This is a genomic window from Microbacterium sp. SORGH_AS_0862, assembly GCF_030818795.1.
In the GTDB taxonomy this organism is placed as follows: Bacteria; Actinomycetota; Actinomycetes; order Actinomycetales; family Microbacteriaceae; genus Microbacterium.
Genome location: NZ_JAUTAY010000001.1, coordinates 1263992 through 1377102, shown reverse-complemented (window position 1 = coordinate 1377102; position 113111 = coordinate 1263992). Strand labels below are relative to the sequence as shown.

The following is a 113111-nucleotide window of genomic DNA, read 5'->3' as shown; positions in this document are numbered from 1 at the left end:
CGTCATGCCGCCCGCACCCGCCTGCGTTGGCTGGGGTATGCGCCCCTGTACGACGGTGTGTGGATCTCGCCGTTCGATTCGGTCGAGGCTGCCGTGGAGGCCCTCGGGTCCCTCGGGGTGGGGCAGGTCTCCACCTTCCGGGGCGTGTTGGCCACGGCGCCCGGTGACAGTCCGACGCGCGCGTGGGACCTCTCGGAGGTGGAGGCGGAGTATGCCGAGTTCCTCGCGCGCGTCGCCGCCGGCGATGCTGAGGAGGAGCTCGCGCCCGCAGAGGCGATCGAGCGCCGCACCTCCCTCATGCTGGCGTGGCAGACGTTCCGTCACGCGGAGCCCGGCCACCCGATGCGTCTCATGCCCGCGGGCTGGCCGCGCGAGCACGCGCGGGCTGCGTTCGTCGCCGTGTACGACGCGCTCGGACCCGCAGCAGAGGAACGGATGCGGGAGCACGTCGCGGCCATCGAGCCCGCTCTTGCGCGTCTGGTCCGGCCGCAGCGGCTTTCCTGAGTGGATCTTATGTAAAGATTCATTGACGCTCGTAACAATTACTTCTACTCTCATCCCCGAGGGGACGCAACGAGGCATCCCCATGACGATGACGTCACATCGGAGGATCTTGCATGCTCAGACATCGACGACCTCGCGCGAGGATGCTCGCGTCCGCCGCTGCCGCGATCGGGGTGGTGGCAGCGCTCGCCGTTCCCCTCGGGTCGGCCGCCGCCGCGGACGACCTCTCGCTGACCGTGCTCTCCGGTCGCGCGGACACCGTGACGGGAGGTGACGCGCTGATCGCGGTCGACGGTGCGGACGGGGCCACGGTCGTGACCGCGGACGGGCGTGACATCACCGCCTCCTTCACCGCCGTGAACGGGCGCCTCATCGGACTCGTCGAGGGTCTGCCTCTCGGGACGAGCGAGGTGACGGCGCGATCGGCCTCGGGCTCGGAGACTCTCGAGATCCGGAACCACCCCGCTTCCGGTCCCGTCTTCTCCGGCCCCCAGCATCCGATGTACTGCACGGCATCCGGGGCGCCGTGGAACCTCGGGCCCACCGATGAGGACTGCCACGTCGCCGAGGCCCGCGTGAGCTTCCGCTACCGCACGACGGGCGGCGCCTGGGCCGACTATCCCGCCGATGGCTCCACCCCCGGCGACGTCGCCACCGCGACCGTGGAGGGTCGCACGGTGCCCTATGTCGTCCGGGTCGAACGCGGCACCATCAACCGCGCGGTCTACGAGACGGCGATGCTCGCCGGGCCCGACGACCCCGCGCCCACGTACGCCGCGCGTGCGGCGGGCTGGAACGGGAAGCTCGCCTACACCTTCGGCGGTGCCTGCGGCGTGGGCTACTGGCAGGGCTCGAGCACGGGCGGCGTCGAGAACGACATGCTGCTCTCGCGCGGCTACATCGTCGCCTCGGCGACCTTCAACGTCTTCGCGCAGAACTGCAACGACGTCACGAGCGCGGAGACCGCGATGATGGTCAAGGAGCACGTGATCGAGCAGGTCGGCCCCGTCACCTACACGATCGGTTCGGGTGGGTCGGCCGGCACCATGCAGCAACTCCTGCTGGCCAACAACTACCCCGGCATCATCGACGGCGTCATGGGCGACATCGGCTACCCGGACGAGCGCACGACGACCGTCGCCGGACACGACTGCACCAACCTGCTCGGATTCTGGGCATCGCCCGCAGGTTCCGGATGGACGGATGCGCAGAAGCTCGCCGTCACAGGTCACGCGCAGCTGTTCACCTGCACCGGCTTCACCTGGTTCACGGGTGTCGACAATCCGCGCGCCGGCTGCAACGCCGCCGTTCCGGTCGGCGACCGCTGGTCGGAGGCGAACCCCGACGGACTGCGGTGCACGATCGCCGACATGGTGCAGAACGTCTACGGCGTCGATGACCAGGGTCGCGGGCTGCGCGTCCTCCCGGACAACGTGGGGGTCCAGTACGGGCTTGCCGCTCTCCAGTCGGGCGCGATCTCGCCCGAGCAGTTCGTCACCCTCAACGAGAACGCCGGCGGGATGGATGTGGACGGCACGCGCACCTCGGCGCGGTCCGAGGCGAGCATCGAGGCCATCGAGCAGGCGTACCGCACGGGCCGTATCAACCTCATGACCGGTGGACTCGCCTACACGCCGGTGATCGAGATGCGTCGCTACACCGACCCGACGGGCGACTTCCACGAGCGGTACCGCTCCGCGATCATCCGTGAGCGCATGCTCGACGCCTACGGCAACGCGGACACCCACGTCAGCTGGACGAGCAAGGACGCGGGGTACGCGAGCGCGATGTACACCGCGGGTCTGGACAAGCTGGAGGAGTGGCTGGACAACATCGTCGCGATGGGCGGATTCGGCGATCGGGCGCGGACGGTCGCCGCGCGCCCCGCGGGTCTCGGTGACGGCTGCTACACGGACGACGGATTCGTCTCGGAGCAGCTCGATTACGAGAACACGCAGAGCACCTGCAACCAGTTGTTCCCGTACCACTCCGAGCCCCGCTACGTCGCCGGAGAGTCCCTCTCTCGCGACGTCCTGAAGTGCCAGCTGACGGCACCGGCGCGGGCGGATTACCCCGTGATGACCGACGGGCAGTGGGAGCGGCTGACCGCCGCCTTCCCCACGGGTGTCTGCGACTGGGCGAAGCCCAGCCAGGGCCGGGTCGACTACGCCGGCGTCTGGCAGAGTTTCGAGACGCAGCCGGATGCGGTGCTCGAGGCGCCCGTGATCACGGGAGAGGCGCGCGTGGGCACCGAGCTCTCGGTGTCGGCGGCGAGCGCGACGCCGGGCGCAACGCTCGGCTACCAGTGGTTCGCCGACGGTGTCGCGATCGAGGGCGCCGTGTCCGGTTCGTTCACGCCCGGGGAGGCGCACGAGGGCGCGGCCCTCACGGCGCGTGTGTCGGTGGTCGCCGAGGGCTATCAGCCGGTATCCCGTGTCTCCGCCGCGACCGCGCCGGTGGCGCCGGTGTCGTCGCCCTCGAACCCGCCGTCGCCGTCGCCGTCAAACCCACCGTCGCCGTCGCCGTCGCCGAGCGTGTCGGCGTGGGCGACGGTCGACGTCGGCGATGGTCGATTCGAACAGGGCGGCACCCTCGTCGCGCGGGTCGCGGGGCTCATCCCGGGTCAGCGCATCGCGGCCGAGATCCGCAGCGATCCGTATGTGCTGGCCGGGATTCCCGCTGCGGATGCGGAGGGGCGGATCACGATCCGTTCGACGATCCCGGCGAGCATCTCCGCGGGTGCGCACACGCTCGTGATCGCCTCCGGCGATCTCGAACCGCTGCGCGTGCCGATCACGATCGTTCCCGCGGGCACCTTGGCCTCGACCGGCGGAACGGTTCCGTGGGAGCTCCTCGCTGTCGGGGCGGGTGTCCTCGTGCTGGGGGCAGGAGCCCTCGTGTTCGCACGACGTCGCGGCCAGGCACGCTCCTGATCGGATGCGGGGAGGTGTGCGACGCCTCCCCGCATCCGCCGCACCGAGATGGACGTCACGGGGGTTAACTCACACCCGGCGGTTCGCCCGCAGACATGGCCGGGTCGGTAGCATCGCGACGTGAGCACTTCAGCGCCGTTCCGAGCCGACATCGTCGGAAGCTTCCTCCGCCCGCCGGGCCTCGCCGCCGCCCGTCGACGTCACGCGTCGGGGGAGCTCACGGATGCCGAGCTGGGTGCCGTCGAGGACGCGGAGATCACCGACCTCGTCGCCCGCCAGCGCGCCGCGGGGCTCGAGGTGGCGAGCGACGGCGAGTTCCGTCGCTCCTGGTGGCACTTCGACTTCTTCGGGATGCTGGGCGGCGTCGACATCGTGGAACTCGACCACGGCATCCAGTTCCAGGGCGTGCAGACCAAGCCGCGCGGCATCGAGATCACGGGGCCGATCCGGTTCGACGAGTCGCACCCGTTCCTCGCGCACTACCGCTCGCTCGCCGCGATCGCCGAGGGCACCGGGTTGCTGCCGAAGTTCACGATCCCCGCGCCGACGGTACTCGACTTCCGGGTGGAGCCCGGCCACATCGACGGTGCCGTCTACGACGGCCGCGAGGCGATCGTCGACGACCTGATCGCCGCCTATCGCGACGCGCTGGACGCGTTCTACGCGGCGGGCGCGAGATACCTGCAGTTCGACGACACCGCGTGGGCGTATCTGTGCTCGGAGGCCGAGCTCGAAAAGGCGCGCGCCCGCGGGATCGACACCGACGGCATCGCCGAGCGCTACGCCGATCTGCTCAACCGCATCCTGGACGGCAAGCCCGCCGACCTCACCGTGACCACGCATGTCTGTCGCGGCAACTTCCGCTCCACCTGGATCTCGTCCGGCGGATACGAGCCTGTTGCCGAGCAGCTGCTCGGCAACACGGCGTACGACGGGTACTTCCTCGAGTACGACTCCGAGCGTGCCGGCGGGTTCGAGCCGCTGCGGTTCCTGCCCGAGGGCGACAAGCGCGTCGTGCTGGGACTGGTGACCACCAAGACCGGGGACCTCGAGAGCGCGGACGACATCCGTCACCGCATCGACGAGGCCGCTGCCTTCGCCCCGCTCGATCAGCTCGCTCTGAGCCCGCAGTGCGGGTTCGCCTCCACCGAGGAGGGCAACGAGCTCACCGAGGATCAGCAGTGGGCGAAGGTGCGTGCCGTCGCGGACATCGCCGCATCCGTCTGGGGCTGAGCCCGCTCAGCGCTTCTGCGGCGCGGGGATCGGTTCGCCCTTCATCGCCGCCTCGTCGATCTCGGCCTGGTTCGCCAGGAACGGCGTGCCGTGCGTGTGGAAGGTCGGCACGGTCTTCGCGCCCCACGCCTGGCCCTTGGCGCGCTCGGCCTGCGACCACTCCACGACCGGCCAATCCGGGTCGAGGATGAGGCGCGCGCCGGCGTTGGCGAGCTCGATGCGGTTGCCGCCCGGCTCCCAGACGTAGATGAAGAACGTCTGGTTGATGGCGTGCTTGTACGGGCCGAACTCGATGTGCACGCCGTTCTCGAGGAAGATGTCGGCGGCCTTCAGGATGTCCTCGCGGGTGTCGGGGGCGAGTGCGAAGTGATGGAACCGGCCGCGCTCGCCGGTCCAGTCCTCGCTGTAGACCACGTCGTACGACTTCTGCTGGAACCGGAACCACCAGGCCGCGTACCCGCCGCCGTCCAGACGCACCCGCTCGGACTCGCGTGCGCCCATGACGTCGCGCCAGAACTCGCCGGCCTTCGTCACGTCGCTGGCCAGGTAGTTGATGTGGTCCATGCGGCGGGCGTTCACACCGCGTCCGGGGAACGCGGACGCCTGGTTCTTCAGCGCCGGGCGGTCCTCGTCGTCGGGCACGTAGTGCTCGGTCTCGTAGTAGATGCCCATGAGGTGGCCGTCCGGATCCTCGAACTCGTAGGAGCGGCCGACGCCCACCTCCGGCTCGCGCCAGCCGTGGCCGAGCCCCGCCGCTTCGATGGCCGCGACGCGACGCTCCAGGGCCTCGGGGCTCGTGACGCGGAAGAGGGTTCGGCCCACTCCGTTGGTGTCGGATGCGGTGAGCTTGAGCGTGTAGAGCTGGTACTCGTCCCAGCAGCGGAGGTAGGCGGAGTCGCCGATGCGAGCCACCTCCCGCATCGCGAGCAGGTCGCGGAAGAAGTGCAGGCTCTCCTCGAAGACCGGGGTGAACAGCTCGACGCCGCCCAGGTGTGCGAGGTCGAAATTGTCGCGCGTTGCCATGGTGTGTCCTCTCTGACGGTCAGCGGCGGGGTCTCGGAAAGACGAGCCCGTCGAAGATCTTTCGTGCGGTGCGGACCGACGACGAACTCGCGCGCCAGCCCGAAGCGGCGTCGCCGGTGACGGCGACGGTGGCGGCGAAGGTGCCGCCGGGGTGTTCGAGCAGTGTCTGCTCCCCGTCGCCGAGCACGGCGAAGTCGGAGCCGACGGCGCCGGGGATGCGGATGCCGGCGGCGACGGATGCGGCCATCAGCACCCCGATCGTGGGATGCACCCGCGCGGGGATGAACGCCCGGGTGCCGACCGCTCCGCCGTGGCGCGGGGGCGACAGCAGGAACATCTTGGGAACGGTCTGTGCCGACACGTCGCCCAGTCCGAAGTGCGGGCCCGCGGCCCGGCGGATCGCCTCGATCCGCTCGCGGAGCTCGGCGCGGGACTCCAGTTCTTCCGGGCTCTCGTCTCCGGCGACATCGAACTCGGCGGCATCCATCAGCACGACCGGCATCCCGTTGTCGACGAGGGTGACGCGGTGGCCGGCGATCTCGTTGGTCGGTGATCCGGTGGGAAGCAGCGGCTTCTGCCCGCGGCTGGTCAGCGCGATTCGGCCTGCGGTACCGGGCACCCCCGCGATCGCCTCGTCGCCGTCGTACTCGACCCGCCCATCCGGAGTTGCGAATCGTGCCTCGGCGATGTCGCCCGTATTGAGCAGGCGGACGCGGACGACGCTGTCAGCCGCATCCGCCGCGATGAGTCCGCGCTCGATCGCGAACGGGCCCACCGCGGCCAGCAGGTTGCCGCACGTCTGCGCATCGGCGACGACGGGCTCGTCCACGCTCACCTGGAGGAAGAGGTAGTCGATGTCACATCCGGGATCGCTCGAGCGCTCGACGACGGCGACCTTCGACGTCAGCGGATGCGCGCCGCCCAGTCCGTCGATCTGTGCCGGATCGGGGCTGCCCATGATCCGCAGCAGCAGGTCGTCGCGCTCGGCCGGGTCGGCGGGCAGGTCGGACGCGAGGAAGAAGGCGCCCTTGGAAGTGCCGCCGCGCATGAGCAGGCAGCGGATGCCGTCGCGTACCGGATCAGGAGTCGGCATCGCGCCGCTCCGCCTGAGACACGTAAGCGATGCCGAGCTCGGCGATGACCGGTCGCAGGCCGTTGATGTCCATGGAGCTGGCTCCGGCCTCGTACTTCGCGCGGTTGGCCGCCTCGCGTGCCGCACGGGAGCGAGCTGCATCGAGAACGGCCGCCGCCCGCATCCGCGGGACGACCGTCACGCCGTCGTCGTCGGCGACCACGATGTCCCCGGGCTCGACGATGACGCCGTCCAGGACGACCGGGACGTTCACCGAGCCTGGGCTGTCGCGCAGGCACCCCTGCGCCGAGACGTAACGGCTCCACGCGGGGAAGCCCATCGCGCGCAGTTCGGCCGTGTCGCGCACCCCGGCGGAGGTGACGTAGCCGCGTACGCCCTTGACCTGCATCTGCGTGGCCATGAGCTCGCCGATGTGTCCGAAGGGGGAGGGGCCGGTGGCGACCACGACGATCACGTCACCGGCGCGGGCCTGCTCGATCGCGACATGCACCATCAGGTTGTCGCCCGGTGCGGTGAGCACGGTGACGGCACTGCCGGCGATCGCCGACCCCTGCTGGATGGGGCGGATCGCGCTCCCGGCGTACCCGGTGCGGCCGAGCGCTTCGTGCACGGTCGCCGAGCCCAGCGCGGCGAAGGCATCGACGAGGTCGGCCTCTTCACGTGCGATGTCGGTGACGACGAGGTGCGGGCTCACTCGAGCACTCCCGTGACCTGCGGGAAGTAGCGCATGTACGCCTCGCCCATGGTGTCGTGGGCGAGGCCGAGATTCGGCCCCGCGTTGCGCTTGACCTGCACGCCGCGGCGCACCGCCAGGTCGCTGTAGTACGACCACATGTGCTTCTGCGCGGGCAGGCACTCCATCGCCTGGCGCTTCTGAGGGAAGGCAGCGGTGATGTCCAGCAGCACGTCGGGCACGAAGCCGCACTGCTCGGGCTGATGCGGCTCGAAGAAGAACACCGGTGGCGCGCCGATGATCGTCTCCTTCGTGGGGAACGAGCCGTCCGAGTTCGCGACACCGATCGCCTGGGCCAGCACCCGCGCCTCCAGCGCCATGCGCGCGGCGGCGGGGTGGTCGCCGTTGTACGGGTCGTGCAGCGGATGCGTCAGCACGACGGTCGGCTGCACGCGGCGGTAGACATCGACCAGCCGCGCGACGGCCTCGGGGGATTCGCGCAGCGGGTAGTCGCCCAGATCGAGGAACTCGATGTCGGCGCCGAGCGCGGATGCGGCCGCCTCCGCCTCTGCCCGACGGATCTCCTTGATTTCCTCCAGCGACTTCCCCGCCAGCCACTGACTCGCGGACTCGCCGCGCTCGCCGTAGCTCAGGCAGACCACCGTGGCGCGTTCGCCGCGCATGGTGGCGGCGGCGATCGCGCCGCCGGCCCGCCAGACGAAGTCGCCCGCGTGGGCGCTGACCACGAGTAGCGCCGGGGTGACTGCAGGCATATCCGCTCCTTGGTTCGGACGCGTCGAGCCGACGCGTGGCGGCAGGCGTCCGGAGTCGACGCCGGTGCCGATTCGTGGGCTCAGCGAATCACACGGCCTGCGAAATGGTCAAGATTTTGTTGACAATCTGGGATGGCGAAACCACTATGGGCAGAGGTAAAAGCCGCCTATCATCGCGGCAGGCCCACAGACGAGGAAGTCGAGGCAATCATGGCGCGGACGCTGCAGGAGCTGCTGGACGAGCGAGGGAACACCGTCGAGATGCTGCGCGATTCGCAGCTCGGCACCTACATCTATCCGGTCGTACCGGCCGAGTTCTCCAACTGGCGCCGGGAGCAGAAGGCGTGGCGCGAGACGGCTGTGCTGTACGACCAGACGCACCACATGGTCAACTTCTTCGTCTCGGGACCGGATGCGCTCAAGCTGCTGAGCGACACGGGTATCAACTCGTTCGCGAACTTCCCGCTGAACACCGCGAAGCAGTTCGTGCCGACCGCATCCAACGGCGGGGTCATCGGCGACGGCATCCTCTTCCACGAGGCCGAGAACGAGTACGTCTACGTCGGCCGCGCGCCGGGCGCCAACTGGCTGCAGTTCCACGCAGAGACCGGCGGATACGACGTCGAGTTCCGCTACGACGACCGCTCGCCCTCGCGCCCCTACGGCGCCGCGGTCCACCGTGACTACTACCGCTTCCAGATCCAGGGCCCGAACGCCTGGGACATCATCGAGAAGCTCAACGGCGGACCGCTCGAGAAGGTGCGCTTCTTCCACATGGGCGAGATGACGATCGCCGGCGAGAAAGTGCGGACCCTCCGTCACGGGATGGCGGGCGCTCCCGGCCTCGAGATCTGGGGCCCGTACGCGCAGCACCAGAAGATCCGCGACGCGGTGCTCGAGGCGGGCCGCGAGTTCGGCATCGAGCCCTGCGGCTCTCGCGCCTACTCCTCGAACACGCTCGAGTCCGGATGGATTCCGTCGCCGCTGCCGGCGATCTACACGGGTGAGGCCGAGCGCGCATACCGCGAGTGGCTCCCCGCCAACAGCTACGAGGCGATCAATGCGCTCGCGGGGTCGTTCGTGTCCGAGAACATCGAGGACTACTACCTGAACCCGTGGGAGCTGGGCTACGGCTCGTTCGTGAAGTTCGACCACGACTTCATCGGTCGCGATGCGCTCGAGAAGATCGACCCGGAGACCCAGCGCAAGAAGGTCACGCTCGCCTGGAACGACGAGGACCTGGCCAAGATCCTCACGAGCGTCATCGATCGCGAGGGCGTCGGGTACCAGTTCTTCGACCTCCCGAACGCCAACTACGGCTCGTCGAACTACGACGCGGTCATCGACGCCGACGGCAACAACGTCGGGCTCTCGCTGTTCACCGGCGTCACGGCGAACGAGAAGCGCGGACTCTCGCTGGCGACCGTCGATCGCGACGTGCCGGTCGGTGCCGAGGTGCGCGTCGTCTGGGGCGAGCCCGACGGCGGCTCGAAGAAGACCACGGTCGAGCCGCACGACCAGATCGCGGTGCGCGCCGTCGTCAGCCCCGTGCCGTACGCGGTCACCGCCCGCGCCGAGTACCAGGGCGGGTGGCGCACCACCGGAAGCCTCTGAGCGAGCGACCCGCGCGACGAAGGGGTCGCGCGGGTCGCTCCGGAAACCCAGGCACCTCGGCGCCGGCGTGACGCCCCCGCATCGCTCGAGACATGGGGGCGTCACGCATGTCAGGCCGTCCGCTCGCCGTGGATGGCCTCGAACCGGCCGGAGGAGCCGCGGATCGCGTGGGCGACGGTCTTGAAGAGCCAGTCCAGCGCAGCGGGATGCTGAGAGCTCGACCGTCGATAGAGCGCGATCTCCACGGGTGGCATCTCGAACGGCAAGGGGCGCACCACGAGCGGCCAGGTCTGTGTCCATCCGAGCGCGATCGTGTCCGGCAGCGTCGCGATGAGATCTCTACTGCGCGCGAGAAGCGGCGGAAGCGACGCGAGATGGTTCACGGCGATGCGGGCATCGATCTCGATCCCGTGCGCGCGTCGCGCCTGGGCGAGGGCGGGTGCGCCGGAGTCGCTGGCGACGGCGACGTGGGAGGCGGCGGCGTAGGCGTCGAGCGTGAGCGGCTGGTCGGCCAGTGGATGCGCGGCCGACATCGCGACGCCGTAGCCCTGTGACTTCAGAACAGTGCGCCCGAAGGGGCCCGGCACGTGCGAGGGTGTCACCGCGAGATCGACGACGCCGCGGCCCAGCCAGTCGGGAAGGGCCGCCACATCCATCGGCACGACGTCGATCCGCATCCGGGGGGCCTCAGCACGCACAGCCCGGACGATGGCGGGGAGCCACCCGATCTCGCCGAGCTCGGACAGCGCGATGCGGAAGGTGCGGTCGGAGTCGGCGGGAGCGAACCGGTGCACGCCGTCGAGAGTGCGGTCGACGGCGGCGAGGGCATCGCGGAACCCCGGGTAGACGCTGTCCGCCAAGGGGGTGGGCTCCATCACGCGGCCGACGCGTCGGAACAGCGGGTCATCCAGCTCGCGCCGCAGGCGTCCGAGCGCCTGGCTCACCGCCGGTTGGGTGACGTAGAGGCGACGCGCGGCGCTCGTGAGACTCCGCGTCTCGGCGATCGCCACGAACACGCGGATGAGGTTGAGATCCACCGACTGCTCCCGACTGAGGCATCGTTGCCTCCGCATAAGTATCGGTAATCGAAATACGCCCTGTCGATGCCTTCGGGTTTCTTAACCTGTGGAGGCGGGCACGGCCGCCCGTCCGAACGAGGGAGTTCACATGTCCGCATCCGCTTTCGACGCCATCGCCCGGGTGGGAAACCCGGTCGACCTGCTGCGCAACGCACAGAGCAAGCCGACGATCTTCCCGGTGACCCCGGAGTTCAGCAACTGGCGCAGCGAGCAGCGTTCGTGGCGGGAGAGCGTGGCGCTGCTGGATCAGTCGCACCACATGACCGACCTGTTCATCTCGGGTCCCGATGCGCTGCGGCTGCTGAGCGACACCGGCGTGAACTCGTTCGCCCGGTTCCCGGTGGATGCGGCGAAGCAGTTCATCGCGGTCAACCACGAGGGCTACCTCATCGGCGACGCCATCCTGTTCCACCTCGAGGAGCAGGTGTTCGATCTCGTCGGCTGGTACATGGTGCTGGACTGGGTGCAGTTCATCGGCGAGACCGGCGACTACGACGTCACCTTCGAGCGTGACGCGAACACGCTGATGCGGGAGCCCGGTGTGAACCCCGTGTTCTACCGCTATGAGCTGCAGGGCCCGCACGCTCTGGCTCTCATGGAGAAGCTGACCGGCGCGCCCGTGCCGCCCACGAAGTTCTTCGGCATGGCCACGTTCGAGATCGCCGGCGTCACGGTGCGCTCGCTGCGGCACGGCATGGCCGGTCAGCCCGGCTTCGAGCTGTTCGGGCCGTGGGCGGACGGCGCCCGCATCCGCGAGGCGATCATCGCTGCGGGGGAGGAGTTCGGCCTCGTGCTCGTGGGGGCGAAGGCGTACTCGTCCGCGAACCTCGAGTCGGCGTGGGTCCCCTCGCCGCTGCCCGCCATCTTCTCGGGCGAGCAGATGGACGACTACCTCGCGTGGCTGCCCGCCGCCCGCCTCGGCTCTCTCGCCGGCAGCTTCGTGTCGGGCCGCATCGAGGACTACTACCTGACCCCGTACGACCTCGGCTACGGCCGCAGCGTCGCGTTCGATCACGACTTCATCGGCCGTGCCGCCCTCGAGGCGCACGCCGCCGCCGAGCAGCGGGTGAAGGTGACGCTGGTCTGGAACGCCGACGACCTCGCCGCCGCGCAGCGCTCCCTCGTCGAAGATGGGCTGCCGGCCAAGTACATCGACTTCCCGAAGGCGCGGTACGGCCTGTATCAGGTCGATCGCGTGCGTGCCGACGGCGTGGATGTGGGCATCTCCCACGACTGCGGCTACATCACGAACGAGCAGGCCTTCGTGTCGCTCGCGAGCATCGCCGCCTCGCACGCGGAGCCCGGGACCGAGGTGGTGTTGACGTGGGGTGAGGAGCCCAACTCCGCCAAGCCCGCCGTCGAGCGCCACCGGCAGGTCGAGATCCGCGCAACCGTCGCCCCCGCGCCCTACTCCCGCTTCGCCCGGGAGAACTACCGCGCGGGGTGAGGGGAGGGGGCGGGTCACACCCTCGCCCGGCTCGTCCCGCATCCGTGTCTCAGTTATGCGCGTGACGCGCTCTATCGGCGTGAACGAGTGAGACACGCAGGACCCGGCACCCCATCCTTGTCTCAGTTATGCACGCAATTCGCCCGGCAAAGGTGAACAGTTGAGACACGCAGCGCAGCGCGCGGGAGCGGTCGCGGTGCGCCTGCTGCAGCGGCAGCTGGTGCGCTCGCCAAGCGGCAGCCCGTGCGGCCGCTCGGGCGCGCGGAGTCACGCGGGGCGGTGGCCCTGCTCGTCGAGTGATCGGCGGGCTCGCCGCAGGAGCTCGGCCAGCGTCTCGCGCTCGGCGTCGTCGAAGTCGGCGAGCATGAGGTCCTCGACCACAGCGATCTGCGGATCGAGGGAGGCGAGGGCAGCGGCGCCCGCATCCGTCAGATGCAACAGGATGCGCCTACCGTGCGCCGGGTCGCTCTCTCGGCGAACGAAGCCTTCGGACACGAGCGGGTCGATGATCCCGGCCATCGTCTGCGCGCGCACGAAGGAGCGACGGGCGAGCTCGGAACTGCTGATGCCGGGGCGTCGATGGAGCACGGTGAGTGCCGTGTACTGAGCCCCCGTCATGCCCGCCGCCGCGCACGCGGCGAGGAACCGCGGACGCAGGGCGAGCTCGAGCTGCTTGACCATGTAGACGAGACTGCCTCGCTGTGCCGACATCCGGGCCTCCTCCGCGGCGATCACGCTAGCGCACCCGCGACGGGAATCTCGCAGCGCGCGTCCCGCTCACTCGCCGGACGCGACGACCCGAGCGCCGCGGACGTCGACGAGAAGTGCTTGGCGTCGCGGAGCGGTTGCAGGCGGTGGTCGCCGCCATAGGTGTGGAGGATGCGGTCGATCAGTTCCGGCGGGTACGGCGGGAGCAGCCCGTCGGCGTGGGGAACGATGGTCGTGTCGATGAGCGCGAGACCACGCGTGTCGCGCAGCAGCGGGCCGTCGGCGGGATCGTCCATGAGTGACGCGGGAGCGATGTCCGGGCCCGCGATGATCGATCCGGCACTCGTCCCGATGTACGGGAGACCGGCACGCACGTGGTCGACGATCACGGCGTCGTTGCCCGTCGTCTTGAGTGCCTCGAGCAGAGCGAAAGTGCTCCCGCCGGCGACGTACAGCGCATCGAGAGCGCCGAGGGCCGCATCCAGCTGATGCGGCTCCGCATCGCGCGCGATGATCTCCCGCACCTCATGGCCCAGAGCCGAGACTCGCGCGCGCTCCGCCGCCACGAACGGGGCACCGGCCATTCCGGCCTGCGCATCCGTCACGTAGCCGATCGTGAGTCGGCGATCCGGGCCTCCGCTCGCGTCGGCCAGGAAGGGAGCGAGTGCCCCGGATTGCCAGGACAGCAGCAGAAGCCTCATGCTTCGACGCTACGCGGAGCCCCCGACGCCACGGTGCGCGGGTGTTGACGGATATCCGCGTACGCTCTACTGTTTCAGGCATCCTGAAATAAGCGCGACGATGCGCAAGGAGGACACCGTGGCCGAATCCACCCGACTCTCGCTCACCATGGCCGATCTCGCCGGTTCCGCCGGCCGGACGTTCGGACCGTCGTCGTGGCGGCGGATCACGCAGGACGAGGTCGACCTCTTCGCGCGCGTGACCGGCGACGACAACCCCATCCACCTCGACGCCGAGGTCGCCGCGGCGACACCGTTCGGCACGCGCATCGCCCACGGTTTGCTCACGCTGAGCCTGGTCGTACCGCTCATGGCAGAGGTCTTCGAGGTCGAGGACGCCGGCATGGGCATCAACTACGGCCTCAACCGCGTGCGCTTCCCCGCCCCGGTCCCCGTCGGCAGCCGCATCCGGGTGTCAGGAGAGGTGCGGACCGCGAGCGAGGTCGCCGGCGGGGTGCAGATCGAGGTGCCGGTGACCTTCGAGGTCGAGGATGCGGCGAAGCCCGCGTGTGTGGCGGAGCTGGTGCTGCGCTACTACCACTGACGCGCCGCGCGGACGCCGTCGTCCGCGCTCGGCTACCCGCCGCCGCGGGCGGCATCGGACGAAGGAGTTCGGATGAGAGGCCACTACAGCGACGTGTGGCAGGAGGTCGCGCGTGCATTCGGTGACCGACCCGCGATCGTCACGCCCAACGGGACCATGACCTACGGCCGCTTCGCGCGCGACGCCGGCGCGCTGTCGGGACACCTCGCGCAGGCCGGGCTCCGTCCGGGGGACTCGGTCGCGATCCTGCTCTACAACCGGCCCGAGTACCTCGTGACGCTCTTCGCCTGCTTCGCCAGCGCGATCGCGCCCGTCCCGCTGAACTATCGGTATCGCGCGGTCGAGGTGCGCGCGCTGCTCGAGGACTCCGGCGCGAAAGTGCTCGTCTACCCCACGTCGCTCGCGGATGTCGTGCACGATGCCCTCGAAGGTTGGGCGCACGCCCCGGAACTCATCGTCATCGACGACGGACCGAGTCCCGTGCCCGCGGCCGGGACGACGTGGGCGGATGCGGTCGCCGCACCGCACGAGCTTCTCCCGACACCGCCGGAGGGGGCGGAGCTGCGCCTGTACACCGGCGGCACGACGGGCAAGCCCAAGGCGGTGGTCTGGGCAGCCGAAGACATCCTCTCGGTGCAGCTCTACTCCATCTACGGCACGGCGGGGCTCGAGGTGCCGACTTCCATGGCCGAGGTCGTCGCCGCCGCCGCCGACCCACCGGTCACCCGCACGCTTCCGCTCGCGCCTTTCCTGCACGGCACGGCTCTGTTCACCTCGATGAACACCCTCGTGCTCGGCGGCACGGTGCTCATCCTGCCGTCCGCGCGGTTCGACGCCGACGCCGCGGTGGGCTTCGCCCTCGACGAGCGGGCCACACGTCTCATCATCGCCGGAGACGCCATCGGGCTGCCGCTCGTCGACGCGCTCGAACGCGCGGGGGCCCCGGGCTTCGGCGACGTCCATTCGATCATCAGCTCGGGTATGCGGCTCAGCGCCCAGGTGAAGCGCCGGTTCCACGAGCGAGACGACATCGTCATCACCGACCTGCTCGCCTCGACGGAGGGCGGTCCCTACGCCGTCAACGTCACCGCATCCGCCGACGATCTCCCGGGCGAGTTGCGCCTGCTGCCGGGCGCGGTCGTGCTCGACGAGGACCTCCAGCAGGTGCAGCACCTCGACGGCGGACGCGGCATCCTGGCGTTCCGCGGCACGCTGCCGAAGGGATACTTCCGCGACGAGGAGAAGACCCGAGCGACCTTCCCGGTCATCGACGGTGTGCGCCACGTCATGCCCGGCGACTGGGCTCTCTCGCACGGTGACGGAACGCTCGAGCTGCTCGGCCGAGGAAGCTCCGTCGTGAACACGGGCGGTGAGAAGGTCTATCCCGTGGAGGTGGAGGAGGCCCTGCTCGCCTTCCCCGCCATCGGCGACGCCGTCGTGTTCGGGATGCCCGACCAGCGCTACGGCGAGGTGGTGACCGCCGTCGTCGTTCCCGCCGACGGGGCGGTGATCGACGCCGAGGCTCTGCGCACGCATCTGGACGCCCGCCTCGCCGGGTACAAGAAGCCGCGGCACCTCGTGATCCGCGACACCCTCGCGCGCAGCCCCCACGGCAAGGTCGACCTGCCGCGGCTCAAGGCCGGGCTGCAGGCGCTGGTCGGCGGCGTCGATGCTCCGACCGGCACCATGCGCATCGTGCACTGACGTCCCTATCCATCCACGACGGTCAAGGAGGACCGCTCATGACACAGAACGACTCGGCCGCGCCGGCCGCCGTCGACCCGGGAATGGCCCGTGAGTCGCGGCGGGTGATCGGCGCGACCTTCCTCGGCACCACCATCGAGTGGTACGACTTCTTCCTCTACGCCGCCTGCGCCGCGCTGGTGTTCGGTCCGCAGTTCTTCCCGTCGGACGATCCTGCCGCAAGCCAGCTCGGCGCCTTCGTGACCTTCGCCTTCGGATTCGTCGCGCGCCCCTTGGGCGGGATCCTCGCGGGACACTTCGGGGACCGCATCGGACGCAAGCGGATGCTGGTTCTCTCCCTCTTCGTGATGGGCGGGGCCACGGTCCTGATCGGCCTCGTGCCCAACTTCGAGGCCATCGGCATCGCCGCCCCCATCCTCCTCGTCCTGCTGCGTCTGGCGCAGGGACTCGGCGTCGGCGCCGAATGGGGAGGGGCCGTGACGATGGCCATCGAGCACGCGCCGCCGCAGCGCCGGGCGCTCTACGGAGCGGCGCCGATGATCGGCCTGCCCGCCGGGCTCATGCTCGCGAACCTCATGCTGATCGTGCTGCTCGCTGTCACGGGGCCGGCTTTCCAGGCGTGGGGGTGGCGGATCGGCTTCGTCATCAGCGTCGTGCTCGTCGTCGTCGGTCTGTGGACCAGACGCCGGCTCGGCGAGAGCCCCCTCTTCGAGTCGGCCGTGAAGAACGCGCCCGCCCGCGTGCCCTTCATGGAGGTCTTCGCCCGGTTCACCCCGCAGCTGATCGTGACGATCGTGATCGCGGGCGTCCCGTCGATCCTCTCCTACCTCGTGCTCACGTGGGCGCTGAGCTACGGCACCGCCCAGTTGGGCTATGGCCAGAGCGCCCTGCTGTGGATCGGGATCGCGTGCTGCGTGCTGCAGATCGTCATGATCCCGCTGCTCGCACGGATCGCCGATCGTCGGGGCCTCGTGCCGATGGGAGTGCTGGGCGGCATCCTCATGGCCGCGACGGCGATCGTCTTCTTCCTCCTGTTCAACACCGGAGAGATCTGGCTCGCCGCAGTGGGCACGATCCTCGCGCACGCGTCGACGTCGTTCGCCTGGGCGGTGGTGCCGCCGATCCTCACGCGCACCTTCCCGAGCCGACTCCGTTACTCGGGCGTGAGCATGGCGTATCAGTTCGGAGCGATCGTCGGCGGCGGCATCGCGCCGCTCATCGCGACCTCGCTTCTGGCGGCGACGGGCTCGACCACACCCGTCGCCCTGTACGTCGTGGGCGCCTCCCTGCTGATGGCCGTCTGTACGATCGCGTGGGGGAGGTTCCGCCCGCCCGTGGAGGACCCTGCTTGACCCTCACGCGGCGTGAGGGCGCACGGTGGTCCCATGAGCGACTTCTACAACGCCTTCGACATCAGCCCCGTCCCTGCTCCAGGGCCCGATGCCGTCGCCCCCGAGCTGTACCGCGGGATCTACGGCATGCCCATGTTCGTCACGATCCCGACCACCGATATCCCCGCATCCGTCGACTTCTGGACCCGCGGACTGGGCTTCTTCGAGCTTTTCGCGATCCCGGGGCAGCTCGTGCACCTGCGCCGGTGGGCTTTCCAGGACGTGCTGCTGGTCCCGGCCGGATCCGCGGAGCAGGCGCTGCCGGCCATGACCGTCAGCTTCGCCTGTGTGCTGGCGCAGATCGAGAACATCGCGGATGCGGTGCGCGCGCTGGATGCGGCTGCGACGAAGGCCCCGCGCGACACCGCATGGAACACCCGTGACATCGAGGTGCTGACGCCCGAGAACGTCCGCGTCGTGTTCACCGCGGCCAAGCCGTTCGATCCGACCAGCGAGGGGACGGTCGCGCTGCGCGCCGTCGGCATCGGCGTCGAGGGAGGTGACAATGGTGAGCATGTCTGACGGGAGCGACCTGAGCGTCGGACAGGCGGCCCATCGGCTCGGTGTCACGGTGCGCACTCTGCACCACTGGGACGAGATCGGGCTCGCCAGGCCCTCGGTACGAGAGGCCAGTGGGTACCGCCGGTACGCCGGCGTCGACCTGGAGCGGCTGCAGCGAATCGTCCTCTACCGCGAGCTCGGGATCGGGCTCGACGATGTCCGCATCATCCTCGACGGCTCGGCGCTCGAGGCCGCCGACGTGCTCCGCATGCAACGAGCACGGCTGGGGGAGCGCATCGAGGAGCTGCGGCGCCGCGGCGACGATGTCGAGCGGATGATCGACTCGTACGAGAACGGCCTCACGCTCACGGTGCGCGAGCAGGTGGAGACGTTCGGTCCCGAGTGGGATCCGCGGTGGCCGCTGCAGGCGCGCGAGCGATACGGCGACACCGCTCAGTGGCAGCAGTACGCGGAACGCACGGCCAAGCGGGAAGCGGCGGACTGGACGCGCATCGCGCAGACCGTCAGCGCGCTGCACGCGCAGCTGGCGGCTGCGGTCGACGCCGGAGTCGAGCCGGGCAGCGAGGGTGCGAACGCGCTCGTCGATCGGCACCGCGAGGTGTTCTCGCAGTACTTCTCCCTCACGCGCAGCATGCAGGTCTGCCTCGGCCGCATGTACGAAGCGGATCCCGCCTTCACCGCGCACTACGACGCTGTGCGACCGGGGCTCGCCATGTGGCTGCGCCGTGCGATCGATGCCCGTGCCCGCAGCGAGGGTCTCGATCCCGACACCGCCACCTGGGAATGACCCGCGCTCTCCCCTCCCCTTCCCGCGAGACAGCATCTCTGCGACGAGATCACTGTGTTTACCCGTGATCTCGTGCGGGAGATGGGCCCACGCGCCTGGAGGCTCCGCGTCCGGGCACCGGGCGTGGAGAGGGCGTGGGGACAGTCTCGCGGCTGGAAGGAAGGAAGGAGGCTCAGTCGAGCAAGCGGAGGCGGCGGAGCTTCTTGTGGCCGAGAACGGCGGCGACCGGCTTCACGAAGACGATCTCGCCGAAGCGGTAGTCCGCCCCTCGGGCGAGTCGTGCGGCGAGGTCGGGTCGCAGCATCCAGAGATATCCGCGGGCCAGCTCCGCGTGGATCGAGTTCGACACGATCTTGATCACGTCGGCGGACTCGATCAACGGGATCGCGTTCTCGATGTTCTGCCATGTGGACCGGCTCTCTGACTCCAGCACGCAGGGGCCGCGGTAGCCGAGCTCGTCGCGGGCATACGCCTCCATGATCTCCGCCTCGGGGACGGGGCCCTCCACCGTCCCGCCGCAGAACACCAGGACGGCGCGGGTCGCCGCAGGGTTGATCGAGCGGATCCCCGCCCGCACGCGATAGCGGTTCTCGCGGTTGGCTCTTGGACCGCGGTTGCCGTAGCCGAGAACGATGATGGCCTCCGTCCCCCGCGCGAATGGTGAGCCGAGGCGTCGCCTGCTCGCGCGCCAATGCGTGGCCTCGCCGAAGGCGAGCACCGTGAGCACCGCGACCGTCGCGGCGGCCAGGGCGGAACGGAGCGGACGCACGTGTTCAGGATAGGAGCCGCGTCACCGCCGCGAGACTGCACTTCTGCGACGAGATCACGGGTGAACACCGTGATCTCGTGCAGGATATGCAGTCTCGCGCGGAAAGGTTTGGGGGTCGTTGCTCAGGCGGACTCGCGCCCGAGTCGCTCGAACCATGCCAGCGTGCCGCGGGTCATGTCGTCGGGGGTACCCAGCTCGTCCAGCAGGCCCAGCGCATCGCGCACCTCCTGCTCGCGGCGCGTTCGATGTGTGTGGGTGCCCGTGATCAGACGCTCGACGAGAGCCGGCGCGTCCGGGCCCAACTCCGCGGTGAGCTGCCCACGCATCCAGTCCGCCGCATCCGCTGCCTCCGCGGCAGTGAGCGTTTCGATGAGGAGGGTCGCGAGGCCCTTCATGAAGACGCTCCGCACCATCTTCAGCCGCGCGGCAGCTCCCACGGGCGCATCGATCGTGTCGATCGGAACGCCGAGCGGTCGCAGCAGTCCTGCGAGGCGGACGGCGCCCGCACCGCTCGCGAGCAGCGGTGTGCGGGCGCCGGCGCGCGTGACAGGGGCGAGCACGGCCACATCCGCCATGCGCACGCCGACGCGTGCGGCGACCTCTGCGACCTGGGACTTCACCTCCGGAGCCGCCGTGTTGAAGTCGGCGTACAGCGCGCCCGCGTCCAGCAGCGGCACGACCTGCTCGGCCACGGACACGGCGGCGTGCGCGCCCACGAGACTGATGGTCACCTCGGCGGCGGCCACCGCCTCCACAACGGAGCCCACGCGGGGAACGGCGGGATCGTCTGCGCGCGGGTCCGGATCGTAGCCGCGGACCGCCGCGCCCGCCCGGGAGAGGTCCACGGCATAGCGGCGCCCCGCCTCGCCGAGCCCGATGACGGCGACGCGTGTCACGTGCGGACCTTCGGTGCCGCATCCGCACGCTCGGCGAGATCGGCGATGTACGCCCACGACCTCGCCGAGACGCCCGCATCCGGGCGCGGACCGTGTACGACGGCGGCATCGTCGAGGCCGGAGCCGTACAGGGCGCGCAGCGCACGGGTGATCCCGGCCGAAGCCACGCGCAGGGTCTCGAGAACGGCCGCGGCCGGCGAGCCGTCATTGGGCACGACGGCGCCGAGGGCGGCGTACACCTCGCCTTCGGGGCCCCGCACCGGGACGGCCATGCCCCGCGACTCGAGGTGGATGTGGCCGGATGCCACGGCGAAGCCCTCGGAGCGGATGCGGGCGAGTTCGGCGCGGAGAGCCCGCGGATCCGTGATCGTGAACGGCGTGTACGCGCGCATCGGACTGCGCAGCACCTCGTCCACGACGCCCGCGGGTGCATGCGCGAGCAGCACGAGGCCGTTCGAGGACGCGTGGAGCGGGATGCGGCCGCCGATGAGCGTCGCGTTGACGACCGCATCCGGCGCCGACATCCGCTCGATGAACAGCACGTCGAGCTCGGCGCGGACCCCGAGCTGCACGTGCTGGCGGATACGGGCGTGGGCCGCGGCGAGCCACGGACGTGCGACCTCGCGCAGTCCGAGCGCGCCGGGCGTGCGTGAGGCGTACTCCCACAGCCGCACGCCGAGCCGGTAGGTGCGATCCGGCAGCCGCTCGAGCAGTCCCTCCTGCGTCAGCTCCGCAACCAGCCGGTGCGCCGTGGACACGGGGATGCGGGCGGTGCCGGCGATCTCGCCCAGCGTGAGGAACGGGTGCAGGGCGTCGAAGGCGTCGAGCACCCGGAGGTGCCGGTGCAATGCCGACTCGCCTGCCGATCCGCGCGCCATCGCGACTCCTCCCGCTACCGGGACCCTACCCCGCGCCGGGCGCCTCGGCGCGGGGTAGGCCGCGCTCAGGCGCGATAGACCGTGCGCGCCCACTCGTGGTAGGGAGCGGGAGCGACCGTCGCCCGCACGGTCACCTGGCGGTGGTTCTGATCGACCGAATCCTTGGCGGAGATCGGGTCCTCGCCCCACACGATCTCGACCTCGTCGCCGTCGGGGATGTCGGCGTCGAGGGTGGCGAGCGACATGTACAGCTGGTCATAGGCGATGTAGCCCGCATCCGTCGAGATGCCGACGCGCTCGCCACCGCGGCGCACCTCGTCCATCTGGTACAGCCCGTAGCGCGCCTTGGGGAAGTCGAGGAACTTCGCGGGGGTGCCGGGCTCGAGCTGCGAGCGCACCACGGCTGCGACGTCGTCCGCGTTCCAGAGCAGAGTGACCTTGCGTCGGCGGGGGTTCTCCGCGTGCCGCTCCAGCGCCTCGCGGCCGTGGAAGTCGTGGTCGAAGCGCACCGAGCGGCCGAGTCCGATGTCGTACGGCGTGAGGTAGAAGTCGCGCACGTCGTCGGAGGTGAGCGAGCCCGCGACCGAACCGATCCGCTCGGCCGGCAGCCACGACCGGTACTCGGCCATGTCGTCGTCGAAGACGGCGGGGAAGGGCGTGGGCACCCAGCCAGACTCGAGCGGTGTGGCCGAGTAGGCCTTCGCACCGACGCGACGGATGCCGAACTCCTCGCCCGCATCCAGAATCGTCTGCAGCACGTGCTCGTTGTCCGCCCAGGGGCCGAAGAACTCGAAGCCCGGCTGTCCGGCCATGCCGTGTCGCAGGGCCTTCACGGCGCGGCCGCCGATGGTGACGTCACCGATGTGGAAGAACTTGATGTCGGGCGCCGGGCCGCCGAACAGCTTCTCCATGACGCGGTCCGCCTCCGGGCCCTGCAGCTCGTAGCGGTAGAAGGTGGGCGGTCCCTGCCGCATGTGCGAGTTCGGCTCCAGGCGCTGGTGCACGTCCTTGCCCTGCGCCGCGGCCTTCTCGAGGGTGAACCGCACCCAGTCGATGAGGATGTGATGGCCGATGAGCACGAGCCCCTCGGGTGCGTCCTCGTTGTAGAACAGGATGCCGTCGCCCACGAGGTAGCCGGATTCGTTGACGCTGATGAGCTGCTTGGCCACGCCCGGGCGGAACGTGGCGAAGGTGTTGGGCGAGATCGAGGAGAGCACCTCGATGAGATCGCTGCCGCCCAGGAAAAGCTGCGTCATGTGATGGGACTGGTCCATCAACGCGACCGTTGTGTTCCACGCGCGCTGTTCATCGCGCCAGTTCGTGAACTCGGGGGCGACCGGGAACGTGAACGCCGGCCAGTTCTGGTTGCGCAGCAGTTCGAGCGGGTTTCCGGTGCGTTCGATCGCCGCGGCGAGGGATTCGGATGTCATCGTCGACCTTCCTTTCGTCGAGCCGAGCATGCGCCGCTCGCGACCGGTGATGGGGTCGATTTCCGTTCATGCGAAATTTCGGAGGCGTCGAGCGTCGCCCGCGAGAAAGTGTGATCAGAACGTGCCCCGGAATGCACGCCAAAATCGTTGACAATATTGGGACGACTCCGTACCGTCCCAGGAACGGGGCGAAACCCCGGTCTCGCAATGACGCGACGACACGGAAAGGCGGCCATGGCGGCTCGACTCACCCTCAAGGATGTGAACCTGCGGTTCGGCGGGATCACCGTGCTGCACGATGTCGGCTTCGACGTGGAGCCCGGGCAGATCTTCGGACTCGTCGGGCCCAACGGCGCCGGGAAGACCTCGCTGTTCAACTGCATCAGCGGGCACTACCGGCCCAGCTCGGGCTCCATCACTATCGACGGCGACGAGGCATCCGGACAGACCCCCGCGCGCCTCGCGCGACGCGGGCTCGCCCGCACCTTCCAGCATCCTGCGCTGCAGCTGCACGCATCCGTGCTCGAGAACGTGATGCTGGGCGCGCACACGCGCCTTCCGGGAGGCCCCGGAGAGTGGGCGATCCGCACGCCGCGCACGTGGCGCTCGGAGCGGGAGATGCGCACCGAGGCGCTGCGGCTGCTGGAGCGTTCCGGCCTCGGCTGGGCGGCGAACCGCCACGCCGACGAGCTCTCGCACGGACTCCACAAGGCGATCGAGCTGTGCCGGGCTCTTATGTCGCACCCGAAGCTGCTCCTGCTGGATGAGCCGGCGGCGGGCCTGCCGCACTCCGAGGTCGAGCAGCTCATCGCGACCGTCCGCGCCATCCGCGACGAGGATGACATCACCGTCGTCATCGTCGAGCACCACATGGGGCTCATCGCGGCACTGACCGACCGTGTGGTCGTGCTCGATCACGGTCGCAAACTCATGGAGGGCTCTGCCGCCGAGGCGCAGAGCGATCCCCGGGTCATCGAGGCATATATCGGCAAGGAGGCCGCCGATGACGCTGCTTGAACTCATCGACGTGACCGCCTCGTACGGTCCCGTCCAGGTGCTCGACGGAGTGTCGCTGAGCGTGCCCGAGAAGGGGGCCGTCGGCATCCTCGGGGCGAACGGCGCGGGCAAGACGACCACGCTCCGCGCGATCAGCGGGATGGTTCGCACGACCGGCACCATCCGCTTCGACGGGCGCGACATCCGCGGGATGCGCCCCGAGAAGGTCGCCTCGATCGGCATCGCCCACGTGCCTGAGGGGCGCGGCACTCTCGGGGCCCTGACGGTGCGCGAGAATCTGCGGGTCGGCGCGTACCAGCGGCGCGACCACAAGGCGATCCAGGGCGACATCGACTACTGCCTCGACCTGTTCCCGAATCTCAAGGAGCGCTACCGCTCGCACGCCTCCGCGCTCTCCGGAGGAGAGCAGCAGATGCTCGCCGTCGCCCGCGCGTTCATGGCGCGTCCGCGCCTGCTCCTGCTCGACGAGGCGTCGCTGGGTCTCGCCCCGAGCACCGCGCGCACCGTCTACGACGCCATCGCGAGGCTCCGCCGGGAGTCGGGCATCGCGATGCTCGTGGTCGAGCAGAACGCGACGCTCGCCTTCCGTCTGGTCGACACCGCGACCGTGCTCGAGACCGGTCGCAACGTCCTCACCGGCACGTCGGCCGAGCTCAAGGGCATGGACGAGATCCGCCGCGCTTACCTGGGAGGCTGAGAGTGGGAACCTTCATCCAACTCGTCATCGACGGGCTGTCCATCGGCTCGGTCTACGCCGCGCTCGCTCTGGCGATCGTGCTCGTCAACCAGGCGACCGGCCTGATCAACTTCGCCCAGGGCGGGATGGCGGTGCTCTCCGCCTACCTCGCCTGGTGGTTCACGGGGATGGGGGTCCCGCTGATCCTCGCGATCCTGCTCTCCGTGGGCGTCTCGTTCCTGTTCGGCGCCGTCGTCGAGCGGTACCTGATGCGTCGCTTCGAGGGCGGCGACCCCGACACCGCCGTCGTGGTGACGATCGGTCTGCTGACGCTCATCACCGGCATCTGCGGCTGGCTCTTCACCTACAACAACCAGCAGTTCCCCTCGCTCTTCCCCCTCGACACGATCTCCGTGCTGGGAGCGTCGGTGAGTGTGCGCTCGATCGGGACGACCGTGGTCATCCTCGCCATCATGATCCTGCTGCAGGCGCTGTTCGCCGGCACGAAGCTGGGCCTGGCGCTGCGGGCGGTCGCGGTGAACCCGCAGTCCGCGGCCTTCTCCGGTCTGCCGGTGAGCCGCCTGCTGATGGTCGGCTGGGGGCTCGCGGCGGGTCTCGGCGCGGTGGCCGGCGCGCTGGTCGCCCCGCAGCTCACGCTCACTCCCGGGATGATGGACAACGCCCTCGTCTACGCGCTGGCCGCCGTCATCCTCGGCGGACTCTCCAGCCCCGTCGGCGTGGTCGCGGCGGCATGGATCATCGGCGTCCTGGAGAACCTCGCCGCGGTCTACGTGCCCTTCATCGGCTACGACCTCAAGGTCGCGGTGCCCTTCGCGCTCATCTTCGTCGTGCTGCTCGTACGACCACAGGGCTTGTTCGGTCGCAGAACGGTGGTGCGTGTCTGATGGCTTCTCCCGCATCCGTTCTCTCGCGTCGGTGGGTACGCGTCGTCGTCGTCCTCGCGGTGATCGCGCTGCTCCTGCTCCTTCCACTCATGCTGCCCGAGTTCGCCAACCAGACGATCGCACGCATCGGCGTCTTCGCCGTCGCGGTGCTGGGTCTCAACGTGGTCATGGGCTACACCGGGCAGGTCTCGCTCGGGCAGATCTTCTTCGTCGGGCTCGGTGCCTACGTCACCGCGTACGGCGTGCAGAACGACTGGAACATCGCCCTCGTCTTCGTGCTCAGCATCCTCATCCCCGGCGTCGTCGGGCTGGTCATCGCGCTCGCCGCCGCACGGCTGGGCGGGCTCGCCATCGCGATGGTGACGATCGCGCTGCCGATCGTCGGCGTCCCGCTGGCCAAGCGGCTGTCGGATCTGACCGGCGGGTCGCAGGGCGTGTCCGCGCGATTCACGGACGCGCCGGAGTGGACCGGGCTGTACGACGATCAGTGGCAGCTGTATCTCGTGATCATCATCGGCGGCATCGCCTTCCTGCTCACCCGCAATCTGGTGCGGGGCAAGTACGGCCGCGCCTTCGCGATCGTGAAGGACAACGAGGCGGTCGCCGCGGCGATGGGCGTCTCGCCCTATCGGTACAAGGTGCTCGCGTTCACCGTCGCCTCCCTCATCGGCGGCGTGAGCGGCTTCCTCTACATGGTCGTCGTGCAGTACACCTCGCCCGAGACGATGAGCTTCGGGCACTCCATCCAGCTGCTCGCGGCGATGGTGATCGGCGGCGCCGGGAGCATCATCGGGTCCGTGTTGGGTGGCGCGTACTACGTGCTCGCGCCGCAGCTGACGAACCTCGTCGACCCCAACCTGACGGCCGTGCTCCAGGGCGCGCTGCTGCTGCTCGTGCTCTTCGTCCTGCCGGGAGGACTCGCATCCCTCCCTGCCCGACTGAGACGGATGCGGCGTCGCCCCGATCGAGGACCGAGCCACCCATCGTCCGGCGACCTTCCCGCGTCGCCCGGCACCGAGGGAACCACCACAGAGAGGCAGAATCACCCATGAATCTGAGGAAGAGGAGCGTGCTGGGCATCGTCGCCCTGACGTCCGCTCTCGCACTGACCGTCGTCGGATGTTCGCGCGGCGGGGGAGGCTCGGATGCCACCGGCGGCGCCGCGGCGGCGAGCCCCGGCATCACCGACACATCCATCAGCCTGGGCATCACCACCCCGCTCAGCGGCGGGACCGCGGGTCCCGGCACCTGCACGGTCGCCGGTATCACTGCGTACTTCGGCGCGAAGAACGCCGAGGGCGGCGTGACGTTCGGCGACGGCAAGACGCGCACGGTCGACATCAAGGCGCTCGACGACGCCTACGACCCGCAGAAGGCCAAGGCCAACTACGACCAGCTGAAGGACAGCGTCTTCGCGATGACGGCGGGCCTCGGCACGCCGACCAACCGCGCCTACCGCGAGGCGGCCATCGCCGACGAGGTGCCCCAGGTACTCGTCATGACCGGCGACCCGATCTTCAGCGAGACGAACGACAGCCCCTGGCAGCTCGGCTTCGTGCCGATCTACCAGAACGAGGGCGAGGCCTTCGGGAAGCTCTTGGCCGCATCCGGTGAGAACCACAAGGTCGCCGTGCTCTACCAGAACGACGACTACGGCGAGGGCTACCTCGAGGGCTTCAAGAGCGCGGTCGAAGGTGCGAGCAACATCGAGATCGTCAAGGAGCTCACCTACGAGGCGACCGACACGGCCGTCGACGCGCAGCTGACGGAGCTGGCGAGCTCGGGCGCGGATGTGTTCTTCAACGCGATGTCGATCACCCCGCTCGTGATCTCGTCGCTGCAGAAGGCGCAGCAGCTCGGATGGAGCCCGAGCTGGTTCCTGCCGTCGAACACGTCGAGCCCGACCGCCATCCTGCAGCCCGGTGGCGCTGACGCGTTCCCCGGCGTGTACTCGGTGTCGTTCTCGAAGGCGCCCGCGAGCCCCGCATTCGCCGACGACGAGGATGTGCAGACCTTCCTCACCGACCTGAAGCAGTACGCCGACTACCAGGACATGCCCGCCTTCCCGCATTGCATGTGGAGCTTCATGGTCGGGGCGACCCTGGAGCAGGCCTTCGAGAAGATGACCGAGCCGACGCGCGAGAACTTCATGGAGGCCCTGCGCTCGATCAGCGACTTCCAAGCGCCGCTCATGCTCGACGGCACCGCCGTCGACACCACCGTGGACGGTCAGCCGGCCGTGTCGTCGGTGGTGGTGCAGAAGTACAACGGACAGGGCTACACCACGGTCGAGTCCTTCGGCTGACCCGCATCCGCTGCTAGATCCCGCGAGACTGCACTTTCGTCACGAGATCACGGGTAAATCCCGTGATCTCGTGCGAAAGATGGAGTCTCGCGGGCGTTGTGGCGAGGACGGCGACGGATGTGGTCAGGCGACCGATGCGGTCAGGCGACGGATGCGGTCAGTCGAGCGAGCGGAGGATGTCCACGATGCCGGCGAGATGCCGGCGGGTGGCGGACTCCGCCGCATCCGGATCGCGGGCGACGATGGCGTCGATGATCGCGATGTGCTCGGGTGCGGACTGCGCGGCGCGTCCGGGGTGGAAGGCGAGACGGAACTGGTGCCGCGCGGACTGCGCACGCAGGCGCTCCAGGAGCTGGGAGGCGGTGGCGTGCCCGCTGAGCTCGCGCAGGCGCCGATCGAGTTCCTGGTTCAGTCGCGAGTAACCCACCAGGTCGCCCAGGGCGATCGCCTGCTCGATGTCGGATCGGAGCACGCGGAGGCCTTCGATGTCGTCGTCGTCGACCCTCTCGGCCGCCTTGCGGGCGCAGAGCGACTCGAGTCCCATGCGGACCTCGACGATCTCGACCGCCTCGTCGACCGTGATGGCCCGCACCCGCGCTCCGCGGTTGGGCAGGCGCTCGACCAGGCCCTCTCCCGCGAGGGTGAGCAGCGCGGTGCGCACGGCTGCCCGCGGCGACGCGAAGCGTTCGCTGAGGTCGGCCTCGATGAGCCGCTGGTGCGGGGCGAACTCGCCGCCCAGGATCGCGTCGCGGATCTGAGCGGCCAGCTCAGGACGCGCCGACGGATCGACCTCGTCCGTCACGGAGGGAAACGTCATCGTCATCCCCTTCTCGGGCGGAAACGCCGCACCGGATCGTCAACACTATTGTGTCCGATCCGTGCCCGTCACGGGGTGGAGGGTGCGGCGAGGCGCCAGGTCGCGTCGGGGATGTCGCCGAGGGTAGCGACGGTGACCACGCGAGCGGATGCGGCGCTCGGCTCCAGATGAGCCACGCAGCCGTGCCGGGCCTCCACCCTCACGGCCACCCCGTGCGGGCGAAGCACCGTCATGAGTGCATCGGCGATCTGGTGTCCGAGGCGCTCCTGCAGCTGGGGCCGCCGGGAGGCGAGCTCGACGAGCGTCGCGATGCGGCTGAGGCCCGCGATGTGACGCACCGGCGCGTAGAAGACGTCGACCGTCCCCTCGAAGGGGAGCAGGTGATGCTCGCACACCGAGCGGAACGGGATCGCCGTCATCCCGACCAGCTCACCGGGGTGCTCGTTGTCGGTGAGGGCGACGGGTGCACCGAGCGCGGACGCCGGGTCAATACCAAGTCCGGAGAACAGATCGAGGAAGAGATCCGCCACCCGCTCGGGGGTGCGGGTGAGCCCGAGACGGTCGGCATCCTCGCCGACGGCCTCGAGGAGCTCGCGAACGGCCGCGACCGCCCGGGCGCGGTCGGTGCGCGCTGCCGTGTCGATGGTCATGATGCTCCTTCTGCGCCTTCGAGGCGCTCGACGAGGGCGAGGCCGCGCTGCGCCCACGAGATCTCGCCCCGCGCCCGCTCGACGAGGCCCTCGTAGGCGAAGCGCTTGTAGGCGATCGTGCGTTCCCTGTCCTCCTCGGCGGTGACCGCGAGCCGGCGCAGCAGCATGGGGTTGTCGACGGCGTCGATGCGCGCCAGTTCGCCCTCCCACTGCTCGAGCTCGCTCTCCCACTGGGCGATGTGCGCCCGCAGGAACGCGCGGGAGTCGGCGGGCGTCCCCGCTTCGAGGTAGGCAGCGCGCAGATGGGCGGGGTCGCGCACGCGCTGGTAGTCCAGGGGTGCTGACATCCACGCGAGGAAGGCCGTATCCCCCTCGGGGGTGATGTGGTACATCCGGCGGGTGCCGCGCTCGCCGCGAGCCTGTTCCTCACCGCGCACCAGGCCCTCGGCCTCCATCTTGCGAAGCTCGGGATAGATCTGGGAGTCCGGGGCGTGCCAGACGTGCCCGACCGATACGGCGAACTGCTTCTGCAGGTCGTAGCCGGACTGGGGTCCCACCCGCACGAGGGCGAGGAGCGCGTAGCGCAGGCTCATCCGCCGATCTCCTTCCGAGGTGTGGCTCTGAGGCTATCCATAAACGCCGACGCGGGGCCCGGCAGGACCGGGCCCCGCGTCGGCGTCGACGTCAGCCCTTGTAGCCGGTGCGCCAGCCGCCCTGGTAGGTCTGGCGGGCGACGGTGGAGTAGGGCACGGGACTGACGACCACGCGCACCTCGGTCTGCTCGTGCGGCTCGACGGAGGCCTTGGAGGTGCCGCCGTTCGGCTCGCCCCAGACGACCTTCAGCTCGGTGCCCTCGGGCACGTCGGGGTCGACCGTGCCGAGCGAGAGCCCGCGACGCTCGTTCGCGCTGTAGCCGGTGAACATCGAGAAGCCGACGACCGTGCCGTCCGCATCCACGACCGAGTCGTAGTTCGCAGAGCCGTAGTTGGCCAGCGGCAGGTCGAAGAACTTGTAGTTGGGTCCGTCGACGTTCAGCAGCGAGCCCCAGACCTTGGCGAGGTCCTCGGCGTTCCAGGCCAGCGTGACCTTCTTGCGCTGGGTCGAGGGGTCGATCTTCTCGAGCGCGTCGCGACCGATGAAGTCGTGGTCGAACTTCACGAACGAGCCGTATCCGAGCTCCCACGGGGTGAGGTAGTAGTCCTCGATGTTGTCGGAGACGAAGGAGCCCGCGAGGGTTCCGGTGGCCTCGTAGCTGTCGACGCCGAGCCACTCGCGGTAGCCGCGCTCCGCCTCGCCCGAGTAGATCGCGGGAAGCGGCGAGGGGATCCAGCCGGACTCGAGCGTGTTCGACGGGTAGGCACGCGACCCGACCGGCACGAGACCGAACTCGGCGCCGGCCTCGACGATCGCGTCGCGGATGGCGTCGTGGTCCTCGTAGGGACCCCAGATCTCCAGGCCCGGAGCGCCGGCCATGCCGTGACGGAGGGTGCGCACGGTCTTGCCGGCGATCGTCATGGTCGACATGTTGAAGAAGCCGAGCTTCTCCAGCGGGCCGCCGTTGAGCTTCTCGATGACGTCCCATGCCTTCGGGCCCTGGATCTGGAACCGGTAGTAGCGGCGCGTGACGGCGTGGCCGTACGGGCGTGAGGGCGAACGGCGGTCGACCTGCACGTCGAGGTTCTGGTAGCCGCCGGTCTCGCCGTGGTACATCAGCCAGTTGGATGCGGGCGCGCGTCCGACGTAGACGTACTCGTCCTCGGCCTCGCGGAAGAGGATGCCGTCGCCGATCACGTGGCCGCTCGCGGTGGTGGGCACGTACTGCTTGGCCTTGTTGACCGCGAAGTTCGCGACCGAGTTGATCGCGGTGTCGCTGATGAGCTTGATCGCGTCGGAGCCCTTCAGGAACACGTTGTCCATGTGGTGGGACTGGTCGTAGAGCACGGCGGTGTTGCGCCAGGCCTGCTGCTCCTTGATCCAGTTCTGGAAGTCGGCGGGGACGACCGGGTAGATGTAGGAGCCGATCTGCGAGTTGCGCAGCATCTCGACCGGGTTGTTCTGGTCGATGAGTTCCTGCAGGTTGCTGGCCACGATGAACCTCTCTGTTCGGGGGCCGGCGCCTCGGGTGAGGCGTCGGAGTCAGGTGAAGACGATGGTGTGGTTGCCGTGCCGGATGACACGGTCTTCGGCGTGCCACTGCACGGCGCGCGAGAGTACGGCCCGCTCGACGTACGCACCGCGGGCCTGAAGGTCGGCGGCGGTCATCGAGTGGTCGACGCGGGCGACGTCCTGCTCGATGATCGGGCCCTCATCGAGGTCCTTGGTGACGTAGTGGCTGGTGGCGCCGATGAGTTTGACGCCGCGTTCCTTGGCCTTCTTGTAGGGGCCGGCGCCGATGAAGGCGGGAAGGAAGGAGTGGTGGATGTTGATGACCGGCACGCCGACGCCCTCGAGGAAGTCGTCGGTGAGGATCTGCATGTAGCGCGCCAGCACGACGAAGTCGACGTTGCCGGCGAGGAGCTTGACGATCTCGCGCTCGGCCTCCGACTTGTCCGGCCCCTGCGAGGGCACGTGGAAGAAGGGGATGCCGAACGAGCGCACGTCCTCAGCGGTGTTCGTGTGGTTGGAGATCACCATCGGGATCGTGACATTGAGCTCGCCCCGGCGGTGGCGCCACAGCAGCTCGAGCAGGCAGTGATCGCTCGTGGAGGCGAGGATCGCCATCCGCTTCGGCACCGACTGGTCGGTCAGGCGCCACTGCATCCCGTAGGGCTCCAGCGTCTGAGCGAGGTCGGCTTCGATGTCGCCGATCGCCGCTGCCAGGTCGGGCCGGTGGAAGACGACGCGCTGGAAGAACGCGCCGCCCTCGGGGTTGTCCGAGTACTGGTCGAGCGTGACGATGTTCGCCTTGTTGCGCGTGATGAGTGCGGTGACGGCGGCGACGAGCCCGGGCTGGTCGGGGCCGTGCACGATCAGGCAGGCGTGGTCACGCAGGGCGTCTTTGTGCAGGGACATGCGGGGATCTCCTCAGGACTGCGCGGCGATGTAGTCGCGGGCCCAGTCGGATGTCGCCCGCAGACCGCCGAACGTGTAGAAGTGAATTTTGACAGGTCCGCGCGAGTCCTTCTGCGCGACGAGCGCTCCGAGGTCGCCGATGAACCGGTCGGGGCCCGCCGTTCCCATCAGATTGGTGAGCGAGAACCCATACTTCTTCACGATCATCGCGTTCGCGCCGACGCCGAAGCGGCGGGCGAAGGTGATCAGGCGCTTGATGCCCGCGGGGCCCGGCGTGCCGATGCGGATCTCCGCGGTGACACCGCGCTCGCGCACCCCGTCGATCCAGTCGATGACCGGGTCGGTGTCGAAGGCGAACTGCGTCAGGATGACCTGGCCGAGGCCCGCATCCGCGAGGGCCGCCGACTTGTCCTCGAGGTGGCGCCACAGCACATCCGTGGGGATGTCGGGGTGTCCCTCGGGGTAGCCGGCGATCGAGACCTCGCGCACGCCGTACTTCTGCAGGATGCCGGAGCGGATGACGCTCAGCGAGTCGGGGTAGGGCCCCTCGGGCTCGGCCGGGTCGCCACCGACGGCGAAGACGTGCTCGGTGGCACCCACCTGCTGCAGGCGATCGAGGAACTCCTCCAGCTGGGCCGCCGAGGCGAGTCGGCGGGCCGACACGTGCGGGACGGGGACGAACCCGGCGTCCTTCACGGCCTTGGCCGCCGCGACGCGCATATCGAGATCCTCGTTGCCGAGGAAGGTGACGTTGATCTTGGTCCCGGCGGGGATGACGTCGCGGGCCTCTTCGAGCCCGGGGATGTCCTTGCCGGTCATCTCGAGCGAGAAGCCGTCGAGGAGTGCGAGGGATGCGGCCGGGTCGGGTGCGGGGGTGTTACGTGCCACGAGTCGTGGTCCTTCCGCTGTCGGGAGGGCTTCGTTGCGCCTCGTCAGCGAGAGTACCTATGTCGATAGGTAATGACAAGAGGTATTTCACGGCCCGTCGTCCACCTTCGGGATGACATCCGCGCCAAGAGTTACATCGCCCCGGCGATGTGCCCGCGATTCCGCGGGAGAACCATGGGGATGTGTCATCTTCACGCGTGCCCGCGACCACCCCTGCCGCTCGCCCGAAGCGCCGCCGTCGGCGCATGGTGGTCACGACGATCACCCTCGGCGCGCTCGCCGGAGCCGTCGTCGCCGTCGTCGTCGCCGCCGACGTCTACGGTCCGCGGTTCGGTTTCTATCTCGTGCCTCCATCCGTCGAGAAGTACGCGGAGATCGCCGTCGAACGGCTCGACGGCGGCTACCACGCGGACGACCCGGAGTGGCCGGCGGCGCGGGCCGCCATCCTGGACGCGGCGAGCTCGGCCGCCGACTACGCCGAGCTGTATCCGCTCCTGGAGCAGGGGACGCAGATCGTCGGGGGGCGGCACTCGCGCTTCCTGCCGGCGGGCGGGGATCCCTCCGCCGACCCCGCCGAGACCTCCCCGCAGCCGACGGTCGGCTCGGTGTCGGGCATCACGACCATCGTGCTGCCCGAGATGGTCTCTCCGCGCGCGGAGGACCTTCAGGCCTACGCGACGACCGTCGCGGACGGCATCGACGAATCGGCTGCAGGCACCTGCGGGTGGGTCGATCTGCGTGGCAACCGCGGGGGCAACATGAACCCGATGCTCTCGGGGCTCGCCGCGCTGCTTCCCGACGGCGCGGCGCTGTCGTTCGTCGACCGCAGCGGCGCCGCCACGCCCGTCACCATCGAGCCCCGGGGAGTCGCGGTCGCCGGCAACGTCGCCGTCGACGTCGGGGCTCGGAAGAAGGTCACCGGCGCGCCGATCGCAGTCCTGCAAGACGAGTGGACCGCATCCAGCGGAGAGGCCGTGCTCGCATCCTTCCGCGGCGTGGCCGGCGTCCGCACGTTCGGGACGGACAGTGCCGGCTACACGTCCGCGAACGTGAGTCACACGTTGTTCGACGGCGCGACGATCGTGCTCACCGAGAGCCTCTACGTCGATCGGACAGGCCGCAACTATGAGGAGGGTGTCATCGTGCCGGACGAGCGCTCGACGGACGCCGAGGCGGATGCGCGCGCCTGGCTGGGGGAGCAGGGCTGCACGGGCTGATCGCGCGGGTGGGGGTCAGCCCTTGCGGGAGGCGCCCGCATCCGCGAGCCAGGACTCGTTGTCGATGCTCTGGAGCACCCGCATCTCGTCGAGCATCTTGCGCAGCAGCGCATTCAGCCGGGTGACCTCGGCCGGCGTCATGTGGGCCAGGATGATCTCCTGTCCGCGAAGCGAGATCGGCAGCATGTCGTCGTGCATGGCGGCGCCCGCTGCGGTCAGATACATGGGCCGCGATCCGCGTGCGCCCTCGGCGAGCACCACGAGACCCCGCTGTACAAGGGTCGTCACGCTCTTGGAGACGATCGCCTTGTTGACGACCAGGAACTCCGAGACCTCCGATGCGGAGAAGCCGGGGTTCATCGCGAGTGCGGAGATGACGCGCCACTCGTTGGTGCCCAGATCGAACTGACGCCGGAGCTCGTGCGACTCGCGCCACACCAGTGCATTGGAGAGCAGCGCGAGCAGGCGCGGGGTGAACGCGTCCGGATCGATCACATCGGCCAAGGGCTCGACGACCGCGCTCTCGGGCGGCTCGACGCCGTGGGCATGACGGTTGCGATCAGTTGCCATCGGGTTCCTCTCCGTGGTCGGGATGCGGCGGGGGCCGCGGGGAAGGGGGAGATCGAGACCGGTTGCGATCCCGATCTCCCCGTTCGTCAGTGCGCCATCGCCGCCAGGGCCTCGGGGTCGATCGTGGCGATCGACCGGGTGTCCTGGAAGGCGCGTACCCCCTCGATGCCCTGCTCGCGTCCGAAGCCGGACTGCTTCATGCCGCCGAAAGGCGCGCGTAGGTCGAGGCGGGTGGCGCCGTGGTCGTTCACCCACACGTAGCCGCAGACCAGCTGCGATCCCACGCGCTGCGCCGACTCGGGCGATGCGGTCCAGACCGAACCGCACAGGCCGCCCCAGGTGTCGTTCGCGAGGGCGACCGCCTCCTCCTCGGAGTCGAACGGGATGATCGGGATGACCGGGCCGAACTGTTCCTGGGTCACCACGCGCAGCGACGGGTCGGGGTCGACGACGATCGCCGGACGCAGGAAGTTGCCGCCAGCGAGCTCGCCCCCGGGAAGGGTGCCGTACTCGCGCACGTCGGCGCCGGCATCCTTCGCCTCCTGGATGATCTCCTCGACGAAGGCCTTCTGCGCCGGCTGATGGAGCGGGCCCATGGTCGTGCCCTCGTCGAGTCCGTAGCCGATCACGACCTTCTCGAGGCGTGCTTCGAGCCCCGCGACCAGCTCGTCGAGACGCGAGCGGTGCACGAACACGCGCTTGGCGTTCATGCAGATCTGACCCGTGGTGTCGTAGATCGCGGCGTAGAGGCGGTCGAGGTGCGCGTCGTCGAGGATGGCGTCCTCGAGGAACACCGCCGCGTCGTTGCCGCCGAGCTCGAGCGTCACCCGCGTGAGGGTCTGCGCGGCCATCTGCATGATGCGCTTTCCGCCGTTCACGCTGCCGGTGAAACAGACCTTCGCGACGTCGGGGCTCTGGATGAGCTCCGACATGTTCTCGTCGCGGCCCGTGACCACGTTGAGGACCCCGGGCGGCAGCTTCTCGGCGATGCGCTGCACCACGCGGGTCGTCGCCATCGGCGCGGAGGGCGGCGGCTTCACGATCGCGGTGTTGCCCGCGAGCAGTGCATGGGGCAGCGCCGCGCCGAGGATGGCGATCGGCCAGTTGAAGGGCACGATGATCGTGACGACGCCCAGCGGCTGGTAGGCCACCTCCGTCGTCACGGGGATCGCGCCGGGGACCACGGGGAGCGTGTGCCCCTTCTCGACCTCGTCCTTCAGCATGAGGGCGAGGTTCCACCGGATCTCGAAGACGAGGGCATCCACCCACCCCTCGAAGCGGATCTTGCCGTTCTCCTGCGACAGGACGGCGGCGTCCGTGTCGCGCTCGTCGGCGACGCCGGCGATGGCTGCGGCCATCGCGTCCGCGCGCTCCGCCGCCGACAGTGCGCTCCACGACCCGAAGGCGGCGGATGCGGCGGCGACCGCGTCGGCGACATCCGCCGGCGAGGCCGCAGCAGCCTCGCCGACGACGACTCCGGGCTTGCCCGGGTCGGCGATCTGTAGAACGTCATCGGTGAAGCGCTCCGCGCCTCCGATGTAGAGCCCTGTCCGCACTCCGGCGGACGTCTGGGCGATCGAACTCGACATCCCTGCACCTCTCTGTGTCTCGGATATGTGCGGGATCGCGACCGTCGCCACCCCCGCGGCACGAGTTTACGTCCATTCCTGTTTACATGTAAATGAGATCGTGCTACGTTCACCGGGTCGCCCTCCAGAGCCGGACGGCGGCACCCGAAACGACGTCGATGAAGACGCGATTCTGCGCACATTCGGCGTCTCCCCTGCCATCGACGAGGAGGCATGATGAGCAGTTCCCCCCTGCAGACGGACCAGCGTCCGAACGTGGCCGAACTGGAGGATCTGGCGTTCGAGCTGCGGCGCAAGCTCCTGCAGCTGTGCGGCACCTACGAGGGCGCCGTCCACATCGGAGGAGACCTGTCCTCGGCGGACGTCTTCACCGCTCTCTTCCACTACGGCCTGAACGTCGACCCGACCGACATCGCCAACCCCGAGCGCGACCGCTTCGTGCTCAGCAAGGGCCACGCCGCCGTCTGCATGTACATCGCGATGGCGATGCGCGGCTTCTTCTCCTACGAAGGCATCGTCGACACCTACGGCCAGCTCGACAGCGCGTACGGCATGCACCCGTGCAAGGTGCAGCTGCCGGGTGTGGAGGCGTCGACGGGCTCGCTCGGCCATGGTCTTCCCCTCGCCGTGGGCATGGCGCTCAGCGCCCGCCACCGCGGCGACGCCCACCGCGTGTTCACCCTCCTCGGTGACGGGGAGACCGGCGAAGGGTCGGTCTGGGAGGCGGTCATGGCCGGTCGCAGCAACCACCTCGGCAACCTCGTCGCCTTCGTCGACCGCAACCGCCAGCTGATGACGAGCTTCGCGGAGGAGCGTGTCGCGTTCGAGCCCTACCCGGACAAGTGGCGCGCCTTCGGGTGGAACGTCGTGCACGTCGACGGCCACGACATGGCACAGCTGGTCGAGGCGCTCGACGCCCTGCCGGAGCCCGACAGCGAGACGCCCACCGTCATCATCGCCGAGACGATCAAGGGCAAGGGCGTCGACTTCATGGAGCGCAACCTCGCCTGGCACGCCGGATCGCTCGGCGCCGCCGACCTCGAACGCGCCCTCGCGGCGCTCACCGCCTCGCGTGAGAAGGAGTCCGTCTGATGCCTGTGACCTTCACTTTCGGAGAGTTCCTCGGAGCAAGGTCGGTGATCGGCTCGACGCTCGCGGAGCTCGGTGCCGAGTACGAGAACCTGTGGGTGCTCACCCCCGACATCGGTGCGACCCTCGTGGAGTTCCGCGACACCTTCCCCGACCGGTTCATCGATGTCGGACTCGCCGAGCAGGCGTGCGTCGGGATCGCAGCCGGCCTCGCCTACGACGGCAACATCCCCGTGGTCTCCGGCATGCTCCCCTTCCTCAGCATGCGCGCCCTCGAGCAGGTGCGCACCGACGTCTGCTACCCGAACCTGCCGGTGAAGATCATCGGCACGCACGGCGGACTCGTCGGCAACGGCGGATCGACGCACTACGCGGTCGAGGACCTCGCGCTCATGTGCGCCCTGACGAACATGACCGTCACCTCGATCGGCGACCCGCTCATGGTCGGGGAGATCATCCGGCAGTCGATGACGATGCAGGGGCCCATCTACATCCGCCTCGCCGTCGGCAAGAAGGACAAGGTGCTCTACGAGCCGGGTCAGCACGAGGTGCGCATCGGCAAGGGCATCGTCGCGCGCGAGGGCACCGACGCGACGATCTTCACGCACGGCACGACCGTCGCGCAGGCGCTGGACGCCGCGGACGAGCTGGCTGCGGACGGCCGCTCGGTGCGCGTGGTCGACATGTTCACGCTGAAGCCGATCGACGAGGAGCTCATCGTGCGATCCGCCGCAGAGACGGGCGGGCGCTTCGTCGTGCTCGAGGATCACCTCGCCTACGGCGGCCTCGCCACCCGCGTCGCCGACGTGGTGGCCGACCGGGGCATCCGTCTGACGGCGTTCGAGCGACTCGGCATCCCGCAGGTCTACGCGGGCTTCGGCGAGGACGAGCAGCTGCGCGACAAGTACGGTTACGGGCTGTCGGCGACGACCGCGGCGCTGCGTCGCGTGATCGCGGCCGAGGGGTGAGCCGCACCATGCGTACCGTCGCCGTCACGCGCATCGGCAACCTGCGCGATCCCGATGAGGCCGCCCGCGGCCGCATCGGCGTCGTCGACATGCCGCAGCCCGAGCTGGGCCCGGAGGACGTCCGCATCCGCGTCGCCTACGCCGCCATCTGCGGGTCCGACCCTCACCTGGCCGAGGGCTTCTTCGGCACCGAGGTCCCGATCGGACTCGGGCACGAGGTCTCCGGCGTCATCGAGGCGCTGGGGGAGCGCGCCGGGCGAGGTGGTCTCCGCGTCGGCGACCGGGTCGCCGGCAACTTCCTCCGCTTCTGCGGCTCGTGCCGACCGTGTCAGGACGGACGTCAGCAGTTCTGCGAGCACATCCAGGACTACAACCGTCCGGGTATGGCCGAGACGGTCACCTGGCACGAGTCGCAGGTCTACCGCCTGCCCGACAGCGTCAGCCTGCTCGAAGGATGCCTGCTGGAGCCCACCTCCGTCGCCGTGCGCATCGCCGACAAGACCCGCATCCGTGTCGGCGACCGTGTCGTCGTCTGCGGCGGCGGGCCGATCGGGCAGCTCACGGTACAGGTCATGGCCCGCTACGGCGCGACCGCCCTCACGATGATCGAGCCGATCGCGGACCGGCGGGGGATGGCGAGGCGTCACGGCGCGCAGTACACGATCGACCCCACGAGCGAGAACCAGGCCGCGGTCGCCGACGAGCTCACCGAGGGTCGCGGCTACGACGTCGTGATCGACGCGTCGGGATCGACCCGCGCCACCCGCGGACTGCTCGACCTGGCAGCCAAGGGCGGCACGGTCGTCTACGGGGCGATGTACCCGAGCGACTACGAGCTGCCGCTGAACATATCGGACTACCTCTACCTGAAGGAGCTGACGCTCACGGGCGTCTTCGTCTCGCCGTACGCGTTCCCGCGTGCGTTGAACCTGCTTCCGCACCTCGACCTGGCTGAGTTCACACAGGCCGTCTTCCCGCTCGAGCAGGCCGCGGAGGCGTTCGAGGCGCACCTCACCGGTCGCCACCCGAAGGTCATCATCGCCTGCAACGACGAGGCCCGGCTCGGAGGTCTGTCATGACCACCGCACTGGAACGGGAAGCGGCGCCGGTGGAGACCGCCCCTGCGCTCGAAGCCCGTGACATCGTCAAGCGCTTCGACGGTGTCCACGCCCTGAAGGGCGCCCGGCTGTCCGTGCTCCCCGGCGAGATCCACGCCCTGCTCGGCGAGAACGGCGCGGGCAAATCCACGCTGATCAAGGTCGTGACGGGGCTGTACGCCCCCGACGGCGGCACCATCCTGCGCTCAGGCCAGGAGGTCGAGTTCCAGAGCGTGCGCACCGCCCGCGGCGAGGGGATCGTCGCGCTCTACCAGGAGCTGTCCATCATCCCGTCGCTGACCGTGGCCGAGAACATCCTGCTGGGTGAGCAGACGCCGCGCCGCGGGGGCGTCGTCAACTGGCGGGAGCTCCGCCGGCGGGCGAAAGCGCAGCTGGACAGCATCAACCAGCGCATCCCGCTGGGCAAGCTCGCCGGTGACCTGTCGCCCGTGCAGCAGACGATGGTCGCCTTCGCCCGCGCCCTCGCCACCGACGCGCGGGTGCTCATCCTGGACGAGCCGACCGCATCGCTCACGGACACCGAGATCACCGACCTGTTCGCGGTGCTGCGATCCCTGCGCGAGCGGGGCGTCGCCATCGTCTACGTCTCGCACCGCCTCGAGGAGGTCTTCGAGCTGTGCGACCGGCTGACCATCATGCGCAACGGCGAGACCATCATCACGAAGGATGTGGCCGACTCGCACATCGACGAGGTCATCTCGCTCATGGTCGGTCGCGAGGCGGGTCAGCTCTATCCCGAGCGCGGCTCGGGCGGCGGAGACGTCGTCCTGCGCGTCGAGGGCCTGACCGGCCGTCGCGTGCAGGATGTGTCGTTCGAGGTGCGTGCCGGCGAGGTCCTCGGCATCGGCGGACTGGCCGGCGCGGGACGCAGCGAACTGCTGCGCATCCTCGCCGGAGCGCAGAAGCACCAGAACGGCACGATCACGGTGGGGGAGAAGACCCTGCCGCGCTCGCCCGGGGTGGGTCGTGCGCTCGCCGCGGGCATCGCCCTCGTTCCGGAGGAACGTCGCAGCCAGGGCGTGATCCTGGGCGCGTCGATCCAGGACAACATCACGATCGCGAACCTCTCCTCGGTGAGCTCGGTCGGCGTCGTCTCCCAGGCGCGCATCGCCGACATCGCCCGCCGCGGGATGTCGGATCTGCAGATCAAGGCGCGCAGCCCCCGCCAGAGCGTGGGCGAGCTGTCGGGCGGCAACCAGCAGAAGGTCGTGCTCGCCAAGATGCTCGAGCGTCAGCCCGCCGTCCTGCTCATGGACGAGCCCACGCGCGGGATCGATGTCGGCACCAAGGCCGAGATCTACCGTCTCATCCGCCGGCTGGCGGCGACCGGCACCGCCGTGATCGCCGTCAGCTCCGAACTCCCCGAGCTCATCGGCATGAGCGACCGCGTCGTCATCATGCACGAGGGCCGTATCTCCGGACAGGTCGACGCGGCGGAGGCCGACGACGAGCTGCTCCTCTCCTACTGCTACGGAAAGTCAGAGTGACATGGCCACCACCACGGACCCCACGCTCACCACGCGCAGCATCGTGACCGCGCGCGCCGAGTCGTTCGGGCGCATCTTCCTGCACGGCGGCACGGTCGTCGCCCTCATCGTGCTCGTCGTCTTCTTCTTCGCGATGCGCCCCGATGTGTTCCTGACCTTCACGAACGTGAAGAACATCCTGTACCAGGTGTCGATCCTCGCGATCATCGCCGGGGCGCAGACCATCGTCATGGTCGTCGGCGACTTCGACCTGTCGGTGGGCGCCACATCCGCGCTCGCCGGCGCGGTCGCCGCATCCATGATGATCAACGGCGTCCCGGTGACGGCCGCGGTGGCCGTCGCGATCCTCGTGGGTCTGCTCGTCGGGCTCGTGAACGGCGTGCTCATCGCGTACGTCAACCTCTCGGCCTTCGTCGCGACGCTCGCCACGATGACCTCCGTGGTCGGTCTCGCGTACCTCGTGACCGCGGGGACGACGCTGTTCAACCTGCCGCCGGAGTTCAACTCCATGGGGCAGGGGAAGCTGTTCGAGATCCCGATCCCCGTCTACATCGCGATCGTCATCTCGCTGCTGCTGTGGTTCGTCCTGCGCTTCACGACGATGGGGCGGCGCTGGTACGCGACCGGCGGCAACGTCGAGGTCTCGCGCCTGTCCGGCATCAACGTGCGCCGGGCCCGGCTCATCGCGTTCACGGCGGCCGGGGCGATCTCGGCTCTCGGTGGCGTGCTGCTGGCGGCGCGCCTCGGGAGCGCGAGCGCCGTGCAGGGCAGCGACAACATGATGTTCTCCGTCGCCGCCGTCTTCCTCGGCATGACGGTCGTCCGCTCGGGAGCCGCGAACCTCGGCGGCACCATGGTCGGCGTCGCGATCATCGGCGTCATGAGCAACGGCCTGAACATCCTCGGCGTCAACGCCTACGTGCAGCAGGTCGTCACGGGCCTCATCATCATCGCCGCGGTGACGCTGTCGTCGCTGCGGCACCGCGAGCGCTGACGCTCCGCATCCACTTTCCCGAAGCGGTCGCCCCACGACCGTGCACCATCACAACGCCACGAACACAAAGGAGTAACACGTGCGCACATCATTCAAGGCCCTCGCGGCCGTGGCCGCCGCAGCGGCCCTCGTCCTGACCGGATGTTCCTCGGGCGGCTCGGGGGGCGGCGGCGACGACACCTTCAAGGTGATCGCCTTCACGTCCGGCAACCAGACGCCGGTGGGTGCCTGGTGGGTCAAGGCCGTGCAGGACAAGGCCGACGAACTCGGCTGGGACCTCACGGTCATCCAGGGCGACTTCGACTTCCAGAAGATGAACCCCGCGGTCGAGAGCGCCATCGGCCAGGGTGCGGACGCGATCTTCGACGGCTACACCGACGTCGCCTCGATCGGCTCGATCGTGACCGCCGCCAAGGACGCGAACATCCCGATCTTCGCGATCGACTCCGCGACCGAGGAGAACGATGCGTTCGCGATCAACGTCACCGCAGATCAGCAGGGCATCGTCGATCAGACCGTCGGAGCGCTGGATGAGGCGCTCGGAGGCCTGAAGGGCAAGAACATCATGGTGATCGGGCACGACCCGCACCCCGGCATTCGGCTGCGGGCCAGCCTCGCCGAGAAGGCGCTGACCGCGGCGGGCGCGAACATCGCCGGCGGCGACATCCAGAAGGTCGCCTCCCCTGCGACGGGACGCACCGAGGCGCTGTCGCTCGTCGCGGACTACCTGTCGGCGAACCCGGGCGGCCTCGACGGCGTCTGGGTCGGGTGGGATGACGCGGCGCTCGGCGCCGCCCAGGCCGTCAGCGAGGCCGGCTCGAAGGCCAAGGTCACCGGCGTCGACGCGACGAGCGAGGCGATCGCCGCGATCAAGGCCGGTGGGCCCTTCCTCGCGACCATCGAGCAGCCCTGGCCCAGCATCCTCGACACGGTCGTGGGTGACATCGAGGCCTACCGCAAGGACGGCACGCTGCCCTCCTCCCGCTTCGATGCGGTCGCCACGACCCTCGTGACCGTCGACAACGCGGACAGCATCACCCCCTCCGACAAGCTCGGTTGACCCCTCGGGGCGGGGTGCCGAGAGCACCCCGCCCCACCCCAGACATGGATGGAGGTCGCACATGCGACTGGAATCGAAGACCGCCCTCATCACGGGCGGCAGCAGCGGCATCGGTCGTGCGACCGTCGAGAAGTTCCTCCGCGAGGGCGCGAAGGTCATGATCGCCGACGTGGACCTGGCGCGCTCCGACCAGGTCGTGACGGAGCTCGAGGGCCTCGGATTCACGGGCTCGGTCGCGGCCGTGCGCACCGATGTGTCCCGTTACGAGGATGTGGAGGCCGCCGTCGCCCGCACCGTCGAGGTGTTCGGCTCGCTCGACGTGATCTTCAACAACGCGGGGATCGCGGGCGGCAAGCCGCTGCTCGAGCACGACCCCGAGGTCGACTATGCGCCGATGATCCGCATCGATCAGGACGGCGTCTATTACGGCATCCTCGCCGCCGGCCGGCAGTTCCGGAAGCAGGGGACGGGCGGCGTCATCATCAGCACGTCGTCCATCTACGGCCAGCAGGCGGCGGAGCTCTCGTTCTCGTACAGCGCCGCCAAGGCCGCGGTCATCTCGTTCACCCGCTCCGCGGCCTACGAACTGGCGCAGTACGGCGTCCGTGCCGTCGCGATCACTCCGGGGCGCGTCGGGACGCCGATCATCAACCAGTTCAGCGAGGAGCTGCGGGCGACGTTCGCCGCCGAACAGATGCGCAACACGCTGACCGCCCCCGAGGAGATCGCCGATGTCGTGGCGTTCCTGGCCTCCGACGAGGCGAACGCCATCAACGGCACCGTCGTGAGCGTCGACGACGGCTACTCGGTGTTCAAGCAGCGGCTCGATCTGCCGGTGTTCTGAGGCACGCAATGGACCTCGATCTCGCGTGCCACCTCTCGGCGATCACGCCCGAGCTGGCCCCGGCGCAGCTCGTGCCCATCCTGCACGACCTGCGGGAGATGGGTTACCGACGCGCCCGTCCTCCCGCCGCTGGATGCCGCCGCGACCGACGTCGACGCCCTCGCCGACGCGTTCGTGCGGACCGGGATACTGCCGATCGCCATGTGCGGCCAGGCCCCGGACGCGGACGTCTCCTCGCCCGACGCCGACGTGCGTCGGGCGGGGGTCGAGCTGCTGCGCGCGGGCGTACGGTTCGCCGAGCGGCTCGGGGCCGACCAGCTGAACGGGGTGCCCTACGGGCTCTTCGGTCGCCCGTCGGAGCCGGTCGCCCCCGCCCTTCTCGCCGAGAGCGCGCGGGCGGTGGGGGCGGTGGCCGACGAGGCGGCGGAACGCGGTGTCCAGATGACCTTCGAGGTGCTGAACCGCTACGAGGAGGCGGCGATCAACACGGCCGCGCAGGCCATGGACTACGTCGCCGCGAGCGGCTCGGCCCACCTCGGCGTGCACCTGGACAGCTTCCACATGGCGATCGAGGAGGCGGATTCCGTGAAGGCGGTCCGCACCGCGATGCCGCGGCTGCGCTACCTGGAACTCGGCCAGTCGGGCCGCGGGCCGCTGGAGCACGGCGCGGTGGATGTGCCCGCCCTCGTGCGGGAGGCATTGGATGCGGGCTACCGCGGCCGATGGGGCGTGGAGGCGTTCTCGCGGCCGCTGGCCGGGGGCGCCGCCGACGTGCTCTCGATCTGGCGTGCGCCCTACGCGGACGGTCTCGCCCTCGCGCGGGACGCGGTCGGCGTCATCCGGCGCGGATGGGCGGAGAGCATCCCGGGCCGCAGATCCCACCGCCTGGCCCGCGCGACGGGCTGAACCGGGAGCACCCCTCCCATTGCGCGCGGACCCCGCGTCGCTCAGGATGTATTCACACGTATAGGGCAGGGAAGCCCGGAAAGGTGACACCGATGTCGACTGCAACGCAGGACACCGCCACCCTGATCGATCCCGACGTCTTCGCCGGGCGCATCTACATCGACGGTGAGTGGGTCGAAGGCGGGGGAGGCGCCATCGCCTCCATCGAGCCCGCCACCGGTGAGACGCTCGTGCAGGTTGGGATGGCGGATGCGGCGGATGTCGCGCGCGCCGCCGCATCCGCCGCACGTGCGCAACAGGAGTGGGCGGCCACGCCGCATCCGGCCCGCGCGGCCGTGCTGCGCAAGGCCGCGCAGCTGTGGGAGCAGCACGCGGAAGAGATCATGGGGTGGAACATCCGCGAGGTCGGCGCCATCCCGCCGCTCGCAGGTTTCGCCCTGCACGTGACCGCGGCCGAGTGCTACGAGGCGTCGTCCCTGCCCTCGGCACCGCTGGGCACCATCCTCTCCAGCGAGGAGCCCCGCCTCTCGCTCGCGCAGCAGATTCCCGTGGGTGTCGTGGGCGTCATCTCGCCCTTCAACGTCCCGCTCATCCTCGGCATCCGTGCGGTCGCGCCGGCTCTCGCGCTCGGCAACGCCGTGCTGCTCAAGCCCGACCCCCGCACGGTCGTGACCGGCGGTGTCTCGATGGTGCGCATCTTCGAGGAGGCCGGTCTGCCGAAGGGCGTCCTGCAGCTCGTCCCCGGCGGTGCCGAGGTCGGTGAGGCGATGGTGGCAGACCCGCACGTGCGCGTGGTCGCCTTCACCGGGTCGACGCGTGCCGGTCGTGCCGTCGGTGAGCTCGCCGGACGCCACCTCACGCGCGCGCACCTCGAGCTCGGCGGCAACTCCGCCTTCCTCGTGCGCGAGGACGCCGACGTCGACCAGGCGGTCAACCTGGCCACGTGGGGTGCGTTCCTGCACCAGGGGCAGATCTGCATGACGGTCGGCCGTCACATCGTCCACGAGTCGCTGTTCGACGAGTACGTCGCGAAGCTCGCGGCGAAAGCCGACTCGATGGTCGTCGGCGATCCGGCCGCAGGGCAGGTTCACCTCGGGCCCCTCATCGACGAGACGCAGCGCGACCGCGTGCACACACTCGTGCAGGACGCCGTCGCCCAAGGCGCCCGCCTCGCGGCCGGTGGCACGTACGAGCAGCTGTTCTACCGCCCGACGGTGCTGGCGAACCCCCCGAAGGATGCGGCCGCATACTGCGACGAGGTCTTCGGCCCCGTCGCCTCGGTGGTCTCCTTCGCGACCGACGACGAGGCCGTCGAGCTCGCCGCCGCGACCGACTACGGGCTGTCGCTGGGGATCGTGAGCCGCGACGCCATGAAGGCGTACGACCTCGCCAAGCGGATCCCGACCGGCATCGTGCACATCAACGACCAGACGGTCAACGACGAGGCGAACTCCCCCTTCGGCGGCGTCGGCGCCTCCGGCACCGGCTCCCGCCACGGCGGCGCGCAGGCGAACATCGATGCGTTCACCGAGACCCGCTGGATCACGATGCGCCGCGAACCGGGGCAGTACCCGCTCTGACGCGCACGGATGCGGGCGGTCCCTTCGCCGGGGCCGCCCGCATCCGGTCGTCGAGAGGGATTACGGCCGGGCGAGATCCGGGCGAGCGGTGTAGTCGGTGAAGCCGATCCGGTTGCCCCACGGATCGACGACCTCGGCCGTCAGCCCGGTCGGGATCGGGAACGTCGGCACGCCGAGCTCCGAGGCCGCGTCCTTTGCGTCTGCCACCTCGATCCAGACCTTCGTCGGCGAGACCGGGTCGGCACTGCGGAGGACGATCCCTGCCACGTCTCCGCCGACGTCGAGTACCGCCATGCCCTGGGCGCGTACTTTGAGTGTCAGCCCGACGATCCGCTCGTACCAGGCCACCGCTTCATCGAGGTCGCCGACCTCGATGAAGACGTTGTCGATCCCGCGGACCTCAGGCATGCTGCTCCATCCTCTGCTTCAGTCGACGCAGATCATCGCGAAGCCCGTTACGGAACTGCAGCCACAGGAGGGGCTCCGCGGCGCGCGTGATCCCGTGCAGTCGCACCGCGAGCTCTGCCGTGACCGTGGTGCCGCCTCCCGCCGGCGCGACGGAGTAGCTCCCGCCTCCGTGCCAAGGATCGCCATCGAGCTCCCAGGCCACCCGCCGGCCAGGCACCAGCTCGACGACCGTCCACGCCATCCGGACGGTGCGCTGTCCCATCGAGACGACGGTCTCGCCGGCGGTCCCGACGGCCGGCCGCGCCGCGTCGACGTATCGCGAGCCGGTCACCGACTGTCGCCAGGACGTCTCGTGCTCCACGAGCTCGAGGAAGTCGAAGACCTCCTCGGAGTCACGTTCGACCCGGATCCTCCCGACGGCACGCATACCGCCACCGTAGAAGGAGCTCTGGCCGGGGTGACGGGCGCCGACCGTGACAAGTCCGCGCGTCCCGCATCCGTTCGTCGACGCGTCAGTAGACGATGACCGGCTTGACCGTCACGCCGTGGTGCATGTCGGCGACCGCCTGCTCGATCTCGTCGAGCGTGTACGTCTTCTCCAACAGCTCCAGCGGCAACCGGCCCTCGGCGTGCAGCCGGGCGAGCTCCGGGATGAGCTGCTGCGGCAGCGTGTCCCCCATCGTCACGCCGCGCAGCACCTTTCCGGTCAGGATGCCCTGGATGTCCACCGGGATCTCCGTGCCGGGAGGGGGTGCTCCGCACACGAGGACCGTGCCGCGGACGGCCGCGGCATCGAGTGCGCCGCGCGCGACCCGCGGGCTCGCCGTCGTGTCGAAGCTCAGGTCGACGCCGTGCCCTCCGGTGATATCGGCCAGGCGGGCGGCGACATCCTCCGTGCCGGCGTTGATCGTGTGCGTCGCGCCGAGCCGTCGCGCGAGCGCGAGTCGTTCCTCGACGAGATCGATCGCGACGAGCGCGGCGGGTTCGCGGTGCGCCGCCGCCATGATCGCCGACAGCCCGACCGCGCCGGAGCCGTAGACGGCGACCCTGTCGGTGGGCCCCGGATCCAGCACGTTCCACATCGAGCCGAACCCCGTCAGGATGCCGCATCCGAGCGGAGCGAGCACCGTGAGATCGGCATCCGCATCCACCGCGACGAGGGAGCGCTCGTCGGCGATCGCGTAGGTGCCGAACGAGGACTGCCCGAAGAAGTGGCCGGCCACGGGGACGCCTTCGTGCGTGATGGTGCCCGAATCGTCGGAGCGCATCATGCCGAAGAGGTTGCGCACCTGCCAGGTCTCGCAGTAGGCGGGATGCCCGCCCGCGCATCCGCCGCACGCGCCGCACGAGGTGAAGCTGAGCAGCACCTTGTCGCCGGGCGCCACGGAGCTCACACCCGCTCCCACCTGTTCGACGATTCCCGCGCCCTCGTGGCCGATGATGCCGGGGGTCGGGAACGGGATGCCGCCGGCTATCACGCCGAGGTCCGTATGACACAGCCCGGTCGCCACGAGCCGCACGAGCACCTCGCCATGACCCGGCGCCCCGTACTCCACATCCTCGACCCGCAGAGCGCCGTCCTGCAGGAGCGCCGCGCGGCCGGCGGTCACGCCGATGCTCCCGTCTCGAGGTTGAAGACGATCGAATGGGTGCGCTGGTAGGAGGCCATCGCCTCGGGTCCGTTCTCGCGCCCCCAACCGGAGGCCTTGACGCCGCCGAACGGAACGGAGGGATCGAGCAGCGCCCAGCCGTTCACCCAGGTGATGCCCGCATCCAGGCGCGCGGCCACGCGGTGCGCCTTGGCGAGATCGGTGGTCTGGATGCCGGAGGCCAGGCCGTACGGCGTCGAGTTGGCGAGGGCGATCGCCTCCTCCTCGGTGTCGAAGTGCTGCGCGGTGAGGACGGGGCCGAAGACCTCCTCGGCTACGACCTCGGCGTCGTTCGGCACGTCGGCGATCACCGTCGGGCGGTAGAAGAAGCCGCCGCCGAGATCGGCGCGCTCGCCACCGGTGACGATGCGTGCTCCCGCCGCGCGGGCGCGGTCCACCATCGCCGCCACCTTCTCGAGCTGGTTCGCGCTGGCGAGCGGGCCGATGACGGTCCCCTCATCCGTCGGGTCACCGAAGGGCACGTGGGGGAGAGCATCGGCGAGGATGCCCAGCACCGTCTCGTAGAGCGGGCGCTCCACCAGAAGCCTCGGGCCCGCCATGCAGAACTGGCCGGAGTTGAACACGAACGCGGAGATCACCGTGTTGATCGCCGCGTTCAGATCTGCATCGGCGAACAGGATGTTGGCCGCGTTGCCGCCGAGCTCGGCCGTGAACGGCTTCAGCGTGCGTCCGGCGATCGCCGCCGCGTGGGCACCGATCTCTGTCGAGCCGGTGAAGGCGACCTTGTCGACGTCCGGGTGGCCGACGAGGTGGTCGCCGAGAGCGGCGCCCGGGCCCGTCACGACGTTGAAGACCCCATCGGGCACACCCGCCTCCTGCAGGATGTCGGCGATGATGAGGGCCGAGAGGGGGGTGTCGCTCGCGGGCTTGTGGACGATCGTGTTCCCGGCGATGAGCGCGGGCGCGATCTTGGAGCTCGAGAGGATGAGGGGGAAGTTGAACGGCGTGATGGCCGCGACGACCCCGATCGGCTCGCGCTTCACATAGGCGTGGGTGTTGCCGGTCGTCTCGCGTACGTCGCCGTCGAGGTGGTGGCCGAGGCTCGCGTAGAACTCGTAGAGCTCCGCGGCGTTGTTCACGTCGATGATCCGCGCGAACGTGATGGGCTTTCCGACGTCGAGACTCTCCGCCTGCGCGAGCTCCTCCGTGCGCTCGCGCATGAGCGTGTACGCGCGCTGCAGGATGCGGGCGCGTTCCCGGCTCGACAGGCGGGACCAGGCGCCGGAGTCGAAGGCGGCTCGGGCGGCGGCGACCGCGTCGTCGACGTCGGACGTCGTCGCCCGAGCGACCTCGCCCACCTTCCGGCCTGTGGCGGGGGAGACGACGTCCATGACGGCGCCGTCGGAGGCGTCGCGCCAGACGCCGCCGATGAACAGCCGGCCGCGTGCGCGCTCGCCCGTGCCGGCGACGGTGGATGTGGGATCGGTGAGGGTCATGAGGTGCTCCTTCGGTGGGTGGGGGTCAGACCAGTGCGCTCGCGGCGACGCGCGCCAACGCGTCGACGAAGCCCCGCGGGTCTTCCTGGAACGGTGCGTGCCCGGTGGCGAGGCGCACGATCTCGGACCCGGCGCGCTCGGCGAGCGCCTGCTGGAACGCCGGCGGCACGAGGACGTCCTTCTCCGTGAGCAGGTACCAGCTCGGCGTGGCGCGCCAGGCGACCGCGGTGACGGTGTCGGTCAGCGAGGCGAGCGACTGCGGACGGAACATGTCGGCGAGATGCTCGCCCGCCTCCGCAGGCGTGCCCGGCGGGAAGTCGGCGGAGACCATCGCGATGCGCTCCTCGCGGGTGGCGCCGAGGGTCACCTGGTCGCCCGCGACGTGCCAACCGGGCGGGAACTCGCCGCCGACGGATCCCCGGACGCTCTCTCCCGCATCCAGCGCGAACGCGGCGATGTAAACGAGCCCCGCGACGTGCGGATGGTCGCCGGCCTCGGTCACCGGCACGCCGCCGTACGAGTGGCCGACCAGCAGGACGGGCGCGTCGGCGCGATCGAGGAGGTCACGCAACGCCGCGGCGTCGGCGGCGAGGGAACCGATCGACCCTGTGGAGGGCAGCTCGAGCGTCTCGACCGTCCAGCCGAGCGATTGCAGCAGGGGGATGACGGGGGCGAACTCCCAGCCCCCGACCCATGCGCCGTGGACGAGGAGCACATGCGGGTTCTGGCTCATGTTCCGGTCTTCCTTGATCCGGGGAGCCGGCGCGCGGCGGCGGCTCCGTGACGACGATGACTGACGCTCAGTGTCGATCGGAGCCCGGAGCCGCGGTATCCGTAGGACTACGTAACCTCGCTCGGCACCGCAGCGCGTGTGGACTCGAACCACGCCGCGATCTGGGCGCGTGAGCCGAAGCCGAGCTTGCCGAGGATGCGCTGCACGTGGGTGTCGACGGTGCGCACCGACAGCACGAGCCGCTCGGCGATCTCACGATTGCTGAGCCCCTCGTGGATGCCGGCCGCCACCTCCCGCTCGCGCTCGCTGAGCCCGCCCGCAGAGCCCCGGGCGGACGCGGCGAACGACACCGCCTCGACGGGGGTCAGGCGCTCGCCGACCGCCGCGGCGCGCTCGAACGCCCGGTCGCCGAGGCGGGCGCGCACCCGGGCCACGCATCGCTCGTGGTGGGCCGCCATCTGCGGTCCGTGCACCGCGATGTCGGAGCCGACGCGGCGCCAGCGGCTGCGGGCCGCCCCGAGGAGCACGGCCGAGCGCTCGGTGGGTGAGCGCGCCGCGTCGATCCAGCTCAGCAGCTCGAGCACGAGACAGTCCCCGACCGGGTCATCGATGCCGTCCTCGGCCCGCAACGACTGACGCGCCTGCATCTCCGCGAGATCGAGCTCACCGTCGCAGAACGCCGCCAGCGCGAGCGACCACAGCGCGAGCGAGCGCATCCACATCTCGCCGATCGCTTCGCTGTGCCGAGCGGCCGCTTCGGCCGAGGTCCCCGCCCCGCGCTCGCCGAGGTGGCTTCGTGCCGTCGTGAGCTGGAACTGCGCGAGCAGCGCCTCGTTCGGGAGGCCTGCGCCCAGGGCGCCGCCGATGGAGCGTTCGAAGCCGACCACGGCCGCCGCCGGATCGCCCGAGAACAGCGCGTGCGTTCCACGCCACCGCTGGAGCTCCACCGTGAAAACGACGCCCTCCGGTTCGGGAACGGATGCGAGCAGCGCCTCGGCGTCGCGGAGGTGCACGTCCGCCTCGTCCAGATCGCCCTGCAGCAGACACAGCCAGGCCGCCGTGATCGAACCCCGCATCCGCGGCGCCGCGCCGGCACCGGGCAGCGCCAGCACACGCGTCGCCCACGCGCGCCCCTCGGGCAGGAACCCACCGACGCCCCAGTGGTACCGGAGCGCGGCGAACAGCGCGAGCGCCGTGTCCGCATCGACGGTCGTCGCGGTGGTCAGTGCGGCGTGCAGCTCGGCTCGATCCGCGCGCTGGGTCGAGATGATGCGCGATTGATCGGGTCCGTACCATCGTGCGTCGGCGGCCTCGGCGAGGCGGCGGTAGTGCGCGAGGTGGCGACGCAGCAGCAGCGGCCACGTGCCGTTCTCCTCCGCGCGCTGGCGTCCGTAGGCGCGGATGGTCTCGAGCATGCGGAGGCGCCCGCTCTCGCGGTCGGCTTCGATGACCGACTGCGTGACCAGATCGTCGACCACGTCGACGATCTGCGTCTCGGTGAGCTCGGCCACCGATGCGGCGGCCGCGAGGTCGAAGGGGCCGCGGAAGACGCTCATCGCCTCCCACCCCCTGCGCTGCTCGGGGGTGCACAGTTCGTAGCTCCAGTCGACGACCGCGCCGAGGGTGCGCTGGCGGGCGACGGCGGACCGGGAGGCCGCCCGTAACAGCGTGAAGCGCGACGACAAGCGCCCGTTGAGCTCGGAGAGCGGCAGCGAGCGCAACCGGGTCGCCGCCAGCTCGATGGCGAGCGGCAGCCCGTCCAGCGAGCGGCAGAGTTCTTCCGCCACCGACTCCTCCTGCTCGGACAGGGCGAAGGACGCGTCGGCCGCTCGGGCGCGCGCGAGCAGCAGCGCGAGGGCGTCGGACGGGTGAGAGGCGTCGTCGGCGAGCGACAGCGGCGGTACGGCGAAGACCTGCTCACCGTCGACGTCGAGCCGGCGTCGGCTCGTCGCGAGGATCGTCAGCTGCGGCACCGCATCCAGGAGCTCGTCGGCGAAGGCCGCCACCGCATCGATGAGGTGCTCGCAGTTGTCGAGGACGACCAGAGAAGGCGTGTCGGAGAGGACGTCGGCGAGGAAGTCGAGCGGGTCGCGGGCGGAGTGCTCGCCGAGGGGCAGAGCCCGCGCAACGGCCAGGGGTACGCGCCGCGCATCCTGGAGAGTGTCGAGTCCGACGAACCAGGCGGTCACCCCCGCAGCGGCGGCGAACTCGTTGGCTGCCCGCGCAGCCAGCCGCGTCTTCCCGACGCCGCCCACGCCGGTGAGCGTCACCAGGCGGCCGGTGCGCAGCAGTGTGCCGATCGTGTCGAGCTCGGCTCTGCGGCCCACGAACTCGCTGCGCGGTTCGGCGATCATCCAGACCCCTTCGTCTGCACCGATTATGCATCCCGCTGAATGGAGCGGGATCGGCGGGCTCACAGACCGATGACCACGATGCCCGCCAGGACGACCACCGCGCCGATGACGCGGCGGCCCAGGCCGTGTTCGTCGAACAGGCGCCAGGCGATGAGGGATCCGATGACGATGGACGACTCCCGGAGCGGCGCGACGAGGGCGACGGGCGACTCCTGCATCGCCGTGAGCACGAGGATGTAGGCGAGCGGAGAGAGCACGGCCACGAGGACGATGGGCCGCCAGTCCGCGCGCAGTGTCGTGCGCAATCCCGCGCGACGCCGCAGGATGCCGGGGGTGAGCAGGGCGCATTGGAAGAGGAGGGTCCTCGCGTAGTAGCTCACCGGTGCGAGGCCGAGTCGGCCGACCGCATGGGCGTCCCAGAGTGTGTAGGCCGCGATCGCGGCCCCCGTCATCACGCCCCACAGCACACCGCGTCGTACATCGCCCCCGCGCATCTTCCGAGGGTCACCGGCGACGACGAGGATCCCGCCGACCACGAGCAGCCCGCCGACGGCGGACGTCCACCCGATCCGCTCGCCCAGCAACGCCACCGCGACCCCATGGAGAGCAGGGGCCCGCTGCCCCGGGCGACGGGGTAGACCACACCGAAGGCGGCGCGATCGTAGCCCGCCTGCAGGGCGAGGGAGTAGCCCGCATGCAGCGCGGCCGAGACGGCGCTCGCCCCGATCAAGGCCGGTGTGATCGATTGGATGCCGGCTGCAGCGAACCACAGGGCCAGCGGTGCGCACAGGATCGCCGAACCGAAGGTGTACGCGCCGACGAAGAGGATGGTGTCCCCGCGCTTGAACTTCGACGCGAGGTTCCAGCCGGCGTGCGCGAACGCTGCGAGCAGAACGATCGCGAACGTTCCGATGGGCATCAGGCCATGTCGGGGAGGTCCATGCCGGCGCGCTCCGCCCGTCGGACTCGTTCCGGATCGCTGAGCGCGAGCGTCGCAACGAGCACATCGACGACCGTCAGCTGTCCGAGACGGCTCGCCGCTGCCGCCAGCTGCGTCGAGAGGGGAGCTGCTCCCGTGAGGAGCGTGATGTGGGCGAGCTCCGTCAGAGGGGTGGCGCGGCGGTCGGTGATCGCGATGACGGTGGCGCCGGACGATGCCGCGGCGTCGGCGACGGCCAGCGTCGTCTGCGTGCGGCCCGTCGAACTGACGATGACCGAAACGTCGCCCGGGCTCATGAGGCGGGCAGCGATCATCGCCGACTCGTGGTCGACGACGCCCGCCGTGCGCACCCCCAGTGCGCGCATCCGGAAGACGGCATCGGCGGCGACCGTGGCCGAGGGCCCCGCGCCGTAGGACAGCAGCTGACCGCAACCGCGGATCGCCTCGACCGCCGCGCGCACGTCGTCAGCGATCAGGGCGCCTCTCAATGCGGACAGCGCGTCGACTCCGGATCGGACGGCGTTCTCCATGACGCTCGCGGCATCGCTGTCGGCATGAAGAGAAGGCGGTGGGGCGAAGAAATCCGCGCTGCCGCGCGCCCGAGCGATCTCCAGCTTTAGATCCGCGAAGCCCTCGAACCCGATGGCACGTGCCGCGCGCACCACGCTCGGAGCTGAGACGCCGGCTCTGGCCGCGACCTGCGCAGTGGTGCTCGTCCCCACGAAGAGCGGGTCGGCGATCAGCAGCGCGATCACCTTCGCCTCGCTGGTCGCGAGGTCACCGCTGCGAGCGCGGACTGCCCCGAGCCACTGTTGCAACGGCTCGGCAAGTTCAGTAATAGGGTTACCTTCGTGCGACACCATGTGTAACAGCGTAACGTGCAGTCCATGTCATCTCGCGAAGATTCGAATCCGCAGACCGTCGCCGTCGTCGGACCGGGAGCCATTGGCACGACCGTCGCCGCCGCTCTGCACGAGGCTGGCCGGACGCCCCGGCTTTACGGTCGCACCTATCGCGCGCGCCTCGAGCTCCGAGCGGCTGACGCTCGCATCCAGGTGCCGGGCCCGGTCCACACCGATCCCGGAGCGTCTGCAGCGGTCGCCGACATCGTGTTCCTGGCGGTCAAGGCGACGCAGCTCCAGGCCGCAGCGCCTTGGCTTCGCGTCCTCTGCGGGCGGGGAAGCGTGGTCTGCGTGCTGCAGAACGGCATCGAGCAGGTCGAGCTCGTCGCCCCACTGGTCCCGAGCGGTACCGAGATCGCGCCGGCGGTCGTGTGGTCTCCTGCGCAGAGACAGTCTGACGGCGCGGTTCTGCTCCGCGGCGACGCGCGCATCAGTCTGCCCCGCATCCCCGCGGCCCTTCGCGTCGCGTCGACGCTCCGCGGCACGCGCTGCGCCGTGGAACTCGAGGACGACTACGTCACGACCGCCTGGCGCAAGCTCCTGCAGAACGCGACGGCGGGCCTGATGGCGCTCGCCGGGCGCCGGTCGGGGATGTTCGCGCGGCCGGATGTCGCGCGGCTTGCCCTGGCGTATCTGCGTGAATGCGCCCGCGTCGCGCGCGCCGAGGGAGCGCTCGTCGAGGACCGCATCCTGCAGGACATCCTGGCCGGGTTCCGGTCCGCTCCGGCCGATATGGGCACGTCGATCCTGGTCGATCGCGAGGCCGGCCGTCCGCTGGAGTGGGAGGTCCGCAATGAGGTCATCTCGCGTCTCGCGCGTCGCCACGGGCTGTCGACTCCGATCAGCGATGTCGTGGTGCCGCTGCTGGCGGCGGCGAGCGACGGTCCGGGGTGAGGCGAGGAAACATGACCTGACGCCCGACACTGATTCAACGAAAAGCAAACGGGCGTCACGAATCTCTTGACTTTCACCGGCTGAACCCCGCACCATGAGGGGGTCAGCACGCTGCGGTGCCGACGCGTCGGGGGCTCGAGGTGGTGACTCCGCGTGACGGATGCTTCGCGTTGGCGTCCTGCTTACCCGTCACTGAGAGGCACTTCGATGAAGAAGACCCTTGCCGCCATCGCTCTTGCAGCCGTGGCCGCTCTGACCCTGTCCGGTTGCACCGATTCCGCCGCGCCCGCCACGTCCCCCTCGGGTGACTCCACCGCGGGAGGCGGCGAGGTGCGCCAGGTGCGCGTCGCCGCTCTCCCCATCGCCGAGACGGGTGCCCTGTGGGCGGCCATCGACGCGGGCATCTTCGAGGACCACGGCCTCGACGTCGAGGTCGTTCCCGCCCAGGGCGGCGCACAGGCCATCCCTGCGCTGCTCAGCGGCGACATCGACTTCGCGATCGGTCAGCCCATGGGCCCGATCCGCGCTGCCCTGCAGGATCTCGGCGTCGTGATCTTCAGCAACTACGCCTCGAGCCCCGCCGACGGCGAGGACGTCAACTCCGTCGTCGCCCTCGGGGACTCGGGCATCACGAGCCCCGCAGACCTCGCAGGCAAGCGCGTCTCGGTGAACAGCATCGGCGCCGCCGGTGACCTCACCATCCGCAAGGCCGTCGACGACGCGGGCGGCGACTCGTCCACCATCCAGTTCGTCGAGGTCGCCTTCCCCGATGTGCAGGCGCAGCTCGAAGCGGGCAACATCGACGCAGGCTGGGTGCCCGACCCGTTCCGCGGGCTCATCGTCTCCGGCGGTGGCGTCGACGTCGTCTCGCCCTACCAGGCCACCATCCCCGGCCTGACGGTGCTCACCAACTTCACCACGCAGGAGAAGATCGACGCCGACCCGCAGCTCGTCGCCGACTACGCGGCGGCGATGGCCGAGGCCCAGCAGTACGCGACCGACAACGAGGACGCCGTGCGCGCCGCGATCGTCAAGAACCTCGAGATCCCCGAGGCCGCGGCGGCCAGCATCACGCTGCCGAACTTCACCTCCGACCTCGACGACGCCGGCATCGAGAAGCTCGCAGCCCTCGCCGTGCAGTACAAGTACATCGACGCAGAGCCCGACTTCACGAAGCTGATCCAGCCGCAGTGATCCCGAGCGGGGGATGCGGCACGCGCCGTATCCCCCGCATCCCCTCCGGAAGGCCCCCCATGACCCTCGCTCCGCCTGCGCCGGTGCACACGTCGACGGTCGTCGTGCCGCGTCGTCGACGCCGACGCTCGTTCCGAGCTCCGCTGCTCGGACTGCTCGGTGTCGTCGTGTTCCTCGGCGTCTGGCAGCTCATTTCCGCTGCCGGACTCATCAACCCCTCGCAGCTGCCCTCGGCGGTCGACACGTTCACACGTCTCGGCACGATGGCGGCCGACCTCGAGTTCTGGCGCAACGTCGGGCGCACCCTGACCGCATGGGCGATCGGTCTCGCGATCGCCTCGGTGCTCGGCATCCTGCTCGGCGGGCTCATCGGCCTCGTCCCGGTGCTGCGGCGGGGAACCAACACCATGGTGGAGTTCCTGCGCCCCATCCCCTCGGTCGCCCTCATCCCGCTGGCGATCCTGACGTACGGCATCCAGATCCCCGCTGCGCTCGTGATCATCGTGTACGCCTGCTTCTGGCAGGTGTTCGTGCAGGTGCTGTACGGCGTCGCCGACATCGACACTGTCGCCCGCGACACCGCACGCAGCTACGGCCTCACGCGCGCCGCGCAGCTGCGCTCGCTCGTGCTCCCGACGGCGCTCCCCTACATCTTCACCGGGCTGCGTCTCGCCGCATCCGTCGCCCTCATCCTGGCCATCACCGCGGAGATGACGATCGGCAACCCCGGTCTCGGCAAGGTCATCATCCTCGCGGCCAGCAACGGCAACATCGCCACGGTCTACGCCGTCGTGATCGTGACAGGTCTGCTGGGCCTCATCATCAACCTCGTCTTCCGTGTGCTCGAGCGCCGCGCGCTCGCCTGGCACCAGTCCGTGCGAGGGGAGGAAGTGCTGTGACCCTGTACACGAGCACCGTCCGCACGCCGCCGCGCGCGCCGCGGGTCTGGGCGCGCCTGGCCACGAGCACCGCCTACGCGCTCGCCCTGCCGATCGTGCTGCTGATCATCTGGGGCGTGTGGGGGACGGTGGCGCCGGGCAAGTTCTTCCCCGCGCCGGGGCGGATCGCCGAGGCCTTCGTCAACACCTGGGTCGGTCCGGCGTTCCTCACCGACGTCGTGCCGAGCCTGACGCGTCTGGCCTTGGCGATCGTGCTGGCGATCGTGATCGGCGTCGCCCTCGGAACCCTCATCGGCCTCACGCGGTGGCTGCGCGAGCTGGCCGAACCGCTGCTGGAGTTCTTCCGCGCGATCCCGCCGCCCGTGCTGATCCCCGTGTTCGTGGCCCTGCTGGGCGTGACCGACAACATGAAGATCGTCGTGATCGTCTTCGGATCGTTGTGGCCCGTCCTGCTGAACACCGTCGACGGTGTGCGCGGCACCGACTCGGTCATGACGGAGACGGCCAAGTCGTTCTCGCTGACTCCCGCGCAGCGTCTGTTCTCTCTCGTGCTGCCGGCGGCGAGCCCGCGCATCATGGCGGGGGTGCGTCAGACGCTGTCGGTCGCGCTGATCATGATGGTGATCTCCGAGATGTTCTTCTCCTCATCGGGCCTCGGGTTCCAGATCGCCTACTTCCAGCGCAACTACCTCATCGCGGAAATGTGGAGCGGCATCGTGCTGCTCGGCTTGGTCGGCATCGTCCTGTCGGTCATCTTCACCATCGTCGAGCGCAGGGTCCTGCGCTGGTACCACGGAATCAAGGAGGTCGAGCGTGCCTGAGACGCTCCTGCAGGTCGAACACCTGAAGAAGGTCTACGAGTCCTCGACGGGCGTCGTGGAAGCGATCGGCGACATCGACTTCTCGATGCGCCGCGGCGAGCTGGTGTGCATCGTCGGTCCGTCCGGATGCGGCAAGACCACGCTGCTCAAGTGCATCTCGGGCCTGCTGCGCCCCACCGCGGGAAGCGTTGTGCTCGACGGCAAGCAGGTCACCGCGCCGCCGCCGAACATGGCGCTCGTGTTCCAGGAGTACGGGCGCAGCCTCTATCCGTGGCTGACGGTGCGCGGAAACGTCGAGCTCCCGCTGAAGCACAAGAAGCTGTCGAAGAGCGAGCGCAACTCGCTCATCGACGATGCGCTGCTCGCGGTCGGTCTCGACCACGCCGCCGACAGCTATCCGTGGCAGCTGTCCGGCGGTATGCAGCAGCGTGTCGCGATCGCGCGCGCCGTCGCCTACCAGCCCGAGGTGCTGATCATGGACGAGCCGTTCGCCGCCGTCGACGCGCAGACGCGTGCCGACCTGGAGGACCTCGTGCGGCGCCTGCACCTGGAGCGCGGGATGTCGATCCTGTTCGTGACGCACGACATCGACGAGTCGGTCTACCTCGGCGAGCGCGTCGTCGTCCTCTCCAAGTCGCCGACATGGGTGCAGGAGGATCTCGTGATCGATCTCGCGCCCGAGCGCGACCAGATCACGACGCGCGCGTTGCCCCGTTTCACCGAGCTGCGCACGCACGTGTACGAGCAGATCCAGCGCGCCAAGCGCGGCGAGGCCGTCCGTCCGGCCGCATGATATGTCGGTGACATCGGTGCAATCCCTCTCGCGGGAGGTCGAAGCGACCCAGCGCGCGCCGCAGCGCCTGCTGCTCGCCCTGCTGGGCGAGCTCCTCGAACGGGGGATCTCCCGTCCTGTCCGCGCCAGCTTCTATCTCGACGTGCTCGAGAGTGCGGGAGTCGCCGCTCCGACCACGCGTGCGGCACTGGACCGGATGGCCGTCACCGGGCTGCTCTCTCGCGCGCGGGTCGGTCGGGGCGTCGAGTTCGCTCTCACGGACCAGGGGCGCGCGGTGCTGGAAGAGGCGTCCGAGCGCGTGCACTCGCCGCATCCGTTCGATCCCGTCGGCAGCGGGTGGACGCTCGTGACCTTCACGGTGCCCGAGGACCAGCGCACGCTCCGCCACCGCCTGCGCGCGGCGCTCGCGTGGGAGGGGTTCGCCGCGGTGCGCGACGGGCTGTGGATCGCGCCGGGAGAGGTCGACCTGGTCGCAGCCCTCGGCGGCCTCAAGGAGGAGCTGCCGGCCGGCGCGGTGATCGCGTTCCGCGCTCGGGACCTCGCCGCGTTCCCGGTGGCGGACGCGGCACGTACCGCATGGGATCTCGCCCGCATCCGCGCCGCGCATGAGCGCTTCGCCATGGAGTGGAACACCGCCGAGACGATCGAGGCCCCGCCGCTGGCGGCGCTGACGATGCTCGTCGCCGACTGGCTGGAGCTGCTGCGCAGCGACCCGCGCCTGCCGTTCGACTACCTCGGCGAGGACTGGCCCGCCCAGCGCACGACGGAGATCTATCGCGCCCGCCGTGCTGCATGGTCGGCGGCCGCCGCGGAGGCGCTCACCGCCGCCATCCCCGGCGACTGATCCCCAGCACCGGCCCCGCCGGGTCTGTGGCACAGCTCATCCGAGCCGGCCGGGTCGGGGCGGGGTGCTGTCGGTGGGGCCTGCCGGCCTGCGTCGTGCCCGAACTCCTGCAAAACCCCGGCGTCTTGGGTGTTACGGGGTGCCGATGCTCGGTTTTGCAGGAGTTGGGACGGGTGTGCGGTGGGCACAACGGATCTGTGGCACAGCTCAGCCGGGGCGGTGCGGGGCGGTGCGGGGTGCTGTCGGAGGTGTCGGTTCCGGCCTGCGTCGTGCCCGAACTCCTGCAGAACGCGCCCTCTGGGGTGCCCCGGGGTGCCGGTGGTCGCTTTTGCAGGAGTTCAGGCACGGATGCGGGGTGGGCACAGCGGGGTCGGCACGTCTCAGCCGGCACCGGCCGGGTCGGTGCGGGGTGCTGTCGGCGGGGCCGGTTCGGGCTGCGTCGTGCCCGAACTCCTGCAGAACGCGCCCGCTCGGGTGCCCCGGGGTGCCGGTGGTCGCTTTTGCAGGAGTTCAGGCACGGATGCGGGGTGGGCGCAACGGGGTCGGCACGTCTCAGCCGGCACCGGCCGGGTTGGTGCGGGGTGCTGTCGGCGGGGCCGGTTCGGGCTGCGTCGTGCCCGAACTCCTGCAGAACGCGCCCGCTCGGGTGCCCCGGGGTGCCGGTGGTCGCTTTTGCAGGAGTTCAGGCACGGATGCGGGGTGGGCACAGCGGGGTCGGCACGTCTCAGCCGGCACCGGCCGGGTCGGTGCGGGGTGCTGTCGGAGGCGTCGGTTCCGGCTGTGTTGTGCCCGAACTCCTGCAGAACGCGCCCTCTGGTGGGTCGCCCGGGCATCGGCCGCCCGTTTTGCAGGAGTTCGGGCACGGGGAGTTCGGGCGCCGAGAGGTCGGTGGCGTCCGGATGCGGCTGAGCCGCGCCCGACGGACAGTAGCCTGGCCATGCCGGGAGGAGGAGTGATGAGCGAGTCCGAGATCTCGGTGACGCCGCTGAACGCTCAGGTCGTGCTGTTCGCCTCGGAGGGCGCGGAGTTTCCGGAGTGGGTGACCGGCGATGAGCCGGCCGTCGCGACGGACTCCGCGATCGTGGTGGCGACCAGAGAGGACCTCGCCGGCGACGTCATCGTCCGCGTGCTGATCGACGGGGTCGTCGCACAGGGCGAGAAGGTGTTCGAGCACAGTCCTTGACGACCCCGCGGCACCCGCCGTCGTGCACGTGATTCTTCACCGCAGCGAGGGGTGAACAGAGGGCCCTGGCGACGCCGGAGACATCGCGTTATCGTGAAACATGGCTCTGTATCGCTGGCGACGGGCGCTCATCGTCGCGATCGTCCTCGGCGGCTTCGGCCTGTACTGGGCATCCATCGCCTTCGCGTGGCGGATCCCCCTCTGGGCGGTGATCGTCGGCGCGGTCCTTGCTCTGGGCGCCGTGTCGCTCCTCTCGGTCCGCCCCCGCCGCAGCAAGCGAAGCGCGAGCGAGGCGCTCTACGCATCCGACCCGTACAGCGATGCGTACCTCGGTCGTAGCGCACCGACACCCCCGCACCGCGACGCGACGCCCACGTCGCAGATCGGGCCCGCGTTGCCCGACGACCCGATCGCGGACGCCATCCGCCAGCAGCGCACGCCCGAGCAGCGCTGAGTCCGAGCGGTCAGGGCGTGGCGCCGGGTGCCTGCCACGCGGTGACGGCGACAGCTGTGCCCGCGACCACGTCGAGTTCGACCGGCCAGGAGCCGCGCGTCTCGCCCTCGACGACCGCCGCCCACAGCGTGCGCGCGACGAGGGTGCCGTGGGTGGACTGGGCATCCCAACCGAGGTAGGCGACCGCGGAAGCACCCGCTGGAACGACGACGGATGAGGGTCCCGGATCGGCCGCCATGAACGAACCGCCGTGCTCGATCGGGGTGTCCAGCAGATGACCGTTCTGGTCGCCGAACGCGATGTCGGGATACCCCTCGATCGTGCAGGGAGCATCGGAGAAGTTCAGGAGCTCGAGGCGGAGCCCCCGGTGCCCGGTCGCCGCGTCGGGCTCTCCCTTCAGGATCATGGCGCGATCCGGAGTGCAGCCGTCTGCGCTCGTCACGCCGGCGCCGGCGGTGCGATCCGGAACCGGGTCACCCTCCGCCTGTGGGTCGGGCGGAAGAGAACCGTCCGCCGGAGCCGGCTCCGCGGCGGCCTGGTCGGCCCGCACCTGAGCCTGCGACGCCTCGTCGCCCAGCGTCTGCGTCGCGACGAGCAGGATGAGTGCCGCGATCGCAGCTCCCACGGCCAGAGCGCTGCGGAGCCGCATCGCGCCGTCGGGTGCGTCGCCGGCCGCCTCGCGTCGCGACAGGCGCGAGGCGAGCAGCGCCGGCAGCCAGCCGTAGAGCAGCCCCCAGTACGCACCGATCGCGGCGCGGCTGCCGAGATCCACAGCCCACAGCGCCCAGCCGTGCGTGAGGAGCGTGCCGAAGACGAGCTGCACATCGATCGTCATCCCGGTGATCGCACCGGCCGCGACGACCGCGAGCCAGGTCGCGGCGAACGATCCGCGTCGGCGTACGACGTGCAGGACGGCCGCGACACAGGCCGCGACGGCGAGGGCCGCGACGAGAGGGGAGAGCAGGGACCACGGGGCGGGCCAGGACCAGACATAGGGGCTCGGCGTCGGCAGCGTCGCCTGCTGCACGCGTTGCAACGGCGTGAGCGACACCGCGGCGGCAAGCCCGACGATGAGCAGCCACAACGCTCCCGCCCCGCCGCCGACGAGCCAGATCCTGCGCGATGACCGCATCCGTGCCCCCTGTCGGTCGCGGCGCGACCCCCTCACGGAGCCTAGCCCGAGCATCTCTCCGCCCTCGCAGCTCCTCGCGCAGGTCCCGATGGCGCCAGCGCGCCCCACGCGGCAGGCGAGTGCTCAGCCCTGCGCGGCGCGGATGTGCTCGGCGATGCGCAGGTAGTTCTCCCGTGCGAGCGCGTCGTCTCCGCCGTCGTAGCCGTGGTCGGCGCCCTCGACCTGCCAGAACTCCGCCAGGGCGCCCACGCGCTCGAGCCGCCGGGCGTAGCGCTCGTCCTCGTCGCGCAGGATGTCGTCGGATGCGGCGATGACGACGGCCGGGGCGATGCCCGTGAGATCGGCGGTGTCGGACGCGCCCGCAGGCGAGACGAGCGGATCTGCACGCGTTCGAGGATCCGGCACATAGGAGCTGTCGAAGACCTCGGACATCCAGGGTCGCAGCAGGGGTTTCGCGAGCGGCGAGTGCTTCTCGGCTGCGGGAACCGTGAGATCGAGCGGCGGGTAGTGCAGCACCTGCAGGCGGATGCGGGGGCCGCCCGCATCCAGCGCCTGCCGTGCCACCGCGGCGGCGATTGCCCCGCCCGCGCTCTGTCCGCCGACCGTGAGTCTCGTGGCGTCCCACCCCTGCGCGTCGGCATCGTCGATCGCCCACTGCACGACCCGCATCGCCTGGTGCACCGCGGTCGGGAACGGATGCTGGGGTGCGACCGCGTAGTCGACGTCGACCACCACGACCCCCGCCCGGCTCGCGATCGCCCGGCAGAGCGCGTCGTCGCCGTGGAGCTGGCCCAGGATGTAGCCGCCGCCGTGGAAGTTCAGGTGCACGCCGGGGGTGGCCGTCGCATCCGGCGCGCGGTAGATCACGGCGGGTGCGGGCGGGTCGGCCGGGATGACGAGCTCGCGCCGCTCGGCGGCGAACTCCGGCAGGCGTTCGCGCGGGTCGAGTCCGCCCGCCTGCGCCGCCATCATGCGTGGCATCGCCTTCTGTAACCGCCGCGCGACGAATCGTGCGACGGCGGGGCGCGACAGCAGCGACATGATCAGTGCTTCCGTCCGAACAGCTCACGCAGCGCGGCCTTGCGAACCTTGCCGGACGCGGTGCGCGGCAGGTCCTCGACCACGACGACGTTCTTGGGGAGCTTGTACCGGGCGAGCACGCCGTCGAGCTCGGTGCGCACGGATTCGGTCGTGACCTCGGCGCCCTCCTTGACGGTCACCACGGCCCACGGGACTTCACCCCACCGCTCGTCGGGAACCCCGATCACGGCGACCCCGGAGATCCCGCGGATGTCGTTGATGAGGTTCTCGACCTCGGCGGGATAGATGTTCTCTCCGCCGGAGATGATCATGTCCTTCAGCCGGTCGGAGATGAAGAGGTAGCCGTCCTCATCCAGATACCCGAGGTCGCCGGAGCGGAACCAGCCATCCGCGCGGAACGACGCCGCGGTCTCGTCCGGGAGTCCGTGGTACCCGGGGAACACATTGGGCCCCGCGATCTCGATCTCTCCCACGATGCCGGGCGGCACGACGGCGCCCGTGTCGTCGGTCACGCGCACCTCGGTGAAGAAGTGCGGCAGGCCCACACTGCCCTGCTTCGCGCGGGTCATCGCCGGTGCCAGCGACGTGGCGCCGGGCGAGGTCTCGGTCATGCCGTACCCCTGCGAGAACGACAGCCCCCGCGCCTCGAAGGCGTTGAGGATGCGGGTGGGCACCGCAGAGCCGCCGCAGGTCAGCCTCTGCAGGCTCGACAGGTCGGTCGTGGGCCAGTCGGGGTGATCGGCCATGAGCTGGTAGGTCGTGGGCACGCCGCTGAGCATCGTGATGCGGTGGCGTTCGATCAGCATCAGGGCGCGCCCCGCGTCGAATCCCTTCTCCAGCACGAGGGTCGCGCCTTTGAGGATCACCGGCAGCGCACCCATGCCGAGCGAGGCCACGTGGAACAGCGGCGAGATCATCAGCGCGATGTCGGTCGAGACCACGTCGTAGTCGATGATGCAGTTCAGCGCCACCCAGGTGAGGTTGCCGTGGGTGAGCACGGCGCCCTTCGACCGGCCGGTCGTGCCGGACGTGTAGACGATCGCGGCCGGATCCTCGAGCGTCACAGCCGTCGTCCCGACGGAGGCGCCGTCGGCATCGCGCACCAGCGCGGCGAGGCCCGGATGGTGCGAGATCCCCTCACCGGTCAGGATGACCTCGCCGATGGATGCGGCCTCGATCCCCGGGATGATGCGCTCGGCGAACTCCGGGTCGTGGATGAGCACCCGGGCGCCCGAGTCGGTCAGCACATGCTGGATCTCGGGTGCCGCCAGGCGCGTGTTGACCGGCACGAACACCGCCCCGAGCCGGGCGCAGGCGAAGAGCACCTGAAGGAACGCCGGGCTGTTCTCGCCGAGGTAGGCGACCGCATCCGCTTTGCCGACGCCGCGCTCGCGCAGCACGGCCGCCGTGCGATCGACGGCGTCGGCGAACTCGCCGTACGACAGCGTCTCGCCGCCGTCGACGATGATCGCCGGCTTGCCGGGGTTCTTCAGTCGTCTCTTGGTGATCCAGGATCCCAGTCCGTGATCATGCATCGTTGCATCCTCGTGATGGTGGGTTCGGGGCGCAGCCCGATGGGGAGTGGTCAGGCGTAGAAGCGGTACAGCCCACGAGCGACGACGGCGGGCTTGGTGGCGCCCTCGATCTCGATCGTCTGGTCGACGGCGAACTGGTATCCGCCGGGCACCTCGGTGACCTCGGCGATGACGGCACCCCCGCGGATGCGGGCGCCGACGGCGACGGGCGAGACGAAGCGCACCTTGTCGAGGCCGTAGTTCACCTTGGTGCTGACACCCTCGAGATCGAACAGCTCGGACCAGAACTTCACGGTCAGCGACAGCGACAGGAAGCCGTGCGCGATCGGACCGCCGAAGGGGCCCTGTGCGGCGCGCTCGGGGTCGACGTGGATCCACTGGTGGTCGTCGGTCGCGTCCGCGAAGAGGTTTACCCGCTCCTGGGTCACCTCGAGCCAGTCGGTGAAGCCGAGGTCGGTGCCCGCGAGGGATTCGGCGTCGGCGTAGGCGGCGGTCGTGGTCATGGTGGGTTCCTTTCGGTGGATGTTCAGACGAAGGCGGACGAGCCGGTGAGCCCGCGCCCGACGATCAGGGCGGTCATCTCGTGCGTGCCCTCGTAGGAGTAGACGGCCTCCGCGTCGGCGAAGAACCGCGCGGCGCCGTGCTCGAGGAGGATGCCGTTGCCGCCCTGCACTTCGCGGGCGAGCGCGACGCTCTCGCGTGCGAGGCGGGCGGTCTGCATCTTGGCCAGTGCCGAGTCCTCGTCGCGCAGCACGCCCGCATCCTGTCGGGCGGACAGGCGCGCGACGATGCCGAGGGATGCGGTGAGGTTGCCGAGGATGCGGGCGAGCTTCTCCTGCACGAGCTGGAAGCCGCCCAGCGGCGAGCCGAACTGCTCGCGTTCGCGCACGTACGCGACCGCCGCATCCAGGGCGCCGGCCTGAAGGCCGGTCGCGATCCATGCCACGTCCGAACGCAGCGACCTGAGGATCTCGGCCACGTCCCGCCAGCTGTCCACCCGCTGGAGCCGCGCGTTCTCCTCGACGCGCACGCCGTCGAGGCGGATGTCGAAGTTCTGCATGGGCCGCAGCGACACCTTGCCCTCGATGCGGGTCAGCGTGACGCCGGGCGCATCCCGGGGCACGAGGAACGCCTTGACCTCGCCGTCGTCGGCGGCGCGCGCGAACACGACGAGCACGTCGGCGGTGTCGGCGCCGCCGATCCATCGCTTCGCGCCGTCGATGATCCAGCCGTCGCCCTCTCGGGTCGCGGTCGTGGCGAGCCCGCCGGCGATGTCGGAGCCGTGGTCGGGTTCGGTCAGGGCGAAGACGCCCCGCACGGCGAAGCTGCGGATGGCGTCGTCGAGCGCGGCGACCTGTTCGGGCGAGCCCCCGCGGCGCACCGCGGTGCGGAAGAGCCCTGACTGTGCGTTGTACGCCGTCGCGACCGACACGTCGGTGCGCGCGAGGACGAACGCGCGATAGCCCGAGAAGACGGAGGATGCGGCCTCCACCGGTTCCACTCCGATCGGCTGCATGAGATCGAGAGGTGCGAGGGCGTCGATGACGGCGGCCGGCAGCGTCGCGCTCTCCCAGGCGGCGGGCAGCAGCGGCGCGATCCGGGTGCGCAACGTGTCGTCGAGGCGGGCGAGGGCGGCGCGGGCACCGTCGCTGAGCATCGCCTCGGCGTACCCGAGCGGATCGTGGCCGAAAGGCGCCTCGCTGCGCAGTCTCGGTTCCATGGGCTATCCGAGTCCGAGCAGACGAGCGGCGTTGTCTTTGAGGATGCCGGGCATGACCGAGGGCTTCATGTCGATCTGCTCGACGTCGCGCAGCCACCGATCAGGGGTGAGCAGCGGAAAGTCCGAGCCGAACAGGATGCGGCTCTTCAGGAACGAGTTCGCCGCGCGCACCAGCTGCGGCGGGAAGTACTTCGGGCTCCAGCCCGACAGGTCGATCCAGGTGTTGTGCTTGTGGGTCGCGACCGAGATCGCCTCGTCCTGCCACGGCACGGAGGGGTGGGCCATGATGATCTGCAGGTCGGGGAACTCGGCTGCGACCGTGTCGAGCAGCATCGGATTCGACAGCGCGAGACGGAAGCCGCGACCGCCCCGCATCCCCGCGCCGATCCCCGTCTGCCCCGTGTGGAAGAGCGTCACCACGCCGGCCGCCTGCAGCGTCTCGTACAGCGGGAAGTACTGGTCGTCGCTCGGATCGAAGCCCTGCACCGTGGGGTGGAACTTGAAGCCGCGTACGCCGTAGTCCTCGATCAGGTGTCGCGCGCGATCGATCGCGGCCCGGCCCTGACGCGGGTCGACGGAGCCGAACGGGATGAGCACGTCGTTGTTGCGCGCCGCGCCCTCCGCGATCTCCTCGCTCGACAGCGCGGCATGCTTCAGCTCCGTCTGCGCATCCACGGTGAACACCACGGCGGCCATGGAGCGCTCGCGGTAGTACGCGGCGACCGCATCCAGATCGGGCCGCCCCACGTCCGCGCTGAAGTACGCGGATGCGGCCTCGGCCAGATCGTCGGGAAGCGAGGAGTGGCCGTGCGCGTCGACCTCGATGTGCACATGCACGTCGATCGCCGTGATGGCGGAAAGGTCGATCGCGGGTTCGTAGCGCGTGGTCATCGGCGTTCCTCGTCGTCGGGGATGCGTGGTGCGAGGGGCCCGGTTACACCGGACCCCTCGAGTCTCAGGGGCGGGGGCGCTGCAGCTCTTCCGGCAGGGCGGGGAAGCGTTCGCCGACCGACTGCAGGTTGTCGCCGACCAGGTGGGCGAACTCTGACTCGAGCGCCGCCGCGCTCCAGCCGCCCTCGCGGTACGCGGTGACCACGGGCTCCGGGTGCGACCAGAGCTGGATGCGGTCGCCGCCGACGCCGATCGCCTGGCCGGAGACGTTCGCCGCCGCATCCGAGGCGAGGAAGGCGATGAGGCCGGCCACGTCGTCGGAGGTTCCGAAGCCGAGGTCGTGACGGTAGAACGCGGGCATCGGGTCGCCCGCCTCCTCCGCCTCGACCGCCGCGGCGAAGTACGGCAAGGTCGCCGTCATGGCGGTGGCGGCCACCGGGATCACGGCGTTGGCGGTGATGCCGGCCTTCTTGAGCTCGAGCGCCCAGGTGCGCACCATGCCGACGATGCCGGCCTTGGCGGCGGCGTAGTTGGTCTGGCCGAAGTTGCCGCGCTGGCCGGTCGGCGAGCCGATGCAGATGATGCGGCCGGCGATCTCGTTCTCGCGCATGTAGGTGGCGGCCTCGCGGACGCAGGTGAACGTGCCGCGCAGGTGCACGTCGATGACGGTGTCGAAGGCCTCGTCGCTCATCTTCCAGAGCACCGTGTCGCGAAGGACGCCGGCGTTGGTGACGAGGATGTCGAGGCGGCCGTAGGTGTCGACGGCCGTGCGGACGAGCTCCTTCGCCGTCTCCGACGAGCCCACGGGGGCGACCACCGCGACAGCCTGGCCCCCCTCGCGCTCGATCGAGGACACCGCCTCGGCGGCGGTGGCCGCATCCACGTCGTTGACGACGACGCGCGCACCCTGGCGGGCGAGCTCCTGGGCGTAGGCGAGGCCGAGGCCGCGGCCGGATCCGGTGACGATGGCGACTTTGCCGTCGAGGGACATGGGGGACTCCTTCGTTCGTGCTCTCATTGAAACGGGACTAGTTGAAATTGTCAATTATTGTTTGCCGCACCTTTTGTTAGGATCTGTCCATGGCGAAGAGCGACGCAGCTGCAGCGCAGCCGGATGCGCGCGCCCGGCTCACCGACGACGTCAGCTTCCTGCTCGCCCGCGCCAACGCCCTGTCGCTCGCCGCGGGGAACGCGGCGCTGGCGGCTCTGGGCCTGAAGGTTCGCTCGTACTCGGTGCTGGCCCTCGCCTGCGACACGGCGGCCGGTCCCTCGCAGCGGGAGCTCGCCGAGTTCCTGCGCCTCGACCCCAGCCAGGTCGTCGCCCTGGTCGATGACCTGCAGCGCCGTGGTCTCATCGAACGACGGCCCGACCCCGCCGACCGTCGGGCCAACGTCGTGGTCGCGACCGCCGACGGTCTGGCCCTCCACGAGCGCGCACTGGCCGCCGCCGAGGCCGCCGAACGCGACCTGCACGCAAACCTGTCGGCCGCCGAGCGCGTGCAGCTCGCCGATCTCCTGCGCCGCATCGCCTTCCCCTGAGCGCGGTGCGTGCTGCGTAACGCAGCCGGCCGCATCTGTTCGGCAGGAGATCTCCGCCCGACAGGACGTCTCGCCGCGGATCATCCTGCGGAAGGGATATCTCCTGAGTTGCGGATGCGGTCAGTCCCGTGCGAGCACGCGATTCGGCACCCATCCTTCGCGGCCCGCGGCGTCCGGGCACCACGACCAGCCGCTCTCTACGTCGTCGGTCACGAGCTCCACGACGTCACCCGCGCGTGCGGCGAGCTCGGTGGTGTCGTTGCCGGTGCGCACGATGCCCGCGGCGCCGTCGATGTCGACGTGCCGTGCCGGCACCCACCCGCATCCGTTCACGGCGGTGACGAACACGAACGCGGGCCACTCGGTGTCGCGGTCGCCCACGGTCACCGGGTCGCCGGGCCGCACTGTCAGCGGTGCGCGGTCGGGGACCTCGTGGTCGGCAGTCAGCTGTGCACGCATGTCCTCAGCGTCGCAGGCGCTGCCGACATCCGCTCAGCGGCCGTCGAGCACGTACCGGTCGCGTCCGACCGAGACGCCGACCACGCACTGTCCGATGAGCACGGCGATGTAGAGCAGCAGCGGCGCGGTCCAGCCGCCGTCGAGCGCGTGGAGGGCGCCGAAGGAGATGGGGCCGGCGGCGGCGAGCAGGTACCCCACCGACTGCGACATGCCGGAGAGCGCGGAGGATGCGGCGGCGTCCCTCGCGCGCTGCGCCATCAGGGTCAGCGACATGCTCAGGGATGCCCCGGCCGACAGACCCGAGATGAGGGCCCACGCGGTCAGCAGTTGCGGCGCGAGGATCATGCCGATCGCGGCGGCGATCGCGAGCAGGGGGAGTGCGGCCGGGACGGCTCGGCGCAGGCGCCCCTGCAGGGCGAAGGCGACGGCGAACGATCCGACGACGCCGAGGATCTGGTACAGCGCGACGTCGACGCCGGCGGCGACGGGAGATTTGCCGGTCGACGCGGCGAGCGGGGCCATCCACGTCACGAGCATGTAGAACGACGCGGACTGCGCGCCCATGTAGGCCGCGATCTGCCACGCTAGGCGGTCGCGCCAGATCCCCGTGCTCCGCGAGGCGCTCGGTGAGGACGGCGCCGACGCGGTCCGCGGCGCGCGGCCGTGCTGCGCCCAGGCCCACAGGGCGATCGTGAGAGGGAGGAGTGCGGCGGTCGCGGCCAGCGCCACGCGCCACCCCGCATCCGGATTGTCCACGGCGTGGGAGATGGGCACCACGACGGCCGAGGCGATGGCCCCCACACCGCCGAGCAGCGCCGTGTACATGCCCATCATGACCGGCACGCGCCCCGGGAAGTCGCGCTTGATCACGGCGGGCATGATCACGTTGGCGACGGCGAGGGATGCGCCGATCAGTCCGGTTCCGAGCCACAGGTTCACCTCCGTGCCCGGAAGCGAGCGCCAGGCCGTGCCCGCCCCGAGCGCGATCAGGGCGCACAGCAGCACGCGCGACATCCCGAAACGGCGTGACACGCCGTGGGTCAACGGCGAGACGATCGCCCAGGCGATGAGGGGGACCGCGGCGAGCGAGCCGAGGGCTGCCGTCGTCGTGCCGAGATCGTCCGCGATCTCCTCCAGCAGCGGTCCGACACCCGTGATCGTCGCGCGCATGTTGGCGGCCACCAGTGCCACGGCGATGAGCAGCAGCAACGCCCGTCCGCGTCGGCTTCGGCGCTCGCCGGGGGGCTGGTTGCTCACGAGCACCGGACTCTACCCTGCCCGCCGCCCCTGTCCGCTGCCCGTTTCGCGCGGCGGATGTGCGCGCCGTGGTGCGACGTCTGCACGATGCGTGGTGCGGGTGGTGCCCGGTGGGGCCTGTGGGGTGGCGCGGCGACGGGCGGTCGTGCAGATGTCGCGGTGCCCGCTGGGGCCCCCGCGCGGGTCAGCCGAGGCCGGTGGCTGCGTGCGGCGGATGTGCGCGCCGTGGTGCGACGTCTGCACGATGCGTGGTGCGGGTGGTGCCCGGTGGGGCCCGTGAGGTGGCGCAACGCGGGTTGGTCGTGCAGATGTCGCGGTGCCTGCGCGCGGCAGCGGGCACCTGTCGCCCGCGGAGCCGCCCCGGGTGCCGCCCCCGCGGGCGTGCGTCCCCGCGCGGGTCAGCCGAGGCCGGTCTCGAAGGGCCAGCCGGTATACGCCTCGGCGAGATAGGTGCGGCCCGCATCCGAGTCGATGATCGACCGGAGCTCCCCGAGCTGCCGCCGCCGGTCGAAGTCGGATGCGTCGGGGGGTGCTGTGGAGCATGCTGGTCATCCACCACGAGAAGTGCTGGGCCTTCCAGATCCGCCGCGACGCCGTCTCGGCGAAGGCGTCGATCGGTCGTTCGTCACCGGAGAGCAGGAGCGCGCGCAGCGCGATGTCGAGCAGCACCACGTCGGCGACGGCGAGGTTCATGCCCTTCGCGCCCGTCGGCGGGACCGTGTGCGCCGCGTCACCGATGAGGGCGACGCGGCCGCGGCGCAGTTCGCCGGCCACGAAGCTGCGGAAGCGCAGGACATCCCGCTGGAAGATGGGTCCCTCGTTGAGCGTCGTGCCGGGGACGCGGGCCTGCAGCTCGTCCCAGATCTGCGCCTCGCTCAGTGCGTCCGGGTCCGCCTCGGGGTCGCACTGGAAGTACATGCGCTGTACCGTGCTGCTGCGCTGGCTGATGAGGGCGAAGCCCGCGTCCGAGTTGCTGTAGATGAGCTCCTCGGAGCTCGGCGGCGCTTCGCACAGGATGCCGAACCACGCGAACGGGTACTCGCGGAACGACCCGGCTGCCGAGCCGCCGAGCGTCTGGCGCACGACCGAGCGCGAGCCGTCCGCGCCCACGACGAACTCGGCCTCGATCTCGACCCGCTGCCCGTCGGCATCCTCGCCGATGACGCGCGGCCGATCGGATGCGGCGTCCGCCACCGCGTCGACGCGCACGCCGAAGCGCAGGTCCTGGCCGGCGGCGAGGCGTGTCGCGACGAGATCCTTGAGCACTTCGTGCTGCGGGTAGAGCCAGACGCTGCGGCCCGTCAGGGAGGGGAAGTCGATGCGGTGACCCTCCCCGGTGAAGCGCAGCTCGATGCCGTCATGCCGGTTGCCGTCGGCGAGCACGCGAGTCGATGCGCCGCTCGCGACGAGCAGGTCGACGGTCCCCTGTTCGAGGATGCCGGCGCGGATGGTCGTCTCGATCTGCTCGCGCGTGCGGGAGTCGACGATGACCGACTCGATGCCGGCGTCGGCGAGCAGGTGCGAGAGCAGGAGTCCGGCGGGACCGGCGCCGACGATGGCGACACGGGTGCGGATAACGGTCATGGCGTCTCCTTCGACGACGGGCCTGTTGATGCTGCGCACCAGTGTGCCCCGTGCCACCGCATCCATCGCACATCCTCCCGTTGATTGGGACTTTCTCCGCGGCGGTTGTGCGTGCCCGAGTTGCGTCGCATGTGCGCAGTTGCCACACCTTTGCGCAGTTGCGGCAGGAGTGAACTATGGCGGATGCGGAGAACTGTGGCGGATGCGGGGATGCCGTGGGGCGGGCCCGCGGATGCGAGTGCGACGGTGGTGCCAGACCGGCGATGCGGCTGCCGGCGCGGCTGCGCGTTCAGGCCCGCGCGCCGCGCAGTCCCGCCTCGATCTCGGCGGCGGCCTTTCGCAACGGCGGGAGCGCCCGCTCCGCCTCGGCGGCGCGCGGCAGCACGACCGACAGCGCCGCGATCACCTCGCCCTCGTCCCGCAGCGGCACGGCGACGCCCGTCGACACCGATTCGATCGAACCCGGCGCGATCACGTACCCGTCGCGCCGGATGCGGGTGAGGATGCGACGCAGCTCGGCCGCATCCGTCACGGTCTCGCGGGCCATGCGCCGCAGCGGTGCGTCGAGCACCCGCTCGCGGAGGGCGGCGGGGGCGTACGCGAGCAGTACGAGCCCGGCGGACGACGCGTGCAGAGGGAGACGGCCGGCGATGCGGGTGATGTTCGCGCCCGCATCCGGATGCGAGAGGCGCTCGACGAACAGTGCCTCATCGGCCTCGAGCACGGCCAGTTGCGTGTGCTCGCGGAGGACGTCCTGCACAGCCGACATCGCCGGAAGCGCCGCTTGCCGCAGCCGCAGCGCGGCCGAACCGCGCAGCGCGAGCTCCCACAGGTGCATGCCGATGCGGATGCGGCGGTCCTCGTCGCGCTCGAGCAGTCCTTCGGCGACGAGGTCGTCGACGATGCGGTGCGCGGTGGATGCGGGAAGCTGCGCGCGCCGGCCGATCTCCGTCGCGGTCTGCACCGTGCGGTCGGCGGTGAACGTCTCGAGCACGCGCACGATGCGTGCCGTCATCGAGTCCCCGCTCGGCGAGTTGGCCATGTCGCCACCATCTCACGCATCCCGTCGCACGCATGTCCCACTTTCTGCAGGTGCTGCCGCCGGGGAGGTCCCACTTTCTGCAGGTCCCCGCTATGCATGTCCCACTTTCTGCAGGTTTGGGGATGAATTCTTGCGGCAAGTGGGACATGTACTGCGGCAAGTGGGACATCAGCAGACAGCAGGCAGCGGGCAGCAGGCAGCGGCAGCAGTGCAGAGCCGCCAGCAGGGCAGCAGGTCAGCAGGCAGCGGCAGCAGGCGGCAGCAGGCAGGAGGTGCCAGACGCCAGGCCACAAGCTCGCGCGACACCCGCGGCTAGGGTGAGGGCATGGCGGATGGGGTGCTGCGTCGGGCGATGGCGCTCATGCGGGCATTCGACGAAGACGCCCCCGAGCTCACCGCCGCCGAGCTCGCCGAACGCGCGGGTCTGCCCCTTTCCACGGTGCATCGCCTCCTCGTCCAGCTCATCGGCGAGGGTCTCGTCGAACGCACCTCGGCGCACACGTACGCCGTCGGAGCGCGGATGTGGGAACTCGGCGAACTCTCGCCGCTGGCACTGCGGCTGCGCGAGCAGTCGCTGCCCCACCTCGTGCGCCTGTACGAGGCGACGGGGGAGAACGTCCACCTCGCGGTGCTCGACGCCCCGACCCCGCCGGAGGCGGTCGTGCTGTTCGCGGGCCGGATCACCGGGCGCGCCTCGGTGCCGACGCTCGGGCGTGCGGGCGGGCGCCACCCGCTGCACACGACGGGGGTGGGCCGTGCGCTGCTCGCCACGTGCGACGAAGCATGGCTCGACACGTACCTCGCAGCACCCCTCGTTCCCGAGACGCGTCACTCGATCACCGACCCCGACGCGCTCCGCGCCGACATCGTGCTCACCCGGCGCCGCGGCTACGCCGTCACCCGCGAGGAGATGACGCTCGGCAACATCTCGGTCGCCGCCGCTCTCGGCACGATCTCCGGACTGCCGGCCACTGCGCTCGGCGTCGTGACGCACCTCGACGGCGCCGACGAGAGACGACTCGCACCGCTCGTCGTGCAGGCGGCGAAGGATCTGACGAAGGCTCTCCGAGGCTCCGATTCTCACTGAATGAGAATCGGGACGACCGGATGCGGCCCGCCGGTGCAACCCTGGACACCCCACCCATGTGACGTCGAAGGAGACGGTTCCATGTCCACCCCTCCGCCCCAGGCTGCGGCACCCGAGTCGCTGTTGGCCTCGGCCGACATGCCCACGCAGTCGAAGATCAACCAGGAGATCGCGGACGCGCACGCGGACGCCGCCCGCCGCGTGGCCGCCGGCGAGGACGTGCCCACTACGCTCTACGACTTCCCGCCGTATCGCTCGAGCCTGCTGCGTCACCCCACCAAGAACCCGCGGCTCGTCGACCCCGAGACCATCGAGTTGTTCTCGCCCGCCTATGGTCAGCGAGACGTCGCGCAGATCGAGTCCGACCTGACGCTCCAGCACCGCGGCGAGCCGCAGGGCGAGCGCATCACGGTCACGGGGCGCCTGCTCGACAGCTGGGGACGCCCTCTGGCCAACCAGCTCGTCGAGATCTGGCAGGCCAACGCGGCCGGTCGCTACATCCACCAGCGCGACCAGCATCCGGCTCCGTTGGATCCGAACTTCACCGGCGCCGGGCGCACGATCACGGGCGACGACGGCGGCTTCACGTTCACCACCATCAAGCCCGGTCCGTACCCGTGGAAGAACCACATCAACGCCTGGCGCCCCGCCCACATCCACTTCTCGCTCTTCGGCGGCGGCTTCACGCAGCGCCTGATCACGCAGATGTACTTCCCCGGCGACCCGCTGTTCGCGCTCGACCCGATCTACAACACGATCCGCGATCAGCGCGATCGCGACCGGCTCATCGCCGCCTACGACCACGACCTCACGGTGCCCGAGTTCTCGATGGGCTACCGCTGGGACATCGTGGTCGACGGTCCTGACGCCACCTGGTTCGAGCCCGAGGGAGAGCACTGAGATGTCCGAAGCCACGCGCCTTCCCGCCACCTCCGGCCAGACGGTCGGGCCCTTCTTCGCGTTCGGGCTCGAGTACCCCAAGATGCACGAGGTCGTCTTCCCGCACTCCAGCGGCGCGATCGTGCTGTCGGGCACGATCTACGACGGAGCCGGGGCTCCGATTCCCGACGCCGTGATCGAGATCTGGGGAGCCGACACCGACGGCACGATCTCCCGCGCGCGCGGGGCTCGTCGCCGCGACGACCACACCTTCACCGGCTTCGGCCGCAGCTTCACGACGGATGAGGGTGCGTACGACTTCTGGACGCGCAACCCCGGTCCGATCGACGGCAAGGCGCCGTTCTTCGCGGCCGTCGTCTTCGCCCGCGGGCTCCCGAACAAGCTGCACACCCGCATCTACCTGCCAGACGACGAGGAACTCCTCGCGGCGGATCCGCTGCTCGCCTCGCTCGAGCCCCACGAGCGCGCTACGCTCATCGCGACGCGCACGCCCGAGGGTGATCTCACCCACGACATCCACCTGCAGGGCGAGAAGGAGACCGTTTTCCTTGCCTTCTGACGAACCCGGGGCGCCCTTCACGGATGTGGGGCTGCTCTCCCCGGTGACGGTGTCGCACGACGCCCTCGTGGCCGACGATTCCGTGGCTGCCGCCCTTGTGACCGCCGAGATCGCGCTGGTGCGGGCCTGGGCGGTCGTCGGTGTCGCTCCGGATGCGGTCTCCGCTGCCGCATCCGAGGAGTTCGGCTGGTCCGGGGGCGGTGCGCTCGTCGACGCCGATTGGCTCGACACCGCACGGCTGGCGAGTGCGGCCGTCGCGGGCGGCAATCCCGTCATCCCGCTCATCGCCCGGCTCGACGATCGCGCGTCGATCCAGGTGCGTCCCTGGCTGCACCGCGGCGCCACGAGCCAGGACATCCTGGACTCGGCGCTGATGCTGGTCTCCCGGCGCGCCGGGCTGCACCTGCTGGGCGTGCTCCGGCAGGTCGAGGCGCAGCTCTCCGGGTTCGCCGTCGTCCACCGCGACACGGTCGCCGCCGCCCGTACGCTGACGCAGCAAGCCGTGCCGACCACCGTCGGCGCCCGCGCCGCGGGGTGGCTGCGCGGTGTCACCCGCGCGCGCGTCCGACTCGGCGAAGCCGTCGGGCAGCTTCCCGCACAGCTGGGCGGCGCGGGCGGCACCCTCGCCTCCTTCGTCGAGATCGGCGGGCCGGATGCGGCATCCGCTCTCCCGTCCGCGTACGCCGCGGAGCTCGCGCTCGCCGCTCCCGACGCGCCGTGGCACGTCTCGCGCTGGCCCGTCACCGAGCTCGGCGATGCGCTCGTGCAGGCGATCGACGCTCTCGGCAAACTCGCGACCGATGTCGCGACCGGCTCGCGCACCGAGATCGCCGAACTCGCGGAGGGCGTCGGTGGCGGTTCGAGTGCGATGCCCCAGAAACGCAACCCCACCGGCGCCGTGCTCGTACGCTCGGCGGCGCTGCGCGCACCGCAGCTGGGAGCCACGCTGCACCTCGCGGCCGCGCTCGCCGGGGACGAACGCCCCGACGGTGCATGGCACGCGGAGTGGCCGACGCTGCGGGAGCTGCTTCGTCTCGCGCTCGGCGCTGCCGAGACGACACGCGCGCTCGTGACCGGACTGCAGATGGACGAGGGCGCTGTGGCCCGTGCGCTCGCCGCGACCGACGGCCTGTTGGTGTCGGAACGGCTGTCCATCGTGCTCGCGCCCGTGATCGGATCCGACGAGGTGCGCCGCATCGTCGGTGCCGCCACCTCGGGCGGCGACCTCCGCGCGCTCGTGCGCGAGGCGCTCGAGGCGGCGCTGGATCGGGTGCCCGGCGCACCGCATCCCGCCGACGACGTCGACGCCCTGCTGGACCCCGCCGCCTACACGGGACTGGCAGGCGCACTCGTCGACCGGGCCGTCGCCGACGCGCCGGCGGATGCCGCCCGAGAGAGCCTCGAAGCGCCGACGGAGGAGTCTGCATGACGCAACCCGCGATCGCCCTGACCGAGCCGACCGGTCCCGCCGAGGCCCCGCTGGTCGTGCTCGGCCCGTCGCTGGGCACATCCACGATCCTGTGGGAGGACGTCGTCCCTCTGCTCGTGGACGACTACCGCGTGGTGAGCTGGGATCTCCCCGGCCACGGAGCTGCGCCCGCCCCGACCGCGCCGTTCACCGTCGCGGAGATCGCCGACGCCGTCGCCGACGCGGTCCGCTCGATCGGCGGCGACCGCATCCTCTACGCCGGAGTGTCGCTCGGCGGCGCGACCGGACTCGAACTGCTCCTGCGTCACCCCGGCCTCGTGCGCGGCGCGGCGATCGTCGCCTCCGGCGCTCAGCTGGGAGATGCGGCGAGCTGGCGGGAACGGGCGGCCCAGGTTCGTGCGCAGTCCACCTCGTCGGTGATCATCGGCTCGGCGCAGCGCTGGTTCGCCCCGGGCTCGATCGAGCGTCGCCCGGAGCTGAGCGGCCGGCTGCTGCACGCGCTGCAGGATGCGGACGACGAGGGCTACGCCACGTGCTGCGAAGCGCTCGCCGCGTACGACGTGCGCCCGCGGCTGGGTGAGATCGCGGCTCCCGTCCTCGCGGTCTTCGGCCGGGACGACCGGGTGGCGCCCGAGGCGAAGAGCGTCGAGATCGCCGAGGGCGTCCGCAGCGGGCGCGTCGCGGTGATCGAGTCCGCCGCGCACCTGCCTCCGGCCGAGGAGCCGGAGCAGACCGCGGCGGTGCTTCGCGAGTTCTTCCGCGAGGTCGCGCGATGAGCCGGCCGAGCGGAGAAGGGCGCAGCGACGAGCAGCGCTATGACGACGGGATGCGGGTGCGCCGCCAGGTGCTCGGCGACGCCCACGTCGATCGCGCGGTCGCCGGCACGGCCCCGGAGACCGCGGACTTCCAGGACCTCATCACGCGCTACGCCTGGGGCGACATCTGGTCGCGGCCGGGGCTGGCCAAGCGCGACCGTTCGATCGCGGTGCTGACCGCGCTCATCGCCCTCGGCCACCACGAGGAGTTCGCGATGCACGTGCGCGCCGCGCAGCGCAACGGACTGACCCGTGACGAGATCGTCGAGGTCGTGCTGCAGTCGGCGATCTACTGCGGCGTTCCTGCGGCCAACACCGCGTTCCGCATCGTGAAGGACGTCTTCGCCGAGGAGTGATCAGTCGGCGGTACCGGGCTGTCCCTGCCGCTGCAGGTCTGCGCGGTACCGTCGCGGCGAGGCGCCGTAGCGTCGGGTGAAGGCGCTCGAGAAGGTGGCCGGGTCGGGGAACCCCCAGCGGGCGGCGATCGTGCCGATGCTCTCGCGGGCGTGGGCAGGGTCGACGAGTTCGTCGCGGATGCGTTCCAGTCGGCGCTCGCGTACGAGGCCCGACACCGTCACGCCGTTGGCGGCGAACACCCGCCGCACCGCGCGGGGTGACAGGTCGTGTGCCCGGGCGATGCGCGAGGCGTCGAGTTCCGCCTCCTGCAGGTGCTCTTCGATCCACAGCACGAGCGAGTGGAACAGCGAGAGCACGGCCGCGGTGCCGGGCGCGCGGCCGTCGGCGAGCACCGCGTGCACGGCGGCCACGAGTGCGTCCGCGACATGACCGGCGGCAGCGTCCGACGGACGTGAATCCGGGGACGCCAGAGTCGACATCACCGCGCGCAGCAGGGGTGTGGTGCCGAGCGAGGAGAGGTCGGCGGCGAGCAGTGTCGTGAGTTCGCCGTGGCGGAGCGCGAGGACGGAGGTCGGGATGCGCACGAGCAGGTACTCGTGCGCGCCCGGAGCGCTGATGCGGTAGCCGTGGGCGCCCGTGTAGAGCACGACGTCGCCGGGCCCCAGCTCGACCGTCCGCTCGCCCTGCGAGACGCTCATCGATCCCGAGACGAGGTAGCCCGCCACGACCCCCTGCCGCTGGCGCGAGGTCTCCCACGGTTCGACTTCGACGGCGCCGCCCGCGACGAGGGCTACTTCCAACGCTCCGAGCGCGAAGCTGGACCGCACCGACGGCGGCTCGCCCGTCATCCCGGAGACGACGATGACGTCGTCGTTGTCCTGCGCGTCCTTCTCGGCGGATGCGGGATTCAGCCACCCGTAGACGAGGTCAGGCCCTTGCGGGTCCTTCGACTCCTCGCGCGGCACCATGATGTGCCCATTCTGCCGGTTGCGCGGGCGCTCAGCCGGTCACCCAGCCGGGGTGGGCGAGAGCTCGCGGAACTCGTTGATGAGCAGCGCCGTGTGGAACCCGTCTGCGACGGCATGGTGGATCTGAACCGCCAGAGGCAGGAGCAGGCGCCCTTCCCGCTCGGCGTAGCGGCCGATGGGATGCGGGGCGTCCGTGCGCCGATTGTCTCAGGTGACAGACCTGTGCTCCGGTGTCAGAGGTTGTCCACATGACGCATAAGTTGCCTGAGCAGAACCAATGTGCAGCAAATGAGCCGAATATGAGTCAGAATGATGTGCGCGCATGCACATCGGTGCAGAACGGCATCGCCGTCCGTTCTCGATGTCGTCGCATCCCTACACTCCGAGGCAGGCCGGACCCGAATGAGCCCGCCCCTCTCTTCGCACACAACAAGGAAGTTGGTTCTCATGTCCTCTCCCCGATCCCTCGTGAGACTGTGGTCGCTGTTCGCGATCGCCGTCGCTCTCGTGCTGGCCGGCGGCGCGACGGCCGCACTCGTGCAGACATCCGCGGGTTCCGTCCAGGTGCGCGACGTCACCTTCACCGGCACGGCCGGCACGAGCGTGTCCGGGCTGCTGTACGTGCCCGCCTCTGCCACTCCCGAGACGCCGGCGCCCGCGGTGCTCGCCGTGCACGGCTACGTCAACTCCCGTGAGATGCAGACGGCGAACGCGGTCGAGTTGAGCCGCCGCGGCTACGTCGTGCTCGCCCTCGACCAGGCAGGCCACGGTCGCTCCGACGCCCCCGCGTTCGGCAACGGCTTCAACGGTCCCGCGGGGCTCGCCTACCTCCGCGGCCTCGACATCGTCGATCCCGACAACATCGGTCTCGAGGGGCACTCGCTCGGCGGATCGACCGTGATGAACGCGGCGGCCGCCTTCCCCGAGGGATATGCATCCATGGTCCTGCTGGATTCGGCCACCGGCTTCTTCGGCCCCGAGGGCACGCCCGACTTCCCGCGCAACACCCTCGTCGTCTTCGCCGAGTGGGAGGAGTTCTCCGGAACCATGTGGGCCTCGCCCAACACGCGGGATCTGACCTCGAGCCCGAAGCTCATGACGATGTTCGGGACCGACGAGCCGGTCGTTCCCGGTCAGCTGTACGGCTCGATCGACGACGGCACCGCTCGGGAACTTCTGCGCCCCGCCAACAACCACCCGGGTGTGACGCACGATCCCGCCGTGACGCAGGAGATCGTGGCATGGTTCGACAAGACCCTCGAGGGCGGTCACGACGCGGCCGGTCAGACCTGGTGGATCAAAGAGCTCGGCACTCTCGTCGCGATGATCGGCGGTGTGCTCGTGATCTTCGCCACGGGCGGACTGCTGCTCGCGACCGGTTTCTTCTCGGCGATCCGTCGGCCCGTGCCGGCGGCCGCGGGAAGCCGGTGGGGCTGGCCGTGGATCGTCTCGGCGATCCTCACCACCGGCATCCCTGCGTTCACCTTCTTCTGGTTCAACACGTGGGGTGTGGCCTGGATCCCGGCGGGCCCCGTGTTCGGGCAGTCCTACTCGACCGGCATCGTCGTGTGGGCGCTGCTGAACGGGATCATCGGGCTGGCGATCTACGCCGTCACCGCCTGGGTGCAGCGTCGTCGCAACCCGCTCGCATCCGTGCGCACGGCCGAGGCCGAGGGTGCGCCGGCGCTTCGGCGCGGCGCGCTGATCGGCCGGGCCGCGGTGCTCTCACTGCTCAGCGTGGGCGCGGCCTACCTGCTCGTGGTGATCTCCGACTGGCTGTTCAAGAGCGACTTCCGCTTCTACGTCCTGCAGCTGCAGCCGCTGACCGCGACGCGCTTCGCGCTGTTCGTGCTGTACCTGCTGCCGTTCACGGCGTTCTTCCTGATGCTCACCTTCACGCTCCACCGGACGCTGCGGTGGACCGGGCGCGCCTCCTCGATGCGCTCGGAGATGATCGCCTCCGCGATCGTGCTGCCCGCAGGCTTCGTCGTGCTGGAGATCATCAACTACGTCCCGCTGTTCGTCAGCGGTGAGCTCGCGCTGCCGGGCGAGTCGCTGCTCACGATCATCGGGTACCCGTTCATCGTCGTGCTGGCGGTCGTCGGCGCTCTGTCGACGTACTTCTTCCACAAGACCGGCACCATCTACGTCGGAGCCTTCGTGTCGGCGCTGCTGGTCACGTGGAACGTCGTCGGCGGCACGGCCGTCCAGGGCGACGTGCAGGAGTGGGGCGGGCTGGCGATGACGGTGCGGGTCGTCCTCCCGCTGCTGCTGGCCCTCGTTCTCGTCGTGGTCGCCGTGCGCCTGCGCCGGCGCTCCGCCGGCAAGAGCGAGATCGACGCCTGATCCGAACGGCGTCGACGCGGGCGGTGGGGGGAGTGCGATCCCCCACCGCCCGCGGTGCGTCAGCCGTCGAGGAACCGCTTCGTCTCGGCCGCGATCTGTGCGGACAACGTGTGGTGCAGGTAGTGGTCGCCGGCCATGACGACGAGCTCGCCGCGGTCGACCGACGCCGCCTGGCGGTCGTGCAGCGCCACCCAGCCCGCCACATCCGTGTCGTTTTCCCGGGCGAACAGCAGGACCGGAAGGGATGCGGGGAATCGAGCGCCGCTGGCATCCTGGAAGTTCCGGCTCGCGCGCTGCATCTCGTCGACCATCGTCGACGCCGTCGTGTTGCGGGCGGCGAGCATGCGCAGCTGCTGCTTCGTCTGCTCGCCGTAGGGGAGTCCCTCGTAGGGATCGGGTGAGATCGCCTGCAGCGCGCGGGTGATGCCGAGGTCGTTCAGCAGCACCATCGCGTCGGTCGGGATCGGTTCGTCCGATCCCGGCTGGTCCGGCACGCTGTTGTCGATGCCCACGAACGCGGTGACCTCGTGGGGGAAGAGCGAGGCGTAGGTGAGCGCGTAGATTCCGGCGATCGAGTGCCCCATGAGCACGTACTGACGCACGCCGAGCTGCTGCAGGGCCTCGTGCACCTCGCGGGAGATGTTCTCCGAGGTGCGGGGAGCGTCAGTGCCGTCGCTGAGCCCCGTGCCGAACGGCTCGACGGCGATCACGCGGTAGTCGTCGTCGAACTGGTCGATGAGCGGGCCGAAATCGAGACCGGGGGCGGCGGTGCCGAGCCCGGGAAGCATCACGATCGTCTGCTCGTGATCGCCGCTGACGACCACGTTCATCTCGCGGCCGTCGACGCTCACTCGCTGTCCGTAGGCGGCGATCTGGGAGGCTTCGGAGTTCGTGGCGACGGCGTTGACGGTCGTCATCGCGCCGACGGCGACCGCCGGGGTGACAAATGTCACCGCATCCTCACGCTCAGTCGCAGCGCCAGGTCTCGAAGGAGGCGGCCACCGTGTCGATCGTCCGCGCGAAACTGCGCTCGATGTCGACGGGGAGCTCGAACGCGCGCGACGTCTCCAGGGAGAGGAAGCCGTGGAGGCTCGCGCGCAGGAATCGGATCGCGTCGATCGCGTCGTCGCCCTCGAGGCCATAGCCCACCAGCACGCCCGCGACCACCTCGAGAACGGACGCGGAGGCCCGCTCGTCCTCCTCGTCACCGGCCGCCGGGGCGGTGATCGTCAGCGGGTACTGGCCCGGGTGGGCGAGCGCCCAATCGCGGTAGGCATGCCCCATCGCGCGGATGGCGTCGCCGCGGGAACGGCCCACCGTCGCGCGGGCGAGCGTGTGCCCGAGCTCGGTCTTGGCGCGCAGCATGACGCCCCGTTCCAGTCCCGAGAGGCCGTCGACGTGCTTGTACAGCGACGGTGCGCGAACGCCGAGGTCGTCCGCAAGCGCGGCGAAGCTCAGCGGCCCCGCATCCGGAGCGTCGAGCAGCGCAGCGGCGCGTTCGATGACGATCGCCGGTGTGAGCCCGGCCCTAGGCACGTTCGCTCGTCTCGTGCAGGAACGCGAGGATGGTGTCGGCCGTGCGCTCGGGCTGCTGGGACTGCGGGTAGTGGCCCGCATCCTCGATCATGACGCTCGTGCCGTGCAGGGTCTCCGCGATCCACGTGGCCTCGACGGCGGGGTCGGCGAAGTCGGGGTCGGCGCTGCCCATGACGACCAGCGCGGGGGCGGTGACGCGTGCGAGGCTCCGTTCGGCGTCGCCGTGGTCGGTGCGCGTGGTGAGGCGGAAGGACCGCGCGTAGCCGGGACGCCGCATCGCCTGGATCATCGCGGTGCGGTAGGTCTCGAAGTCGGCGGGCTTCGCGCCCGAGTACAGGGTGGGCAGGTACGCGTTCCACGCGGCGACGGCCCAGGGGCGGGCCATCAGCATCCGGAAGATCAGGGCCGCGACCCTGCTCTGGTTCGGCGGGATGCGCACGAAAGGCCCGACGAGCACGAGACTCGACACGAGCTCGGGGTGCTCGGCGGCGGCGATCACCGCGGCGCCCGCTGCCATCGAGTTGCCGACGATCGTCGCCGGGGCGCCGAGGTGCCGCACGAGGGCCGCGATGTCGGATGCGGTGGGCACGTCGCCGTAGGCATCGAAGCCCGCGGAGCTGTCGCCGTGACCGCGGAGGTCGGCCGTGGCGACGCGGTAGCCGGCCGCGATCAGCAGGGGAGTGAGGTGTCGGTACGAGGAGCGCAGCTCACCCATTCCTGGCACGAGCAGGAGGAGCGGGCCTGTGCCTGCGACGTCGAAGCCGATCTCGCCGCCGTCGACACGGAGGCGCTGCGTCGTCGTGGTGGGAGACGATGAAGAGGTCATGTAGGGAACAATACATAGCCGTAAAGCTATGCACAATAGCCAAAGTGATCTCTCTCGCCTCGCGTGTTCGAGAGATGCGATGCGCGGCGTTCTCGGCCTCGAGGGCGCGATGCGGGTCCCTTGAGCAGGGGTGAGGGGTGGTGCCCGACGCGGGAGCGGCGTAAACTGTTCGCTAGACGCACTTGCGTTCGCAGAGCGAACACTTCCGAAGGAGGATGTGTGATCGACAAGACCGTCGCCGACATCGCGTCGGCGGTCGCCGGGATCGAGGACGGCTCCACCGTCATGATCGGCGGGTTCGGCCGCGCCGGCCAGCCCGTGGAGCTCATCGACGCCCTCATCGCGCACGGCGCGAGCGACCTCACGATCGTGAACAACAACGCCGGCAACGGCGATACGGGCCTCGCCGCGCTCCTCGCGGCCGGGCGCGTGCGTCGCATCGTGTGCTCGTTCCCCCGGCAGTCGGACTCCTGGGTCTTCGACGACCTCTACCGCTCCGGGCGAATCGAGCTCGAGCTCGTCCCGCAGGGCAACCTCGCCGAACGCATCCGTGCCGCCGGCGCAGGAATCGGCGCGTTCTTCTCACCGACCGGCGTCGGCACCGCGCTCGCCGAGGGCAAGGAGCATCGCGAGATCGACGGGCGCACCTACGTGCTCGAGCACCCGATCCGCGCCGACTACGCGCTGGTCTCGGCGCGCGCGGCGGATCGCTGGGGCAACCTCGTCTACCGCGAGACCGCCCGCAACTTCGGACCCATCATGGCGGCCGCCGCGACGACCACGATCGTCCAGGTCGACGAGATCGTGCCGCGCGGCTCGATCGATCCCGAGACGGTCGTGACACCCGGTCTCTACGTCGACCGTGTCGTCGCGGTCGGCGAACGGCGCTGGCTGAAGGACGGCGTGTTCGTCGGCGGCACCGACCTGGAAGGCCGCCCGCTCGAGAACCAGGAGCAGCGATGACCACCCGCATCCCCCGCGCGGACCTCGCCCGCCGCATCGCCGCCGACATCCCCGACGGCGCTGTCGTGAACCTCGGCATCGGAGCGCCCACGCTCGTCGCCGACCATCTGCCGGCCGACCGCGAGATCGTGCTGCACACCGAGAACGGCCTGCTGGGGATGGGGCCGGCGCCGGAGCCCGGCCGCATCGACCCCGACCTCATCAATGCCGGCAAGCAGGCGGTGACGGCCGTCGCAGGTGCCGCATACTTCCACCACGCCGACTCCTTCGCCATGATGCGCGGCGGGCACCTCGACGTGTGCGTGCTCGGCGCCTTCCAGGTCGCGCAGAACGGTGACCTGGCCAACTGGTCGACGGGGGAGCCCGGGGCCATCCCCGCCGTGGGCGGCGCCATGGATCTCGCGATCGGCGCCAAGTCCGTCTACGTCATGACCGACCTGCTCACCCGCGCCGGCGAGCCGAAGCTCGTCGCCGCCTGCACGTACCCGCTGACCGGTGTGGGCTGCGTCTCGCGCGTCTACACCGATCACGCCGTCTTCGAGATCACGGATGCGGGCTTCGCCGTCATCGAGGCTTTCGGTGACAACACGATCGAGCAGCTGCGCGAGCTCACCGGGCTCGCGCTCATCGACGCGACGGATGCGGCCGCATCCGTGTCCGAGGAGGAGAAATGACCGCGAGCTTCGTCTACGACGCCGTCCGCACGCCGTTCGGCCGGGCCGGGGGCGCGCTCTCCGGCATCCGGCCGGACGATCTCGCGGCCCTCGTGATGCGCACGGCCGTCGAGCGCACCGGCCTCGACCCCGCGCGCATCGACGATGTGATCTTCGGAGACGCGAACCAGGCGGGCGAGGACAACCGCAACGTCGCCCGCTTCGGCGCGCTGCTCGCAGGCTTCCCGACGACCGTCACGGGTGCGACCGTCAACCGCCTGTGCGCGTCGTCTGTGGAGGCCGTCATCCAGGCCTCGCGTGCGATCGAGTCCGGCGATGCCGACATCATCCTGGCCGGCGGCGTCGAATCGATGAGCCGCGCGCCCTTCGTCGTCGAGAAGTCGGCCAAGCCGTGGCCCGCCGTGGGCAACCAGACGCTGTGGAACACGGCGATCGGCTGGCGCATGACCAACCCCGCGCTGCCGAAGCCCTGGACGATCAGTAACGGCGAGTCGGCGGAGAAGATCGCCCGCGAGTGGGGAATCTCCCGCGAGGCGCAGGATACGTTCGCCGCGCGCTCGCACCGCCTGGCCGCCGAGGCCTGGGCTGCCGGCGTCTACGACGGCGAGATCGTGCAGGTTCCCGGTGCGGAGCTCGCCCGCGACGAGAGCATCCGGCCCGACACGTCGGTCGAGAAGCTCGCGGGTCTGCGCGCGTTGTTCGCGTCGGACGGCGACGGCTCGGTCACCGCGGGCAACTCCTCGCCCATCAACGACGGCGCCTCCGCGGTGCTCGTCGCCGCAGAGGGGGCGCTACCGGGCGAACCGCTGGCGCGCATCGCCGCCCGCGCCGCCCACGGCGTCGACCCCGATGTGTTCCCGATCGCGCCCATCGAGGCCGCGAACAAGGCGCTCGCCCGCGCCGGCTTCACGTGGGACGACGTCGACGTCGTCGAGCTGAACGAGGCGTTCGCCTCGCAGAGTCTCGCCTGCATCGCCGGATGGCCCGACCTGGACCCGGAGCGGGTCAACATCCACGGCGGTGCGCTGGCCATCGGCCACCCTCTCGGCGCGTCCGGCGGTCGGATCATCGGCCACGCCGCACACGAGCTCGCCCGCCGCGGCGGAGGTGTCGCGGTCGCCGCCATCTGCATCGGGGTCGGACAGGGCCTCGCGGTCGTCCTCGAGAGGTGACCGGCGCGGATATGGTGAGCGGATGAGTGAGCAGGGCGACGCATCCGGCGAGTTCGTGCAGTCGCTCGCCCGCGGGCTCGCCGTCATCCGCGCGTTCGACGCCGAACACGCAGAGCTCACCCTGAGCGATGTCGCCCGCCGCGCCGAGGTCACGCGCGCGGCCGCTCGCCGCTTCCTGCACACCCTCGTGAGTCTCGGCTACGTGCGCAGCGACGGACGCCTGTTCGCCCTCACGCCGCGGGTGCTCGAGCTCGGCTTCAGCTACCTGTCGTCGCTGTCGTTGCCCGAGGTGCTCCAACCTCACCTCGAACTGCTCTCGCGCGAGGTCGGAGAGAGCGTGTCGGCGGCCGTGCTCGACGGCGCCGACATCGTCTACATCGCCCGCGTGCCGGCACGGCGCATCATGAGCGTGCGCATCACGATCGGCACCCGCTTTCCGGCGTACGCCACGAGCATGGGACGCGTGCTGCTGGCGGCGCTGCCTGCATCCGCGCGCGCCGACGCGCTGGCGCACCTGCATCCGCTCACCGACCGGACCCTGACGGATGCGGCGCGCCTGGGCGCCGAGCTCGACCGTGTCGCAGTCCAGGGGTGGGCCGTGGTGGACGGCGAGCTCGAGGCGGGGCTCCGTTCGATCGCCGTCGGTGTGCGCGATCGCAGCGGGCAGGTCGCGGCCGCGATCAACGTCTCGTCATCGGCGACGCGCGACAGCGTCGAGCATCTCGTCGAACACTACCTGCCGGCGCTGCAGGCCGCCGCGGCGGGGGCGGCGGACGAACTGCGCCGGGTGTGAGCGCCCGCGACGCCGCATAAGCGCCGGTGATGCCAGGGATGGCTCGCGTCAGATTCCGGTGCGTCGTCGTTGCCCACATAGTGAGGTGAGTGCCGGTGGGTCATCTTCGTCGCCCGCGGCATCGAACGAGGAGGTTCTTGTCATGACAGCTCGCATCGCACCGATCGCGCCGCGTCGAGAGGAGCGCGACGCATGAGGATCGCGCGCTGGACACGCCAGGACGGAACGACGGCGGAAGGCTTCGTCGACGGCGATCGCGTCTTGGCCTTTCCCGACGGATCGACGGTTGCGCAGGTGCTGCGACAAGGTCTCGAAAGAGCACACGCCCTCTACGACCGGACGCGCGCCGAGGTGCCGGGGCAGGCGGAGCGGCTGGATGCCGTGAAACTCCTCCCGCCGCTCGTGCCGTCCTCCATCCGCGACTTCGTGGCGTTCGAGGAGCACGTCGAAGGTGTGAGCGCCGGTGTCGAGGGCAAGAGCGATGTGGCGCCCGAATGGTACGAGGCTCCCACCTTCTACTTCACCAATCCGCACATCGTCCACGCGACGGGCGATGTCGTTCCCGTCCCCGAGAGTCGCCGGCTGGACTTCGAGCTCGAAGTGGCCGCGGTCGTCGGTGGTGTCGTGGGCTCGGACGGCGTGAACCTCGATGTGGTTGCCGCGGCCGCGCACATCTTCGGCTACACGGTCATGAACGACTGGTCCGCGCGGGATCTGCAGGCGCGAGAGATGAAGGTGCGGCTCGGACCCGCGAAGGGCAAGGACTTCGGGACCACGCTGGGACCGTGGATCGTGACCGCTGATGAGCTCACGGACGTCATCGACGCCGAGGGTTTTCTCGCCGTCCGCGCCGAGGTCTACGTCAATGGCGATCTGGTCGGCGAGGATCTCGTCTCGAACATGGGATGGACGTTTCCCGAGCTGGTGGCGTACGCCGCGCGTAATTCGATCGTGGTCCCCGGCGATGTGCTGGGTTCGGGCACTGTCGGCAACGGGGGGTGTCTCGGGGAGCTGTGGGGGCGCGGCAGCGGCATTTCCCCGCTGGAGCCCGGCGACGAGGTGCGCATGGTCGTCGAGCGTGTCGGCGAGATCGTGAACGTGGTGGGCGAGCGAATCGCCGCTCCGGTGATCGCCCGCGCCCGCCCGCGTCCCCGCCTGCGCAGACGCTGAGCGGCACGGGGGTGAGCGTGGACCGAAGCCGCACGATCATCCCCCTTTTGTTCAGGCGCCGTCGGCGAACGTCTCTGCGATCCACTCCGCAGTGAACTCGCCCACGTATGCGAGGTTGTCGATGCCGATGTGCTCCGCGCCGCCCTCCTCCTGAGTGAAGATGCGCAGCTCGCGCTTCGGGGAGTTGACGGCTGCCTCGTACTCGTCGTACGCGTACGACACCGGGATCTGCCGATCGCCTTCTCCGTGCGTGACGAGGAAGGGAACGGTGATCTGCTCGACCACTCCCTCGAGTCGCATGTTCTTCGTCTTCGCCAGGAAGTCGGCATCGTCCACGGCGCCGAACACCCAGCGCACGTGGTCCCAGTAATGCGGGACGGGATTCTCCCCCTCGCGCCGACGGCGTGCCTCCTGCACAGCCGCCCAATCGTAGTTCGCACCCCAGGCGACAGCGAGGGCGATGCGCTTCTCGAACGCGGCGGCCCGCGGCACGTAGTAGCCGCCGAGAGACCATCCCACCAAGCCGATCCGCCCCGGATCCACCTCCAGACCCGCCGCGTTCTGCTCGATCCAGTCGACGACCGAGCGTGCCCAGACTTCGGTGTCGTACCGGGCGTGCAGATCGCGCATCCGAAGCGACTCTCCCGATCCCGGCGGGTCCATCATGAGCGTCGAGATCCCACGCCGCGCCAACTCCCGTGGAAATCCGGAGGTGTACATCATCTCCTTCGTCGAGTCCAGACCGTTCCACATCACCACGATCGGATGCGGTCCCTCGCCGGGAGCGCGGTAGAAGTAGCCCGGCAGGGACGCGCCCTCGGGGGCGTCGTCACCGTGATACAGCACCTCCACCGTCTCGACGGGGACGCCGGCGAGCGCGATGTGACGCAGCAGCAGATCGATCGACCGTTGATACGCGGCCTTTCGTCCCTCCCACTTCGGTGACTGGAGCCGTTCGGCCTGAGAGGTGTACAGAGCTGCGCGATAGAGCTTGTCGGCCGCGCTCAGGCGCCAGCCGCGCGACTCATCGGCCTCGGCAGCGGCGAGCAGGCGGTCGGCGACCCCTTGCCACGACGCGTACAAGAGCTCCGTGCCGACGTCGTCGCCGTTCTGGGAGGCCTCGAGGACGGGGCGGGACGCCTTGTCGACGTCGTCGATGAACCCGCCGTTGTTCAGCGAGGCGACGACGGCCATGCTCCAGACGTAGTTGGTGGGGAAGTACATGTACATGCGATGCTCCAGATCGTGTCAGGCGGGGGGTGCGCCGGTACGCAGCGCGTCGGAGAGGAAGGTGGCAGAGCCGGAGAGGGACTGGCCTCCGTCCACGGCGATCTCGGCTCCGGTGACGTACGACGCCGCGTCCGAGAGAAGGAAGACGACGACACCGGCGACCTCGTCGGGATCGCCGCCGCGATGGAGAGGGGTGATCTCTGCGTTCGCACCCTGGAACGCAGGCGGAGCGCTCGCGGTCATCGAGGTTCGGATGTAGCCCGGGTGCACCGCGTTGACGCGGATCCCGCGCGGCCCGAGCTCCGTGACGCAGGTGTGCGTGAGTCCGCGGACGGCCCATTTGCTCGTCGTGTAGGCGGCGGTGTAGTGCCCGGTGAGACCTGCCGCGGAGCCGATGTTGACGATCGAGGTCCCGCGGGACATGCGGGGCAGGAGCGTCTGGATCCCGAGCATCGCTCCCGTCACGTTCGTCGCGAGCACCCGGTCCCAGTCCTCCCGCCCGACTGCTCCGATCCGGGCGCGGTGGGTCACGCCGGCGTTGTTGACCAGGCCCCGCAGCGCCCGATCACCTGCCGACTCGGACAGCTCTCGCCATCCGCGCTCGTCGGTGACGTCGAGCCGGTGATACCGGATGGTGCCGTCCAATCCTCGGGCGCGCGTAAGCAGTTCCGACGCATCCTCGGCGAGGTCGGCCGCGATCACGTCCGCCCCGTTGGCGGCCAGCAGAAGGGCTTCGGCGGCGCCCTGGCCGCCGGCGGCGCCGGTGACCACGAACAGGTTGCCGCGCAAGCCCGGCAGTCGGACGGCGTCGCGCAGCGCGGCGTTGCGGGGCGGCTCGGTCATGCCCGCGGGCCGTGCCGCATCAGGCTGTCGCGGACGTCCGTCGGCAGCGTGGCGAGCACGTCGTCGTCGTAGCGAGCGTCGATCAGCACGAAGGCGACACGCGCGACGCGGTCGCCGCGGTTGGCCCAGGCATGGTCGGTGCCGCGCTGGATGACGATATCGCCGGCGTATGCGGTGACCTCGCTGTCGTCGAGGACAAGGGTGACCTCCCCTTCCAGCACGATGCCGTAGTCGACGGACTCCGTTCGGTGCATGGGGGACTGGAGGCCCTGCGGGTCGAGGTGCGCGGGAAGGAACTCGTTGATGCGGATGCGTGTCCCCCGCGCCGGCGGCGGGACGGTCAGCGCCTCGGCGGTGGGCTCGTCGTACCCCGCCTCGATGACCGCAGGGGCGCCACGGGTGGCCCAGACCTCGTGGAAGGCGACGCCGTCCTCGGGCAGCTCGCGGGTGACCGGCACCGGTGCGTCGCTCAGGACCACAGAAGTTCCGGCGGCGTCGTGTCCCGTCACGATGCGCCGTGGCGGGCGGAAGGCGGCGCCGCGGCGAGCCGCCTCGCTCACGGGGCTGCGACCAGCGCGCCGAGGGCCTGGCCCATGACCCGCCCCGGATCCGCGCCGGGTGTGCCGGGATGCAGCTCCCATTCCGCGAGCTGCATCGAGGCCTCCACGACACCGCGGATGCGCGGCAGGCGCCGTGCATAGAAGTCCGCCAGCTGGGTCTCCCAATCGCCCGCTGCGGTGACATGCTCGGCGAACAGGAGAGCGTCCTCGACGCACTGCGCGGCTCCCTGTGCGATCAGCGGCGGCACGGCGTGCACGACCTCGCCCAGTGCGATGACCCGGCCGCTGTGCCAGGGACCGTCCGCGAAGATCCACTCGATCTCCTGGAAGTTCAAGAACGTGCCCTCGTCGATCGACTCGCGCAAGTAGTCGAACGGGCCATGGAAGTCGGCCATCAGGCGCTTGACCTCCTGCCAGTCGGCGAGGCCGTTGTCGGGCCGCACGGGGGAGCAGAGCACGAAGATGTAGCACAGGTCGTCGCTGACCGGCGTGTAACCGACCTTGTAGGCACCGCCGGTGTGTGCGGGATAGGCGATGCCGCCGGTCATCTCCGGCTGGCGTGTCGTGACGGCACGCCAGATGCCCAGCCCGCTGGGGCCGCGTTGCGCCGAGATGCCGATACCCGCGCGCTTGGCCGACTTGATGCCCTCGGCGATGACGATGGCATCCCACCGCTCGCGCGTTCCGTCCGAAAGCACCGAGATGGCCTCGTCGGGCCCGCTCTCGTAGGAGGCGAGCTCTCGGCCCAGGCGGATCTCGACGCCGAGCGACTCCGCCCGTTCGACGAGGATCTCGTGCAGATCGGCCCGCAGCGCGCCGATCGTCGCGGGGAGGTCGTCGCCGCCCGTGCGAGGGGTCTTCATCTCTGCCATCACGCGGCCATCGGCGAAGTAGAGGGTGAGAGCGTTCTCGGGTTGACCGACCGAGAGGATCCGATCGAGCACCCCCAGTTCGCGAAACACGCGCAGCGCGTTGCCCTGGATCGTGAGTCCGTGGCCCACCCTCGCCCAGCTGCGCGCGCGATCGATCACCACGACGCGCTCGACTCCGCGTTGCGCGAGGGCGATCGCCGTCGTCAGGCCCGTGAACCCGCCGCCGACCACCAGCACTTTCGAAACCGACATCCTCGTCTCCGCTCCGGATGCCGCGATGCATCCTCTGCATGACGCTAGGCGGATCGGCGCGCTGCTCGCCACTGCCGCCTGATGATGCCTGGCATCGCCGGCTCAGGGTTCGAGGGCTCCTGAGGCCACGGTCTCCGCGGCCAGGTCGCGGAACCACCGGTGGCCTTCGTCGCGCGCGTGCGACGGGTGCCACCACAGCCGCTGGATGAGCTCGACGTCCGGGAAGGGCGTGGGCACGAGTACCGTCCCGGTCGCCGCGCGATTGCGCTCGGCGAGGCGACGCGGCAGAACCCCGATCAAGTCGCTGCCCCCGCCGATGATGAGGGGGATCGCGAGCATCGTGGACGTCGTCACCCGCACGTGCGGGAGCGCGCCGACCTCTCGCATCCGGCGTTCGGCGGGCGTGAGATGACCTCGGCCGAAATCGCAGCGGATCAGAGGACTCTGCACGAAGTCGTCGAGGGAGATCCGTCCGTCGGCGACGCGCGGGTTCTTGCGGTCGGCGACCACGACGTACGGGTCCCGGAACAGGTCCATGCCCTCCGCCTCGATGCCGATGCCCGGTGGCGCGACGGCGAAGTCGTGCGCGAGCATGTCATGGTCCGTGTCCACCGGGTCGGCGGGAAGCCGCGGGAAGTCGAAGCGGATCCCGGGTGCGAGCGCATTCGCCAGCGCGAACAGGGGGCGTAGCTCGATGGCGCCGTAGTCGGTGACCTGGATGGTGAAGGAGCGGCGACTGGTTGCCGGCTCGAACGACTCCTCCTGGCCGAGCGCGAGTGCGACCAACGGAAGAGTGCGCTGCACCTGCGGCAGGATCTGGCGTGCGAGCGGCGTCAGTTCGTAGTCGCGACCCACGCGCACGAGCAGTTCGTCGAGGAACAGGGCGCGAAGCCGTGCCAGAGCGGAGGACATCGTCGATTGACCCACGCCGATGCGCTCGCCAGCGCGGGTCACGTTGGCCTCCTCCAGGAGAGCGCGCAGCGAGACGAGAAGATTCAGATCCGGGTCACCGTTGGCCACAGATGCATGGTATCCGGCCCCGACATGGCCAGCGTCGGGCGAGAGTCCTACCCTCGGGGTGGGGCCGCATCGTTGTGGCGCCATCGCTTTCGAGAAAGGGTCGATGATGACGCGACGCCTCGTATCCCACCTGCGCTACGGCGCCCTCGCGGTGCCGAACTTCGACATCGAACGCGACTTCTTCGTCGACCATTGGGGCCTGACCGAGGTGCACGCGGAGGACGGACTGAGCTACCTCGCCGCAGAAGGGTCCACGGAGCCGTTCATTCTGCGGCTGCGCCGCGACGAGAAGCGCGTCGACCTCGTCGGTTTCGCCGTCGCCGACCTCGCCGATCTCGAGACGCTGGCAGCCAAGCTGCATGACGAGGACGTCGTCTTCGTGCACGAGCCGCGTGAGCTCACGGGGTTCGCCGGCGGGTACGGTTTCCGTGTCTTCGACATCGACGGTCGCGTTCTGGAGTTCTCGACCGGTTACGGACTTCGGCAGGCGCGGAAGATCCGTGAACGCGAACCGATCCCGGCCAAGCTCTCGCACATGGTGTTCAACTCGGCGGATCTCAACCGAACGGTGCAGTGGTACGTCGAGCACCTCGATTTCACCGTCTCCGACTCGCTCGTACGCCCGGACGGCGTCGACATGATGCATTTCCTGCGCTGCAACACGAACCATCATTCGATCGCAGTGGCGATGGGGCCGCACCACTCGCTGCACCATCTCTCGTTCGAGATGCGCGGGATCGAGGAGTGGATGCGCGGCGCGGGCAAGATCCTGCGCTCCGGAGCGCGGATGATCTGGGGCCCGGGCCGGCACAATGCCGGTGACAACACGTTCGCGTACTTCCTCGACCCCGCCGGCAACACGATCGAGTACACCACGGAGCTGGCGACGGTCGACGACGACTCGTGGGTCGCGCACAGGCACGACATCAGCCGTCTGTCGACGCAGGATCAGTGGGGGACCGCCCAGGAGATGAGCGAGCTCGTCGCGCGGGAGTCGTTCAACGACATCGACAAGGGGCTGTTCGTCGCCCCGCCCGTCTGACACGGCACGTCCCGCACGCTCTCGACAAGGAGGTTCAGCTCATGACACGCATCTACATCGCCGCCGACCACGGTGGCTACGCCTTGGGCCGTGCGCTCGAGGAGCGGGCGCGTCGCGCCGGCTTCGATGTGGTGTGGCTCGGCGCCGACGCCTACGACGACGGTGACGACTACCCTGCTTACGCGATCAGAGTCGGCGGGGCGGTCGTCGCCGATCAGGACGGCGGGATCGACGCCTTCGGGATCCTCGTCCTGGACGAGGCGCCGGCCGGTGCGGTTGCGGCCAACAAGGTCAATGGCGCGCGCGCCGTGGTCGCCACCGTCTCCGCGCGCGACGCTGCCGCGGCGCGCGGCGTGGTGGACGCGAACGTCCTCGTCATCGGCGGTGTCGCGTTCGAAGAGACGGCCTGGTTGAGTCTGTACGCGTTCGTCACCTCATCCATGGAGCAGACCGTCGAGCGCGGCCGTCAGATCCTTCAGATCGAGGAGTACGAGAACGCGGGAACGATCGAAGGCTGGGCCGTGCAGTTGGAGCCGGAGCAGATCGCGGTCCGTCACGAATGACACGATCGGCGGTGACCTCCCGGCCGGTCGAGAGCCTCCTCAGGCCGGCGACGTGAGCAGGAGCATGCGGCACGTCGAGGGCAGTCGTGCGTCGGGAGGGGCGCCGAGCGCGCCGGACGCGCGATAGTCGCTGCCGAAGGCGATGTCCCAGGACAGCGCCTCGAACACCATGCCGAAGGCGTCGCGCACGGCCGTCTCCGGGTCGGGGTGGGGGTAGTCGGCTGCTCGATCGAGCATGCGCGCGGTGAAGGCATCGGCCATCGATCGGATGCGGGGTGCGCCGCTGGTGCGCATGACCGGATCCACGGCTGCCCGCAGCACGATGGCGCGGACGATCGGTGCGTGTCGACGCAAGTGGAGGATGAGCACGTTCACGGCGCGCTCGACGAACTGCGCCGTCTCCAGAGCGTCCCACTCCGAGTGAGGGGCGAAGGCCGCGTCGAGCTCGGCGCTGAGCGCCGTCAGCACGTGATCGTGGACGGCGCGCACCAGCACGGCCTTGCTCTCGAAGCGGGTGTATACAGCGCCGGGGGATGTCTTCGCGATGCGGCAGACCTCGGCGATCGTCAAGCCCTCGTATCCGTGCGCGGCGAACACGTCGGCCCCGGCGTCGAGCACGCGTTCGAGCGTGCGTCGCGACCGCTCCTGGCGGGGCGGTCGCAGCCCGGGCGTCTCCAGCATCGCCCCAGTGTCGCACCGGCGACGCGAGAGACGGTCGATACGTGGCATCGCCCGCCCAGTATTCAGAATATCAATTCTGAAGTCCAGACTCGGTCTGCGCCGTCCATGCGGACGGCCGCCATGGCTTGAGGACGAAGGAGACCCGTCATGACGACCCAGAGCTTGGAATCACTGCTGACCGAGGCTGGAGGCCCCCTCCGGTTGCTGCGCGCACACAAGTACGCGCGTCCCGACGCACGCGACGAGTTCCAGCCGCAGCAGATCATCCCCGTCATTCCGGGCGAGTTCTCCCTGTGGGAACGTGAGACGCGGGCGTGGCGCGAGCGGGTGGCGTTGTTCGACCAGACCCACCACATGTCGGGGCTGTTCCTGTCGGGGCCCGATGCGATGAGGCTGCTGTCCGATTTCGCCATCAACGACTTCACGACCTTCCGTCCGAACTCCGCCCGCCAGATCGTCTGCGTCACCGAGCGCGGAGACATGATCGGCGACGGGATCGTGTTCCACCTCGCGCCGCGGCAGTTCTCCGTGTTCGGTGCCGGGTTCGTTCAGAACTGGCTCATGTATCAGGCCCAGACCGGCGACTACGACGTCGAGGCGCGGTACGACCGCAAGGCTCCTGTGTACCCCAACGGCTTCGCCCACGACCGTCCGGACTTCCGCTATCAGATTCAAGGGCCGAGAGCTGCCGCGCTGATCGAGAAGTTGAACGGCGGACCGCTCGGCGATGTGAAGTTCTTCCACATGACCGAGATCACGATCGGGGGTGTGCGCTGTCGTGCGCTCCGTCACGGGATGGCCGGCGTCGCCGGCCTCGAGATCTGGGGTCCGTATGAGAAGCGGGAGACCGTGCGAGACGCGATCGTCGCAGCGGGTCGCGAGTTCGAACTCGAGCTCGTGGGCGGGCAGGCCTACCTGATCGGGGCGATCGAGTCCGGGTGGTACCAGGCGGTCCTTCCCGCCATCTACGAGGGGGAGGAGATGCGCGCGTACCGTGAATGGCTGCCCGCCAACGCGGGGGAGGGGATGATCCGCCTGTCCGGAAGCCTCGCGCACGACCGTGTCGAGGGCTACTACCGGTCGCCGTTCGATCTAGGGTACGACCGCCTCATCCACGCCGATCACGACTTCTACGGTCGGGATGCGCTCCTGCGCCGAGCCGCAGACCCGCGACTGACGAAGGTGACGCTCCAGTGGGACCCGGAGGATGCGGCGGCGCTGCTGCGAGAGATGCTCACCCCCGGGGGGCGGGACGTGCGTTTCCTGCACCTTCCGGTCATGTGCGACAAGCTCGACAAGCACTACGACACCCTGACCGTCGACGGTCGTTCCGTCGGCAACTCCGCGTACACGGCCTACACGGCCAACGAGCGGTCCCTGCTGTCGATGGCGCTCGTGGACGACACCGTCCGGGTCGGCGACGAGGTCGTCATCGGCTGGGGCGAGCTCGGCGGCGGCTACGACGGCTATCGCGTCGAGCCCACCGACATCGTGCCCATCAGGGCCATCGTGAGTCCCGCTCCGTACTCGAGGGTCGCGCGAGAGGACTACCGGCGCGACTGAGTCGCGTAGCCCGACACCCGTCGTGCGCATGCCTGGCATCGTCCGGGACGGGTGTCGGCAGACGGCTGCCGCGTCCAGGATGGTGCGCACGACGAAGGAGTTGCCATGCGTTTCGTAGACCTGTCCATGCCGCTGGACGATGTGATCCCTGTAGATCCTCCGTTCCTGCGACCCACGATCGACTACAAGGACCACATCGCCGGTCGCCGAGACATGGAGGCCATGTACGGCATCCGGCCGGATCAGCTGCCGGACGGTCAGGGACTCGCCGCCGAGACGCTCACCTTGACGACGCACTCCGGCACCCATGTGGATGCCCCGTGGCACTACCACCCGACCATGAACCGCGGGGAGAGGGCCTGGACGATCGACGAGGTACCCCTGGACTGGTTCTTCCGGCCCGGCGTCAAGCTCGATCTGCGCCACCTGCCTCAGGGACATCTCGTGACCGCCGCGGACATCGATGCCGAACTCGACCGCATCGGCTACGCGCTCCGTCCGTTCGACATCGTTCTCGCGCACACGATCGCCTCGGCCGCCTACGGGCAGGAGGACTACTACGACACCGGGATCGGATTCGGGCGGGAGGCTACTTTGCACCTCACCGACAGGGGAGTCCGCGTCGTCGGCACGGATGCCTGGGGATGGGACGCGCCCGTCAGCGTCACCCGTCGTGAGTTCGCACGGACGGGCGACCCGTCCATCGTGTGGGAGGGGCACAAGGCGGGCGCCGAGGTCGCCTACTGCCAGATCGAGAAGCTCCAGAACCTCGAGTCGTTGCCGGCGTTCGGCTTCACCGTGGCCTGCTTCCCCGCGAAGGTTCGCGCCGCATCCGCCGGCTGGACGCGTGCGGTGGCGATCTTCGACGAATGAGCTCTGGCGTAGCGGCGCGCGATAGCAGTCATCGCCGGCACCGCGTGGTGGGCGCTTGCCCTCACTGCGTAGCGTGGGGTGCCGCGCCTAGCCGTGACAACGATGTCTTGAGAGGAATCGCCATGTCTTTCGTGTGCAGTGCAATCTGGACCGCCCGGCCGGGTCAGGAAGAGACCGTCAGGGACGCGCTCGAGAAGCTGTCACCTGCCTCGCGCGCGGAGCCGGGCAACCTCTACTACCAGGCGCATCAGAACGCCGAGGAGCCGCACGTGTTCCGCATCTTCGAGGTCTACGTCGATGAGGAGGCATTCGCGGCGCACGGCGCCTCCGCGCACTTCGCCCGATGGGCGCTCGGACAGGCGATTCCTGCGCTCGACACGCGGGAGCGACTGTTCTCCGAGACGCTGGAGTTCTGACGATGGTCCAGTACGCCCGTTTCGTCGGTCCGAACGGCATCCTTCACACGGGACGTGTCCAGCACGGAGCGCTCCAGGACATACCGGGCGATCCCACGGTGCTCGATCTGCTGAGCATGCCTGCGCAGCGCCGCCGTGATCTCGATGTGCGCGCCGGCCGGCAGCAGAAGCTCCCGGTGGGCCGCGCGCAGTACACCGTGCCGGTCGAGCCGCGGGCGATCCGCGACTTCGTGACCTTCGAGGCGCACATCGCCGGGATGAAGAAGGCGGAGGAGGGCAGGGCCGTGCCGCCGCAGTGGTACGAGGCGCCGGCTTTCGTCTTCATGAACCCGTGGTCCGTGGTCCCGACCGGCGCGGAGATCCCGATGCCGTCGCAGACCGAGCAGCTCGACTTCGAGCTGGAGGTGGCGATGGTCGTCAAGCACACCGTTCGGGACGTGTCCCTCGAAGAGGCGCCGCAGCATATCGCAGGCTTCTGCATCATGAACGACTGGAGCGCGCGCGACGTGCAGCGAGGGGAGATGGCGGTGGGGCTCGGGCCGTCCAAGGGCAAGGACTTCGCGACGACGATCGGTCCGTGGCTGACGACGCCCGACGAGCTCGAGAGGTACCGAGAAGGAGACCGGTACGCGCTCGAGATGTCCGTCGCCGTCAACGGAGAGACGGTGGGAACGGACAACCTGCGCAACATGTCGTGGTCGTTCGAGGAGCTCCTGGTGCACGCTTCACGGGATGCGTGGGTCGGTGCGGGCGACATTCTGGCCACCGGCACGGCCTCGCAGGGCGCGCTCGCCGAACGGTGGGCCCGGGCCGGCGGCGATCTCGTGATTCCGCCGCTCCAGGTCGGCGATGTCGTGACGATGACGGTGGAAGGACTCGGCACGATCGAGAATCGCATCGGCGCCTCGACCAGTCCCGGCCATCGCGCGGGCCGCGCCCGCCGCACGTACGGATCCGACCGGCTATAGCCGTACTGTGACGGTAACGTTGCTGTCCGACGCGAAGGAGCGACATATGGGCGACTTGCGAGGCGTCGACCTCAATCTGCTCGTGGTCCTCGATGCCATCCTCACCGAACGCAACCTGACCCGCGCCGGAGAGGCGATCGGGCTGACACAACCCGCCGTGAGCGGCGCCGTGGCGAAGTTGCGCCGGCTGCTCGACGATCCTCTGACCGTGCGCGTGGGCCGCGCTTCCGAGCTCACGCCCCGGGCGCGCGCACTCCAGCCCGTCGTCCGGGAGGCCCTCGCGGAGGTCAACCGAACGCTGAACGTGCGGCCCTCGTTCGACCCGTCGACGAGCGAGCGGCAGTTCCGACTCTCGGCATCCGACTACGCGCTGGCGGTGATGACTGCGCCGTTGCTCGATCTGCTGCGCGAGCATGCACCGGGGGTCTCGATCGACTTCGTGCCGCTCAACGGCATCGATCCCGTCGACCTGCTGCGCGATGACGTCGCCATCGCCTCCGTCGCCCACGGCGTCGCCGGCAAACGTCAATCCCTCTTCTCCGACGAGATGGTCTGCATCGTGCGCCGCGGGCATCCGGGCCTCGTCGACGGGGCCATCGACGCCGATGTCTTGGCGGATTCGCCCTACGTGCAGGTCGCGCTCGCAGCGGGAGTGGTCGTGTTCGCCGACGACGCGCTCGCCGAGGCGGGCGTACGGCCTCACGTGGCCCGCACCGTCCCCGGCTTCCTGCCGGTACCGTTCATGATCGCGCAGTCGGACATGTTCGGCTTCGTCCCGGCGCGACTCGTCGACCGCTATGGGGACATCCTCGATCTGACCGTCGCTCGCGTTCCCGTCCAGCTCCCCGTGCTCGTCGAATCCGTCTTCTGGCACCCGTCCCGATCCGACGATCCGGCCCTGCGTTGGCTGCTGCGCGCCCTGCGCGTCGTCGCCGAACGCGTGGAGTTCGGCAAGGACGCGGAGTTGTCGCTTCCGCAGCACGGGTGGTGAGTGTGCGCGAGATCGGTCAGGAGCGCGGGCGGTGATTCCCCCGACCGCATCCGCGTTGACCCCGGACAAGCTGTTCGATTGCTCCGGGCAGGTGGCGATCGTCACCGGGGCTGCGTCGGGGATCGGGGCGGCGTGCGCGGAAGCGCTCGCCGCCGCCGGTGCACGTGTGGTGATCGCCGACCTGGGCGTCTCGGCACCGGATGCCGAGGCTGCCCGGCTGAGGCGGCTGGGACTGGAAGCGACCGGGATGGTCTGCGATGTGACGGACGATGCTCAGCTGGCCGCGCTCGTGGAGGAGACGATGACCCGTTTCGGTCGCATCGACACGGTCCTCGCCAATGCCGGAGCCGCGCTCGATGATCCGGGCGGCTCCGATGCCGTGGATCGTCTAGACGCCATGTACAGGTTGCACGTGCGATCGGTGAGCCTGCTCGCTGATCTGGCCGTGCCCCACCTCGCCGGCGCGGGCGGCGGTCTCTTCCTCGTGATGTCGAGCCTCGCAGGCCTCAGAGGCAACCGCACGATCGGCGGCTACGGAGTCACGAAGGCAGCCAACGCGCAGATCGTCCGCAACCTCGCCGTGAGCTGGGGAGGCCGTGGCGTGCGTGCCAACGCCATCGCTCCCGGTGTCATCGAGACGAGCTTCGCGCGCGCGATCATCGACGATCCGGACGTCGCTACGGCACGACTCGCGAAGACCCCGCTCGCAAGGTTCGGCAGGCCCGCCGAGGTGGCGGCGGCAGCGGTGTGGCTCGCGTCGCCGGGAGGCGCGTTCGTGAGCGGACAGACCATCGTCATCGACGGCGGAACGCTCGTCGCCGACTGAGCTATCCACGTCATCGAGTCGGGCGATGCCAGTCATCATCCCGGACGCATTCCACACCGTGCCCGCCGCTGGTGGAATGGGCCGACTGGCAAGGACGCCAGCACCCGAACGAGGCGATGAAGCCGCACACTCGGCCCTCGTCTCCTGACACAGCAGGAGATACCCGTGAGAGCACAACGGAAGATCGCGATGGGGGCCGTCATGGTCTCGCTCGCGATCGCGCTCAGCGCATGTTCCACCGGCGACACCACGCCGGCCGCATCCACCGAGGCTCTGAGCGACGCCGCGCAGAGCGCCCTCGACCGCGCCTACGCCGGTTACGGCTCGGACCTCGCCGATCTCGAGGCCGTCACGCCTAAGAGTGACGTCAACTTCTACGTCATGTCCTGCGGTGAGGCAGCGCCCACCTGCCATGCGCCGGCAGCCGCCATGGTCGCGGCAGCGGAGGAGCTCGGCTGGACCGGCACCATCGTGGACGGCAAGCTCAGCCCGGACGGCTTCGCCACAGCCATCCGACAGGCGACCGCTGCCGGCGCCGACGTCCTCGTTCCCGTCGGCATCAGCTGCAGTGCTGCTGCAGCGGCGTTCCAGGAGGCCAAGGCCGCCGGCGTCGTCATCGTCGGAGGCGGTGGGCAGAACGACTGCGACTCGCCGGTGTGGGACGCCGAGCGGCTCTGGCTGCCGGCCGACGAGCAGCCGACACCCTACGGGATCTTCGGCGCGTTCGGCGCGTTGCAGGCCGACTACGTCTATGGGAAGACCAACGGCGATGTCAACGCCGTGGTGGTCAACCTCACCTCCCAGGGATGGGGGCAGCTGATCACTGACTCCTTCGAGTCCGAGCTGGACTCGCTGGGCGGGGGCAAGGTTCTCGTGCAGGTCGACGTGACCGACCCCGAGGTGGCCGACGGCTCCTTCGCGCAGAAGATCGTCAGCGCCGTGCTCGCGAATCCCGACGCCAACGCGCTGATCGTTCCGACGGACGCCTACCTGGTCAACGGGCTCGCGGCGGCTCTGAATCAGGCAGGCGTCGCGGAAAAGCTCGTCACGGTGGGCGCGTTCGGCTCCGAGCCCGCCCTGGACATGATCCGCAGCGGTCAGCCCGGCATCACCGCGACGGTCGGCGACGCGCAGGACTGGGAGGCGTGGGGCTCGGTCGACACCGCAGTGCGGGTGCTCGCCGGTCAGGAACCGGCCTACATCGGCCAGACCATGCAGATCGTGGATGCCGACCACAACCTTCCGGCGTCGGGGCCCTTCAACGGGACCGTGGACTGGAAGAAGGCCTTCGAGACCTCGTGGGGCAAGTGAGCATCGCCGCGCCGGGTGCGGGAGTGGAGGGGGAGTTCCCCTCCACTCCCGCCCCATCGGCGCAACGCATGGCTCTCGAGATCACGCACCTCAGCAAGGACTTCGCAGGCACTCGCGCTCTCAACGACGTATCGCTCCACGTCCGTCGCGGGAGCGTGCATGCCCTCCTCGGAGGCAACGGATCGGGCAAATCCACGACGATCAAGATCCTTGCCGGTGTCTACGCGGCCGACGCCGGGGAGCTCGAGGTCTTCGGCCGACGCGTCGACCTCGCGGGATTCACCCCTTCCGACGCGCAGGGAGTGGGACTGAGGTTCGTCCATCAGGATCTCGGGCTCTTCGATGATCTTTCGATCGAGGAGAACTTCGCGCTGGATGACGGATATCCACGTCGCGGACCCGGCATCGACTGGAGTGGACTGCGTCGACGGGTCTCATCGACCCTCGCCGCCTACGAGCTGGATCTGGATCCCCGCACCCCGGTGCGCGCGCTGCGCCCCTCCGACCAGACCATGGTCGCGATCGCTCGGGCGCTGCAGGACCAGGACGGTGAGCAGGAGCGGATCCTCGTCCTCGACGAGCCGACCGCCCGACTCGCCGCCCAGGAGTCCGAGCTGCTCTTGGAGCGCGTGCGCCGGCGCGCCGATCTGGGGCAGACGGTGCTCATCGTCAGCCACCGTCTGCGCGAGGTACTCGCCGTATCGGACGACTTCACCGTCTACCGCGATGGGCGCCTCGCCGCCGCGCTCGTCGACGAACAGCCGAGCGAGGAGCGTCTGATCGAGATCATGGCGGGTCGCTCCGTGCAGGCTCTGCGTGCCACCGGGGAGGCGGAGCATCGCGAGCACCGACCCGTGCTGCAGGTGACGGACCTGCGCGGCGGGCCGATTCGCGGCGTCGACCTGACGCTGCACGAGGGAGAGATCGTCGGCCTCACGGGGCTCGTCGGGTCCGGGCGGTCGAGCGTGCTGAACATGCTGTTCGGTGTGCACCGCCCGGCCTCGGGAACCATGCGTCTTCGCGGTGCCGACTATGCGCCGCGTCACGTGGGGGACGCGATGACGTCGAGTGTCGCGCTGGTGCCCGAGGATCGCGTGCGGGAGGCGTCGTTCATGGACCAGTCGGTCGTTGAGAACCTCGCGGTGTCGACTCTGTCCGAAAGGTGGACCCGAGGGTTCATGTCCCGTGCGGCGGAGCGGGACGACGCCCGCTCGCTCATCGAGGAGTTCGGCGTGAAGGTGGCGGCGCCGGAGGCGCCCTTCTCGTCGATGAGCGGAGGCAACCAACAGAAGGTCGTGCTGGCGCGGTGGATGCAGCGCGGACCGAGAGTCCTGCTGCTGGACGAGCCGACACAGGGTGTCGATGTCATGAGCCGCGCCGACATCTACGACAGCATCCGCCGTGCCGCTGCGTCCGGCTGCGCGGTTCTGATCGCCTCCAGCGATCTCGCCGAGATCCACGCCCTGTGCGATCGCGTGCTCATTCTCAGCCGCGGAAGGATCTCCGATGAGGTCGCCGCGGGAAGCCTCGACGTGGACGGGCTGACGAGCCTCGTTCTCCGTGAGAAGACCGTCCCCGACGACCCGATGGAGCAGAAGCCATGACCGACACACGAACCCCGACGACCGCGACCGTCTCGGTGCCCGTCGTGCGCACACCCGCGCCGCTGCGAGTGCTCGAGAAGTACGCCCTGCCGCTGCTGACGGTGCTCGTCTTCGTCTTCTTCTCGTTCTTCTCGCTGTCGGCGGCATCGTTTCCCACGCTGAACAACATCACCGTGATCCTGGGCAGTCAGGCGGTGGTCGCCCTCGTCGCGATCGCGGCCCTCTTCCCGCTCGTCGCGGGCTACTTCGACTTCTCGCTGGGCGCGAACGCTGCCATGACCCAGGTGATGACGGCGGGGCTCATGTCCGCGTACAGCGTCCCGCTGCCCGTCGCCATCGTCATCTCCCTCGCCCTCGGGGTGCTGGTTGGCGTCGTCAACGGCTACTTCGTCACCCGGTTGCACATGAGCCCGTTCGTCACCACGCTCGGCATGTCGATGCTGCTCGCGGGCCTGATGGCGTGGTTCACGGGAGGCCGCACATTCGTCAGCGGGATCGATCCGGCCATCATCCTGTTCGGCTCCACGCGGCTTCTCGGGGTGCCGCTCGTGTTCTACATCACCTTGGCCGTCGGTCTCGTCGCCTGGTACTTCTTCAGCCACACGCCGTTCGGTCGTTCGCTGTACGCCATCGGCTCGAACGCCACGGCCGCGAAGCTCGTCGGTCTGCCCGTCACCAAGAACGTCTGGTGGAGTTTCATCGTCGCAGGCTCCATCGCAGGTCTGGCCGGCGTGCTCCAACTTGCGCGGGTCGGCAGCGCCACCGCCTCCGATGGCGGTCTCATTCTGTTCCCCGCGCTGGCGGCGGTCTTCCTGGGTGCCACGACGATACGGCCGGGGTTCTTCAATGTCTGGGGGACGATCATCGGCGCGGTCTTCGTCTCCGTTTCGGTCAGCGGGTTGGCCCTCTCCGGGGCGAGCGGATGGGCATCGAACGTGTTCAACGGCGCCGCGCTGCTCGCCGCTGTCGCCTTGTCGACCTATCTCGGACGGTCGCAGCGGCGTGGGTGAGCGTGAGGGACGTGCGTACGCGGGGACGACGTGGGCAGCTGATGCGAAGGAGTCGTTGTGATCGACAAGGGCGTAGCGTCCGCGGCGTTCGCCGTGGCGGACATCGCCGACGGAGCCAGCTTGGCCGTTGGCGGATTCGGTCTCTCCGGCAATCCGATGGCGTTGATCGAGGCGGTCCTCGCACAGGGAACACGGTCGCTGAGCGTGGTGTCCAACAACTGCGGCGTCGATGACGGCGGCTTGGGCGTGCTGCTGCGCGCCGGCCGCATCCGGAAGATGACGTCGTCCTACGTGGGAGAGAACCGCGAGTTCGAGCGGCAGTTCCTCAGCGGGGAGCTCGAGCTCGAGCTGGTGCCCCAGGGCACCCTGGCGGAGAGGCTGCGTGCGGGAGGAGCGGGCATCGCCGCGTTCTTCACGCAGACCGGGGTCGGAACGCAGGTGGCGGAAGGCGGGCTGCCGCAGCGGTACGCCCCCGACGGAGGCGTCGCGGTGGCGTCTGTCGCGAAGGAGGTGCGGCGCTTCGCCGTGGGCGGGACAGAACGCGAGTACGTCCTGGAGGAGGCCATCGTGACCGATTACGCCTTGGTTCACGCCTCGCGAGGGGACCGGCACGGAAATCTTGTGTTCCATGCGGCCGCGCGCAACTTCAATCCGCTGGCGGCCATGGCGGGGCGTGTATGCATCGCGGAGGTCGAGGAACTCGTAGAGCCGGGTCGGATCGATCCGGATGACGTCCACCTGCCCGGCGTCTTCGTGCACCGCGTCGTCGAGGTCGGGGACCGCATCGACAAACCGATCGAGAAGCGCACGGTGCGCGGGGGGAGCGGACGCTGATGGGCTGGTCGCGAGAGGAGATGGCTGCGCGGGCGGCGGGTGAGCTCACAGACGGGGCCTATGTGAACCTCGGCATCGGATTGCCCACACTCGTCTCGAACCACGTTCCCGCCGGGATCACCGTGGTGCTTCAGTCGGAGAACGGCATCCTCGGAGTCGGGCCCTATCCGACCGAGGAGGAGCTCGACCCCGACCTCATCAACGCAGGCAAGGAGACGGTGACGGTGCTTCCGGGAGCCGCGTTCTTCGATTCCGCGATGAGCTTCGGGATGATCCGCTCCGGCAAGGTCGACGCGGCCATCCTGGGAGGCATGCAGGTGTCTGCCTCGGGAGACCTGGCGAACTGGATGATCCCGGGCAAGATGGTCAAGGGGCCCGGCGGCGCGATGGATCTCGTCCACGGCGCGGCACGGGTCATCGTTCTCATGGAGCACACGGCGAAGGACGGCTCAGCCAAGATCGTCGAGGAATGCAGCCTCCCTCTGACGGGCCGGGGTGTGGTCGATCGAATCATCACGGATCTCGCCGTCATCGATGTGACCCCCCGGGGCCTCGAGCTGATCGAGCTCGCCCCCGGTGTCTCGATCGACGATGTCGTGGCGGCGACGGCGCCGCCACTGCGGCTGCGCAGCGCCTGAGAATCTCAGCGCACACCTCTCATGAGCCGCAGCACGGGCTTCACAGCCAGCAGCAGCGCGACGCCGAGGGCGATCGCGATGACCCCGAGGATCGAGAAGTAGCCGACCTCGTTCTCGGGGTCGTAGTACTCGCCCATCTGCCCGGCGATCGCGGTGCCCAGCGCCACCGACAGAAAGAACAGCGCGACCATCTGAGTGTGGAAGATCGTCGGCCCGAGCTTCGTCGACACCGAGAGACCGATCGGCGAGATGAACAGCTCGGCGACCGTGAACACGAACAGGATGCCGATGACGCCCAGCAGCGGTGTGGTGTTCTGCCCGCCGTTCGCCCAGATGAGGAACAGCCAGAACGCGAGGCCCATGACGATCGCGCCGATCGCGAACTTGACGGGCGTCGACGGCTGCCGCCGGCCGAGTTTCGTCCAGAGGGCCGCGAAGACCCCGGAGAGCAGGATGATGAACACCGGGTTGATCGACTGTACCCACGAGACGGGCATCTCCCAGCCGAACAGGTCGCGGTTGAGCCGTTCATCGGAGTAGATCGTCAGCACCGTGAACTGCTGCTGGTAGAGCGACCAGAAACCGACGCTCACGACGAACAGCGGAATGAACGCGTAGACCCGTGAGCGTTCGGTCGCGTCGATCCGCCGAGAGCCCAGAATGACGGCGAAGTAGGCGATCGCGGACACGATCGTGACGACGATGACGACGAGGGCCAGGTTGTCGGCGCGCACGATGCCGAGCAGCACGCTCGCCGCGATGACGGCGACGCCGGCCGCGGCGATCCCGATCCACAGCGCGCGCCGCTCGCGCGGCAGCGGATTCGGCACGGCGCGCGCCTCGGCGGGCAGCTGGCGACGCCCGAAGGCGTACTGCACGAGACCGATGGCCATGCCGACCGCCGCGAGGCCGAAGCCCCAGTGGAAGCCGGCGACCGACTGCAGCAGCCCGGTCACCAATGCGCCGAAGAACGCCCCGAGGTTGATGCCCAGATAGAACAGCGAGAATCCGCCGTCGCGGCGGGGATCGTCGTCGGCGTACAGCGTGCCGACAACGGATGTGGCGTTGGCTTTCAGTCCGCCGGAGCCGAGGGCCACGAGCGCGAGGCCGATGCCGACGCCCGCGAAGCCGGGCAGCACGGCGAGCGCGATGTGCCCTGCCATGATCACGATCGCGCTGAAGAACAGCACGCGTTCGGAGCCGAGCAGGCGGTCGGCGATCCACGCGCCGAGGATCGTCGAGAGGTACACGGCGCCTCCGTAGGCGCCGACGATGCCGGTCGCGACGGCCTTGTCGAGGCCGAGCCCGCCCTCGGTCGCGGAGTAGTACAGGTAGATCAGCAGGATCCCCTGCATGCCGTAGAAGCTGAACCGCTCCCACATCTCCACGCCGAACACGTGGGCGAGTGCCCAGGGCTGTCCGAAGAAGCGGGTGTCGCGCGTGGTGCTCTCGGGCGCAGTCATAGTCGCCACCGTATCCGGGCGGCGCCGCTCCGTGCGGGAGGTTGGTGCCGGGTGATCAGCCCGCGACCGGAACGGATGCGGTCGCCGCCGCCTTGAGCTCGCTCTCCACCGCATCCAGCCAGAGCGTGAGAGAGGCACGCGCCTCGGGGGTGTCGGGGTAGCGGCAGCGCAGATGCAGCCCGGTGTCGTTGATGACGAACCAGATCATCACGCCGTTCGTGCGGATCACCGCGGAGATCCACGATGCCTGCGGGTCGTCGACCGCCACGGGCAGGCGACGCGTGTCCAGCCATGACAGCGCGAACATGCCCGGAGTGCGAGGCATCCCGCCGCGCGGGGCGAACACGGGAGCGAGGGGATGCGAGCCGAGCTGCAGTGCGCGGCGGACATCCGCGGCGCACGCGGCCGGGTCGCCGTCCTCGCACTCGATGACCGAGTTCGTGATGAACCAGCCCACCGCATCCGTCCACCGCGGATCGTTGCGGCTGTGCACGGGGAACACGGCACGCAGGGGCGCGTCGGCGACACGACGGGTGGCGCGCGTGACCGCCGCGAGCGCGACCGCGGTCGGCCGCACGCCGCGTACGTCCGCGACCCGGGTCAGCTCCACGACCTGTGCGGGATCGAGGACGTCGCGCACCTCCACGACCTCGTCGTGGGCGCGGCTCATGTCGCCCAGCGGAAGCGGGAAGCGCGGCATGGCCTGCCCGCCGGCCGCGAGCAGTCGCTCCCACTCGTCGCGGACGCCGGCGGGCGAGTCGCCCATGGCCTCCAGCAGCGCGGTGTGCTCGGCGAACGGATGCGCGGGCGCCAGGTCCGCGTCCTCGCCCGCCTGCACGCGGCGCAGCGCGCGATCCAGGTCGCGGCCCAGCACCAGGAGGGACCACATGTCGACATGGGCGTGGTCGCTGCCGATGACGACGACCGGCTCGCCCGCATCCGGCTCCACGAGACACAGCAGGAAGGAGCCCGCCGCGTGCGGGCGGCAGCCGGAGTCGAACGCCTCCCGCAGCGCCGTGGTCATGCCTGCGTCCGTGGCGTGGGTGCGCCACACGCCGGGCGTCTGCTCGCCCGCGAACAGCCTCACGCGCTCGCCCGCACGGAAGACGGTGCGGAGGGTTCCGTGACGGGCGACGACCGCATCCCATGCCCGACCCAGTGCGTGGCGCTCGGCGCCTGCGAGCCGGAACGAGATCGCCATCCACGATCCCGGACGATCGCCCTCTCCGACATGGCGGCCCTGATCGAACGAGACGGGCAGCTCCTCGTCCGTCGCTTCGATCGCGACGTCATAGCTGTGCAGTCGCCCGGTCGGGAGCCGGAGGTGGGCGACATTCGTGAGGCGCATGGCGCCGTAGTCTAAGGGGCGCAGATTGCGGGCAGTGGACGGGTGGGAACGGAGACGCGGATGCCGTCGCTACGTGTGCGGGGAGCGAGTCTCGACTACGACATCACCGGCGACGAGGGGCCCCTCGTCGTGCAGTTGCACGGACTCACCTCGAGTCGCAGCCGCGACGCGCAGCTGGGTCTGGATCTCGGCAGGGCGCTGCGCGGTCACCGCATCCTGCGCTACGACGCGCGCGGTCACGGACGCTCGAGCGGCACGGAGCGCGAATCGGACTACGGCTGGGATGCGCTGGCCGAAGACCTGCTCATGCTGCTGGATGCGGTCGCGCCCGGTGAGAAGGTGCACGGCGTCGGGCCGTCGATGGGGACGGGAACCCTGCTGCACGCGGCGGCCTCCGACAGGCGGCGATTCTCGACGCTCACCCTCGTCACGCCGCCCACCGCCTTCAAGCGGCGCCGGGCGCAGGGCGATGTCTACCGGGCGAACGCAGAGCTCGTCGAGCGCGGAGGGCTCGCCGCCCTGCTCGAGATCGGCAACACGGCTCCCGTTCCGCCGGCCCTCGCGGACGCACCCGAGACGCGTCCCACCGTGCCGGCCGAGCTGCTGCCGATCGTGCTGCGCGGGGCGGCGGCCACCGACCTTCCGCCCAAGAAGCGCATCGCCCGTATCGAGGTGCCGACCCTCATCCTCGCCTGGACGGGTGACCGCACGCATCCGCTCAAGACCGCGCGGACGCTGCGTGAGCTCATCGACGACAGTCGCCTGATCGTCGCCCGCAGCCCCTACGGCGTGATGGCTTGGCCCGGCCTGTTCGCCGAGCACGTCACCACCCGCGCCTGACGCCGCTGTCCCGGGACGAGGCGGGCGCTCGGCACCGCCTTCCTCTTCCCGCGGCCGAGAGCCCGACGGGGTCGGATGCGGGCGCGTTCTACAGTGAGAGCATGCGGCTGCAGTTCTTCGGCGGTTTCGCGGCCGAGGATGCGGCGGGCTCGCCGATCGAGGTGCGCGGATCGCGTCAGCGTGCGCTGCTGCTGCGGCTCGCGCTGGATGCGGGGACGACAGTCAGCTACCGCGCCCTCGCAGAGGACGTGTGGCCCGGCGACGCCCCGGAGGATCCGCGCGCGTCGCTGCAGTCGCTGGTGTCGCGGATGCGGCGGACGCTGCCGGAGGGGATCCTTCGCGCGGACCCCGGCGGCTACGCGCTCGACGTCGCCCGCGATGACGTCGATCTCGTGCGCTTCGCCGACCTCGTGCAGGCGGCACGCGCCGGCGCGGACCCCGCACCCCTCGCCCGCGAGGCGCTCGCCCTGTGGCGCGGCGAGCCGTGGCTGGCCGACGGCTTCGACTGGGTACTGCGAGACCTCCTCGAAGACCGCGCGCACGCGGAGCGGCTGACCCGGGGTGCGGCACCGTCGACGCAGGAGGCGCCGGAGCCCGTGCCCGCGATACCCGCGGCTCTCACCCCGCTCGTGGGTCGGGGCGAGGAGCTCGCCCTCCTCTCCTCTCAGCTGCTGACCTTCCGACTCGTCACCCTGCTGGGTCCGGGCGGGGCGGGAAAGACGACCCTCGCCCTCGAGACCGCCAGGCACCGGCCGCCCGCCGTCTTCGTCGAGCTCGCGCCGGCCCAGCCGGGCGAGGTCTGGGGCGCGGTGGTCACGGCGCTCGGGCGCAGCATCCGACTCACGGACAATCCCGCGGGTGAGCTCCCCGCGGCGGAGAGCGTGCTCGCCGCCCTCGCGGGCCGGTCCGTGCTGCTCGTGCTCGACAACGCGGAGCACGTGCTGCAGGAGACGGCCGAGGTCGCGGCGACCGTGCTCGCGGTGCCGGGCGTCACCGTCCTGGTGACGAGCCGTGAGCCCCTGGGGCTGTCCGGCGAGGCGTTCGTCGAACTCGGCCCGCTGCCGGATGCGGACGCCACCGCGCTTCTCGCCGCCCGCATCCTGGCCGCTCGCGGAGCGGCGCCCGCCCCGGAGGAACTCCCCGCCGTCGAGCGCATCGCGCGGCACCTCGACGGGCTTCCCCTCGCGTTGGAGCTGGCCGGCGCGAAGGCGCGCACCCTCGGTATCGACGAGCTGGAATCGGGTCTGTCCGACCGCTTCGCTCTGTTCGACCGCGGTCCCCGCTCGGCCGCAGCGCGCCATCAGACCCTGCGCGCGGTCATCGACTGGAGCTGGGATCTGCTCGGCGAGCCGGAGCGCGAGGGGCTGCTCGCCCTGGCCGTGTTCCCGGACGGCATCGACGCGGCGGATGCGGGCGAGGTCGCTGCGGCCTTCGCCCTGCCCGCGAGCGTGTTCGACGAGCTCGTCGACCGCTCGCTGGTGCAGCGGGCGCGCGGCCGGTTCCGCGTGCTCGAGACGGTGCGCGAGTACGGGATCGAGCAGCTCCGCCGCCGGGGCTCCGAGGACCGGTCTCGCGATACGCAGGCGCGGGTGCTCGCGCGGCGGGCCCTT

General features: G+C 69.9%; 112 protein-coding genes and 1 pseudogene (2 of these 113 running past the window's edge). 61 read left to right on the top strand and 52 right to left on the bottom strand.

Features of this window, described 5'->3' with window-relative positions:
• The 3 genes from QE377_RS06395 to QE377_RS06385 form a co-directional block, all read left to right on the top strand.
• Positions 1-504, top strand: partial view of a PaaX family transcriptional regulator C-terminal domain-containing protein gene (locus tag QE377_RS06395; RefSeq protein WP_307320808.1) — the 3' portion only. The gene continues 375 nt to the left of window position 1, outside the view; only the last 504 of its 879 coding nucleotides appear in the window; its start codon lies beyond the left edge, outside the window; its stop codon occupies positions 502-504.
• 113 nt (positions 505-617) lie between these two features.
• Positions 618-3437, top strand: coding sequence for a DUF6351 family protein (locus QE377_RS06390; RefSeq protein WP_307320805.1), 2820 nt, complete (start codon positions 618-620; stop codon positions 3435-3437).
• Between the two features lie 120 nt (positions 3438-3557).
• Entirely contained in the window at positions 3558-4670 is a 1113-nt protein-coding gene (locus QE377_RS06385; RefSeq protein ID WP_307320803.1) for a 5-methyltetrahydropteroyltriglutamate--homocysteine S-methyltransferase, read from the top strand.
• 6 nt (positions 4671-4676) lie between these two features.
• On the opposite strand, the gene QE377_RS06380 is transcribed toward QE377_RS06385, so the two are convergent.
• Genes QE377_RS06380 through QE377_RS06365 form a run of 4 tightly spaced genes read right to left on the bottom strand, consistent with a single transcriptional unit; the run spans position 4677 to position 8232 of the window.
• On the bottom strand, positions 4677-5693 hold the full coding sequence (locus tag QE377_RS06380; protein ID WP_307320801.1) for a VOC family protein: 1017 nt from the start codon (positions 5691-5693) through the stop codon (positions 4677-4679).
• A gap of 19 nt (positions 5694-5712) precedes the next feature.
• The gene (locus tag QE377_RS06375; RefSeq protein WP_307320799.1) at positions 5713-6786 is read right to left on the bottom strand and encodes a PrpF domain-containing protein; all 1074 of its coding nucleotides are present in this window, start codon (positions 6784-6786) and stop codon (positions 5713-5715) included.
• Complete coding sequence (locus QE377_RS06370; RefSeq protein WP_307320797.1) at positions 6773-7480, bottom strand: 4-carboxy-4-hydroxy-2-oxoadipate aldolase/oxaloacetate decarboxylase; 708 nt, start codon at positions 7478-7480, stop codon at positions 6773-6775. Before QE377_RS06370 ends, QE377_RS06375 begins: the two co-directional genes overlap by 14 nt.
• Positions 7477-8232, bottom strand: coding sequence for a PIG-L deacetylase family protein (locus QE377_RS06365; protein ID WP_307320795.1), 756 nt, complete (start codon positions 8230-8232; stop codon positions 7477-7479). Before QE377_RS06365 ends, QE377_RS06370 begins: the two co-directional genes overlap by 4 nt.
• Before the next feature lie 210 nt (positions 8233-8442).
• On the opposite strand from QE377_RS06365, the gene QE377_RS06360 reads away from it, so the two are divergent.
• The gene (locus QE377_RS06360; RefSeq protein WP_307320793.1) at positions 8443-9846 is read left to right on the top strand and encodes an aminomethyl transferase family protein; all 1404 of its coding nucleotides are present in this window, start codon (positions 8443-8445) and stop codon (positions 9844-9846) included.
• A gap of 110 nt (positions 9847-9956) precedes the next feature.
• On the opposite strand, the gene QE377_RS06355 is transcribed toward QE377_RS06360, so the two are convergent.
• Entirely contained in the window at positions 9957-10883 is a 927-nt protein-coding gene (locus tag QE377_RS06355) for a LysR family transcriptional regulator (RefSeq protein ID WP_307320790.1), read from the bottom strand.
• A gap of 130 nt (positions 10884-11013) precedes the next feature.
• Here QE377_RS06355 and QE377_RS06350 point away from each other — a divergent pair, with 130 nt between their 5' ends.
• On the top strand, positions 11014-12372 hold the full coding sequence (locus tag QE377_RS06350; RefSeq protein WP_307320786.1) for an aminomethyl transferase family protein: 1359 nt from the start codon (positions 11014-11016) through the stop codon (positions 12370-12372).
• 267 nt (positions 12373-12639) lie between these two features.
• Here QE377_RS06350 and QE377_RS06345 read toward each other — a convergent pair whose 3' ends face one another.
• Both QE377_RS06345 and QE377_RS06340 read right to left on the bottom strand, forming a co-directional pair.
• Entirely contained in the window at positions 12640-13083 is a 444-nt protein-coding gene (locus QE377_RS06345; protein WP_307320783.1) for a MarR family winged helix-turn-helix transcriptional regulator, read from the bottom strand.
• Positions 13084-13103: 20 nt separating this feature from the next.
• Positions 13104-13781: a Type 1 glutamine amidotransferase-like domain-containing protein gene (locus QE377_RS06340; RefSeq protein WP_307320780.1), complete on the bottom strand. Its 678-nt coding sequence runs from the start codon at positions 13779-13781 to the stop codon at positions 13104-13106.
• A 118-nt stretch (positions 13782-13899) separates the two neighbouring features.
• On the opposite strand from QE377_RS06340, the gene QE377_RS06335 reads away from it, so the two are divergent.
• The 5 genes from QE377_RS06335 to QE377_RS06315 all read left to right on the top strand — a co-directional run bounded on the left by QE377_RS06335 (position 13900) and on the right by QE377_RS06315 (position 18768).
• Complete coding sequence (locus QE377_RS06335) at positions 13900-14364, top strand: MaoC family dehydratase (protein WP_234073915.1); 465 nt, start codon at positions 13900-13902, stop codon at positions 14362-14364.
• Between the two features lie 72 nt (positions 14365-14436).
• Positions 14437-16068 (top strand): AMP-binding protein, encoded by a 1632-nt coding sequence (locus QE377_RS06330; protein WP_307320775.1) that lies wholly within the window; start codon positions 14437-14439, stop codon positions 16066-16068.
• Between the two features lie 38 nt (positions 16069-16106).
• Positions 16107-17420, top strand: a complete 1314-nt coding sequence (locus tag QE377_RS06325) for an MFS transporter (protein WP_307320773.1) — start codon at positions 16107-16109, stop codon at positions 17418-17420.
• A gap of 33 nt (positions 17421-17453) precedes the next feature.
• Complete coding sequence (locus QE377_RS06320; protein ID WP_307320770.1) at positions 17454-17981, top strand: VOC family protein; 528 nt, start codon at positions 17454-17456, stop codon at positions 17979-17981.
• Positions 17974-18768 carry a MerR family transcriptional regulator gene (locus tag QE377_RS06315; protein ID WP_307320767.1) on the top strand — a complete coding sequence of 265 codons (795 nt, stop codon included), beginning with the start codon at positions 17974-17976 and terminating at the stop codon, positions 18766-18768. The genes QE377_RS06320 and QE377_RS06315 overlap by 8 nt, the downstream gene beginning before the upstream one ends.
• Before the next feature lie 172 nt (positions 18769-18940).
• Here QE377_RS06315 and QE377_RS06310 read toward each other — a convergent pair whose 3' ends face one another.
• The 4 genes from QE377_RS06310 to QE377_RS06295 form a co-directional block, all read right to left on the bottom strand.
• A complete protein-coding gene (locus QE377_RS06310) occupies positions 18941-19537 on the bottom strand; it encodes a YdcF family protein (protein WP_307320764.1) in 597 nt (198 codons plus the stop codon).
• A 122-nt stretch (positions 19538-19659) separates the two neighbouring features.
• A complete protein-coding gene (locus QE377_RS06305; protein WP_307320762.1) occupies positions 19660-20433 on the bottom strand; it encodes an NAD(P)-dependent oxidoreductase in 774 nt (257 codons plus the stop codon).
• A complete protein-coding gene (locus QE377_RS06300) occupies positions 20430-21311 on the bottom strand; it encodes an IclR family transcriptional regulator (RefSeq protein ID WP_307320759.1) in 882 nt (293 codons plus the stop codon). The genes QE377_RS06305 and QE377_RS06300 overlap by 4 nt, the downstream gene beginning before the upstream one ends.
• Positions 21312-21376: 65 nt before the next feature.
• Complete coding sequence (locus QE377_RS06295; RefSeq protein ID WP_307320757.1) at positions 21377-22741, bottom strand: aminomethyl transferase family protein; 1365 nt, start codon at positions 22739-22741, stop codon at positions 21377-21379.
• A 234-nt stretch (positions 22742-22975) separates the two neighbouring features.
• Here QE377_RS06295 and QE377_RS06290 point away from each other — a divergent pair, with 234 nt between their 5' ends.
• The 5 genes from QE377_RS06290 to QE377_RS06270 are packed head-to-tail and all read left to right on the top strand — an operon-like array spanning position 22976 to position 27644.
• Positions 22976-23758 carry an ABC transporter ATP-binding protein gene (locus QE377_RS06290; RefSeq protein ID WP_307320755.1) on the top strand — a complete coding sequence of 261 codons (783 nt, stop codon included), beginning with the start codon at positions 22976-22978 and terminating at the stop codon, positions 23756-23758.
• Positions 23745-24455, top strand: coding sequence for an ABC transporter ATP-binding protein (locus QE377_RS06285; RefSeq protein ID WP_307320752.1), 711 nt, complete (start codon positions 23745-23747; stop codon positions 24453-24455). The genes QE377_RS06290 and QE377_RS06285 overlap by 14 nt, the downstream gene beginning before the upstream one ends.
• A gap of 2 nt (positions 24456-24457) precedes the next feature.
• Positions 24458-25339 carry a branched-chain amino acid ABC transporter permease gene (locus QE377_RS06280; RefSeq protein WP_307320750.1) on the top strand — a complete coding sequence of 294 codons (882 nt, stop codon included), beginning with the start codon at positions 24458-24460 and terminating at the stop codon, positions 25337-25339.
• A complete protein-coding gene (locus QE377_RS06275; protein WP_307320747.1) occupies positions 25339-26391 on the top strand; it encodes a branched-chain amino acid ABC transporter permease in 1053 nt (350 codons plus the stop codon). The genes QE377_RS06280 and QE377_RS06275 overlap by 1 nt, the downstream gene beginning before the upstream one ends.
• A 17-nt stretch (positions 26392-26408) precedes the next feature.
• Positions 26409-27644: an ABC transporter substrate-binding protein gene (locus tag QE377_RS06270; RefSeq protein WP_307320743.1), complete on the top strand. Its 1236-nt coding sequence runs from the start codon at positions 26409-26411 to the stop codon at positions 27642-27644.
• Between the two features lie 157 nt (positions 27645-27801).
• On the opposite strand, the gene QE377_RS06265 is transcribed toward QE377_RS06270, so the two are convergent.
• The 6 genes from QE377_RS06265 to QE377_RS06240 all read right to left on the bottom strand — a co-directional run bounded on the left by QE377_RS06265 (position 27802) and on the right by QE377_RS06240 (position 33011).
• On the bottom strand, positions 27802-28461 hold the full coding sequence (locus tag QE377_RS06265) for a GntR family transcriptional regulator (protein WP_307320740.1): 660 nt from the start codon (positions 28459-28461) through the stop codon (positions 27802-27804).
• 68 nt (positions 28462-28529) lie between these two features.
• Complete coding sequence (folE, locus tag QE377_RS06260) at positions 28530-29111, bottom strand: GTP cyclohydrolase I (RefSeq protein ID WP_307320738.1); 582 nt, start codon at positions 29109-29111, stop codon at positions 28530-28532.
• Positions 29108-29704: a PadR family transcriptional regulator gene (locus QE377_RS06255; protein WP_307320736.1), complete on the bottom strand. Its 597-nt coding sequence runs from the start codon at positions 29702-29704 to the stop codon at positions 29108-29110. The genes folE and QE377_RS06255 overlap by 4 nt, the downstream gene beginning before the upstream one ends.
• Positions 29705-29795: 91 nt before the next feature.
• On the bottom strand, positions 29796-31199 hold the full coding sequence (locus QE377_RS06250; protein WP_307320734.1) for an aminomethyl transferase family protein: 1404 nt from the start codon (positions 31197-31199) through the stop codon (positions 29796-29798).
• A 48-nt stretch (positions 31200-31247) separates the two neighbouring features.
• Positions 31248-32123 carry a formyltetrahydrofolate deformylase gene (gene purU / locus QE377_RS06245; protein WP_137418715.1) on the bottom strand — a complete coding sequence of 292 codons (876 nt, stop codon included), beginning with the start codon at positions 32121-32123 and terminating at the stop codon, positions 31248-31250.
• A gap of 12 nt (positions 32124-32135) precedes the next feature.
• Complete coding sequence (locus tag QE377_RS06240) at positions 32136-33011, bottom strand: methylenetetrahydrofolate reductase (RefSeq protein ID WP_373459518.1); 876 nt, start codon at positions 33009-33011, stop codon at positions 32136-32138.
• A 197-nt stretch (positions 33012-33208) separates the two neighbouring features.
• Here QE377_RS06240 and QE377_RS06235 point away from each other — a divergent pair, with 197 nt between their 5' ends.
• Complete coding sequence (locus tag QE377_RS06235) at positions 33209-34228, top strand: S41 family peptidase (RefSeq protein ID WP_307320729.1); 1020 nt, start codon at positions 33209-33211, stop codon at positions 34226-34228.
• A 15-nt stretch (positions 34229-34243) separates the two neighbouring features.
• Here QE377_RS06235 and QE377_RS06230 read toward each other — a convergent pair whose 3' ends face one another.
• Positions 34244-34798, bottom strand: a complete 555-nt coding sequence (locus QE377_RS06230) for a MarR family winged helix-turn-helix transcriptional regulator (protein ID WP_307320727.1) — start codon at positions 34796-34798, stop codon at positions 34244-34246.
• Between the two features lie 86 nt (positions 34799-34884).
• A complete protein-coding gene (locus QE377_RS06225; RefSeq protein WP_307320724.1) occupies positions 34885-36387 on the bottom strand; it encodes an aldehyde dehydrogenase family protein in 1503 nt (500 codons plus the stop codon).
• 216 nt (positions 36388-36603) lie between these two features.
• Here QE377_RS06225 and QE377_RS06220 point away from each other — a divergent pair, with 216 nt between their 5' ends.
• From QE377_RS06220 to QE377_RS06180, 9 genes are all read left to right on the top strand, one after another.
• The gene (locus tag QE377_RS06220) at positions 36604-37479 is read left to right on the top strand and encodes a transketolase (protein WP_307320721.1); all 876 of its coding nucleotides are present in this window, start codon (positions 36604-36606) and stop codon (positions 37477-37479) included.
• Positions 37479-38444, top strand: coding sequence for a transketolase family protein (locus tag QE377_RS06215; protein ID WP_234073894.1), 966 nt, complete (start codon positions 37479-37481; stop codon positions 38442-38444). Before QE377_RS06220 ends, QE377_RS06215 begins: the two co-directional genes overlap by 1 nt.
• Before the next feature lie 8 nt (positions 38445-38452).
• Complete coding sequence (locus QE377_RS06210) at positions 38453-39523, top strand: zinc-binding dehydrogenase (protein WP_307320717.1); 1071 nt, start codon at positions 38453-38455, stop codon at positions 39521-39523.
• The gene (locus QE377_RS06205) at positions 39520-41049 is read left to right on the top strand and encodes a sugar ABC transporter ATP-binding protein (protein ID WP_307320715.1); all 1530 of its coding nucleotides are present in this window, start codon (positions 39520-39522) and stop codon (positions 41047-41049) included. The genes QE377_RS06210 and QE377_RS06205 overlap by 4 nt, the downstream gene beginning before the upstream one ends.
• A 1-nt stretch (position 41050) precedes the next feature.
• Entirely contained in the window at positions 41051-42043 is a 993-nt protein-coding gene (locus QE377_RS06200; RefSeq protein WP_234073891.1) for an ABC transporter permease, read from the top strand.
• 79 nt (positions 42044-42122) lie between these two features.
• Positions 42123-43103, top strand: coding sequence for a sugar ABC transporter substrate-binding protein (locus QE377_RS06195; RefSeq protein WP_234073890.1), 981 nt, complete (start codon positions 42123-42125; stop codon positions 43101-43103).
• Positions 43104-43164: 61 nt separating this feature from the next.
• On the top strand, positions 43165-43947 hold the full coding sequence (locus tag QE377_RS06190; RefSeq protein ID WP_307320711.1) for an SDR family NAD(P)-dependent oxidoreductase: 783 nt from the start codon (positions 43165-43167) through the stop codon (positions 43945-43947).
• A gap of 18 nt (positions 43948-43965) precedes the next feature.
• A complete protein-coding gene (locus QE377_RS06185; RefSeq protein WP_307325886.1) occupies positions 43966-44853 on the top strand; it encodes a sugar phosphate isomerase/epimerase in 888 nt (295 codons plus the stop codon).
• 92 nt (positions 44854-44945) lie between these two features.
• Positions 44946-46433, top strand: a complete 1488-nt coding sequence (locus QE377_RS06180) for a benzaldehyde dehydrogenase (RefSeq protein ID WP_307320709.1) — start codon at positions 44946-44948, stop codon at positions 46431-46433.
• A gap of 60 nt (positions 46434-46493) precedes the next feature.
• On the opposite strand, the gene QE377_RS06175 is transcribed toward QE377_RS06180, so the two are convergent.
• The 9 genes from QE377_RS06175 to QE377_RS06135 all read right to left on the bottom strand — a co-directional run bounded on the left by QE377_RS06175 (position 46494) and on the right by QE377_RS06135 (position 54837).
• Positions 46494-46841 carry a VOC family protein gene (locus QE377_RS06175; RefSeq protein WP_307320707.1) on the bottom strand — a complete coding sequence of 116 codons (348 nt, stop codon included), beginning with the start codon at positions 46839-46841 and terminating at the stop codon, positions 46494-46496.
• On the bottom strand, positions 46834-47268 hold the full coding sequence (locus QE377_RS06170) for an SRPBCC family protein (protein ID WP_307320704.1): 435 nt from the start codon (positions 47266-47268) through the stop codon (positions 46834-46836). The genes QE377_RS06175 and QE377_RS06170 overlap by 8 nt, the downstream gene beginning before the upstream one ends.
• An 85-nt stretch (positions 47269-47353) precedes the next feature.
• A complete protein-coding gene (locus tag QE377_RS06165; RefSeq protein ID WP_307320701.1) occupies positions 47354-48451 on the bottom strand; it encodes an NAD(P)-dependent alcohol dehydrogenase in 1098 nt (365 codons plus the stop codon).
• Complete coding sequence (locus tag QE377_RS06160) at positions 48448-49947, bottom strand: aldehyde dehydrogenase (RefSeq protein WP_307320698.1); 1500 nt, start codon at positions 49945-49947, stop codon at positions 48448-48450. Before QE377_RS06160 ends, QE377_RS06165 begins: the two co-directional genes overlap by 4 nt.
• 25 nt (positions 49948-49972) lie before the next feature.
• Positions 49973-50680: an alpha/beta hydrolase gene (locus tag QE377_RS06155; protein WP_307320695.1), complete on the bottom strand. Its 708-nt coding sequence runs from the start codon at positions 50678-50680 to the stop codon at positions 49973-49975.
• 107 nt (positions 50681-50787) lie between these two features.
• On the bottom strand, positions 50788-53034 hold the full coding sequence (locus QE377_RS06150) for a LuxR C-terminal-related transcriptional regulator (RefSeq protein ID WP_307320692.1): 2247 nt from the start codon (positions 53032-53034) through the stop codon (positions 50788-50790).
• Between the two features lie 59 nt (positions 53035-53093).
• The gene (locus QE377_RS06145) at positions 53094-53528 is read right to left on the bottom strand and encodes an EamA family transporter (protein WP_307320688.1); all 435 of its coding nucleotides are present in this window, start codon (positions 53526-53528) and stop codon (positions 53094-53096) included.
• Positions 53486-53953: a hypothetical protein gene (locus QE377_RS06140; protein WP_307320685.1), complete on the bottom strand. Its 468-nt coding sequence runs from the start codon at positions 53951-53953 to the stop codon at positions 53486-53488. Before QE377_RS06140 ends, QE377_RS06145 begins: the two co-directional genes overlap by 43 nt.
• Positions 53953-54837, bottom strand: a complete 885-nt coding sequence (locus tag QE377_RS06135) for a MurR/RpiR family transcriptional regulator (RefSeq protein WP_307320682.1) — start codon at positions 54835-54837, stop codon at positions 53953-53955. The genes QE377_RS06140 and QE377_RS06135 overlap by 1 nt, the downstream gene beginning before the upstream one ends.
• 24 nt (positions 54838-54861) lie before the next feature.
• Between QE377_RS06135 and QE377_RS06130 the strand changes: the two genes are divergently transcribed.
• The 8 genes from QE377_RS06130 to QE377_RS06095 all read left to right on the top strand — a co-directional run bounded on the left by QE377_RS06130 (position 54862) and on the right by QE377_RS06095 (position 61958).
• Positions 54862-55770 (top strand): oxidoreductase, encoded by a 909-nt coding sequence (locus QE377_RS06130; protein ID WP_307320679.1) that lies wholly within the window; start codon positions 54862-54864, stop codon positions 55768-55770.
• A 207-nt stretch (positions 55771-55977) separates the two neighbouring features.
• The gene (locus QE377_RS06125) at positions 55978-56964 is read left to right on the top strand and encodes an ABC transporter substrate-binding protein (protein WP_307320676.1); all 987 of its coding nucleotides are present in this window, start codon (positions 55978-55980) and stop codon (positions 56962-56964) included.
• A gap of 59 nt (positions 56965-57023) precedes the next feature.
• Positions 57024-57863 carry an ABC transporter permease gene (locus QE377_RS06120; RefSeq protein ID WP_307320673.1) on the top strand — a complete coding sequence of 280 codons (840 nt, stop codon included), beginning with the start codon at positions 57024-57026 and terminating at the stop codon, positions 57861-57863.
• Positions 57860-58684 (top strand): ABC transporter permease, encoded by an 825-nt coding sequence (locus tag QE377_RS06115; protein WP_307320670.1) that lies wholly within the window; start codon positions 57860-57862, stop codon positions 58682-58684. The genes QE377_RS06120 and QE377_RS06115 overlap by 4 nt, the downstream gene beginning before the upstream one ends.
• Positions 58677-59477 carry an ABC transporter ATP-binding protein gene (locus QE377_RS06110; RefSeq protein WP_274287032.1) on the top strand — a complete coding sequence of 267 codons (801 nt, stop codon included), beginning with the start codon at positions 58677-58679 and terminating at the stop codon, positions 59475-59477. Before QE377_RS06115 ends, QE377_RS06110 begins: the two co-directional genes overlap by 8 nt.
• Before the next feature lie 7 nt (positions 59478-59484).
• Positions 59485-60321: a PaaX family transcriptional regulator C-terminal domain-containing protein gene (locus QE377_RS06105; protein ID WP_307320665.1), complete on the top strand. Its 837-nt coding sequence runs from the start codon at positions 59485-59487 to the stop codon at positions 60319-60321.
• Positions 60322-61276: 955 nt separating this feature from the next.
• Positions 61277-61504: a hypothetical protein gene (locus QE377_RS06100; protein ID WP_307320662.1), complete on the top strand. Its 228-nt coding sequence runs from the start codon at positions 61277-61279 to the stop codon at positions 61502-61504.
• A 100-nt stretch (positions 61505-61604) separates the two neighbouring features.
• Entirely contained in the window at positions 61605-61958 is a 354-nt protein-coding gene (locus QE377_RS06095; RefSeq protein ID WP_307320660.1) for a hypothetical protein, read from the top strand.
• Positions 61959-61968: 10 nt separating this feature from the next.
• Here QE377_RS06095 and QE377_RS06090 read toward each other — a convergent pair whose 3' ends face one another.
• The 7 genes from QE377_RS06090 to QE377_RS06060 all read right to left on the bottom strand — a co-directional run bounded on the left by QE377_RS06090 (position 61969) and on the right by QE377_RS06060 (position 69268).
• The gene (locus tag QE377_RS06090) at positions 61969-63090 is read right to left on the bottom strand and encodes a DUF4232 domain-containing protein (protein ID WP_307320658.1); all 1122 of its coding nucleotides are present in this window, start codon (positions 63088-63090) and stop codon (positions 61969-61971) included.
• 123 nt (positions 63091-63213) lie between these two features.
• Positions 63214-64131: an alpha/beta hydrolase fold domain-containing protein gene (locus tag QE377_RS06085; protein WP_307320655.1), complete on the bottom strand. Its 918-nt coding sequence runs from the start codon at positions 64129-64131 to the stop codon at positions 63214-63216.
• A 2-nt stretch (positions 64132-64133) separates the two neighbouring features.
• Entirely contained in the window at positions 64134-65666 is a 1533-nt protein-coding gene (locus QE377_RS06080; protein WP_307320651.1) for a long-chain fatty acid--CoA ligase, read from the bottom strand.
• Between the two features lie 50 nt (positions 65667-65716).
• Entirely contained in the window at positions 65717-66169 is a 453-nt protein-coding gene (locus QE377_RS06075) for a MaoC family dehydratase (protein WP_307320649.1), read from the bottom strand.
• Positions 66170-66192: 23 nt separating this feature from the next.
• Positions 66193-67386: an acyl-CoA dehydrogenase family protein gene (locus tag QE377_RS06070; protein ID WP_307320647.1), complete on the bottom strand. Its 1194-nt coding sequence runs from the start codon at positions 67384-67386 to the stop codon at positions 66193-66195.
• 3 nt (positions 67387-67389) lie between these two features.
• Positions 67390-68277, bottom strand: coding sequence for an amidohydrolase family protein (locus QE377_RS06065; RefSeq protein ID WP_307320645.1), 888 nt, complete (start codon positions 68275-68277; stop codon positions 67390-67392).
• A gap of 64 nt (positions 68278-68341) precedes the next feature.
• Complete coding sequence (locus tag QE377_RS06060) at positions 68342-69268, bottom strand: SDR family NAD(P)-dependent oxidoreductase (RefSeq protein WP_307320643.1); 927 nt, start codon at positions 69266-69268, stop codon at positions 68342-68344.
• A gap of 89 nt (positions 69269-69357) precedes the next feature.
• On the opposite strand from QE377_RS06060, the gene QE377_RS06055 reads away from it, so the two are divergent.
• Entirely contained in the window at positions 69358-69816 is a 459-nt protein-coding gene (locus tag QE377_RS06055; protein ID WP_307320639.1) for a MarR family winged helix-turn-helix transcriptional regulator, read from the top strand.
• Between the two features lie 120 nt (positions 69817-69936).
• Here QE377_RS06055 and QE377_RS06050 read toward each other — a convergent pair whose 3' ends face one another.
• The 4 genes and pseudogenes from QE377_RS06050 to QE377_RS06035 form a co-directional block, all read right to left on the bottom strand.
• Positions 69937-70275 (bottom strand): SH3 domain-containing protein, encoded by a 339-nt coding sequence (locus tag QE377_RS06050; protein ID WP_307320634.1) that lies wholly within the window; start codon positions 70273-70275, stop codon positions 69937-69939.
• A 33-nt stretch (positions 70276-70308) separates the two neighbouring features.
• On the bottom strand, positions 70309-71532 hold the full coding sequence (locus QE377_RS06045; RefSeq protein WP_307320631.1) for an MFS transporter: 1224 nt from the start codon (positions 71530-71532) through the stop codon (positions 70309-70311).
• Positions 71533-71930: 398 nt separating this feature from the next.
• Positions 71931-73116, bottom strand: a pseudogene (locus QE377_RS06040) (4-hydroxybenzoate 3-monooxygenase).
• A gap of 289 nt (positions 73117-73405) precedes the next feature.
• Positions 73406-74158 (bottom strand): IclR family transcriptional regulator, encoded by a 753-nt coding sequence (locus tag QE377_RS06035; protein WP_307320628.1) that lies wholly within the window; start codon positions 74156-74158, stop codon positions 73406-73408.
• A gap of 325 nt (positions 74159-74483) precedes the next feature.
• Here QE377_RS06035 and QE377_RS06030 point away from each other — a divergent pair, with 325 nt between their 5' ends.
• The 6 genes from QE377_RS06030 to pcaC all read left to right on the top strand — a co-directional run bounded on the left by QE377_RS06030 (position 74484) and on the right by pcaC (position 79304).
• Entirely contained in the window at positions 74484-75245 is a 762-nt protein-coding gene (locus QE377_RS06030; RefSeq protein ID WP_307320625.1) for an IclR family transcriptional regulator, read from the top strand.
• Between the two features lie 81 nt (positions 75246-75326).
• Complete coding sequence (gene pcaH / locus QE377_RS06025; protein ID WP_307320623.1) at positions 75327-76145, top strand: protocatechuate 3,4-dioxygenase subunit beta; 819 nt, start codon at positions 75327-75329, stop codon at positions 76143-76145.
• 1 nt (position 76146) lies between these two features.
• Positions 76147-76704 carry a protocatechuate 3,4-dioxygenase subunit alpha gene (gene pcaG / locus QE377_RS06020; RefSeq protein WP_307320620.1) on the top strand — a complete coding sequence of 186 codons (558 nt, stop codon included), beginning with the start codon at positions 76147-76149 and terminating at the stop codon, positions 76702-76704.
• A complete protein-coding gene (locus QE377_RS06015) occupies positions 76694-78133 on the top strand; it encodes a lyase family protein (RefSeq protein ID WP_307320617.1) in 1440 nt (479 codons plus the stop codon). The genes pcaG and QE377_RS06015 overlap by 11 nt, the downstream gene beginning before the upstream one ends.
• Positions 78130-78909, top strand: a complete 780-nt coding sequence (locus QE377_RS06010) for an alpha/beta fold hydrolase (RefSeq protein WP_307320614.1) — start codon at positions 78130-78132, stop codon at positions 78907-78909. Before QE377_RS06015 ends, QE377_RS06010 begins: the two co-directional genes overlap by 4 nt.
• Positions 78906-79304: a 4-carboxymuconolactone decarboxylase gene (pcaC, locus tag QE377_RS06005; RefSeq protein ID WP_307320611.1), complete on the top strand. Its 399-nt coding sequence runs from the start codon at positions 78906-78908 to the stop codon at positions 79302-79304. The genes QE377_RS06010 and pcaC overlap by 4 nt, the downstream gene beginning before the upstream one ends.
• Here the strand turns inward: pcaC and QE377_RS06000 are convergent, their stop codons facing one another.
• A complete protein-coding gene (locus QE377_RS06000) occupies positions 79305-80273 on the bottom strand; it encodes a helix-turn-helix domain-containing protein (RefSeq protein WP_307320608.1) in 969 nt (322 codons plus the stop codon). It lies immediately after the preceding gene.
• 39 nt (positions 80274-80312) lie between these two features.
• Positions 80313-80450 (bottom strand): CatA-like O-acetyltransferase, encoded by a 138-nt coding sequence (locus QE377_RS05995; protein ID WP_307325883.1) that lies wholly within the window; start codon positions 80448-80450, stop codon positions 80313-80315.
• Between the two features lie 270 nt (positions 80451-80720).
• On the opposite strand from QE377_RS05995, the gene QE377_RS05990 reads away from it, so the two are divergent.
• Entirely contained in the window at positions 80721-82619 is a 1899-nt protein-coding gene (locus tag QE377_RS05990; RefSeq protein ID WP_307320606.1) for a S9 family peptidase, read from the top strand.
• A 59-nt stretch (positions 82620-82678) separates the two neighbouring features.
• Here QE377_RS05990 and QE377_RS05985 read toward each other — a convergent pair whose 3' ends face one another.
• The 3 genes from QE377_RS05985 to QE377_RS05975 are packed head-to-tail and all read right to left on the bottom strand — an operon-like array spanning position 82679 to position 84981.
• Entirely contained in the window at positions 82679-83572 is an 894-nt protein-coding gene (locus tag QE377_RS05985) for an alpha/beta fold hydrolase (protein ID WP_307320603.1), read from the bottom strand.
• 13 nt (positions 83573-83585) lie between these two features.
• Entirely contained in the window at positions 83586-84155 is a 570-nt protein-coding gene (locus tag QE377_RS05980; protein WP_307320600.1) for a TetR-like C-terminal domain-containing protein, read from the bottom strand.
• A complete protein-coding gene (locus QE377_RS05975; RefSeq protein ID WP_307320597.1) occupies positions 84148-84981 on the bottom strand; it encodes an alpha/beta fold hydrolase in 834 nt (277 codons plus the stop codon). The genes QE377_RS05980 and QE377_RS05975 overlap by 8 nt, the downstream gene beginning before the upstream one ends.
• 219 nt (positions 84982-85200) lie before the next feature.
• On the opposite strand from QE377_RS05975, the gene QE377_RS05970 reads away from it, so the two are divergent.
• The 5 genes from QE377_RS05970 (at position 85201) to QE377_RS05950 (ending at position 89753) form a co-directional block, all read left to right on the top strand.
• Positions 85201-85944, top strand: coding sequence for a 3-oxoacid CoA-transferase subunit A (locus QE377_RS05970; protein WP_307320594.1), 744 nt, complete (start codon positions 85201-85203; stop codon positions 85942-85944).
• Positions 85941-86618 (top strand): 3-oxoacid CoA-transferase subunit B, encoded by a 678-nt coding sequence (locus QE377_RS05965; RefSeq protein ID WP_307320591.1) that lies wholly within the window; start codon positions 85941-85943, stop codon positions 86616-86618. The genes QE377_RS05970 and QE377_RS05965 overlap by 4 nt, the downstream gene beginning before the upstream one ends.
• Positions 86615-87790 (top strand): thiolase family protein, encoded by a 1176-nt coding sequence (locus QE377_RS05960; protein WP_307320588.1) that lies wholly within the window; start codon positions 86615-86617, stop codon positions 87788-87790. Before QE377_RS05965 ends, QE377_RS05960 begins: the two co-directional genes overlap by 4 nt.
• 22 nt (positions 87791-87812) lie before the next feature.
• Positions 87813-88583 (top strand): IclR family transcriptional regulator C-terminal domain-containing protein, encoded by a 771-nt coding sequence (locus QE377_RS05955; RefSeq protein ID WP_307320585.1) that lies wholly within the window; start codon positions 87813-87815, stop codon positions 88581-88583.
• Between the two features lie 192 nt (positions 88584-88775).
• On the top strand, positions 88776-89753 hold the full coding sequence (locus tag QE377_RS05950) for a fumarylacetoacetate hydrolase family protein (RefSeq protein ID WP_307320583.1): 978 nt from the start codon (positions 88776-88778) through the stop codon (positions 89751-89753).
• A 51-nt stretch (positions 89754-89804) separates the two neighbouring features.
• On the opposite strand, the gene QE377_RS05945 is transcribed toward QE377_RS05950, so the two are convergent.
• The 5 genes from QE377_RS05945 to QE377_RS05925 all read right to left on the bottom strand — a co-directional run bounded on the left by QE377_RS05945 (position 89805) and on the right by QE377_RS05925 (position 94530).
• Positions 89805-90983 carry a S9 family peptidase gene (locus tag QE377_RS05945; protein WP_307320580.1) on the bottom strand — a complete coding sequence of 393 codons (1179 nt, stop codon included), beginning with the start codon at positions 90981-90983 and terminating at the stop codon, positions 89805-89807.
• 18 nt (positions 90984-91001) lie between these two features.
• Positions 91002-91826 carry an SDR family NAD(P)-dependent oxidoreductase gene (locus QE377_RS05940; protein WP_307320576.1) on the bottom strand — a complete coding sequence of 275 codons (825 nt, stop codon included), beginning with the start codon at positions 91824-91826 and terminating at the stop codon, positions 91002-91004.
• Positions 91823-92386 (bottom strand): cupin domain-containing protein, encoded by a 564-nt coding sequence (locus QE377_RS05935; protein WP_307320573.1) that lies wholly within the window; start codon positions 92384-92386, stop codon positions 91823-91825. Before QE377_RS05935 ends, QE377_RS05940 begins: the two co-directional genes overlap by 4 nt.
• Entirely contained in the window at positions 92383-93510 is a 1128-nt protein-coding gene (locus tag QE377_RS05930) for an FAD-dependent oxidoreductase (RefSeq protein ID WP_307320570.1), read from the bottom strand. The genes QE377_RS05935 and QE377_RS05930 overlap by 4 nt, the downstream gene beginning before the upstream one ends.
• A gap of 102 nt (positions 93511-93612) precedes the next feature.
• Positions 93613-94530 carry a LysR family transcriptional regulator gene (locus tag QE377_RS05925; RefSeq protein WP_307320567.1) on the bottom strand — a complete coding sequence of 306 codons (918 nt, stop codon included), beginning with the start codon at positions 94528-94530 and terminating at the stop codon, positions 93613-93615.
• Between the two features lie 103 nt (positions 94531-94633).
• On the opposite strand from QE377_RS05925, the gene QE377_RS05920 reads away from it, so the two are divergent.
• Together QE377_RS05920 and QE377_RS05915 are read left to right on the top strand one after the other, a co-directional pair.
• Entirely contained in the window at positions 94634-95572 is a 939-nt protein-coding gene (locus tag QE377_RS05920; RefSeq protein WP_307320564.1) for a VOC family protein, read from the top strand.
• 41 nt (positions 95573-95613) lie between these two features.
• Positions 95614-96135 (top strand): RpiB/LacA/LacB family sugar-phosphate isomerase, encoded by a 522-nt coding sequence (locus QE377_RS05915; RefSeq protein ID WP_307320561.1) that lies wholly within the window; start codon positions 95614-95616, stop codon positions 96133-96135.
• 39 nt (positions 96136-96174) lie between these two features.
• On the opposite strand, the gene QE377_RS05910 is transcribed toward QE377_RS05915, so the two are convergent.
• Positions 96175-96816: a TetR/AcrR family transcriptional regulator gene (locus QE377_RS05910; protein WP_307320558.1), complete on the bottom strand. Its 642-nt coding sequence runs from the start codon at positions 96814-96816 to the stop codon at positions 96175-96177.
• Positions 96817-96963: 147 nt separating this feature from the next.
• Between QE377_RS05910 and QE377_RS05905 the strand changes: the two genes are divergently transcribed.
• The 11 genes from QE377_RS05905 (at position 96964) to QE377_RS05855 (ending at position 107850) form a co-directional block, all read left to right on the top strand.
• On the top strand, positions 96964-98379 hold the full coding sequence (locus QE377_RS05905) for an aminomethyl transferase family protein (protein ID WP_307320555.1): 1416 nt from the start codon (positions 96964-96966) through the stop codon (positions 98377-98379).
• Between the two features lie 105 nt (positions 98380-98484).
• A complete protein-coding gene (locus QE377_RS05900; RefSeq protein ID WP_307320552.1) occupies positions 98485-99252 on the top strand; it encodes a cyclase family protein in 768 nt (255 codons plus the stop codon).
• 122 nt (positions 99253-99374) lie between these two features.
• The gene (locus QE377_RS05895) at positions 99375-99668 is read left to right on the top strand and encodes a putative quinol monooxygenase (RefSeq protein WP_307320549.1); all 294 of its coding nucleotides are present in this window, start codon (positions 99375-99377) and stop codon (positions 99666-99668) included.
• Positions 99669-99670: 2 nt separating this feature from the next.
• Positions 99671-100636 carry a fumarylacetoacetate hydrolase family protein gene (locus tag QE377_RS05890; protein WP_307320546.1) on the top strand — a complete coding sequence of 322 codons (966 nt, stop codon included), beginning with the start codon at positions 99671-99673 and terminating at the stop codon, positions 100634-100636.
• A 46-nt stretch (positions 100637-100682) separates the two neighbouring features.
• Positions 100683-101627 (top strand): LysR family transcriptional regulator, encoded by a 945-nt coding sequence (locus QE377_RS05885; RefSeq protein ID WP_307320543.1) that lies wholly within the window; start codon positions 100683-100685, stop codon positions 101625-101627.
• A gap of 31 nt (positions 101628-101658) precedes the next feature.
• The gene (locus QE377_RS05880; protein ID WP_307320540.1) at positions 101659-102453 is read left to right on the top strand and encodes an SDR family NAD(P)-dependent oxidoreductase; all 795 of its coding nucleotides are present in this window, start codon (positions 101659-101661) and stop codon (positions 102451-102453) included.
• Between the two features lie 165 nt (positions 102454-102618).
• Positions 102619-103764: a substrate-binding domain-containing protein gene (locus QE377_RS05875; RefSeq protein WP_307320536.1), complete on the top strand. Its 1146-nt coding sequence runs from the start codon at positions 102619-102621 to the stop codon at positions 103762-103764.
• Positions 103765-103832: 68 nt separating this feature from the next.
• The gene (locus tag QE377_RS05870) at positions 103833-105368 is read left to right on the top strand and encodes a sugar ABC transporter ATP-binding protein (protein ID WP_307320532.1); all 1536 of its coding nucleotides are present in this window, start codon (positions 103833-103835) and stop codon (positions 105366-105368) included.
• Positions 105365-106378 carry an ABC transporter permease gene (locus QE377_RS05865; RefSeq protein WP_307320529.1) on the top strand — a complete coding sequence of 338 codons (1014 nt, stop codon included), beginning with the start codon at positions 105365-105367 and terminating at the stop codon, positions 106376-106378. The genes QE377_RS05870 and QE377_RS05865 overlap by 4 nt, the downstream gene beginning before the upstream one ends.
• Before the next feature lie 57 nt (positions 106379-106435).
• On the top strand, positions 106436-107212 hold the full coding sequence (locus tag QE377_RS05860) for a CoA transferase subunit A (protein ID WP_307320525.1): 777 nt from the start codon (positions 106436-106438) through the stop codon (positions 107210-107212).
• Positions 107212-107850: a CoA transferase subunit B gene (locus tag QE377_RS05855; RefSeq protein WP_307320522.1), complete on the top strand. Its 639-nt coding sequence runs from the start codon at positions 107212-107214 to the stop codon at positions 107848-107850. The genes QE377_RS05860 and QE377_RS05855 overlap by 1 nt, the downstream gene beginning before the upstream one ends.
• 5 nt (positions 107851-107855) lie before the next feature.
• Here QE377_RS05855 and QE377_RS05850 read toward each other — a convergent pair whose 3' ends face one another.
• Positions 107856-109313 carry a peptide MFS transporter gene (locus tag QE377_RS05850; RefSeq protein WP_307320520.1) on the bottom strand — a complete coding sequence of 486 codons (1458 nt, stop codon included), beginning with the start codon at positions 109311-109313 and terminating at the stop codon, positions 107856-107858.
• 55 nt (positions 109314-109368) lie between these two features.
• Entirely contained in the window at positions 109369-110661 is a 1293-nt protein-coding gene (locus QE377_RS05845) for a condensation domain-containing protein (RefSeq protein WP_307320517.1), read from the bottom strand.
• A gap of 60 nt (positions 110662-110721) precedes the next feature.
• Here QE377_RS05845 and QE377_RS05840 point away from each other — a divergent pair, with 60 nt between their 5' ends.
• Positions 110722-111501, top strand: coding sequence for an alpha/beta fold hydrolase (locus QE377_RS05840; RefSeq protein ID WP_307320514.1), 780 nt, complete (start codon positions 110722-110724; stop codon positions 111499-111501).
• Positions 111502-111602: 101 nt separating this feature from the next.
• Positions 111603-113111, top strand: the 5' portion of a protein-coding gene (locus QE377_RS05835) for a transcriptional regulator (RefSeq protein WP_307320512.1). 1317 nt of this gene lie beyond the right edge of the window; 1509 of the gene's 2826 nt are visible here — the first part of the coding sequence; the start codon lies at positions 111603-111605; the stop codon falls past the right edge of the window.

Coding starts and splice junctions, on each gene's coding strand:
- QE377_RS06170 (WP_307320704.1), bottom strand. CDS start 47,268: ATGCGTGCCGTCGGGAGGATCCGGGTCGAACGTGACTCCGAGGAGGTC.
- QE377_RS06365 (WP_307320795.1), bottom strand. CDS start 8,232: ATGCCTGCAGTCACCCCGGCGCTACTCGTGGTCAGCGCCCACGCGGGC.
- QE377_RS05960 (WP_307320588.1), top strand. CDS start 86,615: ATGACCGCGAGCTTCGTCTACGACGCCGTCCGCACGCCGTTCGGCCGG.
- QE377_RS06215 (WP_234073894.1), top strand. CDS start 37,479: ATGCCTGTGACCTTCACTTTCGGAGAGTTCCTCGGAGCAAGGTCGGTG.
- QE377_RS06375 (WP_307320799.1), bottom strand. CDS start 6,786: ATGCCGACTCCTGATCCGGTACGCGACGGCATCCGCTGCCTGCTCATG.
- QE377_RS05840 (WP_307320514.1), top strand. CDS start 110,722: ATGCCGTCGCTACGTGTGCGGGGAGCGAGTCTCGACTACGACATCACC.
- QE377_RS06070 (WP_307320647.1), bottom strand. CDS start 67,386: ATGGAACCGAGACTGCGCAGCGAGGCGCCTTTCGGCCACGATCCGCTC.
- QE377_RS06075 (WP_307320649.1), bottom strand. CDS start 66,169: ATGACCACGACCGCCGCCTACGCCGACGCCGAATCCCTCGCGGGCACC.
- QE377_RS06140 (WP_307320685.1), bottom strand. CDS start 53,953: ATGCCCATCGGAACGTTCGCGATCGTTCTGCTCGCAGCGTTCGCGCAC.
- QE377_RS06055 (WP_307320639.1), top strand. CDS start 69,358: ATGGCGAAGAGCGACGCAGCTGCAGCGCAGCCGGATGCGCGCGCCCGG.
- QE377_RS06135 (WP_307320682.1), bottom strand. CDS start 54,837: ATGGTGTCGCACGAAGGTAACCCTATTACTGAACTTGCCGAGCCGTTG.
- QE377_RS05885 (WP_307320543.1), top strand. CDS start 100,683: ATGGGCGACTTGCGAGGCGTCGACCTCAATCTGCTCGTGGTCCTCGAT.
- QE377_RS05950 (WP_307320583.1), top strand. CDS start 88,776: ATGAGGATCGCGCGCTGGACACGCCAGGACGGAACGACGGCGGAAGGC.
- QE377_RS06225 (WP_307320724.1), bottom strand. CDS start 36,387: ATGTCGAGTTCGATCGCCCAGACGTCCGCCGGAGTGCGGACAGGGCTC.
- QE377_RS05945 (WP_307320580.1), bottom strand. CDS start 90,983: ATGTACATGTACTTCCCCACCAACTACGTCTGGAGCATGGCCGTCGTC.
- QE377_RS05955 (WP_307320585.1), top strand. CDS start 87,813: ATGAGTGAGCAGGGCGACGCATCCGGCGAGTTCGTGCAGTCGCTCGCC.
- QE377_RS06060 (WP_307320643.1), bottom strand. CDS start 69,268: ATGTCCCTCGACGGCAAAGTCGCCATCGTCACCGGATCCGGCCGCGGC.
- QE377_RS06330 (WP_307320775.1), top strand. CDS start 14,437: ATGAGAGGCCACTACAGCGACGTGTGGCAGGAGGTCGCGCGTGCATTC.
- QE377_RS06125 (WP_307320676.1), top strand. CDS start 55,978: ATGAAGAAGACCCTTGCCGCCATCGCTCTTGCAGCCGTGGCCGCTCTG.
- QE377_RS06035 (WP_307320628.1), bottom strand. CDS start 74,158: ATGGCCAACTCGCCGAGCGGGGACTCGATGACGGCACGCATCGTGCGC.
- QE377_RS06345 (WP_307320783.1), bottom strand. CDS start 13,083: ATGTCGGCACAGCGAGGCAGTCTCGTCTACATGGTCAAGCAGCTCGAG.
- pcaG (WP_307320620.1), top strand. CDS start 76,147: ATGTCCGAAGCCACGCGCCTTCCCGCCACCTCCGGCCAGACGGTCGGG.
- QE377_RS06130 (WP_307320679.1), top strand. CDS start 54,862: ATGTCATCTCGCGAAGATTCGAATCCGCAGACCGTCGCCGTCGTCGGA.
- QE377_RS05850 (WP_307320520.1), bottom strand. CDS start 109,313: ATGACTGCGCCCGAGAGCACCACGCGCGACACCCGCTTCTTCGGACAG.
- QE377_RS06230 (WP_307320727.1), bottom strand. CDS start 34,798: ATGGCAACTGATCGCAACCGTCATGCCCACGGCGTCGAGCCGCCCGAG.
- QE377_RS06160 (WP_307320698.1), bottom strand. CDS start 49,947: ATGACCCTCACCGATCCCACATCCACCGTCGCCGGCACGGGCGAGCGC.
- QE377_RS06120 (WP_307320673.1), top strand. CDS start 57,024: ATGACCCTCGCTCCGCCTGCGCCGGTGCACACGTCGACGGTCGTCGTG.
- QE377_RS05865 (WP_307320529.1), top strand. CDS start 105,365: ATGACCGACACACGAACCCCGACGACCGCGACCGTCTCGGTGCCCGTC.
- QE377_RS05845 (WP_307320517.1), bottom strand. CDS start 110,661: ATGCGCCTCACGAATGTCGCCCACCTCCGGCTCCCGACCGGGCGACTG.
- QE377_RS06340 (WP_307320780.1), bottom strand. CDS start 13,781: ATGAGGCTTCTGCTGCTGTCCTGGCAATCCGGGGCACTCGCTCCCTTC.
- QE377_RS05965 (WP_307320591.1), top strand. CDS start 85,941: ATGACCACCCGCATCCCCCGCGCGGACCTCGCCCGCCGCATCGCCGCC.
- QE377_RS05855 (WP_307320522.1), top strand. CDS start 107,212: ATGGGCTGGTCGCGAGAGGAGATGGCTGCGCGGGCGGCGGGTGAGCTC.
- QE377_RS06085 (WP_307320655.1), bottom strand. CDS start 64,131: ATGTCGCTGCTGTCGCGCCCCGCCGTCGCACGATTCGTCGCGCGGCGG.
- QE377_RS05870 (WP_307320532.1), top strand. CDS start 103,833: ATGGCTCTCGAGATCACGCACCTCAGCAAGGACTTCGCAGGCACTCGC.
- folE (WP_307320738.1), bottom strand. CDS start 29,111: ATGACCATCGACACGGCAGCGCGCACCGACCGCGCCCGGGCGGTCGCG.
- QE377_RS05905 (WP_307320555.1), top strand. CDS start 96,964: ATGACGACCCAGAGCTTGGAATCACTGCTGACCGAGGCTGGAGGCCCC.
- QE377_RS06000 (WP_307320608.1), bottom strand. CDS start 80,273: ATGGTGCCGCGCGAGGAGTCGAAGGACCCGCAAGGGCCTGACCTCGTC.
- QE377_RS05910 (WP_307320558.1), bottom strand. CDS start 96,816: ATGCTGGAGACGCCCGGGCTGCGACCGCCCCGCCAGGAGCGGTCGCGA.
- QE377_RS06175 (WP_307320707.1), bottom strand. CDS start 46,841: ATGCCTGAGGTCCGCGGGATCGACAACGTCTTCATCGAGGTCGGCGAC.
- QE377_RS06290 (WP_307320755.1), top strand. CDS start 22,976: ATGGCGGCTCGACTCACCCTCAAGGATGTGAACCTGCGGTTCGGCGGG.
- QE377_RS05940 (WP_307320576.1), bottom strand. CDS start 91,826: ATGACCGAGCCGCCCCGCAACGCCGCGCTGCGCGACGCCGTCCGACTG.
- QE377_RS06205 (WP_307320715.1), top strand. CDS start 39,520: ATGACCACCGCACTGGAACGGGAAGCGGCGCCGGTGGAGACCGCCCCT.
- QE377_RS06315 (WP_307320767.1), top strand. CDS start 17,974: ATGTCTGACGGGAGCGACCTGAGCGTCGGACAGGCGGCCCATCGGCTC.
- QE377_RS06265 (WP_307320740.1), bottom strand. CDS start 28,461: ATGACGTTTCCCTCCGTGACGGACGAGGTCGATCCGTCGGCGCGTCCT.
- QE377_RS05900 (WP_307320552.1), top strand. CDS start 98,485: ATGCGTTTCGTAGACCTGTCCATGCCGCTGGACGATGTGATCCCTGTA.
- QE377_RS06350 (WP_307320786.1), top strand. CDS start 11,014: ATGTCCGCATCCGCTTTCGACGCCATCGCCCGGGTGGGAAACCCGGTC.
- QE377_RS05990 (WP_307320606.1), top strand. CDS start 80,721: ATGTCCTCTCCCCGATCCCTCGTGAGACTGTGGTCGCTGTTCGCGATC.
- QE377_RS06100 (WP_307320662.1), top strand. CDS start 61,277: ATGAGCGAGTCCGAGATCTCGGTGACGCCGCTGAACGCTCAGGTCGTG.
- QE377_RS06080 (WP_307320651.1), bottom strand. CDS start 65,666: ATGCATGATCACGGACTGGGATCCTGGATCACCAAGAGACGACTGAAG.
- QE377_RS05920 (WP_307320564.1), top strand. CDS start 94,634: ATGATGACGCGACGCCTCGTATCCCACCTGCGCTACGGCGCCCTCGCG.
- QE377_RS06050 (WP_307320634.1), bottom strand. CDS start 70,275: ATGCGTGCACAGCTGACTGCCGACCACGAGGTCCCCGACCGCGCACCG.
- QE377_RS05895 (WP_307320549.1), top strand. CDS start 99,375: ATGTCTTTCGTGTGCAGTGCAATCTGGACCGCCCGGCCGGGTCAGGAA.
- QE377_RS06155 (WP_307320695.1), bottom strand. CDS start 50,680: ATGAGCCAGAACCCGCATGTGCTCCTCGTCCACGGCGCATGGGTCGGG.
- QE377_RS06275 (WP_307320747.1), top strand. CDS start 25,339: ATGGCTTCTCCCGCATCCGTTCTCTCGCGTCGGTGGGTACGCGTCGTC.
- QE377_RS06180 (WP_307320709.1), top strand. CDS start 44,946: ATGTCGACTGCAACGCAGGACACCGCCACCCTGATCGATCCCGACGTC.
- QE377_RS06390 (WP_307320805.1), top strand. CDS start 618: ATGCTCAGACATCGACGACCTCGCGCGAGGATGCTCGCGTCCGCCGCT.
- purU (WP_137418715.1), bottom strand. CDS start 32,123: ATGTCCCTGCACAAAGACGCCCTGCGTGACCACGCCTGCCTGATCGTG.
- QE377_RS06285 (WP_307320752.1), top strand. CDS start 23,745: ATGACGCTGCTTGAACTCATCGACGTGACCGCCTCGTACGGTCCCGTC.
- QE377_RS06320 (WP_307320770.1), top strand. CDS start 17,454: ATGAGCGACTTCTACAACGCCTTCGACATCAGCCCCGTCCCTGCTCCA.
- QE377_RS06380 (WP_307320801.1), bottom strand. CDS start 5,693: ATGGCAACGCGCGACAATTTCGACCTCGCACACCTGGGCGGCGTCGAG.
- QE377_RS06300 (WP_307320759.1), bottom strand. CDS start 21,311: ATGGCGCGCGGATCGGCAGGCGAGTCGGCATTGCACCGGCACCTCCGG.
- QE377_RS06150 (WP_307320692.1), bottom strand. CDS start 53,034: ATGATCGCCGAACCGCGCAGCGAGTTCGTGGGCCGCAGAGCCGAGCTC.
- QE377_RS06220 (WP_307320721.1), top strand. CDS start 36,604: ATGAGCAGTTCCCCCCTGCAGACGGACCAGCGTCCGAACGTGGCCGAA.
- QE377_RS06090 (WP_307320658.1), bottom strand. CDS start 63,090: ATGCGGTCATCGCGCAGGATCTGGCTCGTCGGCGGCGGGGCGGGAGCG.
- QE377_RS06030 (WP_307320625.1), top strand. CDS start 74,484: ATGGCGGATGGGGTGCTGCGTCGGGCGATGGCGCTCATGCGGGCATTC.
- pcaC (WP_307320611.1), top strand. CDS start 78,906: ATGAGCCGGCCGAGCGGAGAAGGGCGCAGCGACGAGCAGCGCTATGAC.
- QE377_RS06200 (WP_234073891.1), top strand. CDS start 41,051: ATGGCCACCACCACGGACCCCACGCTCACCACGCGCAGCATCGTGACC.
- QE377_RS06190 (WP_307320711.1), top strand. CDS start 43,165: ATGCGACTGGAATCGAAGACCGCCCTCATCACGGGCGGCAGCAGCGGC.
- QE377_RS06065 (WP_307320645.1), bottom strand. CDS start 68,277: ATGACCACGCGCTACGAACCCGCGATCGACCTTTCCGCCATCACGGCG.
- QE377_RS06145 (WP_307320688.1), bottom strand. CDS start 53,528: ATGCGCGGGGGCGATGTACGACGCGGTGTGCTGTGGGGCGTGATGACG.
- QE377_RS05915 (WP_307320561.1), top strand. CDS start 95,614: ATGACACGCATCTACATCGCCGCCGACCACGGTGGCTACGCCTTGGGC.
- pcaH (WP_307320623.1), top strand. CDS start 75,327: ATGTCCACCCCTCCGCCCCAGGCTGCGGCACCCGAGTCGCTGTTGGCC.
- QE377_RS06095 (WP_307320660.1), top strand. CDS start 61,605: ATGGCTCTGTATCGCTGGCGACGGGCGCTCATCGTCGCGATCGTCCTC.
- QE377_RS05890 (WP_307320546.1), top strand. CDS start 99,671: ATGGTCCAGTACGCCCGTTTCGTCGGTCCGAACGGCATCCTTCACACG.
- QE377_RS05975 (WP_307320597.1), bottom strand. CDS start 84,981: ATGACCTCTTCATCGTCTCCCACCACGACGACGCAGCGCCTCCGTGTC.
- QE377_RS06295 (WP_307320757.1), bottom strand. CDS start 22,741: ATGACATCCGAATCCCTCGCCGCGGCGATCGAACGCACCGGAAACCCG.
- QE377_RS06210 (WP_307320717.1), top strand. CDS start 38,453: ATGCGTACCGTCGCCGTCACGCGCATCGGCAACCTGCGCGATCCCGAT.
- QE377_RS06010 (WP_307320614.1), top strand. CDS start 78,130: ATGACGCAACCCGCGATCGCCCTGACCGAGCCGACCGGTCCCGCCGAG.
- QE377_RS06325 (WP_307320773.1), top strand. CDS start 16,107: ATGACACAGAACGACTCGGCCGCGCCGGCCGCCGTCGACCCGGGAATG.
- QE377_RS05930 (WP_307320570.1), bottom strand. CDS start 93,510: ATGTCGGTTTCGAAAGTGCTGGTGGTCGGCGGCGGGTTCACGGGCCTG.
- QE377_RS06255 (WP_307320736.1), bottom strand. CDS start 29,704: ATGAGCCTGCGCTACGCGCTCCTCGCCCTCGTGCGGGTGGGACCCCAG.
- QE377_RS06360 (WP_307320793.1), top strand. CDS start 8,443: ATGGCGCGGACGCTGCAGGAGCTGCTGGACGAGCGAGGGAACACCGTC.